This window comes from Alteromonas sp. McT4-15 (genome assembly GCF_020515205.1).
Taxonomy (GTDB): Bacteria; Pseudomonadota; Gammaproteobacteria; order Enterobacterales; family Alteromonadaceae; genus Alteromonas.
In genome coordinates, this window is record NZ_JAJALG010000003.1 from 1 (window position 1) to 115,343 (window position 115,343).

105 protein-coding genes, 3 tRNA genes and 1 other RNA gene (1 of these 109 running past the window's edge) are annotated in these 115,343 nt (G+C 44.3%); 30 read left to right on the plus strand and 79 right to left on the minus strand.

Annotated features, from left to right (window positions below; translation table 11 throughout):
• Positions 1–131: 131 nt before the first annotated feature.
• Positions 132–1,211, minus strand: a complete 1,080-nt coding sequence (locus LHL20_RS03250) for a tryptophan 2,3-dioxygenase family protein (protein ID WP_226432242.1) — start codon at positions 1,209–1,211, stop codon at positions 132–134.
• Between the two features lie 240 nt (positions 1,212–1,451).
• Here LHL20_RS03250 and LHL20_RS03255 point away from each other — a divergent pair, with 240 nt between their 5' ends.
• Complete coding sequence (locus tag LHL20_RS03255; RefSeq protein WP_226432243.1) at positions 1,452–1,736, plus strand: late competence development ComFB family protein; 285 nt, start codon at positions 1,452–1,454, stop codon at positions 1,734–1,736.
• 25 nt (positions 1,737–1,761) lie between these two features.
• Here LHL20_RS03255 and ffs read toward each other — a convergent pair.
• Positions 1,762–1,858, minus strand: an RNA gene (gene ffs / locus LHL20_RS03260) — signal recognition particle sRNA small type.
• Between the two features lie 98 nt (positions 1,859–1,956).
• The gene (locus LHL20_RS03265) at positions 1,957–3,015 is read right to left on the minus strand and encodes a Glu/Leu/Phe/Val dehydrogenase dimerization domain-containing protein (protein ID WP_226432244.1); all 1,059 of its coding nucleotides are present in this window, start codon (positions 3,013–3,015) and stop codon (positions 1,957–1,959) included.
• A gap of 250 nt (positions 3,016–3,265) precedes the next feature.
• Between LHL20_RS03265 and LHL20_RS03270 the strand changes: the two genes are divergently transcribed.
• On the plus strand, positions 3,266–3,733 hold the full coding sequence (locus LHL20_RS03270; RefSeq protein WP_014948689.1) for an Lrp/AsnC family transcriptional regulator: 468 nt from the start codon (positions 3,266–3,268) through the stop codon (positions 3,731–3,733).
• A 97-nt stretch (positions 3,734–3,830) separates the two neighbouring features.
• Here LHL20_RS03270 and maiA read toward each other — a convergent pair whose 3' ends face one another.
• From maiA to phhA, 4 genes are all read right to left on the minus strand, one after another.
• Complete coding sequence (gene maiA / locus LHL20_RS03275) at positions 3,831–4,484, minus strand: maleylacetoacetate isomerase (protein ID WP_226432245.1); 654 nt, start codon at positions 4,482–4,484, stop codon at positions 3,831–3,833.
• Positions 4,485–4,581: 97 nt separating this feature from the next.
• On the minus strand, positions 4,582–5,592 hold the full coding sequence (locus LHL20_RS03280; protein WP_226432246.1) for a fumarylacetoacetate hydrolase family protein: 1,011 nt from the start codon (positions 5,590–5,592) through the stop codon (positions 4,582–4,584).
• A gap of 250 nt (positions 5,593–5,842) precedes the next feature.
• Positions 5,843–7,399, minus strand: coding sequence for a transcriptional regulator TyrR (tyrR, locus tag LHL20_RS03285; protein WP_202264276.1), 1,557 nt, complete (start codon positions 7,397–7,399; stop codon positions 5,843–5,845).
• 204 nt (positions 7,400–7,603) lie between these two features.
• Positions 7,604–8,404 carry a phenylalanine 4-monooxygenase gene (gene phhA, locus LHL20_RS03290; protein ID WP_226432247.1) on the minus strand — a complete coding sequence of 267 codons (801 nt, stop codon included), beginning with the start codon at positions 8,402–8,404 and terminating at the stop codon, positions 7,604–7,606.
• 46 nt (positions 8,405–8,450) lie between these two features.
• Here phhA and LHL20_RS03295 point away from each other — a divergent pair, with 46 nt between their 5' ends.
• Positions 8,451–8,612 carry a hypothetical protein gene (locus LHL20_RS03295; RefSeq protein ID WP_226432248.1) on the plus strand — a complete coding sequence of 54 codons (162 nt, stop codon included), beginning with the start codon at positions 8,451–8,453 and terminating at the stop codon, positions 8,610–8,612.
• Here LHL20_RS03295 and pspC read toward each other — a convergent pair.
• The 3 genes from pspC to pspA all read right to left on the minus strand — a co-directional run bounded on the left by pspC (position 8,599) and on the right by pspA (position 10,039).
• Complete coding sequence (gene pspC / locus LHL20_RS03300) at positions 8,599–9,045, minus strand: envelope stress response membrane protein PspC (protein WP_202264272.1); 447 nt, start codon at positions 9,043–9,045, stop codon at positions 8,599–8,601. The two genes, LHL20_RS03295 and pspC, sit on opposite strands and share 14 nt — an antisense overlap.
• The gene (pspB, locus tag LHL20_RS03305; RefSeq protein WP_159623409.1) at positions 9,042–9,281 is read right to left on the minus strand and encodes an envelope stress response membrane protein PspB; all 240 of its coding nucleotides are present in this window, start codon (positions 9,279–9,281) and stop codon (positions 9,042–9,044) included. The genes pspC and pspB overlap by 4 nt, the downstream gene beginning before the upstream one ends.
• A 74-nt stretch (positions 9,282–9,355) precedes the next feature.
• A complete protein-coding gene (pspA, locus tag LHL20_RS03310) occupies positions 9,356–10,039 on the minus strand; it encodes a phage shock protein PspA (RefSeq protein WP_202264270.1) in 684 nt (227 codons plus the stop codon).
• 218 nt (positions 10,040–10,257) lie between these two features.
• On the opposite strand from pspA, the gene pspF reads away from it, so the two are divergent.
• The 6 genes from pspF to LHL20_RS03340 are packed head-to-tail and all read left to right on the plus strand — an operon-like array spanning position 10,258 to position 16,791.
• A complete protein-coding gene (gene pspF / locus LHL20_RS03315; protein WP_226432249.1) occupies positions 10,258–11,367 on the plus strand; it encodes a phage shock protein operon transcriptional activator in 1,110 nt (369 codons plus the stop codon).
• Positions 11,368–11,370: 3 nt separating this feature from the next.
• Positions 11,371–13,083: an ABC transporter substrate-binding protein gene (locus tag LHL20_RS03320; RefSeq protein ID WP_226432250.1), complete on the plus strand. Its 1,713-nt coding sequence runs from the start codon at positions 11,371–11,373 to the stop codon at positions 13,081–13,083.
• Positions 13,080–14,111 carry an ABC transporter permease subunit gene (locus LHL20_RS03325; RefSeq protein WP_226432251.1) on the plus strand — a complete coding sequence of 344 codons (1,032 nt, stop codon included), beginning with the start codon at positions 13,080–13,082 and terminating at the stop codon, positions 14,109–14,111. Before LHL20_RS03320 ends, LHL20_RS03325 begins: the two co-directional genes overlap by 4 nt.
• Positions 14,098–14,991, plus strand: a complete 894-nt coding sequence (locus LHL20_RS03330; RefSeq protein ID WP_202264262.1) for an ABC transporter permease subunit — start codon at positions 14,098–14,100, stop codon at positions 14,989–14,991. Before LHL20_RS03325 ends, LHL20_RS03330 begins: the two co-directional genes overlap by 14 nt.
• Before the next feature lies 1 nt (position 14,992).
• Positions 14,993–15,988, plus strand: coding sequence for a peptide ABC transporter ATP-binding protein (locus LHL20_RS03335; protein ID WP_202264260.1), 996 nt, complete (start codon positions 14,993–14,995; stop codon positions 15,986–15,988).
• A complete protein-coding gene (locus LHL20_RS03340) occupies positions 15,988–16,791 on the plus strand; it encodes an ATP-binding cassette domain-containing protein (RefSeq protein WP_159623421.1) in 804 nt (267 codons plus the stop codon). Before LHL20_RS03335 ends, LHL20_RS03340 begins: the two co-directional genes overlap by 1 nt.
• Positions 16,792–16,921: 130 nt before the next feature.
• On the opposite strand, the gene LHL20_RS03345 is transcribed toward LHL20_RS03340, so the two are convergent.
• The 9 genes from LHL20_RS03345 to LHL20_RS03385 all read right to left on the minus strand — a co-directional run bounded on the left by LHL20_RS03345 (position 16,922) and on the right by LHL20_RS03385 (position 24,769).
• Positions 16,922–18,052 (minus strand): sodium ion-translocating decarboxylase subunit beta, encoded by a 1,131-nt coding sequence (locus tag LHL20_RS03345; RefSeq protein ID WP_226432252.1) that lies wholly within the window; start codon positions 18,050–18,052, stop codon positions 16,922–16,924.
• Between the two features lie 3 nt (positions 18,053–18,055).
• The gene (gene oadA / locus LHL20_RS03350) at positions 18,056–19,867 is read right to left on the minus strand and encodes a sodium-extruding oxaloacetate decarboxylase subunit alpha (RefSeq protein ID WP_226432253.1); all 1,812 of its coding nucleotides are present in this window, start codon (positions 19,865–19,867) and stop codon (positions 18,056–18,058) included.
• Positions 19,868–19,884: 17 nt separating this feature from the next.
• Positions 19,885–20,151, minus strand: coding sequence for an OadG family protein (locus LHL20_RS03355; RefSeq protein ID WP_226432254.1), 267 nt, complete (start codon positions 20,149–20,151; stop codon positions 19,885–19,887).
• A gap of 325 nt (positions 20,152–20,476) precedes the next feature.
• Positions 20,477–20,553 (minus strand) — tRNA-Arg (locus tag LHL20_RS03360).
• 53 nt (positions 20,554–20,606) lie between these two features.
• Positions 20,607–20,683: transfer RNA gene (locus LHL20_RS03365), tRNA-Arg, on the minus strand.
• Positions 20,684–20,720: 37 nt separating this feature from the next.
• Positions 20,721–20,812 (minus strand) — tRNA-Ser (locus LHL20_RS03370).
• Between the two features lie 357 nt (positions 20,813–21,169).
• Positions 21,170–21,361: a carbon storage regulator CsrA gene (gene csrA, locus LHL20_RS03375; RefSeq protein WP_012517705.1), complete on the minus strand. Its 192-nt coding sequence runs from the start codon at positions 21,359–21,361 to the stop codon at positions 21,170–21,172.
• Positions 21,362–21,492: 131 nt separating this feature from the next.
• Positions 21,493–24,090 (minus strand): alanine--tRNA ligase, encoded by a 2,598-nt coding sequence (alaS, locus tag LHL20_RS03380; protein ID WP_226432255.1) that lies wholly within the window; start codon positions 24,088–24,090, stop codon positions 21,493–21,495.
• A gap of 229 nt (positions 24,091–24,319) precedes the next feature.
• Entirely contained in the window at positions 24,320–24,769 is a 450-nt protein-coding gene (locus tag LHL20_RS03385; RefSeq protein ID WP_202264242.1) for a regulatory protein RecX, read from the minus strand.
• Between the two features lie 109 nt (positions 24,770–24,878).
• On the opposite strand from LHL20_RS03385, the gene LHL20_RS03390 reads away from it, so the two are divergent.
• On the plus strand, positions 24,879–26,123 hold the full coding sequence (locus LHL20_RS03390; protein ID WP_413228875.1) for a GNAT family N-acetyltransferase: 1,245 nt from the start codon (positions 24,879–24,881) through the stop codon (positions 26,121–26,123).
• Positions 26,113–28,188, plus strand: coding sequence for a M13 family metallopeptidase (locus LHL20_RS03395; RefSeq protein ID WP_226432257.1), 2,076 nt, complete (start codon positions 26,113–26,115; stop codon positions 28,186–28,188). Before LHL20_RS03390 ends, LHL20_RS03395 begins: the two co-directional genes overlap by 11 nt.
• 94 nt (positions 28,189–28,282) lie before the next feature.
• Here the strand turns inward: LHL20_RS03395 and betI are convergent, their stop codons facing one another.
• From betI to LHL20_RS03415, 4 genes are all read right to left on the minus strand, one after another.
• Complete coding sequence (betI, locus tag LHL20_RS03400; protein ID WP_264180761.1) at positions 28,283–28,858, minus strand: transcriptional regulator BetI; 576 nt, start codon at positions 28,856–28,858, stop codon at positions 28,283–28,285.
• Positions 28,859–28,985: 127 nt separating this feature from the next.
• Positions 28,986–31,400, minus strand: coding sequence for a TonB-dependent receptor domain-containing protein (locus tag LHL20_RS03405; protein WP_226432258.1), 2,415 nt, complete (start codon positions 31,398–31,400; stop codon positions 28,986–28,988).
• A 183-nt stretch (positions 31,401–31,583) separates the two neighbouring features.
• Positions 31,584–33,221, minus strand: a complete 1,638-nt coding sequence (locus LHL20_RS03410; RefSeq protein ID WP_226432259.1) for a SulP family inorganic anion transporter — start codon at positions 33,219–33,221, stop codon at positions 31,584–31,586.
• Positions 33,222–33,232: 11 nt separating this feature from the next.
• Positions 33,233–33,886: a carbonic anhydrase gene (locus LHL20_RS03415; protein ID WP_226432260.1), complete on the minus strand. Its 654-nt coding sequence runs from the start codon at positions 33,884–33,886 to the stop codon at positions 33,233–33,235.
• A 158-nt stretch (positions 33,887–34,044) separates the two neighbouring features.
• Between LHL20_RS03415 and LHL20_RS03420 the strand changes: the two genes are divergently transcribed.
• Both LHL20_RS03420 and LHL20_RS03425 read left to right on the plus strand, forming a co-directional pair.
• A complete protein-coding gene (locus LHL20_RS03420) occupies positions 34,045–34,989 on the plus strand; it encodes a hydrogen peroxide-inducible genes activator (RefSeq protein WP_226432261.1) in 945 nt (314 codons plus the stop codon).
• A 17-nt stretch (positions 34,990–35,006) separates the two neighbouring features.
• Positions 35,007–35,894 carry a LysR family transcriptional regulator gene (locus LHL20_RS03425; protein ID WP_159623447.1) on the plus strand — a complete coding sequence of 296 codons (888 nt, stop codon included), beginning with the start codon at positions 35,007–35,009 and terminating at the stop codon, positions 35,892–35,894.
• Positions 35,895–35,914: 20 nt separating this feature from the next.
• On the opposite strand, the gene LHL20_RS03430 is transcribed toward LHL20_RS03425, so the two are convergent.
• The 38 genes from LHL20_RS03430 to LHL20_RS03615 all read right to left on the minus strand — a co-directional run bounded on the left by LHL20_RS03430 (position 35,915) and on the right by LHL20_RS03615 (position 77,734).
• The gene (locus tag LHL20_RS03430; protein ID WP_226432262.1) at positions 35,915–37,936 is read right to left on the minus strand and encodes a methyl-accepting chemotaxis protein; all 2,022 of its coding nucleotides are present in this window, start codon (positions 37,934–37,936) and stop codon (positions 35,915–35,917) included.
• Positions 37,937–38,210: 274 nt separating this feature from the next.
• On the minus strand, positions 38,211–39,239 hold the full coding sequence (locus LHL20_RS03435; RefSeq protein ID WP_226432263.1) for a M48 family metallopeptidase: 1,029 nt from the start codon (positions 39,237–39,239) through the stop codon (positions 38,211–38,213).
• 5 nt (positions 39,240–39,244) lie between these two features.
• Entirely contained in the window at positions 39,245–40,453 is a 1,209-nt protein-coding gene (locus LHL20_RS03440) for a YjgN family protein (protein ID WP_226432264.1), read from the minus strand.
• Between the two features lie 148 nt (positions 40,454–40,601).
• Positions 40,602–41,186, minus strand: a complete 585-nt coding sequence (locus LHL20_RS03445) for a DUF938 domain-containing protein (RefSeq protein WP_226432265.1) — start codon at positions 41,184–41,186, stop codon at positions 40,602–40,604.
• Positions 41,187–41,206: 20 nt separating this feature from the next.
• A complete protein-coding gene (gene metH / locus LHL20_RS03450) occupies positions 41,207–43,831 on the minus strand; it encodes a methionine synthase (RefSeq protein WP_226432266.1) in 2,625 nt (874 codons plus the stop codon).
• Positions 43,832–43,839: 8 nt separating this feature from the next.
• Entirely contained in the window at positions 43,840–44,907 is a 1,068-nt protein-coding gene (locus LHL20_RS03455) for a homocysteine S-methyltransferase family protein (RefSeq protein ID WP_226432267.1), read from the minus strand.
• A 3-nt stretch (positions 44,908–44,910) separates the two neighbouring features.
• Positions 44,911–45,849, minus strand: coding sequence for a homoserine O-acetyltransferase MetA (gene metA, locus LHL20_RS03460; RefSeq protein ID WP_226432268.1), 939 nt, complete (start codon positions 45,847–45,849; stop codon positions 44,911–44,913).
• Between the two features lie 109 nt (positions 45,850–45,958).
• The gene (locus LHL20_RS03465; protein WP_202264209.1) at positions 45,959–46,393 is read right to left on the minus strand and encodes a DUF2802 domain-containing protein; all 435 of its coding nucleotides are present in this window, start codon (positions 46,391–46,393) and stop codon (positions 45,959–45,961) included.
• Positions 46,394–46,456: 63 nt separating this feature from the next.
• A complete protein-coding gene (locus tag LHL20_RS03470) occupies positions 46,457–46,948 on the minus strand; it encodes a chemotaxis protein CheW (RefSeq protein ID WP_131092554.1) in 492 nt (163 codons plus the stop codon).
• Positions 46,949–46,965: 17 nt separating this feature from the next.
• A complete protein-coding gene (locus LHL20_RS03475) occupies positions 46,966–47,766 on the minus strand; it encodes a chemotaxis protein CheW (RefSeq protein ID WP_202264206.1) in 801 nt (266 codons plus the stop codon).
• Positions 47,767–47,772: 6 nt separating this feature from the next.
• Complete coding sequence (locus LHL20_RS03480) at positions 47,773–48,537, minus strand: ParA family protein (RefSeq protein ID WP_159623467.1); 765 nt, start codon at positions 48,535–48,537, stop codon at positions 47,773–47,775.
• Between the two features lie 25 nt (positions 48,538–48,562).
• Positions 48,563–49,693 (minus strand): protein-glutamate methylesterase/protein-glutamine glutaminase, encoded by a 1,131-nt coding sequence (locus tag LHL20_RS03485; protein ID WP_159623469.1) that lies wholly within the window; start codon positions 49,691–49,693, stop codon positions 48,563–48,565.
• A 26-nt stretch (positions 49,694–49,719) separates the two neighbouring features.
• Positions 49,720–51,957 (minus strand): chemotaxis protein CheA, encoded by a 2,238-nt coding sequence (locus tag LHL20_RS03490; protein ID WP_226432269.1) that lies wholly within the window; start codon positions 51,955–51,957, stop codon positions 49,720–49,722.
• Between the two features lie 12 nt (positions 51,958–51,969).
• The gene (locus LHL20_RS03495) at positions 51,970–52,725 is read right to left on the minus strand and encodes a protein phosphatase CheZ (RefSeq protein WP_226432270.1); all 756 of its coding nucleotides are present in this window, start codon (positions 52,723–52,725) and stop codon (positions 51,970–51,972) included.
• Between the two features lie 34 nt (positions 52,726–52,759).
• Positions 52,760–53,143: a chemotaxis response regulator CheY gene (cheY, locus tag LHL20_RS03500; protein WP_012517682.1), complete on the minus strand. Its 384-nt coding sequence runs from the start codon at positions 53,141–53,143 to the stop codon at positions 52,760–52,762.
• 36 nt (positions 53,144–53,179) lie between these two features.
• A complete protein-coding gene (locus tag LHL20_RS03505; RefSeq protein ID WP_202264200.1) occupies positions 53,180–53,911 on the minus strand; it encodes an RNA polymerase sigma factor FliA in 732 nt (243 codons plus the stop codon).
• Positions 53,908–54,774 (minus strand): MinD/ParA family protein, encoded by an 867-nt coding sequence (locus LHL20_RS03510; RefSeq protein WP_159623477.1) that lies wholly within the window; start codon positions 54,772–54,774, stop codon positions 53,908–53,910. The genes LHL20_RS03505 and LHL20_RS03510 overlap by 4 nt, the downstream gene beginning before the upstream one ends.
• 5 nt (positions 54,775–54,779) lie before the next feature.
• The gene (gene flhF / locus LHL20_RS03515) at positions 54,780–56,180 is read right to left on the minus strand and encodes a flagellar biosynthesis protein FlhF (protein ID WP_226432271.1); all 1,401 of its coding nucleotides are present in this window, start codon (positions 56,178–56,180) and stop codon (positions 54,780–54,782) included.
• A gap of 29 nt (positions 56,181–56,209) precedes the next feature.
• Positions 56,210–58,306 (minus strand): flagellar biosynthesis protein FlhA, encoded by a 2,097-nt coding sequence (gene flhA / locus LHL20_RS03520; RefSeq protein ID WP_202264196.1) that lies wholly within the window; start codon positions 58,304–58,306, stop codon positions 56,210–56,212.
• Positions 58,307–58,442: 136 nt separating this feature from the next.
• Positions 58,443–59,567 carry a flagellar biosynthesis protein FlhB gene (flhB, locus tag LHL20_RS03525; RefSeq protein WP_226432272.1) on the minus strand — a complete coding sequence of 375 codons (1,125 nt, stop codon included), beginning with the start codon at positions 59,565–59,567 and terminating at the stop codon, positions 58,443–58,445.
• A gap of 89 nt (positions 59,568–59,656) precedes the next feature.
• Complete coding sequence (gene fliR, locus LHL20_RS03530; protein ID WP_226432273.1) at positions 59,657–60,436, minus strand: flagellar biosynthetic protein FliR; 780 nt, start codon at positions 60,434–60,436, stop codon at positions 59,657–59,659.
• 12 nt (positions 60,437–60,448) lie between these two features.
• Complete coding sequence (gene fliQ / locus LHL20_RS03535; RefSeq protein WP_226432274.1) at positions 60,449–60,718, minus strand: flagellar biosynthesis protein FliQ; 270 nt, start codon at positions 60,716–60,718, stop codon at positions 60,449–60,451.
• A gap of 8 nt (positions 60,719–60,726) precedes the next feature.
• Positions 60,727–61,485, minus strand: coding sequence for a flagellar type III secretion system pore protein FliP (fliP, locus tag LHL20_RS03540; RefSeq protein ID WP_159623489.1), 759 nt, complete (start codon positions 61,483–61,485; stop codon positions 60,727–60,729).
• On the minus strand, positions 61,478–61,921 hold the full coding sequence (gene fliO / locus LHL20_RS03545) for a flagellar biosynthetic protein FliO (RefSeq protein WP_226432275.1): 444 nt from the start codon (positions 61,919–61,921) through the stop codon (positions 61,478–61,480). Before fliO ends, fliP begins: the two co-directional genes overlap by 8 nt.
• 28 nt (positions 61,922–61,949) lie before the next feature.
• A complete protein-coding gene (fliN, locus tag LHL20_RS03550; RefSeq protein ID WP_159623493.1) occupies positions 61,950–62,354 on the minus strand; it encodes a flagellar motor switch protein FliN in 405 nt (134 codons plus the stop codon).
• Positions 62,355–62,371: 17 nt separating this feature from the next.
• Positions 62,372–63,433 carry a flagellar motor switch protein FliM gene (fliM, locus tag LHL20_RS03555; RefSeq protein ID WP_159623495.1) on the minus strand — a complete coding sequence of 354 codons (1,062 nt, stop codon included), beginning with the start codon at positions 63,431–63,433 and terminating at the stop codon, positions 62,372–62,374.
• Between the two features lie 51 nt (positions 63,434–63,484).
• A complete protein-coding gene (fliL, locus tag LHL20_RS03560; protein ID WP_159623497.1) occupies positions 63,485–64,018 on the minus strand; it encodes a flagellar basal body-associated protein FliL in 534 nt (177 codons plus the stop codon).
• A gap of 164 nt (positions 64,019–64,182) precedes the next feature.
• The gene (locus LHL20_RS03565) at positions 64,183–66,390 is read right to left on the minus strand and encodes a flagellar hook-length control protein FliK (RefSeq protein WP_226432276.1); all 2,208 of its coding nucleotides are present in this window, start codon (positions 66,388–66,390) and stop codon (positions 64,183–64,185) included.
• 291 nt (positions 66,391–66,681) lie between these two features.
• The gene (gene fliJ / locus LHL20_RS03570; protein ID WP_159623499.1) at positions 66,682–67,128 is read right to left on the minus strand and encodes a flagellar export protein FliJ; all 447 of its coding nucleotides are present in this window, start codon (positions 67,126–67,128) and stop codon (positions 66,682–66,684) included.
• 19 nt (positions 67,129–67,147) lie between these two features.
• Positions 67,148–68,482: a flagellar protein export ATPase FliI gene (gene fliI / locus LHL20_RS03575; protein WP_159623500.1), complete on the minus strand. Its 1,335-nt coding sequence runs from the start codon at positions 68,480–68,482 to the stop codon at positions 67,148–67,150.
• Positions 68,475–69,257, minus strand: coding sequence for a flagellar assembly protein FliH (fliH, locus tag LHL20_RS03580; RefSeq protein WP_226432277.1), 783 nt, complete (start codon positions 69,255–69,257; stop codon positions 68,475–68,477). The genes fliI and fliH overlap by 8 nt, the downstream gene beginning before the upstream one ends.
• 67 nt (positions 69,258–69,324) lie before the next feature.
• The gene (fliG, locus tag LHL20_RS03585) at positions 69,325–70,365 is read right to left on the minus strand and encodes a flagellar motor switch protein FliG (RefSeq protein ID WP_202264183.1); all 1,041 of its coding nucleotides are present in this window, start codon (positions 70,363–70,365) and stop codon (positions 69,325–69,327) included.
• 13 nt (positions 70,366–70,378) lie between these two features.
• Positions 70,379–72,073, minus strand: a complete 1,695-nt coding sequence (fliF, locus tag LHL20_RS03590) for a flagellar basal-body MS-ring/collar protein FliF (protein WP_226432278.1) — start codon at positions 72,071–72,073, stop codon at positions 70,379–70,381.
• Between the two features lie 12 nt (positions 72,074–72,085).
• Positions 72,086–72,415 (minus strand): flagellar hook-basal body complex protein FliE, encoded by a 330-nt coding sequence (fliE, locus tag LHL20_RS03595; protein WP_159623504.1) that lies wholly within the window; start codon positions 72,413–72,415, stop codon positions 72,086–72,088.
• 270 nt (positions 72,416–72,685) lie between these two features.
• Positions 72,686–74,023, minus strand: coding sequence for a sigma-54-dependent transcriptional regulator (locus tag LHL20_RS03600; protein WP_319003209.1), 1,338 nt, complete (start codon positions 74,021–74,023; stop codon positions 72,686–72,688).
• A gap of 16 nt (positions 74,024–74,039) precedes the next feature.
• On the minus strand, positions 74,040–75,182 hold the full coding sequence (locus LHL20_RS03605) for a sensor histidine kinase (RefSeq protein ID WP_226432280.1): 1,143 nt from the start codon (positions 75,180–75,182) through the stop codon (positions 74,040–74,042).
• A 136-nt stretch (positions 75,183–75,318) separates the two neighbouring features.
• On the minus strand, positions 75,319–76,785 hold the full coding sequence (locus LHL20_RS03610) for a sigma-54 dependent transcriptional regulator (protein WP_226432281.1): 1,467 nt from the start codon (positions 76,783–76,785) through the stop codon (positions 75,319–75,321).
• A 154-nt stretch (positions 76,786–76,939) separates the two neighbouring features.
• Entirely contained in the window at positions 76,940–77,734 is a 795-nt protein-coding gene (locus LHL20_RS03615) for a flagellin N-terminal helical domain-containing protein (RefSeq protein ID WP_226432282.1), read from the minus strand.
• Positions 77,735–77,842: 108 nt separating this feature from the next.
• Between LHL20_RS03615 and LHL20_RS03620 the strand changes: the two genes are divergently transcribed.
• The 16 genes from LHL20_RS03620 to LHL20_RS03695 all read left to right on the plus strand — a co-directional run bounded on the left by LHL20_RS03620 (position 77,843) and on the right by LHL20_RS03695 (position 93,614).
• A complete protein-coding gene (locus tag LHL20_RS03620) occupies positions 77,843–78,364 on the plus strand; it encodes an adenylyltransferase/cytidyltransferase family protein (protein WP_413228876.1) in 522 nt (173 codons plus the stop codon).
• Positions 78,365–78,422: 58 nt separating this feature from the next.
• Positions 78,423–79,127 (plus strand): pseudaminic acid cytidylyltransferase, encoded by a 705-nt coding sequence (gene pseF / locus LHL20_RS03625; protein ID WP_226432283.1) that lies wholly within the window; start codon positions 78,423–78,425, stop codon positions 79,125–79,127.
• Positions 79,124–80,206, plus strand: a complete 1,083-nt coding sequence (gene pseG / locus LHL20_RS03630; protein ID WP_226432284.1) for a UDP-2,4-diacetamido-2,4,6-trideoxy-beta-L-altropyranose hydrolase — start codon at positions 79,124–79,126, stop codon at positions 80,204–80,206. Before pseF ends, pseG begins: the two co-directional genes overlap by 4 nt.
• Before the next feature lie 2 nt (positions 80,207–80,208).
• Entirely contained in the window at positions 80,209–81,258 is a 1,050-nt protein-coding gene (gene pseI, locus LHL20_RS03635; protein ID WP_226432285.1) for a pseudaminic acid synthase, read from the plus strand.
• Between the two features lies 1 nt (position 81,259).
• Complete coding sequence (locus LHL20_RS03640) at positions 81,260–82,177, plus strand: LicD family protein (protein WP_226432286.1); 918 nt, start codon at positions 81,260–81,262, stop codon at positions 82,175–82,177.
• Between the two features lie 7 nt (positions 82,178–82,184).
• Positions 82,185–83,126: an ATP-grasp domain-containing protein gene (locus tag LHL20_RS03645; RefSeq protein WP_226432287.1), complete on the plus strand. Its 942-nt coding sequence runs from the start codon at positions 82,185–82,187 to the stop codon at positions 83,124–83,126.
• Positions 83,123–83,779: an HAD family hydrolase gene (locus LHL20_RS03650; RefSeq protein WP_226432288.1), complete on the plus strand. Its 657-nt coding sequence runs from the start codon at positions 83,123–83,125 to the stop codon at positions 83,777–83,779. Before LHL20_RS03645 ends, LHL20_RS03650 begins: the two co-directional genes overlap by 4 nt.
• A 141-nt stretch (positions 83,780–83,920) precedes the next feature.
• Complete coding sequence (pseB, locus tag LHL20_RS03655; protein WP_226432289.1) at positions 83,921–84,922, plus strand: UDP-N-acetylglucosamine 4,6-dehydratase (inverting); 1,002 nt, start codon at positions 83,921–83,923, stop codon at positions 84,920–84,922.
• The gene (gene pseC, locus LHL20_RS03660) at positions 84,919–86,085 is read left to right on the plus strand and encodes a UDP-4-amino-4,6-dideoxy-N-acetyl-beta-L-altrosamine transaminase (RefSeq protein WP_226432290.1); all 1,167 of its coding nucleotides are present in this window, start codon (positions 84,919–84,921) and stop codon (positions 86,083–86,085) included. The genes pseB and pseC overlap by 4 nt, the downstream gene beginning before the upstream one ends.
• Before the next feature lie 135 nt (positions 86,086–86,220).
• Positions 86,221–87,234: a glycosyltransferase family 2 protein gene (locus LHL20_RS03665; RefSeq protein ID WP_226432291.1), complete on the plus strand. Its 1,014-nt coding sequence runs from the start codon at positions 86,221–86,223 to the stop codon at positions 87,232–87,234.
• Between the two features lie 8 nt (positions 87,235–87,242).
• A complete protein-coding gene (locus LHL20_RS03670) occupies positions 87,243–88,979 on the plus strand; it encodes a CgeB family protein (protein ID WP_226432292.1) in 1,737 nt (578 codons plus the stop codon).
• Between the two features lie 61 nt (positions 88,980–89,040).
• Positions 89,041–89,871: a sulfotransferase domain-containing protein gene (locus LHL20_RS03675; protein ID WP_226432293.1), complete on the plus strand. Its 831-nt coding sequence runs from the start codon at positions 89,041–89,043 to the stop codon at positions 89,869–89,871.
• Between the two features lie 39 nt (positions 89,872–89,910).
• Entirely contained in the window at positions 89,911–90,645 is a 735-nt protein-coding gene (locus LHL20_RS03680) for a CatB-related O-acetyltransferase (protein WP_226432294.1), read from the plus strand.
• 54 nt (positions 90,646–90,699) lie between these two features.
• On the plus strand, positions 90,700–91,863 hold the full coding sequence (locus tag LHL20_RS03685) for a LegC family aminotransferase (RefSeq protein WP_202264135.1): 1,164 nt from the start codon (positions 90,700–90,702) through the stop codon (positions 91,861–91,863).
• A complete protein-coding gene (locus LHL20_RS03690; protein WP_202264133.1) occupies positions 91,850–92,953 on the plus strand; it encodes a nucleotidyltransferase family protein in 1,104 nt (367 codons plus the stop codon). Before LHL20_RS03685 ends, LHL20_RS03690 begins: the two co-directional genes overlap by 14 nt.
• 22 nt (positions 92,954–92,975) lie before the next feature.
• The gene (locus LHL20_RS03695) at positions 92,976–93,614 is read left to right on the plus strand and encodes an acetyltransferase (RefSeq protein ID WP_319003207.1); all 639 of its coding nucleotides are present in this window, start codon (positions 92,976–92,978) and stop codon (positions 93,612–93,614) included.
• Between the two features lie 5 nt (positions 93,615–93,619).
• On the opposite strand, the gene LHL20_RS03700 is transcribed toward LHL20_RS03695, so the two are convergent.
• From LHL20_RS03700 to LHL20_RS03745, 10 genes are all read right to left on the minus strand, one after another.
• Positions 93,620–94,597: an NAD-dependent epimerase/dehydratase family protein gene (locus LHL20_RS03700; protein WP_202264129.1), complete on the minus strand. Its 978-nt coding sequence runs from the start codon at positions 94,595–94,597 to the stop codon at positions 93,620–93,622.
• A gap of 33 nt (positions 94,598–94,630) precedes the next feature.
• Positions 94,631–95,758: a hypothetical protein gene (locus LHL20_RS03705; protein ID WP_226432296.1), complete on the minus strand. Its 1,128-nt coding sequence runs from the start codon at positions 95,756–95,758 to the stop codon at positions 94,631–94,633.
• Between the two features lie 32 nt (positions 95,759–95,790).
• Positions 95,791–99,174 carry a motility associated factor glycosyltransferase family protein gene (locus LHL20_RS03710; protein ID WP_226432297.1) on the minus strand — a complete coding sequence of 1,128 codons (3,384 nt, stop codon included), beginning with the start codon at positions 99,172–99,174 and terminating at the stop codon, positions 95,791–95,793.
• A gap of 2 nt (positions 99,175–99,176) precedes the next feature.
• The gene (locus LHL20_RS03715; RefSeq protein ID WP_226432298.1) at positions 99,177–99,491 is read right to left on the minus strand and encodes a hypothetical protein; all 315 of its coding nucleotides are present in this window, start codon (positions 99,489–99,491) and stop codon (positions 99,177–99,179) included.
• Positions 99,488–99,916 carry a flagellar export chaperone FliS gene (fliS, locus tag LHL20_RS03720; RefSeq protein WP_159623557.1) on the minus strand — a complete coding sequence of 143 codons (429 nt, stop codon included), beginning with the start codon at positions 99,914–99,916 and terminating at the stop codon, positions 99,488–99,490. Before fliS ends, LHL20_RS03715 begins: the two co-directional genes overlap by 4 nt.
• A 22-nt stretch (positions 99,917–99,938) precedes the next feature.
• The gene (gene fliD / locus LHL20_RS03725) at positions 99,939–101,369 is read right to left on the minus strand and encodes a flagellar filament capping protein FliD (RefSeq protein ID WP_202264121.1); all 1,431 of its coding nucleotides are present in this window, start codon (positions 101,367–101,369) and stop codon (positions 99,939–99,941) included.
• A gap of 11 nt (positions 101,370–101,380) precedes the next feature.
• Positions 101,381–101,881, minus strand: a complete 501-nt coding sequence (locus LHL20_RS03730) for a flagellar protein FlaG (protein WP_202264119.1) — start codon at positions 101,879–101,881, stop codon at positions 101,381–101,383.
• Between the two features lie 92 nt (positions 101,882–101,973).
• On the minus strand, positions 101,974–102,813 hold the full coding sequence (locus LHL20_RS03735) for a flagellin N-terminal helical domain-containing protein (protein ID WP_159623560.1): 840 nt from the start codon (positions 102,811–102,813) through the stop codon (positions 101,974–101,976).
• Between the two features lie 775 nt (positions 102,814–103,588).
• Positions 103,589–104,434, minus strand: a complete 846-nt coding sequence (locus tag LHL20_RS03740; protein WP_159623561.1) for a flagellin N-terminal helical domain-containing protein — start codon at positions 104,432–104,434, stop codon at positions 103,589–103,591.
• Positions 104,435–105,140: 706 nt separating this feature from the next.
• A complete protein-coding gene (locus LHL20_RS03745; RefSeq protein WP_202264117.1) occupies positions 105,141–105,986 on the minus strand; it encodes a flagellin N-terminal helical domain-containing protein in 846 nt (281 codons plus the stop codon).
• A gap of 238 nt (positions 105,987–106,224) precedes the next feature.
• On the opposite strand from LHL20_RS03745, the gene LHL20_RS03750 reads away from it, so the two are divergent.
• Positions 106,225–107,202, plus strand: a complete 978-nt coding sequence (locus LHL20_RS03750; RefSeq protein WP_226432299.1) for a hypothetical protein — start codon at positions 106,225–106,227, stop codon at positions 107,200–107,202.
• 2 nt (positions 107,203–107,204) lie between these two features.
• Here the strand turns inward: LHL20_RS03750 and flgL are convergent, their stop codons facing one another.
• The 8 genes from flgL to flgE all read right to left on the minus strand — a co-directional run.
• A complete protein-coding gene (gene flgL / locus LHL20_RS03755) occupies positions 107,205–108,428 on the minus strand; it encodes a flagellar hook-associated protein FlgL (protein ID WP_226432300.1) in 1,224 nt (407 codons plus the stop codon).
• Positions 108,429–108,435: 7 nt separating this feature from the next.
• Positions 108,436–110,523, minus strand: a complete 2,088-nt coding sequence (gene flgK / locus LHL20_RS03760; protein ID WP_226432301.1) for a flagellar hook-associated protein FlgK — start codon at positions 110,521–110,523, stop codon at positions 108,436–108,438.
• A 16-nt stretch (positions 110,524–110,539) separates the two neighbouring features.
• Positions 110,540–111,490, minus strand: coding sequence for a flagellar assembly peptidoglycan hydrolase FlgJ (gene flgJ / locus LHL20_RS03765; RefSeq protein WP_226432404.1), 951 nt, complete (start codon positions 111,488–111,490; stop codon positions 110,540–110,542).
• Positions 111,491–111,501: 11 nt separating this feature from the next.
• Positions 111,502–112,620, minus strand: a complete 1,119-nt coding sequence (locus tag LHL20_RS03770; RefSeq protein WP_226432302.1) for a flagellar basal body P-ring protein FlgI — start codon at positions 112,618–112,620, stop codon at positions 111,502–111,504.
• Between the two features lie 16 nt (positions 112,621–112,636).
• Positions 112,637–113,317 carry a flagellar basal body L-ring protein FlgH gene (gene flgH / locus LHL20_RS03775; RefSeq protein ID WP_159623570.1) on the minus strand — a complete coding sequence of 227 codons (681 nt, stop codon included), beginning with the start codon at positions 113,315–113,317 and terminating at the stop codon, positions 112,637–112,639.
• 12 nt (positions 113,318–113,329) lie between these two features.
• Complete coding sequence (flgG, locus tag LHL20_RS03780) at positions 113,330–114,118, minus strand: flagellar basal-body rod protein FlgG (protein ID WP_159623572.1); 789 nt, start codon at positions 114,116–114,118, stop codon at positions 113,330–113,332.
• Between the two features lie 46 nt (positions 114,119–114,164).
• Complete coding sequence (gene flgF / locus LHL20_RS03785) at positions 114,165–114,908, minus strand: flagellar basal-body rod protein FlgF (protein ID WP_159623574.1); 744 nt, start codon at positions 114,906–114,908, stop codon at positions 114,165–114,167.
• Positions 114,909–115,122: 214 nt separating this feature from the next.
• Positions 115,123–115,343 carry the end of a flagellar hook protein FlgE gene (gene flgE / locus LHL20_RS03790; protein WP_159623576.1) on the minus strand. 1,165 nt of this gene lie beyond the right edge of the window, so only the last 221 of its 1,386 coding nucleotides appear in the window; the start codon falls outside the window, past its right edge; it ends in the stop codon at positions 115,123–115,125.

Below are 115,343 nucleotides of genomic sequence, written 5' to 3' on the forward strand. Positions count from 1 at the left end.
CGTCGCTAATTTGGAATAACCAAACCACGCAACTCGTTCATTGCCTGATACTCGCTTGGAATGAACAAAAAGTGTACCGCAAAGGTCAACACGCTCTAGTGTTCCCTAGCCCCAGAAACTCAGCACTATCGTTAGAAACCTAACTTTCTTTTCACTGACTCCGGAAGCTCGGGAAGTGCATTTTTCGGAAGAAGAAACGTGGCCATATTAAAGAAATCGAGATAAATACGGTTTGATTCTGTTGTTTTTTTCAAATAGTGATGCCCCGAAGAGCCACCAGTGCCTATCTTTGTACCTAACATGCGCTGTACCATCATGGCATGTCTGTATCGCCAAATCGTTAGCTGCTCGTCTATTTCAGTAAGGGCGGTTATGAGTTGAAACGGCAGGTTGAAAACGGGCTCTTCAGAGTATTGTTTAATAAAGAGCGCCGATAACAGCGCGTTATGGCTCAGCCTGAACTTGCCTTCATCTCTTAACGTTTCAAATTGGTCATGATCAAACAATGCGTCAAAGTTATCTTTGGTCGCTTGCCAGTCTTTGAGCTCTTGACGCATCTCAATGTCAGACAACATCTCGTTACTCGCGATAGTGTCATAGTCGTCCTGCAGCATTTTGTCGGCCGCGTTTTTGTAATACTCCCAAAAATCGAAGTCTTCCATTTTAAGCAGTGGCATGCGTGATAGCCATTTATCTACAAGCTCAAATAAACTCGGTTTCTTTTCTAGGCCTTCAAGCAAAGCACGATCTTTGTCGTTCAAACGGTTATAGAAACTTTGCTGATCAAAATCGATTCTAAATTCGCGCTTTAGCCCCAGTGATATTTCTAAGCGCTTAAACTGAATGCTTTGAAAACCCGAAGCAGGTACTAGGTAGTCTCTAAATGACAGGAATTGTTGTGGTGTCATCGTCTCCATAATGGCGATTTGGTCGTTCATCAAACGCTGAATTGAAATCACCCGCTGTAAGCGCAATACCACCTGAGGAAGTTGCTGATCTTTTACTGTGTCTTGGTTGAAGGTATCAATAACCGCATTAAGCTCGTGAAGCACTTGTTTAAACCACAGCTCGTATACTTGATGCACAATGATAAACAAGGTTTCTTCATGCGCTGCTTCACCATACTTTTCACTCTGTAGCGCTTGGGCCCCTAAGATTTTGTCCAGTTGCAGGTAGTCGCCGTAATAGCATGGCTCAATATTCTTTTTCATGTCGTTCTCGCGTTTTGCATGTCTGAATGTCGTTTTGACTGCTGGTTTTTATTTTGACGGTGTAATTCTAACACCCCTTACTCGACAACCACAGAATACAAGCTATACCTTTATAGTGACAGGCTTCACATTGTTCAGTAGTTTATACTGTGTTGTATAAAAATATGTCCATTGGGCACAAATGACCGTAAGCAATGCGCTATTTACTGCCCAACGCGCTAGAAGGAAAAGGTAGGTTGCATGAAACTCGATGATGATATTCATAATTATTACGAACATCTTGTTTTGGAAAGAATTAGCAAAATGGGACTAGATAAAACTAAGACGGCTGATTATTTAGCCGACTTGTGTTGTTTAGCATTAAATCAAGTGCCGCCCCGCTACATTCGCTATGAAGTTGATATGGCATTTTATCTGCCACAAAGTGAACGCAAGCAAATGGAAATGAACGTAGAGCATGCCATTAGTAAAGCACTTAAATACTTAGATGAATCAGAAAAAACAAAGAAAGAAGAATCCGCATAGGGAGTTGATGGAGGTTTGGGTGGCGGGCCTCCAGCCACATCCCGGCACATGAGTCGTCTGCTGCGGCTGCTCCCTTCCAGGCCTGACCGGGTTCACAGAGTATCATTGCGGGAGGACCAAAAGCCCACCATAGAAAAAGCGACTAATGCAGTGTCGATTATCTAAATGATAACGCCCTGCGTCAGTGCGGGGCGCATTATGACTATTTGATTAAGAGTTTTCAACCCTTTAAATTAAATCTCTCTTCAGCAATAAGGTTAGCAACACGGTTTGTCGCGGCTCCCTCTTGCTCAGCACGTACATAAATTTCTTTTAGCGTGTCACCGATTTGCTCAATATGTGCGCGCATTGCTTCGTTTGAGCTTGATGGCATTCTTTGATGGAAGATATCAATCACGCCACCGGCATTAATTACGTAATCTGGTGCATATAAAATGCCGCGCTGGGTTAGTAACTCGCCAATATCTTCTCGCGCCAATTGGTTATTGGCAGCACCAGCGATAACCTTGGCTTTGATATCTGGAAGCGTTTGGTCATTAATAGCTGCGCCTAACGCACAAGGGGCTAACACATCGACATCTAGGCTTAGGATTTCTTCAGGTGCAACTGCCGTAGCACCCAATTCAGCAACGGCTTTTTCAACTCCTTCAGGATAAATATCAGCAACGTACAAGGTAGCACCATGCTCGTGAAGGTGCTTTGCAAGTCGGTAGCCCACATGCCCCATTCCTTGGATAGCAACAGAAACGCCATCTAAACTGCGTTTAAGGCCATATTCAACCGATGCTTTTAACCCAACAAAAACACCGTAGGCTGTCGAAGGTGCTGGATTTCCATCTGGCACTTCACCCGCGTAGTGATATTTTGCATGCACACCAGCGATGTAATCTGATTCTGTTGCCATAGTTTGCAAGTCGGTTACTGCAATGCCTGAATCTTCAGCGGTGAAATATTTGCCACCTAGTGATTCAACAAACTTGCCCATCGCCTTCATCATTTCTGGCGTTTTGGCCTTTCTTGGATCGCCAATAATGACCGACTTACCACCGCCCAACTCAAGATTGGCCATAGCCGCCTTGTATGTCATACCACGTGAAAGACGCAACACATCAGTGAGTGCTTCACCACTATTTACATATGGCCACATACGGCAACCGCCGAGCGCTGGGCCTAGGTTTGTATTGTGTACAGCAATAATGGCACTCAAGCCCGCTTCTTCGTCGTGGTAAAACGCTACATGTTCGTGTTTATCGAACTCTGGGTGATCAAAAACTGACATACATTCCCTATTATAACTGTGGTGAAATTAACTCAACGAGACCGCTTTATTACAACAGTAGTTGTCGTAGCAGGATCCCTATCATTTCAGCAATGTTAGCTGATTATTTTGAGGACAAGCCTTGCTAAGTTTGTTAATGAAATTTACAAACTGAAACAGAATGGAATTGAATACTATTTTTCTAGGACAACTATCCTAGGATTTTTTTTTATATATAATAAACATCATAAAAACGACGGAAACAGTGTTCATGAAATTGGATAAATTTGATCGTGAGATATTGCGGGTATTGCAGCAAGACGCCACAGTATCTATGGCTGACCTGAGCCAGCGCGTGGGACTTTCTCATACACCTTGCTGGCGCAGGGTGAAGCGTATGGAAGCAGATGGCATCATTTTAGGCAAAGTAACCTTGCTAAACAGCAAAAAACTCAATCTAGGTGTGTCTGTTTTTATTTACGTTACGCTAAAAAACCACGATGGCGATTCGTTGACGGATTTTGAAAATGCCGTTCAAAATATTGATGAAATTGTAGAATGTCATACTACAAGTGGTGAGAAAGATTATCTATTGAAGGTTATTGTGGAAAGCATTGAAGAGTACGAGTTTCTACTCAAAACCAAACTTACACATCTACCTCTTGTTGATCACCTAAGCTCTACGTTTGCGTTGAAGCAAGTAAAAAATACCACCGAGCTACCTATTAAAAGACAGTAGTTGATTAGCACAAAAAGGCCGCATTGTGGTTTGACTCTAACGTTTTAGAGTCACCCCAAATGCGGCCTTTTTTGTTTTGGACAAAAAATGCGAAACCTTAGTTTGCGTCGACTTGATTCTCAGGCTTTGCCTTGATGAATTCATCTAATGCATTGCAATTATCGGCTATTTTGCTTATCAATGGATACTGAGACATATCAACATTAAAGCGTAAAGCGTTGTACACTTGAGGCACAAGGCATACGTCAGCCATGGTGATATCGAAATCAAAGCAATATTTCCCTGCTTGCGTCTGCAAACGCTTTTCTATGCCATCAAACCCAACCTTAATCCAATGCGAGGCCCAGCGTGCCACATCGTCTTGTTGTGCATCGAAATTTCCCTTTAACGCATTAAGCACTCTAAGGTTACCCAAGGGCTGAATATCACAGGCAATATCCTGCGCCAATGCTCTAACGCGAGCTCGTTCAGTACGATGCTCTGGAATAAGGCGATGCTCCCCGTCATATCGTTCATCCAAATACTCGATAATAGACATTGATTGGTTAAGGATGATGTCTTCATCCTCATCGACCAAGGTAGGAACCAAATGTGAAGGATTTAGGCGTGTATAATTTTCTCCGTGCTGCTCACCACCATTATTCACCAAGTGAACCGGCACGTATTCGTATTCCACACCTTTTAGATTAAGCGCAATACGCACTCGATACGATGCTGTTGAACGCCAGTAACCATACAATTTGATGCTCATAAAACCACCTAGAGTTTCTAGTTAAAATGGTTGTGGAATTGCAGCCCTAATTATGTAGCTGCAATTTCACATTTTTGCCTTGCACCACACTGTGCGATTAGCTAAGTGGCTTTACTTGCTGTTCAATGGCACCAAACACACTGTTACCGTCGTTGTCGAGCATTTCAATACGAATACGGTCGCCAAACTGCATAAATGGTGTAGATGGCTTACCATCTCGAATCGTCTCGATCATACGCACTTCAGCAATACACGAGTACCCTAGTCCACCTTCAGAAATCGCAGAGCCATGTTCGGTGCCTTGTTTGTTCGACACCGTACCTGAACCAATGATAGCACCGGCACCTAAGTTGCGACTTTTCGCGGCGTGAGCAACCAATTGACCAAAGTTGAATGTCATATCTTGACCGGCTTCGGGCTTACCAAATAACTCACCGTTGTAGGTAGAACGAAGTGGAAGGTGTACTTTGCTATCACTCCACGCATCACCTAACTCATCTGGTGTCACTGCAACGGGTGAGAAGCTCGACGCAGGTTTCGATTGGAAGAAACCAAACCCTTTCGCCAACTCACCAGGGATGAGGCCGCGAAGCGATACATCATTCACCAACATCACTAAGCGAATACGCTCTGCAGCCTGCTCTGGCGAACACGCCATTGGCACATCGTCAGTGACCACAGCAACTTCGCCTTCAAAATCTATTCCCCAATCGTCACTTGGCAGAATAATATCATCGTTAGGTCCGATGAAATCATCAGAACCACCTTGATACATTAGAGGATCTGTCCAAAATGTTTCTGGCATTTCAGCGCCACGAGCTTTGCGCACTAACTCTACGTGGTTAACGTAGGCACTGCCATCAGCCCACTGGTAGGCACGCGGAAGCGGAGATTCGCAGCGCGTGGAGTCAAATGCCACACTTTCGCAACTATTGTCGTTAAGCTGCTGATAACGCATTTGTAATTGAGGAGCGATGTCTTGCCAGCTATCCAATGCCTCTTGCATTGTTTTCGCAATATCTTGTGCGCTACACGCTCGAGAAAGATCGCGCGACACCACCATTAAGCAGCCATCGCGAGTTTCATTCTTATAAGTAGCCAATTTCATTTGTCATTCCTCGAATCTACATTGTGTTTTCTATAACTATAGTTATGCCACTAAAGACGGGGTATTGAGAAGCAACAAACATGCGAAGTTTTTGGGCGCTGTAAGAAACCCTGTACGCAAAAAGTATGACGGATTCCTCTAACCCCTTATTTATTGAGGGAAACGCGTGTTGTAAATAAAACGTAACACGCGTTGAGAGACTGATTTCTCACTAAGTTGTGAACAGAACCACTCTTTAGAAGCGGGATTGCTACAGTTTAACAGTGGCCTTATTAATACCATATTCCCGCAGTTTATTGGCAATTGCCGTATGGCTTAACCCTAACTTTTTCGCCAACTGACGAGTACTTGGGTAGAAAGGGTAAAGACGTTTTAGCAGATCCTTTTCGAACTTTTTCACTTCTTCATCTAACGTGCCATCGAAGTTCTCATCAATGTAAGTGACACTAGGCGCACAACTTGGCAATTGAATGTCTTCTTTGGTAATTTCCTTTCCATCAAGTAACGACAATGCTCGATACAAAGCATTCTGTAATTGCCTGACATTACCTGGCCACGGGTATTGCTGCAGAAAGTCAACGCATGACTTACTCAGTTTCGCTGGACGTCGGCCCAATTTCGTACTGTGTTGAACTATAAACGACTCTGCCAGAGGCACAATATCTTGGCGTCTGTCTTTCAAAGACGGCATCACTAAACTCAATACGTTAAGTCGATAATATAGCTCTTTTCTAAAGCGGCCTTCTTCAACAAGCTGTCCTAAATCGCGACACGTGGTACAAATAAAGCGTACGTCAACTTTAACTGGCTCTGCATCACCTACACGCCTAAACTCGCCGTCTTCCAATACGCGTAGTAATTTTGCCTGCAGTTGAGAAGACATGTCAGCGATTTCATCAAGCAGCAGTGTTCCACCTTTAGCCTGCTCAAGTAACCCAACTTTTGCATTTGGCTGATTAAAAGCACCTGCTGCATAACCAAACAATTCAGTTTCTGCCACGCTATCAGGTAGAGACGCACAGTTAAGCGCTAGAAACGCACCTTCACTGCGACGACTCGATTGATGGCACGCTCGTGCGATCATTTCTTTACCCGTGCCCGTCTCGCCAAAAATAAGAATTGGCGCGTCGAGGTCTGCAACACGTTTGGCCTCATGCACTACGCGTTTCATAAAAGGAGAGTGCGTAACAAAGCGGTCAAAACTGTCTGTGGGCGATTGGTGAAACGCGGTAAATTGCTGTCCTAAACGCATTTCTGATTTAAGAATAACCACCGCCCCTGCCATAATTTTGTTTTGATCACCATCGGGTACAGTAATGGGCAACATATCAGCAAGGTAGTCTTGCTGAATAAACTTCACTTTCGACGTTTGAGGGCCGGGGGATTTACCATCCATCCATTTGATGAAATTGAAACCTTTCACCACTTCACTAATGTCAGTGCCTTCAATCTCACTGCTGGCTATCTCTAAACCAGCACAGACGGCTTCGTTACATAATAAAATATTGCCTTTAGCATCAATTGAGAAAACCGGATCGGGCAACGTGCGTAGAATCGCAGAAAGTTGGTTTTTTTCACGCTCACCAGGCATAAACAGCGTAGTCTTTACATCATCGATTCCGTCGATGCGACGAATCTGAGGCATTAAATGCTGAAAATCGGCAAACTCAATATTGGGAAAATTAAGGAAAATTTTACCTGCCGGATCAATCTCGATACCTCGCAGGTCGATTTCTTTGGTAACTAGAATATCTAAAACGTCTTGTGTAATTCCAAGGCGATCCTGACAACTGATTTCTAAGCGCATAGGGTGTTATAGTAAGGTTTGTAAACTTATATGTACAAGATACCATACTTTTACAAAAAGATAACAATATAATTGTTACAGAAGTTGAAAAATGCGATGAATGACGCACAAATAATCTGGAAAGCTTTCAAATACAAAGAATGCCGCGTCATCGACCGGCATCCTATAAAAAGTACATTTATTTAACAAGCACTGTTTAACGCACTAGCTTGCTTTTTTCTCTTTAGGTGGGAAAAGTGGGGAAAACAAACCTAAAGACTTTGCCTCTTCCACCAAAGCCATGATGTCCATTTCTGCCAATTCAAACAAGTGGTCAAACTCTGGCAAGATATAATACAAAGGCTGCATTATATCTATGCGGTAAGGCGTTCTTAACGCATCTATTGCGGTTAATGGGTTGCGTAGTGGTTTATCACTATCAAGCGCATAAATGGTTTCACCTGGAGATGACAGGATCCCACCGCCGTATATTTTAAGGTCGCCTTGTGCGCGTACTAAACCAAATTCAACCGTAAACCAATACAAACGCGCAAGGTATACCCTGTCTTCCTTACTCGCCTCAAGCCCCAACTTACCGTAGGTATGCGTGAAATGCGCAAAGGCCGGGTTAGTTAAAAGCGGGCAATGTCCAAACACTTCGTGGAAGATGTCAGGTTCTTGCAAATAATCAAACTCTTCACGTGTGCGAATGAAAGTAGCTACTGGAAACTGTTTATTGGCCAGTAGGCGAAAAAACTCTCCAAAGTTAATGAGTGCTGGCACTTCTGCTGTTTGCCACCCCGTTTTTTCCATTAACACGCGGTTGATGTCAGGTAACTGTGGAATTTTATCTTGGCTGAGATTTAACAGCTCAAGACCATCGAGATATTCCTGACAGGCACGTTCTTCCACTAAGGGAATCTGTCTAGCGTACAATTCAGACCAAATCTGATTTTCTTCATCGGACCATGCGATAAAGCCGTTTTCATCAGATTCTCTTGATTGGTACTGGGTCGATTTTGGCATAACTTCAATTAACCAATTTTCCGTAAAAAGTATGCACATTAGTCTAATGAAAAACAGACTTTGGAAAAGTAGCGATGCGTTTGGAGCATTGCTTTCTGCTGTAACAAGAATTTTACATCATAGCTTTAAAGCACTGATTTTAAGCACAAAAAAGCCGCTTTTAGAAAGCGGCTTTTTGAGATATTACGAGGCTGCTAAAGGCGACTAATTTCTTTGTTGAGTTGATACTCTCTAGACGTTACATACGTCTCCATTTTACGTAGTCGACTTTCTGCTTTTTCGAAACGATTGCGAATGTCGTGAAAGGCTTGCTTTGGCGGCTCACCTGCTTGCCACACTTTTGTTTTCACTTCCACTTTAGGGCTTTTCACCTGGCCTGCGTTAGGATTTCTCCAACCTTTACCTTTCGAAAATACAGGCTGTGGCTGCTCAGTTTCCAATCCGCTAGGCTTTTTATCTAAGATGAACCATGCTGCGACATAAGCGACTAACATAAATGGTCCGGCTAAAAGGAAAAACCCGGTTACCACTAAAATTCTTACCAACCATGTTTCTAGACCGAAGTATTCTGCTACGCCTGAACATACACCGGCAATTCTTGCATTGTCTGGGTTGCGATAGAGCTGTTTACCGTTTCTCATGCTCTATTCCTCCACTCAGGTGCCTCGCTATCTAGAATGGCTTCAAGGGTCTCAATACGTTCACTCATTTTTTCAGCTTGCTCTGCAAGCACTTGGAGTGTGGCGTACTCTTCGGCACTCAACCCTTGGCTAACTTGTTTCTTGCTGCGGTAATGCAAGATTAACCAAATTGGCGCAACAAAAATTGTGAATACAATTAACGGCGTTACCAATAATGCAATGATACCTTCTTCCATCTCGTAATCTCCAACAAACCCCGACCAGTCTGCCCCACTCTTATCCTAACTGGTGAGGCAGCGCCCTATTCTTATTATTCTGACTTTTCAGTGCTTTTATTCGCACCTTTAACTTTAGCTTTTAATGCCGCTAGTTCGTCTTCAACTTTGTCGCTAGCTTCTAATTCAGCGAACTCGTCTTGTAACGTTTTCTTGCCTAGATCGTATGCTTCAACTTGAGACTCAAGATCATCAATTTTACGCTCATACTGTTCGAAGCGGCCCATTGCGTTATCTACTTTACTGCTATCAAGCGTCTTTTTCACCTCTAATCGCGAGCTTGCGGTTTTTTGGCGCATGATGATCGCTTTCTGGCGCGTCTTAGCGTCTGCTAGCTTTTCTTGAAGCTGACTGATTTCATCTTGAAGCTTGCTAATTTGCTCTTCAACAATCGTTAACTCTTTGCTCAACGATTCAGCCGCCTCTGCTGACTTCTTCTTCTCTTGAAGTGCCGCACGAGCCAAGTCTTCACGGTCTTTGCTTAGTGCCAATTCCGCTTTGGCTTGCCAATCACTTGCGTCACTTTCGTATTTCGCAATTTGATTAACGATATCTTTTTTGTTCGCTAGTGTTTTCGCTGAAGCTGAACGCACTTCTACTAGCGTGTCTTCCATTTCCTGAATGATTAATCTAACCATTTTTTCAGGATCTTCCGCCTTATCTAAAAGCGCATTTATGTTTGAATTCACAATATCTGTGAAACGCGAGAAGATACCCATAATAATTACCTCTTGCTAAATATCTGGTTGTCGAAACAACTCATTTGATAAACACGGTTACTCTTGCCATTAATATATACAATATGCTTGCCAACCTGCAAAAACTTGTAAACCACTGATTAAAATAAGCTTTTATTCATTTCAAATAATACTCGTTTATCCATATGTTTTGTTCTACACTATTAATTGGTCGAAATGACTAACTTTTGAGGGATTTAATGAGTAGGTATCGCCAACAGGACAATTTGCTAGGCCAAGCAAATAGTTTCTTAGAAATTTTAGAGCAGATTTCACAAATAGCACCGTTAGATAAACCCGTATTAGTTATAGGAGAACGTGGTACGGGTAAAGAGCTTATTGCAGCGCGTTTGCATTTCTTATCGAAACGCTGGGACCAAAACTACGTAAAACTTAATTGTGCTGCGCTAAGCGAGAGTTTGTTAGAAAGTGAACTCTTTGGTTATGAAGCTGGTGCATTTACCGGAGCTTCAAAACGAAGAGAAGGACGCTTCGAAGTTGCACATAATGGCACGCTATTTTTAGATGAACTTGCTAACACTTCAGGGCTTATTCAAGAGAAACTACTACGCGTTGTTGAATACGGCGAATTTGAACGTGTCGGTGGCAGTAAGTCAGTTAAAACTGACGTACGTTTAATTGCCGCTACCAACGAAGACTTGCCCACATTGGCAGAGGCTGGAGAATTTAGAGCCGACCTACTCGACAGACTGGCCTTTGATGTAATCACAATCCCTCCACTTCGCGAGCGCCGAGAAGATATAATGATGCTTGCTGAAAACTTCGCAATTAACATGGCGCGCGAGATGGAAATGGAGTTATTTAGTGGTTTTACCGAGAAGGCTAAGCGCACACTACTTGATTACGATTGGCCAGGTAACATACGTGAGCTAAAAAACGTGGTTGAGCGAGCAGTTTACCGCACCAATAACCCTCACCTTCCTGTGCATGAAATTGTATTAGATCCGTTTGAATCAGTTTTCCGCCCTACAAGCCGAGTGAAAACAAACGATCGAGTAAGTACCGAGAGTATTGCCACACCTGCTGCACCCCAGGCTAGTGAACCAAGCCATTCTATTGAGTCAGTCGCACCAAAAGCCGCCGACATACCCGAAAATATCGATTATCCTATTGATTTGAAAGAACGCTCTCAACAATATGAGATAGATATGATAAAACAGGCACTTGCTGACAGTCAGTTTAATCAAAAGAAAACAGCCGATAAGCTAAGTCTGACGTATCATCAGCTTCGTGGTTACCTTAAAAAGTACAATTTACTAGATTCTTCCGCTGAGAACGTCGAGGCGTAAAGCATGTTAAATGGTTTTGTAAAGCGTTTGGCCCTGTGCCTATGTAGCGCACTGCTTGTCGTCTCCTGCGGCAAGCAAAATAAACAAGCGTTTTACAACACTGGTGTTATTTACTGCTCAGAAAGTAACCCTGTTACATTTAACCCTCAGCTAGACACATCAAGTACGACTTCTGACGCGACGTCTCATCAACTTTATGACCGCTTGTTAGACTTTGATCCAGACTCAGGACGCATTGTACCGAGCTTAGCGAGTAGTTGGTTGGTGACTAACGATGGCTTAACCTATGCGTTTCAATTACGCAAAGATGTAGCTTTTCACACCACTGACTATTTTACGCCAACGCGTAACTTCAACGCTGACGATGTTATTTTTAGTATTGATCGATGGCGATTGAACTCACATTCATATCATTATGTATCAGGTGGTCGCTACCCCTATTTTGAAAGTCTTGGGCTCGCGCAGAATATTGCGGCCGTTGAGCGTGTCAACGGCTACCGTGTCGAGATAACACTCAAGCGCAGAGACAGTTCTTTTCTAGCAAACCTCGCCACTGACTTTGCCGTCATTTTATCTGAAGAATATGCCACACATCTGGCAGAACAAGGTACACCGAGTAAAATTGACCAACTCCCCATTGGCACTGGTCCATTTAAGTTCGACAGCTACCGTAAAGACCACTTTATCAAATACCTCCGCCACTATGACTATTGGCGGTTAGCTGAGCTACAAAAGTCTCAACAACTTGCGTCAGTTAATTCACCTGAATTCGACGAGCAACTTGAAGAGCAACAACCCCAAGAGGCAAAGCCGCAGCATGTTGAACAGCTTATCTTTGATATTACGCCAAAGAGTTCCTTGCGTTTGGCTAAGCTTATGACTGGCGAGTGTGATGCAACGGCTTTTCCCGCGCAGACAGAGCTTGAAGTCATCCGCACGAGAGACGACCTAATCTTGGCAGAAAAACCTGGACTTAATATTGGTTTTTGGGCGTTTAATACACAACGACCACCGTTTGATAACCCCATTGTAAGAAGAGCACTAGCCGCGGCTATCGATAAAAACACGCTGCTTGAAGCGGTTTATTTTGATAGCGCAACCCGCGCGAAAACTTTATTACCGGCGGCTAGCTGGGCCTTTCAAAACGATGCAGACGATACCGCTTATAACCCTGTTCTTGCGAGAAAACTACTGGCTGATGCCGGTATTGAGCAGGGCTTCACAATGACCATATGGGCGATGCCTGTAGAGCGAGCATATAATCCTAACGCCAATAAAATGGCTGAACTTATTCAACGTTACCTGCGTGATGTGGGGGTTGAAGCCACTATTGTAAGTTATGATTGGGCAACCTTTAGGCGCCACCTTTTGGAAGGTCTCCATGACTCAGTGCTTATTGGCTGGTCGGCGGACAATGGCGATCCCGACAACTTCTATCGACCATTGTTAAGTTGCGACGCCATACCCTCCGGCACAAACAGAGCCATGTGGTGCAATGAAGATTATGATAGATTGCTCAATGAGGCACTACAGACTGACGATATCGATGAGCGCAGTGCTATTTATCAGCAAGTAAACCGCTTACTGTATGAGCGCTTGCCTCTTGTACCCATTGCTCATGCCTATCGCTACCAAGCGTACCGACAAGAACTTGAGCATATGACAATTAACCCCTTCGGTGGTGTTCGCTTTGGTGGAGTTGAGAAAACGCTGTGATCCAAATCCTCGTTAGATATTGCACATTACTTGTACTCACCCTTTTGGTGTTAGCTGTGATGTCGTTTTCGTTAGCCTATTTATTCCCCGGCGACACATTGGAAAATCTCACAGGTTTAGTACCGCAAAATGAGATACAGCGTCAGGCATTAGAGCGACAGTTTAAGCTAGATAGCGGTTATGTGGTTCAATTCGTTAATTATCTGGGAAACCTAGTCACCGGCGAGTGGGGCTATAGTTTCACCTCAGGATTACCGCTTCGCGACGAGGTTGGCGTTGCCATGCCTGCCACTATAGAGTTAGCCACCTATGCAATGTTGATGGCATTATTTGTTGGCATTCCATTAGGATATTACGCAGGCATTCGCTGCTATTCAACGTCAGATCATTTAATAAACAGCGCAAGTATCACCACGTATTCTTTTCCTGTGTTTTGGTTTGCGCTGTTACTCATATTAATCTTCAGCTTGCAGTTAGATGCTGCGCCCTTGTCAGGGCGAATAAGCCTGCTTTATGACATTGAACCGGTAACTGGTTTTATTTTGATAGATATACTAGTAAGCAATGTCGAGAATAAGTCATTAGCATTTAAAGATGCGCTGTCACACTTAGCGCTGCCCACATTCGCCATTGGTGCAATTACCACTGCTTCGATGATACGGATAACAAGGCGCTCTGTTATCGATGTAAAGCATCGTCCTTACATCGCAGCCGCTGTTTCTCGCGGACTTTCAAGTTGGCAAATTTTCTTTCGTCACGTATTGCGAAATGCTCTGCTTCCTATATTGCCATTAATGGCAATACAAATCACAACGCTAATTACCAATGCCATGATTGTAGAGACCCTATTTTCGTGGCCTGGCATCGGTAATTGGTTAATACAGGCTATTTACCAGCGAGATTATCCGGCGCTTCGCATAGGCATGATGGCGGTATCAACCCTAGTTATTACATTGACTATACTCGTCGACTTATTTAATCGATTGATAGACCCAAGCAGAGAGAAATACGAACGTGCCACAGTTTAGTTTATACGACGAAGAGTTCCATCCGTCGCCGTGGCAGCGGACATGGGCTGCCTTTAAAGCGAGTCACATCGCTATGGTTGGCTTGTTTATGCTGGGCTTATTTGTCTTTTGTGCACTTTTTGCGCCTGTTATCACCCCATATGATGCAATAGAACAAAACATCGATGGTTTGCTGGTCCCCCCAAGCTGGATGGCTAATGGTGCCATTTCACATTTTTTTGGTACTGACGCACTGGGTAGAGACCTTTTTACACGTATTATTTATGGGTGTCGTATCACGTTGGGAACGGCGTTTATAACGGTTGTTTTAGCTATGCTTGTTGGCGTAAGTTTAGGAACGTTTGCAGGCATGCTGCGCGGTGTACGCTCAAGTATTGTGAATCACTTGCTTGATGCACTTATGGCAATACCTACACTACTTATTGCTATCATCATTGTCGCAATTCTAGGAACGGGATTGGTTAACAGTATGTGGGCCATAACATTGGCGCTTATTCCACAGTTCGTTCACCACACCCGAAGCTTTGTCCGCCAAGAAATGAAGAAAGAGTACATTATTGCATCGAAACTTGACGGTGCCAGCAGGTGGCAACTTTTCGTGCATTCTATTTTGCCCAATATGACAGAGATGCTTGTGGTCCAAGGTACATTGGCACTTTCTATTGCTGTTATCGACATTTCAGCTCTGGGCTTTTTGAGTTTAGGTGCGCAGTCGCCACTTCCAGAGCTTGGTGTTATTTTAGCGGACGGTTTGGACGTGGCCTATCTGGCACCATGGAATGTAGCTGTCCCTGGTATGGCAATTTTCTTTCTCGTACTGTCGATTAATATTGTTGGCGACGGTTTACGCTCAGCACTAAGAAAAAGAGTGAGTCACTAAAATGCCAATGCTTGATATCAAAAACCTCACCCTTGAAATGCAAAGCAGTGATGGAACAATTAAGGCATTAGATAAAGTCAATTTATCAGTGAGCAGTGGTGAAATCAGAGCGCTTGTAGGTGAATCGGGGTCAGGAAAAAGCTTAATTGTATCGGCAATTTGTGGCGCGCTACCTAATCAGTGGAACCTTACTGCAGATCGAATGAGTTGGAACGGTGAAAACTTATTAGGCATGTCGGTGCAACAGCGCAGAGAAGTCATGCGCAGAGAAATTGCTGTGGTATTTCAAAACCCGCAAGCCAGCCTCGACCCGTCGGCCACATTAGGCGAACAGTTGGAAGAGAGTATTCCCGATGAATTTGTCGAAGGCACATGGTTCTGGCAAAGAGCACAACATCGTAAAAAGATTGCGATAAGCACGGTACATAAAGTAGGGATCAAGCACCATAAGCATTATCTAAGCGCCTTCCCTCACCAAATTCCCGCCGACATCGGCCAGAAATTTATGATTGCCATGGCGTTGGTATCACAACCAAAGTTACTTATTGCCGACGACCCTACGCGCGGAATGGAGCCCACTACGAAAACGCAAATTCTTAAGCTTTTTACGCGGTTAAATCAAACTCGCTCATTGTCGATTTTGTTTGTAAGTCATGACTTACTTGCGATTGCTAGCATGTCTCATTCAATGACAGTGCTTTATGCAGGGCAAACTGTTGAATCTGGCAAGATGAAGCATATTAAAAAGCGACCATTGCATCCGTACACCAAAGCACTACTTGATAGTGCACCGAGTTTTCGAAAAGATTTACCACCAAAGTCACATTTACCGACGCTTGGTGGTTCTATTCCAACTCTTCAGCATTTACCCATTGGATGCCGGTTAGGGCCTCGATGCCCAAGAGCACAACGTGCCTGCGTGCAAACACCAGCAGTACGCCGTATTCATGACCATAGCTATAGTTGCCATTACCCGTTGCATATGGAGAAGCTGTAATGGACATCATGCAGGTTAAACAACTGACTTTTATTCACAACGAGAAAAAACGCTGGCTTAAGCGACCAGAAATATTTCAGTTAGGCCCCGTGGATTTAAGTGTGAAACGAGGAGAAACCATTGCAATTATTGGTGAGAATCGTTCTGGCAAATCACTGCTTGCTAAGCTTTTAGTTGGCGCCATTCCTGCTGATGCTGGCGAGATAGAAATAAATACGCATAAATATTTGGCGAAGTATCAATCTAAGGAAAGCCAACAAAAGCGTACGCACGATATCCGCATGATTTTACAACACAGTAGTGAGTCGATGAACCCGGCTGTGCCAGTAGGTAAAATTCTCGACGAGCCTCTTCGCTTAAATACGGATTTAACCGAAGCTCAAAGAAAACCCATAGTGGAAGATATGCTGGTTAAAGTCGGCCTACTTCGCGAGCACTATTACTTTTATCGACATATGCTGTCAGACGGTCAGCAACAACGCGTGGCTCTCGCTAGAGCTATTGTACTCAAACCTAAAGTACTTGTCGCAGACGAGCCTTTCGCGGCCCTAGACCCCTCGATTCGCTCTCAAACTGTCAATTTGATATTGGAGTTGCAACAAGAATTAGGGCTCGCCTTTATTTTTATTAGCCACAATTTGGGTATTGTCCGTCATATTGCCGATAGGATAATCGTGATGGAGAACGGTGAAATTGTGGAAGAAGGCAAAACTGAAACCATTTTTAGGTGGCCACAGCACGTGAGAACAAAGAAGTTAGTCACCGCTTATCAATCTTTAGTGCCCCAACATACTATTCGATAGCCGTTATTGCGTTTACATGGCGTTTACGTGGGCTATTGAGTAAAGAAAAGGGCAAGTAATGAAAAGGGCGGCTTCGCAGCCGCCCTTTTCTTTCACTATGTCGTTTTTAACGTTTTAAACTGCAATTTGGCTAGCCTACCAACGCAAGCAATATCCCCGCCGCTACCGCGCTACCTAACACACCCGCCACATTTGGCCCCATCGCATGCATTAACAAGAAATTGTGTGGATTAGCTTCAAGTCCAACTTTGTTAACCACACGCGCGGCCATAGGAACGGCAGAAACCCCTGCCGCACCAATTAGTGGGTTAATGGCACCGCCTGACAATCTACTCATGAGCTTTGCCATCAGTACGCCTGCTGCAGTACCAATTGCAAACGCGATGGCGCCTAGCCCTAAAATTCCAAGCGTCTCGACAGTCAAAAACTTATCTGCTGAGAGTTTTGAGCCCACGGCAAGCCCCAAGAAGATTGTTACTGTGTTGATAAGCTCGTTCTGAGCTGTCTTACTTAGCCTGTCGACCACACCACACTCTTTCATTAAATTGCCAAAACAAAACATGCCAACTAATGGCGTGGCCGCCGGTAGGAACAAGATTGTTAAAAATAACACGGCAAGCGGAAAAATTATTTTTTCTCTTTGCGATACCGGACGCAACTGGCCCATTTTTATCTCGCGCTCTTCTTTAGTGGTTAACGCTTTCATTATGGGCGGCTGAATAATAGGCACTAACGCCATGTATGAATAGGCGGCAACCGCAATAGCGCCGAGCAAATCGGGAGCCAAACGTGACGCTAAAAAGATAGCTGTAGGCCCATCTGCGCCGCCAATAATGGCAATAGCACTAGCGTCTTTTAGCGTAAACTCGAAACCGGGTACCCAATTAAGGGCAATGGCGCCAAACAATGTAGCGAATATGCCGAACTGTGCAGCAGCGCCTAACAATAACATTTTTGGGTTTGCGATAAGTGCACTAAAGTCAGTCATCGCGCCAACACCCATAAAAATAAGCAAGGGAAACACCCCCGTGTCTATGCCTATTTTGTATATGTAATACAACAGTCCTCCAGCCTCAGAGAAGCCTGCTAGAGGAATATTAGTAAGTAACGCACCAAAACCTATTGGCAATAAAAGAAGCGGCTCAAATTTCTTTACGATGGCTAAGTACAATAAGCCAAAGCCCACCGCCATCATCACTAGTTGGCCCGCCTCAAAGTGCGCAAGCGCTGTGCTATCCCAGAGCACCATTAACTTGTCCATGAACTACCCCAATGCAATCAGCGCTTGCCCGCTACTTACGCTGTCACCCTCTGCGGTCATTATTTGGGTAACCGTGCCACTGAACGCGCTTCTGATTTCAGTTTCCATTTTCATGGCTTCAAGGATCATGACAACGTCCCCCTCCTCTACCACATCGCCATTTGAAACAAGTACTTTAAACACATTACCTGCTAGAGGCGCATCTATTGTTTGTGCACTAGCTGGCGTTTTTTCAGTGGTAGGCGCGGCTTGCGTTGTTGCAACTTCAGATACATGGCTTAGCGCGCCGCTAGGTGCAACTTGAACACGGTAGACTTTACCATCCACATTGACATCGTAAGTCTCTGCTTTTTGCTGTGATTGTGCTTCAGAGGATACTGCTGTACTTGTTGGCGCTTGGTTAGATCCAGATTCTTCCTTTTCACTGGTCGTCGGAGCAGGCTCAAACGCATCGGGATTACCTCTATTTTCGAGGAATTTAAGCCCGATTTGAGGAAACAGTGCATAAGTCAATACATCGTCAACTTTTGCTTCGCACAAGCTAATGCCTTTTTTCTCTGCCAACGCGTCGAGTTCTTCACTTAATGCATCCATCTCAGGCGCAATATTATCAGCGGGACGGCAGGTAATTGGCTCAGCACCGTCTAATACTCTTTGCTGCAACGCCTTATTCACCGGCGCTGCGGTTGCTCCGTATTCACCTTTGAGTACGCCGGCAGTTTCCTTGGTAATACTTTTATAGCGTTCACCCGTTAGAACGTTCAACACAGATTGTGTACCCACTATCTGTGATGTTGGGGTTACCAGCGGTATAAATCCCAAATCTTCACGGACACGAGGGATCTCTTTCAACACCTCTTCAAATTTGTCTTCGGCCCCTTGTTCCTTAAGTTGACTTTCCATATTCGTCAACATTCCACCAGGTACTTGAGCAAGTAAAATACGTGCATCAACGCCTTTTAAACTGCCTTCAAACTTACTGTATTTTTTTCGCACGTCTCGAAAATAGCTTGCGATTTCTTCAAGGTGAGGGAGGGAAATGCCCGTGTCGCGTTCAGTACCTTCAACGATAGACACCATAGTTTCGGTAGCAGAGTGGCCATAAGTCATGCTCATAGACGATATGGCCGTATCCAGCATATCAATACCCGCATCAATAGCCTTTTGGTAGGTTGCTGTGCTAAGGCCAGTTGTCGCGTGACACTGCATTGCAATAGGTACGCTGACCGACTCTTTTAAACCTTTAATCAACGCTTCACACTCATAAGGCTTAAGTAGTCCAGCCATATCTTTAATACAAATAGAGTGAACCCCAAGATCTTCTAGCTGCTTTGCCATATCGAGCCACAACTGCAAGTTGTGTACAGGGCTGACCGTGTATGAAATAGTACCTTGAGCGTGAGCACCGCAATCGATAGTTGCTTTAATGGCGGTCTTAAGGTTACGAATGTCATTCATTGCATCGAAAATGCGAAATACGTCAACACCGTTTTCGTGTGCTCGCTCTACAAAACGCGTTACCACGTCATCTGCATAGTGACGGTAGCCCAGTAAGTTTTGACCGCGAAGTAGCATTTGCTGTTTTGTGTTAGGCATCGCCGCTTTGAGCTTACGTATGCGCTCCCAAGGATCTTCTCCTAAATAACGAATACAGGCATCAAATGTGGCGCCTCCCCATGATTCAACCGACCAAAAACCAGCTTTATCCAGCTTTTCTGCAATCGGAAGCATGTCTTCTATGCGCATGCGAGTGGCAAGTAGAGACTGGTGAGCATCACGTAAAACTAGCTCGGTTAAGGCCAGTGGCTTAGACATGGTATCTCCCAAATTAATTATTTTTGTAAATTCTGACGATGTGTGTGAATAGCAGCAGAGATAGCGGCAATAACATTGCCATCAATACCAGGTTGGATAGCTTGATTGGGCCGTTTAGTCGTAATTGTGGCCTCTGAAACGTCCCCAGGGAATGCTTCACAGAAGCGTGCGATAAGATGTATACCAATGATAAGCAAGCCTAAAAAAGAAAATACAAACAGCATCCCTATTAGCATTAACGAGCCGGCTTCCAAAAGCAAACTTGCAACGGATTGTGAATTCATGTTCAACCTTGTTGTAGTGTAATATCAATGCGCACAAGTAGTGTGCTTGCGTAAGCTGGACGCAATTCACGCTCATAAATGCGCTGATATAAGTATCATGGCAATACTAAAAAAACAACGAAATAGAATAAAAAACCACTATTTTGTCATAAACACGCATTTTAAATCATTTTTTGATGCTTAAAACACATAATCTTGCAAAAAGAAAACTTACGACTGACTTGCATAGTCTATTTAGTATGCACAAGTATGAGAGAAATAAACAAGGAAAAAGAAAGAAGATAAACACAAAAAAACCCACCTCGATGAGGTGGGTTTTCTTATATGGCGCGTGTGGAAGGATTCGAACCTCCGACCGCCTGGTTCGTAGCCAGGTACTCTATCCAGCTGAGCTACACACGCGTTAACTTGTTTACTTTTGAATTTTACTTCAAAAGGTGACACTTTTAAATAAGTGGCGCGTGTGGAAGGATTCGAACCTCCGACCGCCTGGTTCGTAGCCAGGTACTCTATCCAGCTGAGCTACACACGCGCAAAACTTTTTGTTGACTGCCACTATCAACGAATAATGGCGGAGAGGGAGGGATTCGAACCCTCGATACGCGTATATGCGTATGGTTCCTTAGCAGGGAACTGGTTTCAGCCACTCACCCACCTCTCCGGAAGTGCGGTGCATTTTACGGATTCACGGGCGCGAGTCAAACCTTTTTTATAAAGAAATTGTTCGCTCGCTGGCATTTTAACCGATTCGTTCAAAAAAAAGGTATTTTGTTTACCTTGCATACAGTTTTCTTTGATATTTCAACGCTGACCTGAATATTAAAAGCGAAAAAAAAACATGTAACGCTAACGAACACTTCTTAAAAATTTAGCTCATTTTTAAAAATTTTTGGATTTTTTTTGAAAATATTAAGCGAATAATGCAGTCACTATTTTCAAAGCTAACTAACGCTGTTTATTTTACCTACAAAAAAGGCCAGCTATAGCTGACCTTTTCACTATGAAGACTTTGATGCCTTTATTCTGCAGATCCTGGCTGACCGCCTTTTTCCGCTTGAATACGCATATAAATCTCTTCACGGTGCACAGAAACTTCTTTTGGTGCGTTAACACCGATACGTACCTGATTCCCTTTTACACCTAGAACGGTAACAGTCACATCGTCACCAACCATAAGCGTTTCACCAACTCGACGAGTCAAAATAAGCATTCGCTTGCTCCTGTTCCTTAATACTGAACATATCCATTTAAGTTTGCTGCCACTGGCACGACCCAGTGATAGCGACAGTGATTCCCTGTTTCTGTGTCACTTCAAAAACCCACTGTTATATACAGAAATAATTATAGCTTATCCTGTAACCATGCGTTAACTGATTCTAACGCACCAGAAAGGTTTTCCGGCTTATCACCACCCGCCTGTGCCATATCTGGGCGACCGCCCCCTTTGCCACCAACTTGTGATGCGACGAAGTTTACAAGTTCGCCCGCCTTAACTTTGCCAGTTAGGTTTTTAGTTACACCAGCAATAAGATTCACTTTTGCTTCGTTAGCTACACCTAATACTACGATACCTTCGCCAATTCGGTTTTTAATGTCGTCCATCATTGCACGCAATGACTTGGCCTCTACACCTTCCAAATTTGCAACCAGTACTTTAACGCCATTTATTTCTACTGCATTACTAAGCATATCAGCACCTTGCTGACTCGCCAGTTTTTGTTTTGCAGAATTGAGCGCTTTTTCTAGTTCTTTAGTCTGATTTTGCAACGCTGTAACGCGCTCAAGCACATTTTGCGTATCAGTTTTTAACATTGCAGAAAGCGATGAAAGCGCAGCTTGCTGAGATTGCACTAAGGCAATTGCTTGCTCTCCGGTCACTGCCTCAATACGGCGAACGCCAGAAGCAATACCGGCTTCACTGGTAATTTTAAACAGGCCGATATCACCTGTGCGAGTAACGTGTGTGCCACCACAAAGCTCTACTGAGAACGGCCCCATTGTAACAACACGTACCTTTTCGTCGTACTTCTCACCAAATAATGCCATTGCACCTGATGCTTTTGCTTCTTCAAGCTCCATCAACTCGGTTGCAAGCGCGTGGTTTGCACGAATCTCTTCATTTACGCGGCGCTCGATATGTGAAAGCTGCTCTGCTGTCACTGCCTCAAAGTGAGAAAAGTCAAAACGAAGACGCGGAGCTTCTACCAATGAGCCTTTCTGAGTAACATGTTCACCTAGAATTTCACGCAATGCCGCATGAAGTAAGTGAGTTGCACTGTGATTCTTTTTAATGGCTTCGCGATTAGTTGCATCAATGGCCGCCGTTGCGGTATCGCCTTTAGTCACTTTACCTTTCGCTATACCCTTGTGTGCAAACGCATTACCCATTTTTTGCGTATCACTTACCACAAACTCGCCGTTAGCAACACGAAGTACGCCCTTGTCGCCCGCTTGACCGCCGCTTTCGGCATAAAACGGTGTGCTGTCTAGCACCACAACACCTTCTTGCCCGTCATTTAGCTCATCAACAAACGCATTGTCGGCAATAAGTTCAACAACATTTGCACTACCTTCAACATTGGTATAACCAGTAAACGCTGTTTCGTGTTCTATAGCCAGCTTAGTGTTGTAATCTGCGCCAAAGTTGCTCGCTTGTTGAGCGCGAGAGCGTTGCGCTTGCATAGCAGCTTCGAAACCTTCTTCATCAATTTTTAGGTCGTGTTCACGGGCTACGTCGTTTGTTAAGTCTGTAGGAAAGCCGTATGTATCATAAAGTTTAAATACCACATCACCTGGGATCGTATCGCCCTCAAGACCTTCTAATGTTTCGTTAAGCATCGCCATGCCGCGAGCCAGTGTTTTGCTAAACTGCTCTTCTTCAACACGAAGTACTTTTTCTACAACAGGTAATTGGTCAACAAGCTCTGGGTAAGCCTCGCCCATTTCTTTGGCAAGTGATGCCACAAGCTTATAGAAGAAAATATCATTCGCGCCCAACTTGTAACCATGGCGTACTGCTCGACGAATAATACGACGCAATACATAGCCGCGGCCCTCATTCGATGGCATAACGCCATCACAAATAAGAAAACTACATGAGCGAATGTGATCAGCGATTACACGTAGCGACTTATTTTCTAAATCATCAGAGCCCACAATTGACGCCGCTGACTTGATCAGATTTTGGAACAAATCAATCTCATAGTTGCTGTGTACGTTTTGCAAAATAGCAGAGATACGCTCAAGCCCCATGCCTGTATCTATTGACGGTTTTGGCAATGGTTCCATGGTGCCATCAGCTTGTTTGTTAAACTGCATGAATACCAGGTTCCAAATCTCAATAAAGCGGTCGCCATCCTCTTCAGGTGTTCCAGGAGGACCACCCCAAATATGCTCACCGTGATCGTAGAAAATTTCTGAACATGGTCCACACGGCCCCGTGTCACCCATTGACCAGAAGTTGTCAGAGGTGCTGATGCGAATGATTTTCTCTTTTGGCACACCAATGTGGTTTTCCCAAATATCAAATGCCTCATCATCTTCTGAGTACACGGTAACGAGTAATTTTTCTTTCGGAAGGCCAACTTCTTGCGTCAAAAATGTCCACGCAAATTCAATGGCTTCTTTTTTGAAGTAATCGCCAAAGCTGAAGTTACCCAACATTTCAAAGAACGTATGGTGGCGAGCTGTATAGCCCACGTTTTCTAGATCGTTGTGTTTACCACCAGCACGCACACAGCGCTGAGAAGATACAGCGCGTGTGTAACTGCGTTTTTCCGCCCCCAAAAAGGTATCTTTAAACTGATTCATACCCGCATTGGTGAAAAGAAGCGTGGGATCATCTGCTGGGACCAGTGACGAACTGGTCACTGCTTGGTGACCATGACTTTTGAAATATTCGATAAACTTGTTACGCAAGTCAGCAGTTGATAATGTCATTGAAAACCTAACTTCCTTTATTCGATTAATATGATGTGTAACGCCATAAATTTACGATGGCTTCGCGAATTAATGCAGCATGTTGCACTACTTGATAAACACGTATCGTAAAACGCGCACAGATTTGCGCAACGATATCACGGATAGCGCGTTTTTGTTAAGTCAAAGCACGCACTCTACCACACAAAAATGCCCATAAATGCGTCAAAAATGGCCATCATTCACTGAATCAATCGCCACTTACTGCATATTCGATGTGTTCTTGGTAAAAGCCTCTGTACTGAAGAAATTGCTTTTGTTTTTGACGAAGCCCAAAATCTGATTCAAAAAAGTCACCAAATTTTTTAATTTTTACGGCTTTGGCACTTTCAAACCAGTCTGGTTCTATTTCATCAAAAGCGCGACTAACACAATGCTCACTAACCCCGTATTGCTGCAGGTCCAGCTTGATTGCACGTGGCCCTTTACCTTTCATATACAGTGCCCGTGCTCTGCTTTCGGCAAAGCGTTCATCACTTTGAATGTCAGCGTCACGGAATTCCTCTAATATGGGACTAAATGCTTCGCTTTCTATCCCTTTCAGGGAGAGTTTTCGAGCAATCTCGCTATAGCTATGCTCTCGTCGTGCCAGCATGCGAGTAATCGCGTCGGTAATGATTTTTCGATCAAACTCTGACATTTTGTGAACTTACTCTTTAATTGTTTACGTATTAAGAGCCGAAATTCGGCGCAACTGACCTCGTTGAACTTCGCGGTTCATAGGTTCGGTAAAAATGAGTTAAACGTGCGTGTTGGCAATGAATTACACCATAAAAATAATCGACAATTTTGCGCAAATTAACGAGGCACAATGGAATTCGCTCGCACGTGATGCCGGGCCATTCTTACAACACGCATTTTTGCGTGCACTAGAACAAAGCCAATGCTGTACTCATGAAACCGGCTGGCAGCCTTGCCATATTGTCCTTTTAGATAACGAACGCATTGTAACGGCAATTCCCGGCTATCTAAAGACACATAGCTATGGTGAGTATGTTTTCGATCACGCATGGGCTAATGCCTATCATCAACATGGTTTAGACTACTACCCCAAATGGATAAGTGCGATCCCATTTACACCAGTTACAGGGAAGCGTTTATTGGTTGCTAAGGGCATAACGCTATCTCGCCAATTATTTACTGAAATTGAAACAACGTTGAGGCAATATTGTGAGGACGCTTACGGCGTGAATTTGTCTTCGCTTCACTGGCTATTCGACGATCAGCGGTCCACCTATCTTTCTAGCCATTCAGATTATTTATCTCGCTATAGTGTTCAGTTTCAATGGCATAACTATGGTTACGACAGCTTTGATGACTTTCTTCGCACACTGACTTCTCGAAAGCGCAAAGAGATAAAAAAACAACGGCGGGTACATGCAGAAAATGGCATTCACTTTAAGCATGCTACAGGGAGCGACATCACCCCAGAGACGTTATTGTTTTTTGTCCAATGTTACAAAGCCACCTATCTGAAACGAAGTGGTCATGAGGGCTACTTGAATGAGACATTTTTTGAGCGCTTAGTAAAAACCATGTCCCAAAACATGCATATTGTTACAGCATTTGAGCACGAAAAACCTGTGGCGTCTGCATTGTTTTTCTTCGATGAAACTGGGCTTTATGGTCGATACTGGGGTTCATTGAAAGACATTAGCGGGTTACATTTTGCGTGCTGCTATTTCGAGGGAATTGAATTCGCAATTGCGAAGAAACTGCCTTTATTCAACCCCGGCACACAAGGTGAGCATAAAATACTTCGCGGATTTGAACCTATTTATTGCCGTTCGTACCACCGTCTTTTTGAGCCTGCGTTTCATCAAGCTGTTGCGCAGTTTTTACAGCAAGAAACACAACATCTTGCTGCCTATTTTAATCAGGCACGGAATGCTTTACCGTTTAACAAGGAATTTGTGCCTACTTTAAAAACAACAAGTGTCATTAATCCTAACGACGACACTCATCATTACAACGAGAAAAACTATGAAACATAAACTTCTTGCCGTAGCGATAGCGGCATCACTTGGACTTGCGGGCTGTGGTCAGTCAGAACAAGTAAAAGAACAAACAACCGCTGCCAAAACCGAAATGCCGAAAGGTGAAGCTGAATTAGGCTCTTTTGGTGTAGATTTATCAGCCCGTAATGAAGCCATTAAGCCAGGCGATGATTTCTTTATGTACGCTAGCGGTACTTGGTATGACAATTACGAGCTTCCGGCTGATAAAACGCGCTTTGGCGCATTCACGGCGTTGGCCGAACGCAGCGAAGAGCAAGTTAAAAATATTATCGATGGCTTAATGGAAAAAGAGTCACTCAACGCAGAAGAAAAGCTCGTTCATGATTTCTTCGTGGCCTACATGGACACTGACACTATCAATGAAAAAGGTATTACACCCATTGAAGACGTGTTGACTTCTATTGATAGTATTCAAAATACAAAAGACTTAACTGCCGCATTTGGTAATAGCTGGCTTGTGGGTTCAACGTCGCCCATTGGCGGCGGCATGTGGTACAACCGTTTAGACCCCAATGAATATCAACTGAGCGTTGGCGTTGGCGGCCTGGGGTTACCAGACCGTGACTACTACCTAAGCGATGCAGAGCGTTTTGTGAAAATTCGCGAAGCCTATGTTGAACACATCGAGCAAATGCTTGGTTTTGCTGGCGAAGAAAACGCGGCTGAAAAGGCGGCTAATATTCTTGCACTAGAAACCCAAATTGCAGAAGTACAATGGCCTCGTGAAAAGCGCCGTAACCGCGACCTTACCCTCAATCAAATTGAGCGCAGTAAACTATCAGATGAGTACCCAGGCTTCGATTGGGACACCTACTTCGCACAGACAGGTTACAAGGTACCTGAACTTAATATCACACAACCTGAGCCAGTTAAGGAAGTCATCAAAGTCATCAATGAAAATGATCTAGGTGACTGGAAGTCATACCTTAAATATCACACCATTTCGAACAATGCAGGCCTTCTTTCAGAAGAGATTTACCTTGCGAACTTTGACTTCTTTGGACGCACGCTTAATGGCCAGCAAGAGCCTCGCCCTCGCTGGAAACGTGCGGTAAGCCAAATGTCTGGCACAGAATCACTGGGCTTTGCGATTGGCAAAATTTACGTAAACGAGTACTTCCCAGAAAGCTCAAAAACACAAATGGCCGAACTCGTTGAAAACCTTCGCACTGCGCTAGGTGAGCGTATCGACAACCTTGACTGGATGGGTGAAGAAACAAAAGTTAATGCCAAAGAAAAACTAATGGCGTTTAATCCTAAAATTGGCTACCCAGATGAGTGGCAATCGTTTGAAGGACTAACCATTAGCGACAAAGACCTTATTGGTAATGTTCAGGGTCTGCGCAAGTTCTTCCACGAACAATCTGTCGAGCGTGAGCTTCAAAAAACAGACCGCAACCGTTGGGGCATGACGCCACAGCGTGTAAATGCTTACTACAACAGTTCATTCAATGAAATTGTATTCCCTGCGGCAATTCTTCAACCGCCATTTTTCGATCCTAATGCTGATCCAGCGGTAAACTACGGTGCCATTGGTGCGGTTATCGGACACGAAATGGGTCATGGTTTTGATGACCAAGGTTCAAAGTCAGACGCTAACGGTATTCAACGCAACTGGTGGACTGATTCTGACCGTGCCGCTTTTGAAGCGAAAGCTGATATGTTGGCAGAGCAATACAGTCAGTACGAGCCAATCGAAGGTAACTTCGTAAATGGTCGCAATAGCTTAGGTGAAAACATTGGTGACGTAGGCGGCCTTTCAATGGCATACCACGCATACAAGTTAAGCCTGAATGGTAAAGAAGCGCCAATCATCGATGGTCTGACCGGCGATCAGCGTTTCTTCCTTGCTTGGGCACAAGTATGGAAAGAGAAACGTACTGAACAAAGTATGCTTAACCAACTGCGCGCAGGCACGCATGCCCCGGGCCGTTTCCGTGCTCAAGCACCGCGTAACCATGACGCATGGTATGAAGCTTTTGACGTTAAACCTGGCGATGCACTCTACCTTCCACCTGAAGAGCGCGTTCGCATTTGGTAATAACTTAGTAAGTAAGTTACAAAAAAGGTAGGTTTTAAACGCCTACCTTTTTTATGTGTGAATTATTTGAAAAAGGCAATTCGGTATATTGAATTTACTTCCCGTATTGACTGACAAGGTCCCTCACGTACTGCTTTACTCGCTCAACAGCAGGTGAAAAATCCCCACTTCCCACACTTCCCATCGCGTATCGCAACCAATATCCATCAATTAATGCCGCAGTAGACGAGGCTGCGTTTTTCACATGCTCTTTTTTGAGCAGTTTGCGATAGCTTGACGCTAAGTTACTTTCGAGTCGTTTGTGGTTTACGCTTTGCAAGCGATGGAGAGTTTCATCGTGCAATGACAACGCCCAAAAATTAAACCAGGTGTTGGTTGCTGAGCTCGCACCTTGGGTTTGTGAAAAGTTGTTTTCGATGATGAAGTCGATTCTTTGTAGCGGATCGGCAATTGGTTGAGTTATTTTCAATGCATCGAGAAGGTGACGCATAGTTGCTTCAATTAACCCCTGCTTATCGCCAAAGTAATGGCTGATGATCCCTGACGATAACCCCGCCTTTTTGGCGATTAAGCTAATTGTTGTACTGTGGTATCCCACCTCTGCCATAACGTCTAACGTGGCTTCAATCAGCTGCTTCTTGCGAACTGGTTCCATTCCCACCTTGGGCATGCTACAACTCCAAACCTTCTAAATTAGCGTCTTTTTTATCACCCTTTTTTATGCAGAGTCTCAAAAAATTCGCTCAAAAATTAACTATACCTGCGAAAGACTAGCCTTCGCAGGTATAGTAACACGATTAAAAGGTTAAGCGTGCGTTTACTGCAACGGCGCGCGGGGCGCCAATCCAGAATGCCCCTGGGGCAATGGTAGAGGCATAATCCTCATCAAATAGGTTATTTACGGTAAGACGCACTTCCAATTCATCAATGCCTTGTCCTAGGTTTTCTACAAACCCACCAATGTACAAGTCACTCACAATGTAATCTTCTACCTCAGCACTGTTATAAATATCAAGGAAGCGGCTATCGACATACTTTGTAGAGATACCAGCAAAGTAATTGTCTTTTGCCCAATCTAAGCTCACTACAGCCATGGTATCTGGCGTACCAATAACGGTGTTCCCCTCAACCGCTACCAATGAACTTTCAGGGTTGTTTTCATCAGCAATGGCGGCTTGTGCATCTGCTAAAGTGTCATACTGTGTGCCCGTTCCTCCGATAGTGGCAATGTACTCAGACTCACTGACAGTAACAGAGGTGAACAATGAAAGTGTGTCGGTTAGCATTACGTCAGCAGAGATTTCAATACCACTAGACTCGATACCACCCACATTTCGATAACCACCGGCAGCAGCTTCAAGGAAATCGATACCGGTTGACGTTTCGTTACTGGTAAACTGAATACGGTCATTAAACCCAATATTGTAGTACGTCACACTGGCATTGAAACCCGGTGATGCGTATCTGAAACCCACATCGATATTGTCGGCAGTTTCAGGCTTTATGAAACGCAAATCCGTGTCGTCGCGTTCCAACTGTGCATCTTTAATGGCCGCGAAGTTTTCGCCATAACCTGCGAATACTTCAAGACCTTCTATAGGTAGTGGTGCCACAATACCTGCTGAAAGTAGCGTATCTGAGTCAGTATTCACATCTAGATCATTACTTGCATCAAAATTATCGTTCTTGGCAATATCAACATTGAATTTTTTCGCACCAAGTCGCACTCGCGCCAATCCGAGATCGAGTTCATCTTCGATGTAGTACATTAAGGTATCAACAGGGAAGCTTCTGTCATACTGCACCCAATATGGTGTCTGGTTGAAGTCGTAGCTGATCGCAGAATTTGTTATCTTATGCCAGTCACGAGACTCGTCGCGCTCATAGTCTTCCCACCAGATACCAAAACGCATGGTGTTATCAAACTCACCAATCTTGGTGAACCAAATAGCATCGGCGTTAAAACCAATACGTTGTTTGTTATAGTGCGTATGGCGATACGAACCAACTGGAATTGCACCTTGCTCGTGGCAACCAGGGTCATACTCAGCGCCAGCGCCACCATATGGGAACGTTAACGCACTTGCGCAACCTTCAATTGGACTTAATTGATTGCCTGCTCTATCAACGAAATAGAACTGCCCAAGTGCTGCGCCGCCAAATACAGTATTGCCATTAACAAGTTCAGAGTGACCCGCATCACCATCATTGGCCACGTCAACTAAGTATGGTGGTACCCAGTCTCCGCGCCCTTCATTGTCGTGGTAGTAAGCATTTGTGGTGACATCCACTGCACCAACTGAGAAATCAGCTTGTAAGTAAGCAAATAGGTTTTCACGAAGTGTTGACCAACCGCGGCGGTAGGCTTGATCTTGATATGGAACACCTGTCCATTCATCCGTTAACTGATCCCAATGCGGATTTTGTTCATATTGTGCCAACCCATAAATTCGCTGGTAGTTGTCCTCATGGGTATCGTCATATGATACATAGCCCGTTAGAGCAACATCGTTAACCGTTGATATGATTTTCATCGCAACGTGATCGCGGGTATTTTCAGCAGCCTGCTGCATAAAGTCAGAACTTTCTTGGCTTGAAAGACTTATCCACGCAAAAGTATCTTTGAAAATTTCGCCGGTTTCGTAGCGTACATAGTATTTCGATGCGTCAAATTCACCAGCAGTAACGCTAGTCACCAAGCCTTGCTCCATTGCAGGGTCTATCGTGGTGAAGTTTAGTGTGCCGCCTAACGCTTCGTGCGAGCGTGATGCGATATCAGCAGTACCTTGCGAAACTTCTACACCTTTCACATTTTCAGTGTCGATGTAACGGTTGGCTTTCGCACCGCCACCATAGTTTGAATTGCCATTGGCAATACCGTCTACGGTCATACCGATTTGCTGCTCGTTCAAGTTAACTTGGAAGCCGCGTATAACAATAGACGTTGACCAGTCATCTGCACCAAATGTATCACCCTCGTTAATTAACACTCCTGGCAGGTTGTCTACCGCAGCAAGTACGCTACTCAAATTGGCCTGCTGCTTAAACATATCTTCACTAGTCGCATTGTTTGCATAAGATACGCTTCGCCCTACGACCGTAATCTCTTCTATTCGTTCTTCATTGTCAGGCACAGCTTCTTCAGCTGTTGCAAGTGACATTGACGATAAGGCAGCGAGTACTGCCAACGATACTTTGTGATGTGTTCCCATTGTGTGTTCCAGTCTTTGTTGTGTAATGTTTGGACCACACACTAAAGGAGCTTTGTTACAGTTACGTTAAGTTTAATTGAACAATCAATTAATAAAAATAAGGATGCTCGGAAAACGATAAGTGATAAGCAAAAAAAAGCCCTCCAAAGGGAGGGCAAAGTAAAGGGAAAGGTATAAGTTAGTTTACGATTGCGCTGCGGCTTGGAAACTATGATGCGCGCTTCCAGTCCCGGCTACTTGCTTTTTTGCAAAGAGCAATGCCTCGTGCAAAGTGTCAAAATTAGGAATACCTGGGTGTGCTTCATTCACACCTTCCAACACTTTATTCACTTCTTCATTGGCACCGCAAATTACCAGTTGTCGCCCAGCAGCAAGGGCATCAGACGTTACTGTATCGACCGCCATTGCAGCTGACACATCCATTAACGGCACACGAGAAAAGTCTAATATAGTCACTTTAGAGCCTGGTTTTACGCGCTCGCGCACATGGTGACCAAGGTCAGCTGCCGCCCCAAAGCTTAGTGGACCACCAAAGCTAAAAATAGACACCTTATCCTTAAGTGATTCTAATAACTCATTCTCTTGTGGGTCATTTAACGACTCAGGTATTTTCTTAAGCTCTTCAATTTGCAGCTGTGCAATTTGCTTAACATACGCTAATGCTGCGAATACCACACCCACGCCAACAGCGGTGATAAGGTCAACAAATACGGTAAGCGCAAGAACCATAAGCATTAGGGCGAAGTCCCAACGCGGTCCTTTATGAGCTCGTTTCAAGTAACTCCAGTCAATAATATCCAAGCCTACTTTAACAAGAATACCCGCTAAAACGGCGTGAGGAATTTGCGCAGCAAGTGGACTAAGACCTAAAACAATAGCCAATAGCACTAGCGCGTGAACCATGCCAGAGATGTTGTATTTACCACCACTTCGGATATTCACAACCGTACGCATTGTCGCGCCCGCACCTGCAATACCACCAATTAAACCAGCGAAAGTATTACCAATGCCCTGGCCAATAAGCTCTTTGTTGCTATCGTGACGTGTGCGCGTCATGTTGTCAGCCACTAACGAGGTTAATAGACTATCAATTGCCCCTAGCACAGCTAGGATAAATGCAGCTTCTAGAATAAGTAATGCTTTGCTTTGGTCAAAAACTGGCAAGTGTAAGCTTGGCAAACCGGTAGGAATATCGCCCAACACAGGAACGGTCAGTGCTAAACTCACCAAAGTGCCAATAATAAGTGCTGCCAGCGCACCTGGTACGTATTTGCCCAGTGCAGCAGGCCATTTGTACGCAATCACTAAGGTGCCAAGACCAAGCGCAAGGGTAGCAAAATCAATATCTGCAAGTGCCGTAGGTAAGTAAGTTAGCGCGCCAATAGTTCCACCTGGCGGTTCGTGACCAAGCAAGCGCCCTATCTGCAAAATGATAATAATGGCACCGATCCCCGACATAAAGCCTGATATAACCGGATAAGGAACAAGGCGTATATATTGGCCTACCCCTAAAACACCAAATACTATTTGGAAAATACCAGCAAGAATAACGGCAGTAAAAATAAGGCTAGCATCGCCCGATAAGCTTGCAAACAAACCCGCAAGTACAACTACCATAGGCCCTGTAGGACCAGAAATTTGCGCTGGCGTGCCGCCAAATAATGCGGCAAAGAAGCCCACTGCAATAGCACCGTAAAGACCCGCCATAGGACCAAGTCCCGACGCTACACCAAGTGCAAGTGCCAGTGGTAAGGCAACGATACCGGCGGTCAAACCACCAGTAAAATCGCCACGTAAATTAGAAAGATTAATTTTAACCATAGCGACCGACCTTACTCTGCGCGAGCCAGTTGCTCTTCAGCAGCGGCTTGGTCCATAGCTACAAATTCACCGTTTTCACCGTTGTAGCACAATACTTCACCAGATCCGATGTTATAAACCCAACCGTGAAGCATCACTTGGCCTGTTGCAATTTTCGCTGCAACAGCAGGATGGGTGCGAAGGTGCTGTATTTGCTGAACAACATTTTCTTTGGTTACTGCTTCTAAGTCTTCTAGTGATAATTTATCGTGACCGCAACGTTCTTTTACTACGTCTGTTGCTGCACGGCAGTGTCCTAACCATTCTTTAACGTGTGGAAGCGAATCAAGACCCTCTGGGTTAATTGCACCTTTCATCGCACCGCAGTCTGTATGACCACAGATAACAATATGAGATACACCGAGGGCTGCTACAGCGAACTCAATCGATGCTGTCATACCACCAGTTTGATTGCTGTGAGGAGGCACAATGTTACCCGCGTTACGGCAGATAAACATTTCACCTGGATCTGTTTGTGTAACCAAGTTAGGGTCGATGCGAGAATCTGAACATGTGATGAAAAGGACTTCTGGATTTTGGCCAGTGGCAAGTTTCTGAAACTTAGCCTTTTTGTTCGGGTACACTTCTTTCTGGAATTTCGCTACCCCTGAAAATACATGATCCATAACTTACTCCCAATAATTTAATATTTATAATGATTATGTTAATACCTCAGTATCACTTGATAGATTAATAGTTTAATATACCAGTTCGCGATAGCCATTTACTATCAGCACATAAATAATCACTAGTACAAGCTTAGTAAAAGAACGGAATTAGCACTATGCAACTCAACGGCAAAACCCCGTCAATCAACCAAATCAGGTACTTTGTTGCGGTTGCGAAATATTTAAGCTTCCGGCAGGCAGCAGGGATTTTGGGTATTAGCCAACCTACTCTGACCAGTCAGATTAATGCGTTAGAAACGACATTGGGTCTTAATTTATTTGAGCGTTCTCGAACTGGTACCCTGCTTTCGCCACAAGGTAAGGCGTTATTATCTGTTGCTGAAGAGGTATTACAGTCTTCACAGCGCTTTGGTGAAATAGCCCGAGACTTGTCAGAGGGAAATGTAGTGACCTATCGCTTGGGGATACCACCGACGCTAGGGCCTTATTTGCTGCCATTTGTACTTCCCGATTTACATAAACGCAAACCGGGCTTGCGATTTTATGTGCGCGAAGGTGCTCCAAGCGCACTTCAGCATGGCTTATTGCGGGGCGAATACGATTTGATTTTATCTCCCATGTCAGGTGAAAACTCGCAGCTTATTACTCAGCCTTTATTTAACGAACCTTTAAAGTTTGTTATTCCATCAGATCATCATTTAGCTGGGAAAGCGTACGTACGTCCTGAAGAAATTAGTGGTGAAAAAGTACTGACATTAGAAGACCGTCACCACTTCCACCACCAAGTTCAGCGTATTTGTGACGAAATTGGTGCCGACCTCCAACGAGATTACGAGGGCACCAGCTTAGATACATTGCGCCAAATGGTAGTAATGGGAATGGGCGTTGCGTTTTTACCAGGGTTATACATTCACTCTGAGTTGCACAAGCCAGAAGCGCTCCACGTTTGTGAAATTGCCGATATGCCCATTGAAAGACAACATTCTCTAGCGTGGCGAAATACCGCTCCGGGAAGACAAACATTTAGAGAAATCGCCGCCATTGTTAAAAATATTATTGAAACGCGACTTTCCAATGCGGTCGCAATCATCGACAAATAAATGGACAGGGAACCGTAATGATCGACAGACAACACTTACGAATCGTAAAAGCCATTGAAACACACGGCACGGTGACTCAAGCTGCGACCTCCCTGCATTTGACACAATCTGCGCTCAGTCACGCTATGAAAAAACTGGAACAAACCTACCAAGTCACATTGTGGGAAAAGGATGGGCGACGGCTACGACTCACGCAAGCCGGCCAAAGTGTACTCGGGCTCGCCCAACGCGTACTTCCTCAATTTGAGCACGCGGAAGCGCAACTTGCGCGCTTCGCTCAAGGAAAACAGGGGATATTGCGTATAGGTATGGAGTGTCACCCGTGTTTCGAGTGGTTATTAAAAGTTGTTGCGCCATTCTTAAAGGCATTTCCCGATGTGGATGTGGACGTCATGCGCGCATTTTCGTTTGGCGGCCTACAAGCGCTTCATGGCTATGATATCGACATTCTACTCACACCCGACCCGTTGCAGCTCGATACAATCACGTACACTCCCATATTCGATTACGAACAAGTGTTAGTAATGCACAATACTCACCCTCTAGCTGCACAGCCCTATATCAAGCCGCAAGATTTATCACAAGAAACCCTAATTACTTATCCTGTTGAGCTAAGTCGCCTTGATATCTTCACCCAGTTTTTAACGCCTGCTAACTGCACAGTTAAGCAACATAAAACCATTGAAACCACCGAGATTATATTGCAAATGGTGGCCGCTAACAGAGGCGTTACTGCCCTACCGAAATGGCTTATTGACGAACATGATGATACTGACGTTTGCTATCGATCACTTGGGGAAAAAGGTATAGCAAAAACCCTTTATCTAGGTCATAGAAAAGCTGAAGACGCGTTAGGGTTTGTCGATGAGTTTATAGATATGTCGCGGTGTCACCACCCTCAGTAACACCGCGGTGTAGGCGTGAATTAAATCTTAAATTGACTAACGATTTCCTTCAATTCACTTGAGACACTGCTCAACTGGGTTGCTTCAACCGCTAACTCTTCAGCGTGCTGGCTAGTGCGATCACTAAGCCCCGTTATGGCTACAAGCGACTTATTGATATCGTGTGCTACTTCCGTTTGCTGTTCAGTTGCTAGCGCAATATGTGTACTTTGCTCCTGCACAAGCCCGATAGACTGAGTGATATCCTGAAGGGTTAATACCACTTTCTCGGTTTTCTCTAAGCCTGTTTCTGAGCGCATTTTTCCTTGTTGCATAACGCCGTCAGTTTGCTCTGCCATGTGCTGCAGTCGCTCAACCATTCTTCTTATGTCTGTTGTAGACTCTTGAGTGCGGCTTGCCAGTGAACGAACCTCATCGGCAACCACAGCAAAACCACGCCCTTGCTCGCCGGCGCGCGCTGCTTCTATAGCGGCGTTAAGCGCTAACAAGTTGGTCTGTTCGGCGATGCTATTGATGACATCAATAACGGCACCTATGTTGTCAGACTCTTTACTTAAACCACTTACTACTTCAACACCTTCATCAATGGCAGCGGCAAGCGCTCTTATTTCAACGACTGCTTCTTGTACTTGTGCGCTTCCACTTTGCACTAATGTGTCGGCGTTTGTTGCTGCCTCACTCGATTGTGCAGCGTTTTTTGATATCTCGACAACGGTCGCAGCCATTTCAGTTACCGCGGTAGATACATTATCTACTTGGCTGCGTTCCTGATTAATTTCTTTACTTGTTGATTGGCTAACGTCGCGCAAGTGTACTGCCGCTTCAGCGACCATTCGAGTATTAGCTGCTGTCTCGCGCAGAATAACCCTTAACTTGTCAGTAAACCTATTGAACTCCACTGCTAAAGCACCAATCTCATCGTTGCTACTAACTTCTAATCGCTTGGTAAGATCGCCATCACCATTGGCAATCTCTGACATTGCATTACGCATTTTTACCAAAGGCTGAGTTACCTTTGCGCTGGCAATATAAGTAATCAGCACAATAACCCCAATGATGACTAACGCGACTACTGTAGCCATTGTCATTGCGGTATTAATAGGGCTGTTGATCACACTGGCTGGAACTAAAATCCCAAGTGACCAATTCATTTCTGGCGAATTGATTTTGGCGTGTTCAAATACAACGAAATAGGCTTCGCCTTTCCAAGTAACTGGCACTATACCTGACGGCTTTTGTGCAATGTCAGCCGCCAATGCTCTAAAGCCTTCCGACTCGCTAAATACCTTATCAAAATCACTGATGGGGGAACTCAACGGCAAGTCAGAGGATTGCTTAGGGAAATACACGATGTTTTGGTTATCATCCAATAAAAACGCCGTTCCCTGCCCTTCGTAGCGAATAGAGTCGATGACTTTTCCTACGGTACTAATGAGAATATCAACGCCGCCAACACCTAATAGCTTTCCATTGCGAAAGATGGGCGTTTGTACAACGGCTGAAATACTGCCATCCTGAGAGTCAACCGCAGGCGGCGTAACATACAACTTGCCTTTCTCAACCGCAGTTGTGAACCAAGGGCGTTTAGTTGCAAAATACCCAGCATTAGGGTTTCCTGCATCCGGACCAGAAGTATCCACGCCTACTCGGCCTTCTTCGTAGAAATACTCACCTGTAATAGCAGAACCAAAAAAAGCAGACTTAATGACAGGATCAGCACTACTTATATTGTCAAACAACGTATAAATCGTTTTTGCATCGCTAAGTTGCGATTCTGATGCGCCTCGCTGAGTATGTTGCTCAAAAAAATCTTGAAAAAACGGACTACTCAGAAAAGCTCGCGCTACGCCACCATAGGTGGCAAAAAAACCCTCAACATCATTAGCTTCTCTTGCCACTAATGCGGTGACTTCTTTTTCAACCCGGCTTCTCGTGTTGTCTGCAACAGTATTAACGAGGAAAAATGCGGTGATAAGCAGCATAAGTGCAATACTGCCACCGACGATTAGCATAAATTTTTTCTGTAATGATATGGACTTCATTGGTACTTCTCATTGTTATTAGTGGCACTACACAATGCTGCTGAGGAAAAATTGAGCGGAACACTGTGTATGCTTTATAGTTTTAATTTTGTGTATTGCGATTTGGCAGAAAACAGCACCTAAAGAGGTGTTATACAAAGAGAAAAGAGAACGCCAAAACACATCCCTTACTTTGGAATAGTTCGTGGCGTTTTACAACCCTGAAATTTTTTAAGACACCTTTAAGTATCGGTTAAATGCGCAGTACTTTGAAGCCTTAAATATTTCCTCACAGCTATGGATTACGGCTTTCTTCACTCGCTCGTTTGGCGTTATCTATGCGTTTTTGAATCATAGGGTGAGATTGGAACCAACTATTTGCTTCATGCTCATTACCAACAAGCGACTGAAGCACGCGCATAGCATTGGCGAAATCGGCGGGGTCTCGATTTAACACTCGAAGCTGCGCGATAGCATAGTTATCTGATTCCCACTCATGCGCTTGAGAAAACTGATTGTGCACTACACTCGAACCTACACCTAAAAATGATTCTAACGCACCACTTAAATCGCCAAAGAAGTAACTAATTGCCAAGGTAGCAAAAAGCGATTCCGCAACAAGCTGCATAGAGTGGTTATTCTCTACATGGCCAACCTCATGTAAAAAGATGGCGTCAAGAAGTGCTTGTTCTTTATCAACAAGGTTTACCAGCTCGTCGGTAAAGACGATTGTGCCGTCAGGCAAAGCAAATGCATTTGGTCCAAAGGACTCTGATGCCCTAAACATTACTCGGTAGCGCGGATTCTTCGTCGATATCTGTTCAAGCAACTCGTTAAAGCTATTCTGCATTGACTGTATTTCTTGCTCTGAGAGCGTTGAGACATCAAGCACGGAGTAATCAAGGGCACTCAGCGTTTGGTCGGATGCAATTTGTTTAACGCTATATGGAACATACGCTGCCAATGATATAGCAACTTGCGGGATGACATGTGCAAACACTACATAAAGTAATAGCGGGACTAGAATAACGCTGCCAATAAGCCAAGACGTTTTGCTTTCAATGCGAAAAATAGTCGCGCCTGACGGCCCATCAAGCCAATTGTCTAGCGGGCCAGTCGATGGGCACATCAACATATCGCCATTAGGCAACACTATCTCTCTGGGTAAGTCACCAAGCTTAGATTTCACTTTCACATCGCTTCGTGCCAATGTTAAGTGTTCATCGTCATGCCCTACTTTAACAATTAGCACATCGTCTGTAATTTCACAGATAGCATCAGAGGACGCCACACTGCCACTGTGATAATACTGAGCCTGGTACATCGCTGTTAACCCAATGCCACATCGACATCAAACAGTGTGGCAGCCTCTTCAGATACTGCGCTTGCCGAGCCTTGCTCACCGGCAGAGACTTCACTAATGCCCTCTAATACTTTGACTTGCGTTGCGTCAGCAAAAAACGCTGCGGTTCTTATTTTTACCCAAGGAATAGCGAAGCCTAAAGAGAATACGGTGGCGAGTATGTTGGTCAGACGCAATGTAATAAGGTCTGTTGCTGTCACCGTGGAGTTGAACAATGCAACGTTTTCTAAACGGCTGTTCTGATAAATATGGTTTCGGATGCGAGCATTATAGAAGCCAGAAACAATTGCGTAGACAAACAGGTACATCCCAAACATGGCAACTGTGAATACACTAAAGCCGTCTTCAGCGGTTATCGTTGACGACCCTGTTAATAGACCCACAACAAAGCCTACGCATAAAAATAGCACAATTGAAATCAGTGCCGCCGCAAACGCTACGCCGTAGTATTCACCTGTGGAAAGCTTACTGCTAAATACCTTATCACCAAAGCCAGACTCGTCGACTAGAAATGCATCAATCTTCTTAAGTACCCAAGGCATCAGCAAATAAAGAGTAAATACGCTAGCTATTGGAAGCAATACAAACAACATGAATGCTTCACCATAACGCCCTTTAAAGCTGAAACGCACATTTCTATATGCGGTCATTCTCATTCTAAAGCGCATGCTCAGGATAACGAGCATAGGTGAGAGAAACATCATAACAACAATCAGTGCGAATGCCGCCGCTGGGCTAACCGCGGATAACAAAAAGTAGGCACCAAATAAACACGCCGCAATTATGCGCCCTTTCAAAATTTGCAATGGTTCGGCAAGGTACGCAAAACGGTGGCCATCCAATTCGGTATTACTATAAAAGTAACGATTTGTGCGCACTTTGGCCCACGCGGAGTAGATACCTAATGTCACTATGCTAAGCAGCAAATTCACTATCCAAATAGCAAAAAACTCTTTGGTATTACCGTGAAATTTTACTTGCTCAGTACGGATCACTACATCATTTTTATGATGTGATAAATCACTGTTGGCTTGTGCTTTACGCTCTGCAATAAGTGCAGTGATCTTAGCAGCACGTTCTGGAAATGCCTCTGCGTCAATTGACGATAAAGCTTGAATAAGCTCATCGGTAGAATAGGTTTCATAGTTAGGGAAAGTTGTGTTGCTATCATCCATAGGATACCTCTCGTCTTCCTTGATTGACGTTATTTGCTAACGCTCTTGTTAAATTTTGATGTTTCAAATTACGAGAATCAGCTAAAAAAAGCAACTCTCCACATCATTAATATGCCGTAATCAAGCGCCCAACTTACCACGCTCGATATTATTTTTTCCAAATGAGCATGTGGTTGTTTGCGGGCATGTCTATCACTTCAGCTAACGACAGTAGCCCTGCCCACTCACGCAGTTCGTCAATATCGCGATACCCTCCATACCCGCGTTCAAGCAGCGAGTGGTGAAAGTCTTCATTGCTTTTAGCATTAAACTTACCATTTTGGGTAAATGGGCCGTACTGACAAAATACACCACCCGGTGGCAACTGTTCTCTTATCGAGTGCATCAACAACATCACTTCCTGCTTTTGCATAATATGTGCAGTATTTGCAGAGAAAAATGCATCGGCTCCAATTTCAGGGAAACTATCTTTTCCGACTTTAAGTGGCCTTGGCCTTATTATGTTGGTTAGTGACAGCTCATCGATATAGGCATTTATCCCTTGATGATATTGGACTTGGTCACTGGTGTGCCACACAAGGTGCCCTAAGTGCTGTGCAAAAAAAGTAGCGTGCTGACCTGTTCCACTGCCTATTTCAAGCACAACCTTTGAATTGGCAAACGCCCTTTCCAGTATTGCTAGAATGGGGCGTTTGTTATTTTCACAGGCTTGACTAAAGGGTTTCTCAAACATAGCTGTATTATCAAATTCTGCTAGTCACTTAAATTGGGGCCAAGCCATTTTTCGGCTTCTTCCATCGTCCACCCTTTGCGCTTCGCATAATCTTCAACCTGATCAGATTGAATTTTTGCTACCGCAAAATATTTGGCCTCAGGATGAGCGAAATACCATCCAGATACTGAAGCTCCTGGCCACATAGCAAAGCTTTCTGTAAGTTTCATACCTGTATGGGCTTCTACCGATAGCAAATCCCATATCAGCTGCTTTTCAGTATGCTCAGGGCAGGCCGCATAACCTGGCGCAGGTCTTATGCCGCAGTATTTTTCACGTATCAGCTCTTCGTTACTGAGATCTTCATCAGCAGCATACCCCCAATAGTGCTTGCGCACTTGTTCATGAAGGTATTCTGCAAATGCTTCTGCCAGCCTGTCGGCTACCGCTTTCACCATGATACCGTTATAGTCATCGCCGGCATCAATATACTGCTGAGCCAATTCATCTTCACCAATACCACCTGTGACAGCAAACGCGCCCACAAAATCTTCCACGCCACTTGCTTTGTCAGCAACAAAATCTGCTAGGCAATAGTTTGCAAACTTATCTTTTAGTGTTTGCTGACGAAGATGATGAGCAACACCTTGAAGCGTGCTGCGTGTTTCATCAGCGTAGATTTCTATATCATCACCCACGCGATTAGCAGGAAAAAGACCAATCACACCTTTCGCTTTAAGCGAGCCAGACGCTATTACTCTATCTAACATAGCGTTGGCATCGGCAAACAATGACGTGGCTTGTTCACCAACCACTTCATCTTGAAGAATACGAGGATATTTACCCGCCAATGACCATGTGAGGAAAAATGGCGTCCAGTCGATATATTGTCGAAGTACAGATAAATCCGCCGTTACCGGGGTTACACCTAGCGCATTTGGCTTAACTGGTAGCGTCGAAAAATCAGGCTTGAAAGCGTTATCTCGGGCCTGCGCCAAAGTAACAGGTTTGCTTCTTGGCTTTTTACGCGCATGTTGTTCGCGAACAGTGTCATACTCTTTGGCTAATTCGGCTGCATAGACATCTCTAGACGTCTTATTAAGTAAGCGCTGACATACCCCAACAGCGCGACTTGCATTAGGCACATATACCACTGGCGCATGATAATTCTGCTCTATTTTTACCGCAGTATGCGCTTTCGATGTCGTGGCACCGCCGATAAGCAGCGGTATTTCAAAGCCTTGTCTTTCCATTTCTTTGGCCACATGTACCATTTCGTCGAGCGATGGCGTAATAAGACCAGACAAACCTATCATGTCTACATTTTCGTCTTTTGCGACTTGTAAAATCGTTGCCGCTGGCACCATTACGCCCAAGTCGATAACTTCGAAATTGTTACATTGAAGTACTACACCAACGATGTTTTTCCCTATATCGTGAACATCACCTTTCACCGTCGCAAGCAAAATCTTACCGTTACTCTTCGCATCATCTGACTTTTCAGCTTCGATAAAGGGCTGTAAATGCGCCACCGCTTTTTTCATTACACGGGCCGATTTAACGACCTGTGGCAAAAACATTTTCCCCTCACCAAACAGGTCACCAACCACATTCATGCCGTCCATTAGTGGACCTTCAATAACATGTAACGGGCGTTCGGCCTGTTGGCGCGCTTCTTCAGTATCTTCGACGATGTAGTCGGTAATGCCCTTTACCAGCGCATGCTCCAAACGTTTATTGACTTTCTGCTCGCGCCAGCTCAAATCTTCTTTTGCCGCCGCTTTGCCATCACCTTGATAGTTAGGTGCAATATCCAGCAGGCGCTCTGTCGCATCATGGCGTCGGTTTAGAATGACATCTTCAACCGCATCGCGAAGTTCAGCGGGTATTTCATCATACACCTCGAGTTGACCAGCGTTAACAATCGCCATGTCCATCCCTGCGCGTATCGCATGGTACAAAAACACCGAATGCATTGCTTCGCGAACCGGATTATTACCGCGGAATGAAAAGGAGATATTCGACAAGCCGCCTGAGATATGTGAATACGGACATGTTTGTCTAATAACACGAGTGGCTTCGATAAAATCTACAGCATAGTTATCGTGCTCTTCAATACCGGTTGCTACCGCAAAAATATTGGGGTCGAAAATGATATCTTCAGGTGGAAAACCAATTTCTTCAGTCAACAACTTATAGCTGCGCTGACAAATTTCGATTTTACGCGCTTGCGTATCAGCTTGACCGGTCTCATCAAATGCCATTACAACCGTCGCTGCACCAAAACGCTTAATCTGCTTAGCTTGACTTAAAAACTGCTCTTCGCCCTCTTTAAGCGAAATAGAATTAACGATAGCTTTACCTTGCACACACTTAAGGCCCGCTTCAATAACCTCCCATTTCGATGAATCAATCATAATGGGAACGCGACTGATGTCAGGCTCAGAAGCAATAAGGTTTAAGAAGGTGATCATGGCCTGCTTAGAATCAAGCATCGCCTCATCCATGTTGATATCGATGATCTGTGCACCGTTTTCAACTTGCTGCCTAGCAACATCAAGTGCTGCTTCGTAGTCGCCTTCTAAAATAAGACGTTTAAATCGCGCCGAGCCTGTGACGTTGGTACGCTCGCCGATATTAATAAAGGTAGAAAATTCTGCGCTCACATGGCCTCCTAATGTACAAACGGCTCTAGGCCCGACAGACGCATTTTGGGTTCAAATTCAGGAATGCGGCGTGGACTCACGCCTTCTACTGCTTGCGCAATTTTTCGAATATGATCAGGTGTACTACCACAACATCCGCCCACAATATTCACCAAGCCCGACTGTGCCCACTCTTTTAGGTGTTCGGCCATTTCAGGCCCTTCCATGTCGTACTCACCAAACTCATTCGGTAGGCCGGCGTTAGGGTGTGCTGAAATTAGGCATTCACTGATGGCCGCTACTTCATCAACATACTGTCTTAATAAATCGGGGCCAAGTGCGCAGTTGAGACCAAATGAGAACGGATTAATGTGGCGCATTGAATAGTAAAACGCCTCAGCAGTTTGTCCTGATAACGTACGACCAGACGCATCGGTAATGGTGCCTGACACCATCACTGGCAATGATGTGCCCATCTTATCGAAAACCGTTTCAACTGCGTAGGCAGCCGCCTTTGCATTAAGCGTATCGAAAATAGTTTCCAGCATAATAAGGTCAACACCGCCTTCAATAAGTGCTTCGGTTGATTCGCTGTACGCTTCTACTAGTTCGTCGAAGGTGACATTGCGTTTACCGGGATCGTTAACGTCCGGCGATATCGACGCAGTTCGATTTGTTGGACCAAGCACCCCCGCAACATATCGCGGTTTATCAGGTGTTTTCGCAGTATATTCATCTGCCGCCTTTCGCGCTAAGCGTGCAGCCGCTAAATTAATATCGCGAGAGTGGGCCTGCATGTCGTAGTCTGCCATTGCAATCGTTGTGGCATTGAACGTGTTGGTTTCAATGATATCGGCACCCGCTTCGAAGTAGTCGCAATGTATTTGATAAATAATGTCAGGCTGAGTAATGACGAGTAAGTCGTTGTTGCCTTTAACATCGCAATGCCAGTCAGCAAATTGCTTACCTCTATAGTCGGCTTCTTCCAGTTTGTGACGCTGGATCATGGTTCCCATTGCGCCATCCAAAATAAGAATGCGTTTTTTAGCAGCCTCGCTGAGCGTTGCTCTAGCGCTAGAAACTATCTTGTGACTCACGTGCTACCTCTTTGGCTGTGATTTTTCAGCAAGCTGATTAAGATCATACGGTGTGGTCTGGTAAACGTAATAGTTTAGCCAGTTAGTAAACAACAAACTACCATGAGAACGCCATTGGACAATAGGCGATTTCGACGGGTCATCACCTTCAAAGTAGTTCTTGGGAATCGCGGGCGTCTGGCCCGCGGCGATATCTCTAAAATATTCGTCTTTAAGCGTATCTGGGTCGTATTCAGGATGTCCCGTTACAAAAACCATGCGCTTATCATCTGATGCCACAATATAGGCACCCACCTCATCCGACTCTGCCACTACACTCAAACCATCAACACTGTTGTACTGCCAAGTGTCAATATGACCGTAGCGAGAATGTGGTGCGTAAAACGAGGGGTCAAAACCACGTAATAGTTCATTATTAGGGTCATTAACCTGATGCCGATAGACGCCTGAGAACTTTTCTTCGCGAAGCTGTCGCGTGATACCATAAAAGTGATACATGGCAGCATGGGCGGCCCAACATAAATAAAGCGTAGAATTCACATGACGTTGTGCCCATTCGAGTATGGTGGTCATGGTATCCCAGTACTTTACTTCTTCATAATCAAGCAGTGCTAACGGAGCCCCGGTTACAATCAAGCCGTCGTATTTTTTATTCGCAACACTTGAAAAGTCATGATAGAAGGCGTCCATATGAGATTGTGGTGTATTTTTGGGCGCTTGATTGTCTATACGAATTAAATCGACATTTATCTGAAGTGGCGTATTAGATAGCAAACGAAGCAACTGTACTTCGGTTTCAATCTTATTTGGCATTAAGTTAAGTATGCCCACTTCAAGAGGTCGAATATCCTGATTTGCCGCTCTATCCATATCCATGGTGAATATATTTTCACCTAACAACACATTTTGTGCGGGCAATTGTTCAGGAATACGTATTGGCATAACAGGCTCCAGTCATAAAACGCTATGACTGTATTGTGACTATTACCAAGAAGATGTCAACATCTTTACGTCTAGACGTCTAAACGCCCTTTTGAAGTAGTATGGTGCTTTATGGCGTTTGTCGATGAACCATCATCAACATTTCCGCTTCGGCACGAGGGATATCACAAGCTTCAATGATTTCATCAATGCTTGCCCCTTGTTTAACGAGTTCGGCTGCTCGCTGATAAAGCCTTAAGGAGGGGTCTTGCAGTTTCTGTTCACGAAGTTGATTTTCTAACTCCGTTTGTTTTTCATCTAACGATTGAAGGTGGCGGGTAATCACTAAACTCCGCGCCTGCGCTTCCGATTGCTGATTATTTGCACTATTAGCGAGGGCTTCAATACGCGATAATTCAGCGCTATGAGATGCAGCCAGGTTATCTAAATCGGCGCGAAGACGGTTGTGCTTCACTGTCAAAAACCCAACCATCAACACAAGTATGCCAATGATCACTATCAGAATTAAGTCAATTGCGGTAGGCGCTACAAGCTGCCAATCCATGGGCATAAAACCTTTGAAGAAATGAAAAAAGGCACTAACAGTGTAAGTTAGTGCCTTAAATTACTAAATGTTACTTAGCTCATCCCATTCTTCATCGCTAAGCAGCTTATTCAGGTCAACAAGGATAAGCAGTTCGCCATCGCGGTTGCTCACTCCCTGAATAAATTTAGCGCTTTCTTCAGTGCCAACATTTGGTGCACTGTCGATTTCAGAAGATTTCAGGTAAACCACCTCAGCAACACTATCTACCAAAATACCGACCACTTGCTCGTCAGATTCGATAATGACAATACGTGTGTTATCGGTAATTTCAGTGGGTGGCAACCCAAAGCGGGCGCGTGTGTCAATGACAGTAACCACATTACCGCGCAGGTTAATAATACCTAGCACATAATCAGGTGCACCGGGTACAGGGGCTATTTCGGTATAACGCAATACTTCTTGAACTTGCATTACATTAATACCGTAAGTTTCTTCACCTAAGCGATACGTTACCCATTGAAGGACTTCGTCGTTGCTGTCAGTGGCATTGTTATTTGTACTTTTGTCGCTCATGAACCTGGCTCCCAATACTATGGCGTCTGGTCGTTACTGCCTAAGCCTTTGTTAAGCATAGATATTAATTCTTCAACGTCAATTAACGCGCACATTTTTTCTTTAACCATCCCGGCTAACCAAGGACGCTTACCTGTGGACTCGCGCCATTTAACGTCATCACTTGTTAAACTGACCGTATTAACGAGCTTTTCACTCGCTAATCCCCACGCACTCTCACCTAACATTATAAGATATCGGTAGTTTAGCGATTGTGCGAGGTTTTCGTCATATTTTTCTGGCATTACCCATTTTGCTGAGTCAACAACATTCAGTTTAGACTCTCTGTACAACATTACACCCATAAACCAATCAGGCTTGCCGAATAATGGGCCAATTTTTTCAATCTGATGAATACCTCCAAGTGTAGTCAAAGGTACTGCTAATGTTAAACCTGCAACCTCAAAGAATAACGCTTGGAAATGAGAACCGAGACTATCCTTTAGTGGTATTTTTGCAGGCGCTACATATTCGCCCGCCTTTTCGTCTTCTTGAGAACGCGTTTCAGTGACGGGAACTTGCTCATCACTGTGGCTACTTTCTTGTTCTGGTTCCGCTAAAAATGAGGTAACGTCTTGTACAATTTTCTCTTGCTCGTCATCCACTGTATGAAAGCGCGTGGTAGCGCTTAATGCCTCTTCGGCCATTTTTTGGGATGCTTGCTCAAGCAATCTAGCCGTACGCGCAGTAACATCTTCCGGTGTTTCTGGCTCTTTTAGTAGGCTATCAAGATATGCCTCCATGACGTCTTCACGGGCAAAAGGCGATTGCTTGGTCATTCTTTGTTACTTCTCCAGCACTTTTAATAATTTTGCATAAGCCGATACACCGCGCGTCTTGGGATACGCCGCCGAAATTGGCAACTGAACTAAGCTTGCATCTCTGAAATGAGTATCAACAGGAATAACACCATGCCAAACCCGCTCGCCATAATCATTCATCAACCGTTTTCTTGATGCCAAAGCCGCGTTGGTGCGCTTATCAAACATCGTTGGAATGATAATGGTATCAAACGTTTTATCTAGTGAACGCCCCATTATTTCCATCGTGCGTATCATTCTATCGAGCCCCTTTAATGCAAGGTACTCGGTCTGCGTTGGCACTATTACCTTATGACAAGCCGCCAACGCATTCACCATCAAGACCCCTAACACTGGAGGGCAATCTATAATGGCTACGTCAAATTCGTTCTCTATTTTAGCGAGTGCTTTTTTCAACACTAGCCCCATTCCCTGCTCGCTCCCCATGGTTCTATCAAGCGTAGCTAGGGCCATGGTTGCAGGTAAGACATAAAGATTGTCGATTTTCGTAGGACTTAAACAGTCCATTACGTTATCGGCGGTTATGTTATTAGATTTAATAAAAATATCGTAAACAGAATGACTTGAAGCTTCAGCGTCGATACCAAAGTAATAGCTTAAGGAAGCATGAGGGTCGGTATCGATCATCAATACCCGCTTGCCTTTTTGCGCAAGCAACCCTCCAAGGCTTACCGTAGTGGTTGTTTTACCTACGCCGCCTTTTTGATTTGCTACCGTCCACACTTTCATGTCTATTATTCCATTACACGCTTGTCTAGCGCATTTCAGATTGTATACAGCTACTTATATCGTCGATATTGATACTCTTAGACGATATATTTTCTACCGCCACAGCTTGAGGCATGCCATATACGACACAAGAATCTTGATCCTGCGCCCAAATGGTCGCCCCTAAACCTTTAAGCGTGCGACAGCCTTCTCTTCCGTCTGCGCCCATGCCTGTTAATATTACGCCAAGTACATCACCGCCATAAGCGCGAGCAATTGAGCTAAACGTTAAGTCAACACTGGGTTTGTAACTTACTTTATCGGCAGCACTGGCTTCGACAATGGTAATCGTTTTGTTTACACCGGCAGATTCAATGATCATTTGCTTGCCACCCGGCGCTAAGTACGCGTGTCCCGGTTTAAGTACATCGCCAGTTTCGGCTTCTTTTACACTTATTTTGCAATTGGAATCTAAACGCTGAGCAAACGCAGACGTGAATGTACCCGGCATATGCTGAACAAGGACAATTGGATAAGGGAAGTCTGCAGGTAGCGGCGACAATACCTTCTGTAACGCGACAGGCCCTCCAGTTGATGCACCTATTGCTAAGCACTTATAGTGCTTGCCGCTTGGCCTTACCGAAGACACCGTTGGCTGTTTTGCCGCGTCTTTACGGCCAGACAACAAACCTGAACTTCTAAAAAAAGCCGGTTTAGGCGCATTTTCTGGAAGGCGTCTTGTTTCTACAGAGCGCATAACAGGGCGTTTAAGACCAACACCGCGTCGCGCAATAAGACGAACTTTTGTACACAATAAACGTGTCGCATCTTTTCGATCTTGCGCGATGTCTTCAAATTTCTTTGGCAGAAAATCGAGTGCCCCCGCTTCTAACGCATCAAGTGTGGCTTGCGCGCCATGATGGGTTAGCGAGGAAAACATCAGTATAGGAGTTGGACGCTTCTCCATAATGGCTTTTACCGCAGAAATTCCATCCATGATCGGCATTTCCACGTCCATTGTTATTACGTCTGGAGTGAGGGTTTCTAACTTCTCGAGCGCATCTCGCCCATTTCTCGCTTCGCCTACTACTTCCAACTCTCTATCGGCATCGAGAATTTCTTTCACTCGACGTCGATAGAAAGTAGAGTCGTCCACGACCAGGACTTTAAAGACCATGGATTACTTTTCCTATTATTACAGCCCTACTTTATGGGCTTACGGGCGTAACGCTTCAGTAGACTCGGTATATCCAAAATAAGTGCAATACCACCATCAGATGTTATTGTCGCACCAGCCATACCCGGCGTGCCCTGTAAGAGCGCATCTAACGGCTTAATAACCACTTCTTCTTGACCAATTAATGCATCAACCACAAAGCCGACTTGCTGCGTTCCAATCTGTACCACAACAACGTGTCCTTTTTCTTTATCGATGTTCTTAGGACCACGAATCAGCCATTCTCCAAGGAAGAACAGCGGAATAGCTTTGGAGCGGACAATCATCGTCAGCTGACCATCAACCGTATTGGTTTTCTTGATGTCCATGTTAATGATTTCATTCACTGCACCAAGCGGTAACGCAAAGGTTTGTTTGCCTACGACAATCATTAATGTTGGAAGTATGGCTAGAGTAAGCGGTACTTTGATGTCTAATCGCGTACCTTTACCAAGCTGCGAGTCGATATTAACGGTACCGTTTAGTTGGTTAATCTTGGTTTTAACCACATCCATACCCACACCACGGCCCGAAATATCGCTAATTTCAGTTTTCGTTGAGAACCCAGGGGCAAAGATAAGATTAAAAGCTTCCACGTCTGACATACGAGCTGCAGCATCTGCATCAAGCACACCGCGGCTTATCGCAATTTCTTTAAGCTTTTCGGGATCCATACCTTTACCATCGTCTTCGATAGTAAGAAGGATGTGATCGCCTTCTTGTGATGCAGACAGCTGAACCGTCCCCATGCGCGGTTTACCGGCCGCTGCGCGGTCATCAGGCATTTCAATACCATGGTCCACTGAGTTTCTCACCAAGTGAACCAACGGATCGGCCAATGCTTCAACCAAGTTCTTATCTAGATCGGTTTCTTCACCAACCAACTCAAGGGTAATTTCTTTCTTGAGGCTTCGAGCGAGGTCGCGTACAACGCGGGGGAATCGACCAAATACCTTTTTGATTGGCTGCATGCGGGTTTTCATTACCGCGCCTTGCAAGTCGCCTGTTACAACATCAAGGTTAGCAATAGCTTTCGACATACTTTCGTCATTGCTATTAATACCCAAACTAATAAGGCGATTTCGAACCAATACCAACTCGCCGACCATATTCATAATCTGATCTAAGCGTTTGGTGTCAACACGCACTGTAGTCTCAGCCGGAGGTGCTGCTGGTGCGGCTTTTTTATCGTCTTTTTTAGGTGCTTCTTTCTTCGCTGCCCCAGCAGGCGCTGGAGCAGGAGCGGCTGCTGCAGCCTTTTGCGGCGCTGGACTAGCCTTAGGTGCTGCTGGCGCTTCGCTTTTCGCTTTGTTAATCGCTTCGGTAGCCGCTTTATCTACCACTGGCTCAGCGGGCGTTGACGATTGTTTGGTAGGACCTTGCCCCGAACCATGCAATTGATCAAGTAGCGCTTCAAACTCATCGTCAGTAATTTCTTCATCGCTTGATGCAGATACCGGTGCTGTTGGCGCAGGAGCTGATGCAGGTGCTGCATCTTCGCTACTGCCAAATTGACCTTTACCGTGTAAATCGTCAAGAAGCGCTTCGAATTCTTCATCGGTGATGTCATCGCTATCACCGCCTGCGCTTGGTGCAGGTTCAGCGGCTTTTGCTGGCGCTGCTGCCTTAGGTGCAGACTGACCGGGAGCACTTGAACCATGAAGTTCATCTAGCAAGGCTTCGAATTCATCTTCGGTGATTTCATCAATGCCACCACCGTCACTTGACGACGATGTAGGCTCTGACTCTTCAATAACAAGTTCAGGCTCATCCTCAAACTCTGCAGGCTGAGCTGCACTTGGTGCAGTATCGCCAAAGATATTTTCGTCAGGAGATTCTGGGCGACTTAGTTTGTGTAACAAGTCGACAAGATGTGCATCTGCAGGTTCTAGAGGATCACGCGCTTTAACACGTTCAAACATCTCTACCACCACGTCGGTGGCCTGCAAAATAATATCCATTAACTCCGGCGTGAGTGTACGTTGCCCGTTTCGCATAACATCGAAAACGTTTTCGGCCCCGTGGCATATTTCAACCAACTCAGTCAGGGATAGAAACCCTGCTCCGCCTTTAACAGTATGGTAGCCGCGGAAAATTGCGTTCAGCAAATCCGCGTCTTCTGGATTGTTCTCAAGATCAACGAGCTGTTCTTGTAATTGTTCAAGTATCTCTCCAGCTTCTACTAGAAAGTCCTGTAATATATCCTCGTCAACATCAAACGACATGCGCCCGCTCCCCTAAAAACCTAAGCTAGACAAAAGATCATCTACATCATCTTGGCCAGAAACAACATCATCGCGGTTTTCCGCGTCGATAATTGGGCCTTCCGCTTGTACACCATCATTTTTATCGGCCTTAACGCTAGAAGGTTTAGAATGTTCTGAACCGTCGCGCTCGCCAAACATGGTTAACATGTTTACTAGGCTGTCCTCGACTTCTTTTACCAAGTCGATAACGCGGCGAATTACCTGACCAGTTAAATCTTGATAACCCTGTGCCATCAATACTTCTGTCAGTAACTGTGTGAGCTTAGTTGATTGCTCTGCGCTTTCTTCAAGTAAATTATCTAAATCTGCACAAAGCGCTTTGAACTCGCCTAGTTCAATTTGGCGGTTCATTAGCTTTTTCCACTCAGGCATCACTTTCTCGATGCGCTCAGCGAGCGTTTCTGCAATTGGCATGCTCGCTTCCACTGCATCCATAGTAGTATTAGCAGCTTTTTCAGTTTCTTCAATGACGTATGTCAGACGAGACTGTGCATCAGGCATATCTTCGGTCGCAAGATTCTTAATGCGATCGTCAATCTGAAAATTATTGAGCGCGTCATGAAGTTGACGCGTCAGTTTTCCCACTTCTGCAAACAGCTCAACATTTTCCTTCATTGAGGCTGCTTCAAGTAGTGCACTGGCCGAAGCGTTATCACCCTCTTCAAGATAGGCGACAAGTTGTCTAGCTTCTTCCAATGTAATCGGAACGTTTACATTTGATGACATCCAGTAAACCTCGTTTCTCTGGTGAGCGTCTGGATCAACCTAAACGTTCGAAAATTTTATCCAATTTTTCTTTTAATGTTGCTGCAGTGAAAGGCTTAACCACATAGCCGTTCACGCCGGCTTGCGCTGCCGCAACAATTTGTTCTTTCTTGGCTTCAGCAGTAACCATTAGTACAGGTAAATGCTTCAGTTTATCGTCGGCACGAATAGCACGAAGCAAGTCAATTCCTTGCATACCTGGCATATTCCAATCGGTAACGACAAAGTCAAAGTCGCCTTGCTGTAGCATTGGCAACGCCGTACTTCCGTCATCCGCTTCCTGGATGTTGGAGAAACCCAAGTCTTTAAGTAGGTTTTTGATGATACGTCTCATGGTAGAAAAATCGTCAACCACGAGAATTTTCATACTTTTATCCAAAATAGCCTCCAGTGAGGGGTTAATTGTTATTAATATCTATTCTTCGTCAGCTTGCCACGACTTCATTCGTGATTTGAGTTTTAACATGGCCTGACTGTGAATTTGGCTTACTCTCGATTCACTAACATCAAGTACTTCACCTATTTCTCGTAGGTTTAGCTCTTCATCATAGTATAAAGAAAGCACGATAGCTTCTCGTTCAGGTAATGTTGTAATCGCATGGGCTAACGCCTTTTGGAAAGCACCTTGCATCAAGTCTTCAAGTGGTGCGTCGCTACCCCGATTTTGTTCAGTCGAAATAACGTCCTCAGACACACCTAAATCTTCAATGCCAACCAACTTACCAGCATTTACTTCATTCAACATTTGATGATAGTCCTGCAAACTCACATTGAGTTTAGCAGCAATATCAGAATCTCTGGCATCGCGACCAGTCTCGCCTTCTACTTGCGAAATGGCTTCCGTTATCGCGCGACCGTTGCGATGCACTGACCGCGGTGTCCAATCGCCTTTACGAATCTCGTCTAGCATAGCACCGCGGATACGAATACCCGCAAAGGTTTCAAAGCTCGCACCTTTCGAGCCGTCAAAATTTCGAGCAGCTTCTAATAAACCAATCATGCCTGATTGAATTAAATCGTCAACAAGTACACTAGCGGGCAAACGCGCCATCAAGTGATGAGCGATACGTTTAACCAAAGGCGCATGTCGTTCGACTAACTGCGACTTATCGGTTTGTTGTTGATAAGCTGCTGCCTTGCTATTCAACGCTGATTTCCTACTGCTTTTTCTGCAACCAACTGTTCAATAAAAAACTCTAAATGACCACCTGGCTGAGCCGGGATTGGCCACGACAATGCCTTATTAGCCAGTTGAGTAATTGCAACGGCAGCAGGCGAACCTGGGTAGGCATCGACGATAGCGGTTTGTTTGCGTACCGCTTTACGAATATTTTCATCAAACGGGACAGTTGCCACTAATTCTAGTGCAACATCCAAAAATCGACCTGTTACTTTGCTTAATTTACTAAATAGCTCTTGCCCTTCTCGCACATCGCGTACCATATTGGCGACCACTTTAAATCGAAACACGCCGTGTTCGCGATTCAAAATTTTGATTAAGGCGTAAGCGTCAGTTAATGATGTAGGTTCGTCGCACACTACCACCATAATATCCTGTGACGCTTTAGAAAAGCTTAATACCATGTCTGAGATACCCGCTGCGGTATCGACGATGAGAACATCAATTTGTGAACGTAATTCACTAAAGGCGCGAATTAAACCCGCATGCTGAGTAGGTGATAACTCTGCCATTGACTGTGTACCCGATGTCGCTGGCGCAATCTTGATCCCATGCGGACCAGTGACGAGTACTTCATCAAGCGTGCATTCACCCGATAATACGTGAGAAAGATTTTTCTCGACGCGAAGACCTAACATCACATCGACATTAGCCAGACCTAAGTCTGCATCGAGAACCATTACACGCTTACCCTGCTTAGCCATAGCAATGGCGGTGTTTAGTGTAATATTTGTTTTACCGACGCCACCTTTACCTCCGGTGACGGCAATAACTTTGATTAACCTTGATTGCTTCATTTTTCTTAAGCTACTCGCTTGGTCGTCAATCATACTGCTTATGCTGTTTTAATGGCGTTGTTACTACTAGTATGATTCAAACCGTACTTTTTATAAAGCTTTGCAGCAGCAGAAACCAAAGATTTTGCTTCTGCAATCTTAATGTCTTCTGGTACTTTTTGCCCATCGGTGACATAACTAACCGGTAACTGGTACTCAACTGCAGCACTAAGCACCTCTCCTAAAGAGTAGCACTCATCTAACTTTGTGAAAATACAGCCACTTAGTTCAATTTCATCATACGCTTTAATTATTCTCTGCAGTGCAGGATATTGTGTATTTGCCTGCGCTACCAAATATTTTTTCACTTGTGGCATTTGACCATTGTCAAATTGCTTAATTTGTTTAATCAAACGGCTATCTCGCTGACTAAACCCTGCTGTATCAATCAATACTAGACGCTTGTGACGCAGTTGGAAAAGTAAATCTGCTAACTCTTCGCTGGTTTGTGCTTTTCTTACTGTACAGCCAATTATCTTTCCGTAAGTAGCCAGTTGTTCAAACGCAGCTATTCTGTACGTATCAATGGTGATCATTGCCACTGATTCTGGGCCATACTTCTGGGCATATCGCGCAGCCAATTTTGCTACCGTGGTTGTTTTTCCCGTTCCAGTAGGACCCACCAATGCAACAGCACCTTGTGCGGTAAGTATATCGTTACCTGTTACATTTATGCGATTAGCCAATAGGTTAAGAAGGTAAACCCATGCTTCGCGCTCATTATAGTGAGCAGGCGTGTAATTTATTAGCTGAGTTGCAAGCGCGTGACTTAAGCCCATATCGGTTAAACGCGTTATCAGATATTGATGAACGGGTTTTTGACGCTTATTCTTCGCTTCCATCAAATCAGCCACCTGATATTGCAAGACGTTTCTTAGCGAGGCGAGCTCTTCTTTGATTTGTGCAAGTTCGTCTGATTGATTAGGCGCAGTTTCATCTATGCTTGACGCTTGATGTGAAGGAAACGCATCTGCTTGCTCATAGCGGCTCGCACGGGATTGAGGTTGAGGCTGAGCAGCTTCAACTTCATCAATAAAGTCATCAGAAAAGTTAAGGTGCGATGCAATTTCATTGGCATGCTGCGCATTGGCAGAGGTATCTTTTTGGCTATGCGGCTGAGTGCTTGAACCATGTTGCTTTTCAAGTAGCGCTTTTAAACTGTCTGGGCCGTCATCACCGATGATTTCACTTAAGCTAGGAACAGCTTTCTGACCGGGCGCTTTAGAGGCGGGTTTTGGCACTGACAACTTAGCCTCTGGCTCTTTATCGTAAGCTGCAACAAGCTCAATACCGTCAGCAACTTTGCGGTTTGACATAATAACCGCATCGCTACCCAACTCAGCTTTTACTTGGCTTAACGCCTCACGCATATCTTTGCCGAAGAAACGTCTTATTTTCATTGCAACCTCTCCAATCGCTCAGTGTCAGATTATTGACCGACCGAACTGACTATTTTTATCTGCTTATCATCAGGCACTTCTTGGTACGAAAGTACGTGGAGCCCAACAACTGAATACTTTAAGAAGCGTGACAGCACAGGTCTTAGCATACCTGACGTCAGCAATACTGCAGGCTCGCCTTCGAGTTCCTGCTGCTGACTGGCTTGTTGCAATGATTTTTGCAACTTGTCTGCTAGTCCTGGCTCTATGCCAGCACCATCTTCACCGCCCGCTTGAAGAGACTGGTGCAACATCTGTTCCAACTCTGGCGCCAAGGTTATGACAGGTATCTCTTTGGCGCCTTGTGTAATCTCTTGAACAATCAGTCGTTTCAACGAAATACGCACCGCAGACACGAGTACATCAGGGTCTTGGCTACGCGTACCATACTCACTTAGGGTTTGAACAATAGTGCGCATATCACGAATTGGTACGCCTTCGAATAACAACGTTTGCAATACTTTAACTACGGTACTAAGCGGTAAAATATCCGGCACCAGTCCTTCAACCAGTTTAGGATGCTGTTTTGCCAACATATCAAGAAGTTGCTGAGCTTCTTCATGACCTAATAGTTGATACGCATTATTAGTAAGAAGCTGGCTTAAATGGGTTGCCACAACCGTTGCGGCATCGACCACGGTATAACCGAGTGTTTGAGCATGTTCGCGCTTATTCGGTTTTATCCATACAGCATCGAGCCCAAAAGCGGGATCTTTCGTTGCGCGTCCTTCAAGCTTGCCGAATACCTGCCCTGGATTAATCGCAAGCTCTTCGTCGTGACTGATGAGTGAGTCGCCAATGGTCACGCCGAGCATGGCAATGGTATAAGTATTTGGTTCTAAATCGAGGTTATCGCGAATATGTACAGGAGGAATAAGAAACCCAAGTTCTTGCGACAATTTCTTACGCACGCCTTTAATGCGTGTTAATAACTCGCCACCTTGTGACTTATCGACAAGCGGGATAAGGCGATAGCCAACTTCTAACCCAATGGTATCGACTTGCTGTACATCATCCCAACCCAGCTCTTTGACTTCTGGCGCAACGGTTTCATCCTTAACCACGTCAGGGACTTTAGGCTCGGCAGCTTTTTTCTTCTCTTGTTGTGATTGCCAATAAGCAAAGCCTGCAATCAAAAAAGAGAAACCAAGAAACGCAACGTGGGGCATGCCAGGAATAATACCCATAACAAAAAGTACACCAGCGGCAATATACAAGGCTTGATTATTACCAAGTTGACCACGTATCTCTTTGCCCATCTCCTGAGTTTCGTTTTCACGAGTAACGATAATCGCGGTTGCGACTGACAAAAGTAGCGATGGAATTTGCGCGACAAGACCGTCACCGATAGTCAGGATAGTGTAAATTTCAATGGCGTTTCCAAATGTAAGATCATGCTGAATCATACCAATGAATAACCCACCAACTATATTGATGAGCATAATGAAAAGGCCCGCTACCGCATCGCCTTTTACAAATTTTGACGCACCGTCCATCGAACCGTAAAAGTCGGCTTCTGCGGTAATTTCTTCACGACGTTGACGCGCTTGGTCTTGGTCGATATACCCAGCGTTCAAGTCGGCATCAATTGCCATTTGCTTACCTGGCATAGCATCAAGAGTAAAGCGAGCACTTACTTCTGAAATACGACCTGCACCTGCGGTTACCACTTTAAAGTTGATAATGAGCAAGATAGCAAACACCACGATACCCACCGCATAGTTACCGCCAATAACCACCGCGCCAAATGCTTCAATTACCTTACCGGCAGCGTCGCCGCCTTCGTGTCCGTATAGGAGTACTACACGGGTAGATGCCACGTTAAGCGCCAGTCGCAAAACGGTCGCAATAAGGAGTACTAAAGGGAAAATACCAAAGTCGACAGGACGCTGTGTAAGCACCGCGACCAATATGATGACAAGGGAAAGTGCAATATTAAAACTGAAGAGCACGTCCAGCAAGAACGGCGGCATAGGTAGAATTACCATGCCCATAATTGCCAAAAGTACGATTGGCGCACCTAAACCACTGGTAAAATTTTGCAGCTGATTTTTGTCGAAACGCTGAAGATAACCGGATAACTGCATCGCTTACTGTCTCACTATCAGAAAATTGACGCTTTTCACTATTCTGAAAGGGACATTTCAACTAACGTGCCAGCTTTGATGAATAGCTACCACAGTCGCGTTGGATAAATAAAACGACGGAAATCCCCCCTAGAAATTACCGTCTGTATTCAGGTGGTATAGGCAAATCCCGTTTAAGAGGTCTGGGTCGTTTCCCCTTACCAGCGCGGTGCGCTTTAAGCTGATAAACATGGGCAAGCACTTGGGCCACTGCCATAAACAGCGCATTAGGTACTTCTTCATCGACTTCGGTAGAGTAAAAGATAGCACGAGCAAGCATAGGCGATGGAATAAGTGGGACATCGTTTGCGGTAGCAATTTTTCTTATATGCATGGCAAGTTCATCAGCCCCTTTCGCCACAACAACAGGGGCGCGGTTGCCGCTTTCATCATATTTTATAGCAACCGAGAAGTGCGTTGGGTTAGTGACTACCACGTCGGCTTTTGGGACTTCCTGCATCATGCGTTTTGTGGCAGCTTGATACTGCAAACGACGAATACGGCCTTTAACCATAGGGTCGCCCTCGGCATTTTTGCGCTCGTCTTTAACCTCTTGCTTGGTCATTTTCATTTCTTTGTTGTGCTTATACATCTGATATGGCACATCAATTATGGCAATGGGGATCATACCGCAAGCTAGAATAAGAAATGCCCACTTAAGCATATCAAGAGCGTGGAAGATGTTGCCGGGATACGATTCCATATCGAGGTGGAGTGCTTCATCTTGAAAGTACAATAGCGCCCCAATGGCCATGCCAATAATAAGCACTACTTTGGCGATAGACTTGATTAATTCAACTAAGCCGTTCATGCCAAACATGCGCTTGAACCCTTGAATTGGGCTCATTTTTGACCCTTTGGGCTTCGCTCCTTCCCACGTAAAGTTGTAACCACCTAGGGCTATTGAGCCGTAAATACCCGCTATCATGGCAACGACCATATACAGTAAGACAGGCGCACTAATGGTAGAAAAGGCTTCACCCCATGCGCCAAACATGTGGGTAATGTCGTAGGTTTCATCACGAGAAAGAATAAACATGCGCTGTGTAAGTTTAAAGACCGACTCGGCAATCCATCCTCCGAGAAACAGGAACATGAAAGCACTCACCACTAATACTAAGGTGGTTGACAGTTCACGGGATCGCGCAATCTGCCCTTTTTTCCGGGCATCATCGAGTTTTTTCCCCGTGGGGTCTTCTGTTTTTTCGCTTGAATCTGCCATTTGCTCTGCTCTTCTCGCCTAGTTTTTCATTTAGCTTGCTCGCAAACCTGTCATTTTCCGCGAACAATTTCTACCGCGACTTGTCTTTTCTAAGGACAAATATTTAATAGCTCACACATAAACTGTTCAGCGCGAAACCACTGGGTTTCAAAGTGAGCGGTAAAATTATCGAGTGTTATCCAAATAATAATTAACCCCATTACCTGGGCAATCGAGAAACCAATACTAAAAATGTTGAGCTGCGGCGCCGCTTTAGTCATAACGCCAAACGCCAAATTTACAATAAGCAATGACACGATAGGCGCGAGCGATAAAGTCAGTGCCGATACAAACATCCAGCCTGCCCAATGTGCAATGTCTCTGAATTGCTCACCTGTCCACCATGCTTCACCAATAGGAAACGCTTCAAAGCTCATTACAATCATATGGATCATGGATAAGTGGCCGTCTAGCGTCCAAAACAACAGCGTCGCTAAAATAAGATAAAACTGACCTACCGCTGGTACGTTAATACCATTAACAGGGTCGACAATCGAGGCAAAGCCCAAACCGGTTTGCATAGCAATAACTTGACCGGCTAGTACAAAGGTGTTGAGAACCATCATAGAAATAAAACCAATAGCAACACCAATGACAAGCTGCTGAATAACCACCACAAACGTACCCACGTCGACCAAATTATCAATCGGAGACGGTGGAACAACGGGCATGATGATTAGCGTCAGCATAATACCCAACAGTGCACGTACTTGCGGTGGAATCGACTTAGCACTTAACCCAATCATAGCAACGAATAAGCCACTAATACGCATAAACGGAAGCAGCATGTCGGCTAAAAATTGGTTAATAACGGATAGTTCAACGTCCACGTAAGAAAAGCCTTAACCCACAACTTGTGGAATTAAATCGACCATGCGAAACGTAAAGTCCATGAGCTGCTGTACCAGCCAGTTGCCGCCCCAACTGAGCGCTAACAGGGTTACTAGTAGGCGAGGCAGAAAGCTCATTGTCTGTTCGTTAATACTGGTTGCGGCTTGAAATACCGCTACGACAAGACCAACAATGAGGCTCGGTACAATTACCACCGACACGAGTACAATTACCATGTACATGGCCTCACGGAGTATTTCGACAAAGACTTCTGGTGACATAAGCCCTCCTAGACGCCCATACCGAAGCTGGTGGCAAGGGTACCGAAAATAAGATTCCAACCATCAACTAACACAAACAACATAAGTTTAAACGGCAGCGATACAATCATGGGTGACAACATCATCATACCCATTGCCATTAGAATTGACGCTACAACTAAGTCTATGATCAAAAATGGAATGAACAACATAAACCCAATTTGAAAAGCGGTTTTTAGCTCACTGGTTACAAAAGCTGGGATTAGAATAGTTAAGGGGACCTCTTCAGTATCGGCATATTTGCCTTCATCACCAGCGATGCGTACAAAGGTCTCTAAGTCTTTTACGCGAGTTTGCGATAGCATAAACGCACGCATAGGCCCTTTGGCCTGTTCAAATGCCTCTTTACTGGTCATAGCCTCATTAAGGTAGGGTTGTAATGCTCTTTCGTTCACCTCTTCAAAAACCGGCGCCATAATGAACATAGAAAGAAACAAGCTTACGCCAATGAGGATCTGATTTGAGGGTGACTGTTGTAACCCGATAGCCTGACGTAAAATGGACAACACCACGATAATGCGCGTAAACGAGGTCATCATCATGATAAATGCAGGTATTAGACTTAGCGCTGTCATGATAAACAACGCTTGTAATGTCATGCTGTAGTCTTGGGTCCCATCGTCATTGGTGGTAACGGTAACGGCAGAGATACCTTGTTGTGCGTATACTGGCTCTACCATGAAAAAAAGAGCAAATACGGCAAGAGTTAACAACGCAAACTTACGCATCGGAAGATTCGTCCTTTTGATTTTTTTTATTGATCTCAGGGTTCAATTTGCCTGCCATCGCAGCGACCAACTTTTGTTTAAAGGCGTCACCGCCCCCTGCTGCAGTTGTCCCCATCCCTTTTGACGGTACGTCCAGTTTTTTTTCCAACTTGCTTAAATGGGAGATATTGTGACTGGTAACGCCGATAAGGTGCTGTTCATCCCCAACTTGAATGACCATGATTTTTTCTTTGGCACCAGCCACCATGCTTGCTACCACTTTCATTTGCCCACTGCCCATGGCGGTGACATTAAACCGACGCATTATATAAGCAAGCGCAAAAATAATAGCGACGACCAGTAAAAGCGATAGAAAAATTGACAGTACCGATGTGGGATTGGTAATGGATTGGGTAGATTGGGCGCCAGCGACTTGGCTAAATAACAGGGGCAGCATTGCGCAACCCCTTAGTAAATAAGAAGTTTTATCTGAGCTTCTTGATTCTCTCAATTTGACTAATAACATCCGTTAATCGAATACCGAATTTGTCGTTGACTACTACTACTTCACCATGAGCAATCAACGTGCCATTTACTAAAACATCTAATGGCTCACCGGCAACACGATCCAGCTCCACCACAGAACCCTGGTTCAACTGTAGCAGATTTCGAATACTAATTTGACTACGACCTACTTCCATCGAAATAGTCACCGGAATATCTAAAATAGTATCCAGCTTCTTTTTCTCTTCCTGAGTAATAGGAGCATCATCGGTCAACTCGTCTAGTTCAGCAACCTGAACGTCGCCGTTGTCGCCATCTTGTTCAGCTTCTGACTCGGCTTGTTCGGCCATTGCCGCTGCCCAATCGTCCATACCGTCTTCACTCATGGGAACTCCCCTTTACCTTACAGGTCTTCTTCGAGTACTTGTAGCTCGGCATCATTATCAATAATGCGCCCGCCACGGGTTAATAACTGTAGCTCAGACTTCACAGAAGTCGGTCTTGCAATTTTTTCTACTATTTTCAGTGCCAGGTTATCGCGCGAACGACCTAACTTCGCTCTGAACGTAGGTAAATCTTCAATGAGCACCGTAATCGTCTCGGGCATCTCAACCGGGATAATATCACCGGGTTTAAATTCCATGACTTCTCTTAGTGGTACATTCACATCAAGCATGTGCGTGGTCAGCGCCACTTTCACATCCATAATTTCATCACGCAGCGCCTTGCTCCAGCGCAGATCCGTGTCTTCTTTATCGCTTTGCACACCGGCGTCGAGTAATTCTCGAATAGGCTCTAGCATTGAGTATGGTAGTGACACGTGGAAATCGCCACCGCCACCATCTAGCTCAATATGGAATGAGCTGATTACAACCACTTCGGTAGGACTAACAATGTTTGCCATGGCAGGGTTTACTTCTGAATCAAGATATTCAAAAGATACGTCCATAACCGGTGCCCATGCTTCTTTATAATCTTCAAAGATGATTTTAAGCAGCATCTGAATAATGCGGCGCTCAGTTGGTGTGAATTCACGGCCTTCAATTTTTGCGTGATAACGTCCGTCACCACCAAAAAAGTTATCTACCAAGATAAACACCAAGCGGGCTTCCATGGTGATAAGCCCCGTGCCTTTTAAGGGACGAAAACGAACCATGTTAAGACTGGTAGGCACAAATAGCGTATGAATATATTCGCCAAACTTAATCATTTGAATACCGTTTATCGATACTTCAGCAGACCGGCGCATCATATTGAACAAGCTCACTCGCATGTGACGAGCAAAACGTTCATTCACGATTTCCAGCGTAGGCATGCGCCCACGCACAATTCTATCCTGTGAGGAGAAGTCGTATTCTAGTGTAGACGCATCGGAATCGCCTCCACCGCCAACTTCATCTTCCTCGACATCATCTACCCCGTGTAACAGGGCATCGATTTCGTCTTGAGATAATAAATCACTCACAGTATTTACCTATTTAAATGTGTGATTAGCCACTTGAGAATTGTCACAGCGTTACTGCATGACAAAGCCAGTGAAAAGCACACGTTCGACAACATCTTTGCCTTCAATTTCTTGGAGTGCTTTTTGCACTTCACTCACCGCTTGCTCGCGCAATTCAATTTTGCCAGCTTCGGTAATAAGATCGTCTGCATTTGACATACTAAATGCCTGAAGCAAGGTCCCTTCAATTAACGGAATATGTGTCTTTGCCAATTCTTCGTTATCGGAGCCTCGTACCAAAAGCTGAACTTTAATTTGCACAAGTCTGTCTCGGCCACTTCCCGGCACATTGAAAACAAACGGCCTAGGCATGGCAACATAAAGCGCGGTACCCATTTCTGCTTTACCACCAGCTGTCGCGCTCGCGGGTGCTGCAGCGGCATCGGCTTCAGCAAGTTGTTCGGCTGCTGGCTCATCACCACCGGCAAACAGCAAAAAGTACGCCGCGGCACCACCACCCACTAAAACCACCGCAATAATGATGATTAACATCATCTTGCTTTTGCCTTTACCACCTTCCTCTACTTGTAATTCTTCTTCAGCCATGTGCAACTCATCAATTAAAACGCGAAAAACCGTATTATCGGGTTTCGGCCAAAAATGGCAATGTTTTACCCGTCAAATACTCTGTAAGCAACACCTCAAAAATAGCAGTTTGCGCGCAGTATAACCATGCTACCAATTGCTAACGCATATCAAGCGGACAAATTTTATGCATAAAAATCGATACCGCCTTTTAACTCTCGCGTAACAGACTGTTCAATCACGCTGGTTTCACCCATTTCGTCGTTCATACCGTCATTAGTTCCACGGTTTCCTCGACCCGATGAACTTCCGTCATTGTTGTTTGCAAGTTGCTGGCCATTTTCACCGCTTGAAGAATTGTCTTTTCTTACCTGCGCATCACCTAACTCGATACCCTGTTCTTGCAACATATCCCTTAGCTTAGGCATTGCATCAGCTAGGGCCTCTTTGGCCTGTTGCGATTGGACAATAAAACTTACGCTTGCGGCATCACCTGCCACATTTACGCGAACCTGCATGCTGCCAAGTTCAGGTGGGTCAAGTCGAATTTCGGCCATGGTATTGCGCGCGTTTACCATCCAACGAATCTTCTCATTGAGCTGTTGCTGCCCTTCAGGCTTATGAATATTAACAGCTTTGTCGAAACCTTCGAACTGCTGTTGTGATTTTGACGCTTCGGCGCGCAGCTGATTGTTTTCGTTCATAACAGTATCAACTTGTGCCAATTGCCCCTGCATTACCTGATGAACACTTTGCTGTGTTGTATTCATCAACTGTAGAAACTGAGAAGCCTGACTATCTACACGCGCTGTTAAGCTTGCCGCCACATCAGATGATACCGCGGCTTCTTTAGCAGCATCCGCAACAATGGCAGACAGGTCAATTCCAGGCTCTCTGCCTTGCTGAACTTGCTGCTGGAATTCGTTGATGCCCGCAATAATATTGGCCTTAACACTTTGCTGTTGAGCACCGTTTGGCATAGTCGCCACTATTCGGTCAGCTAACGCTTCAGTAGCCTTTTGCGCAGTTTCTGAAGGAAGCTGAGCAATTGCATTGAGTAATGTACCCGCAGCTTCATCAGCCCCTATCGACACGCCATTTGCATTGTTTTCATTGCCTGCTTTAATTTCGCTACCACCGCTCTGTTTACCGTCTGTTGCTTTGGCTTGTTCAGTTGCTTGCGCTAGCAATGCATCCAAACGGGTAGCATTATCACTCCCCTGTGCCCCTGCACTCGTTTCACTACCGTCGACATTAGCAGCCTGTTGAATAAGGCTAAGAATAAACTCTTCTTCAGCGGTAAGGCTCAACGACTCAGAAGCGTCATCTTCGACGATTCTTGTTTCAGCGGTACTCGTTGCTTGACTAGACTCCGTCTTTTCCGTATTGAGTAACTGTGCAATTAGCGAAGCTAAGTCATCTTCGTTTTTTAAGTCAGTATCGGTGTTGGTAGTGAGCTCACTTTGAACCGCTTGCAGCTCATTGTGTTCAGGAGCACCGTCTTTGCGGTTACTACCTCGCAATAAATCACCTAACGTACGCAGTGTATTTAACAGTTCATCCCCCACAGCATTTAATGACTCACTGTCGCTCGCGCCTTGCTCCTTAGCGGTTTGCAATTGTGACAATAAATGCGCCAAGACAGAGTCAACCGACTCGCTATCTACGTCTTCAGGCAGCTTCCAAAGTCTGTCACTCTCCTTAACTTTTATAATGCCATCCAGATCAGTTGCGCTGGTTACATCGCTTTGTGATGACTCGCCGGCAGCGCTGTCTTTTTGGCGATTAGCAATGGTTTCCACATAAGCTATCCAGTCGGGCTCTCCCGACTCTTCTTTATCTGGCTTACCGTCGGGTGTACCAGGCGTAGTGATGACGCCAGCATCAGGATCTTTTTTCCCATCCTCACCCAGAATATACGTTGTCTCGGTACGGTGACTAACGACGACATCCCCCTCCACTTCAAGCGCATCCTGTGGCTGAACGACATCTTCGCTTTCATTGTGCTGCGCTAGCTCAGGCGATTCTGAGTTGTCTTCTACAAGCGTGTCGTGCGCTGGCTGAGCCTTTACTTCTGTTTCGTGAGTTGGTGTTGGTGTTGGTGCGTCTGAGACCTTCTCGTCACTTGGTAAATTGGTATGCCCAGCATCCTTGTCCTTTCCTTCGCGAACTACAGAATGAGTTGTATTTGCAGGTGTATTTGAGGACGGTGAAGTTCGCTTTGGCTCTGCCTGGTTTGCCTGAGTTTTTGCAACTTGGTAAAGACTATCAAACCCATTGCCTTTTTGGCTTTCGGCTTTTCCGTCAATTCCAGCTTCAACAGCTTGAGCTGTGCTGCTTGCAGCAAAAGGCAAAGCGGCAATGTCTGTTTTCTGTGCGGCAACTTGTTGCATAATCTTCTACCGTCCTACTTAGATAGCACTTTTATAAACGTGTGGTAACAGCGTTTGAAAGGCATTTGTACAATATATACAGGCGCTTACAATAAGGTACTGCGCCCGACTTGGCGCTTTGCGGCCATACCGCAAAGACTTATCCGTTTGTTCTTCGTAATGGTTTCAATAATCGTCTTTAAAGAGGCACTGCAAAGGGCGCGCCAACTGGTATTTAAATGGGAGAGCGCCATCAAAATCACATCAACATAGGTACGAATAGTGTTATAAATCAGTAAAATAGCAAGAACTTTAGAAAGGCGAATTCTTGGCGCGATAAAAGCGCTGGGTGGCAAACTCGTCCATCATTGCTTGCTCTTCCTTTGCCGCTTTGCGTTGTGCTGCCACTTTCTTTTTATCCAGCAGTAAATTAACGGCCTTTACCTTTTGCTGCTGCTTAAGCCACATCTGCTTGCGCTGATCTGCCGCCATTTTCGCTCTTGCAATAACTTGCATCTGTTGTTCACACGCTTTGTCTAATTTGCCCACAAATGACAGATGTTGCTGGTAGTAAGTAGCCGTTACACCACCTTGACCTGTTTGTTGAATGCCTTTTATATAGTCGATGCGGTATTGTTCGAGACTAGACAGTTTTTGCTTTTGTTGATTTACATTTTGCTGAGCTTGTTGATAGAAACGCGCCTCACGTTCTTCTTTTTCTTTTTCAAACTCTGCAAGACGTTCTAGTTGTTTAGACATAGCGAGTCACAACTTACCCTTAACCTTGCCCAAGGCCTTTGGCAAGAGCAGCCATACCTTCCAAACTTTCGTCATAAGGCAGTACTTGCTTCATACCCTGCTGCAAAAACGCATTAATCGCCGGCTCTGCACGGATTGCTAAGTCGATGCGAGGATCAGAGCCCTTCGCATAGGCGCCAATTGAGATGAGATCTTGGTTTTGCTTGTAGTTCGAGTATACCTGCCTAATTCTTCGCGCCATTAACTGATGCTCTTCACTTACCACCATAGGCATTACGCGGCTAATCGATGCTTCGATATCTATCGCAGGATAGTGACCACTGTCCGCTAAGGTTCGTGACAGAACAACGTGACCATCTAAAATGGCACGCGCGGCATCGGCAATAGGATCTTGGAGGTCATCACCTTCTGTCAGTACGGTGTAAAACGCCGTTATTGAACCTTGTCGCTCACTCCCATTCCCCGCACGCTCCACCAGTGCAGGTAAACGTGCAAACACTGATGGCGGATAGCCTTTCGTTGCAGGCGGCTCACCCACAGCAAGCGCTATTTCACGTTGCGCCATGGCGTATCGCGTCAATGAGTCAATTAATAAGAGTACCTTCATGCCTTTGTCGCGAAAATACTCGGCGATAGTCACTGCTGTTTCACAGCCCTTTAGTCGCATCAGTGGGGAGGTATCGGCCGGCGCTGCAACAACCACTGCCCGTTGTCGTTCTTCTTCGGTTAAAATTTCATGGATGAACTCTTTTACTTCTCGTCCCCGTTCGCCAACAAGCCCAACAACGACAACATCGGCTTCGCAGCCTCGCGTCATCATGCCAAGCAAAACACTTTTACCAACACCACTACCGGCAAACAGCCCCATACGTTGCCCAACGCCCACGGTATTAAGGGCGTTGATTGCCCGCACGCCAACATCCATTGGTGTATTAATGGGGCGGCGAATAAGCGGGTTCATAGGTGGGCGTGTCGTCGGCGCGCGAGCTTCTGCCTCAATTGCACCTAAACCATCAAGGGGTTGGCCATTTCCATCCACTACTCGGCCGAGTAACCCCATGCCAACAGGTAATCCGCTTTGTCGATTAAGCGGCATAACGCGGCTACCTGGCACAATACCGCGCACGGCTTCAGTGGGCATTAGATAGGTGATGTCATCGCCAAAGCCAACAACTTCAGCTTCAATTTCGCCTTCGATGGTCTGTACCAAGCATTGACTTCCAACCGGTAATTGGCAGCCAACCGCTTCTAGCGTTAGTCCTATGCCTCGCACTAATTTGCCAGCAGCGACCACGGGAGGAGAGGTAACCTGTTTGGTCAATGACTCAAAATGATTGTGCCAAGGGCTAGTCATCTGATAGACCTTGGTTTAAAAGGAATTGTTCGATAACGTCGCGACAGCGCCGTTCAATCGACACGTCAACCGCATTATGAGCTGTCGCAATGTCACAACCTCCCCGTTCCATTGCCGCAGACTCGATAAAGTTCCAGCCTTTTTTTGCAATCTCTTCTTCACCAAAATGCGCTTGAACAACGGCGATATCTTCAGGGTGCATGTGTATTTGATATTCAGTTTGGTTGATAGGAAGCGCTTTAATCCCTTCACTCAATGCTTGCTGGATAACCTGCGTGTTAGTGGTAACTTCTGTTTTAATCACCGCTTTAGCCAATGTAACTGCGAGTTTTACAAGCTGATCACGGGTTTCATCATTAACTTGCGATAAGGGATCATGAAGTTTCTCCGCCAATAGTTGCCACACCTCAGCTTGAGTAGCAACTTGCTGCCTTCCCTCTTCAAGCCCTTGAGATAGCCCTTCTGCCTGACCTTTCTCTACCCCTTCGGCGTACCCTTTTTCTAATCCTTCGGCTTTACCTTCATCAAAGCCTTTTGTCTTACCCTCTAGGTGTCCTTCGTCGAAAGCTGCTTGTCGAATAGCTTCTATTTCTTGTGCCGTGGGCGGTAAGATCTCTTCCTCTTCTTCGGGGGGCTCGTATTTCCAATCAGAACGGCGATTTAACGCATTAGTGGGTTCGTTATCTCGTGGCGCATGAGGATCGTCCACAAAAGGTAAATCCCACTTTTTAGCTTCACTTGCTTCGCTTTCTGAAAAACTTTTCTTTGCCGTCATTCTTTTACCTGACTGTTACGCCGTGGCACTCGCCCAGTTTGACTAGTTACCCACCACATCTATCCGCTTACAGGAATTCTTCGCCGCCACCGCCGCCAAGCATAATTTCACCAGAGTCAGACAGACGACGAGCCACAGACAAGATTTCTTTTTGAGCGGTTTCCACTTCACTAATACGTACAGGACCGAGTGCTTCAAGGTCATCGTTAAGCATCTCAGCAGCACGTTTAGACATGTTACGCATAATCTTTTCTTTAAGCTCTTCGTCTGCACCTTTAATGGCTTTAAGTAGCGCATCTTGTTGTACTTCCCGCAAAATGGCTTGAATGCCTTTATCATCAACATCCACCAAGTTGTCAAAGACAAACATAAGGTCTTGGATTTGCTGGCTCATTTCTTCATCTTGCTCACGGATAGCATCCATTAACTGCCCTTCGATTGCAGTATCTAGGTAGTTCATGATGTTGGCCGCCGACTTCAAGCCGCCCATTTTGGCTGCTTGTGTACCCGCTTGACCCGCAAACTGTTTCTCCATAATTTCGTTCAGTTCTTGTAGTGCCGCCGGTTGAACTTCTTCAAGGTTAGCAATACGCATGAGAAGGTCTAAGCGCACTTTCTCTGGGAACTGCGCCAAAATTTCTGCACTTTGCTCTGGCTCTAGGTAAGACAATACAATGGTTTGGATCTGCGGGTGCTCATTTCTAATGATGCTGGCAACCTGCTTCGAATCCATCCATTTAAGTGAATCAAGACCTTTGGCACCGCTTCCCATCAATATTTGATCAATGAGGTTAGCGGCTTTATCTTCACCAAGTGCCGCGGTTAGTGCCCGTTTAACAAAGTCTTGGCTTTGGAAACCAATGGTGCTGTAGTTCTGAATTTCTTCGATAAAGTGTTTGTGTACCGCAGTAATTTTAGTCTGCGTCATATCATCCACTTTGGCCATTTCAGTACCCAGTTTCTGTACTTGCTTTGGCTCTAAGTGTTTTAAAATTTGCGCCGCATCTTCTTCAGACAAACTCAATAGTAAGATTGCAGCTTTTTCGACGCCTTCTAATTTACTGACGTCGTATGACGGTTCTTCAACATTGGCGAGTTCTTCAGCCATAATTAGTCTCTCACTACTCGTCTTGCATCAACCAGCCCTTCACGACTTGGGCTGAGAGTTCTGGTTCATTCGCTACAAGTGCTCTTACCGCTTTAAGCACATCTTCATCTTTATGTAGGTCTGGCAACATTAACGAGCCATCCGGTGCAAAGCCAACTTGACCTTCATCGAATTCTGAAGTCAGCATGCTTATTGTATCATCACCAAGATCTAAACCTTCATCCGCATCAAACTCTTCTGCGTCATTCGACTCATCAGGGTTAATTAAGCGGCGTAGCATTGGACGAATCACAAAGATGATAAGTACTATTATAACTAACCCACCAATAACTAGCTTAAGAATTGGTAGAAAACCTGGCTGCTCCCACAAAGGTACATCTTCTATCTCGCCTGCATCCATACGAGTAAAGGGTACGCTTACCACTTCTAGCGAGTCACCTCGCGTTACATCAAAGCCAATACCGCCTTGTAATAATCTGCGAATATTAAGTATTTCTTCCTGCTTACGTGGTGTTGGCGTTATCGCACCATCTTCACCTGCAACTTGCGTGTAATCAACAGCTACAGATACACTAAGTCTACGAATAACACCCGTTTGTTTTTTAGTATGGCTAATTGTGGTGTCAAGCTCGTAGTTACGGGTTGATTCTTTGGCTGTTCGCCCTGGCATGGTCTGCTGACTGGCTGAGCCTGCATTTTCTGGAATTGTCGAGTCTAATGGCGGTTGGTTTGATAGTGCGCCTGGAATGCCACCAACACCGCCACCCACACTATTTTCTTCCATGATCATTTCACTGCGCACAGCAGGTAAATCAGGGTTATAGCTACGTTGCGTTTGTTCCATGGCGGTAAAGTCCATGGTGACATCAGCTTGCGCGGTATAATTGCCAATGCCTAGTACGGGAATAAGAATGGCATCGATTTTTTCAAGATATTCTTGTTCGCGCTGACGTTCAATTTCATACTCTTTACGCGCTCGTGCACTCATCGAGTCTTGTGAGCCAGAGTTTAACAGGCGACCATTGCTATCGGTCACCGTTACTTTTGACGGCTCCATGTTTTGGACTGCTGATGCAACAATATCAACCACCGCATCTACTTCTTCACCGGCAATCACTGAACCGCGTTTTGCGGTGAGTACAACGGTAGCTGAGGCCTTTTTCTCACGGCGGGCAAACACATTCTCTTTTGGCATGGCCAACAATACTCGCGCCTTTTGGATACTCGCGATGTCTTCAATAGTTGAGGCAATCTGCTGCTCTCGAGCATGTTTGAGGCGTTCCATTTCTACACGTTGGCTTACCCCAAAGCCCATGTCTTGCATTATAATGTCGGTACCCGAATCCCCCGCTTTAGTAAGCCCTTGACGCGTCATACCTAGGCGGATGTTCTGAAACTCATCACTACGCACATAGACCGTGTTACCCTCAAGCTTGTAGTCAATCTGATTGGCGTCCATGTAATCGAGGGTTTCTATTAGCTCTTGCGTCTCCATTTTAGCAAGTGGACGATAGTCGGGTTCTTGAGACCATATGAAAACAAAGATTGCGATGGCAACGCAGATAACCAGCACTACCACAAGCGCCACTTGGCGCATCATGTCTGTACTGCCCAAGGTGTCCATAAAACCAGATTTGTTTTCTGGCTCGTTGTCTGCAGATTGATGTTGATCTGGAATAGTTAAGTTTGTACCTGTTGCTTCAGCCATAACCTACCCCATTTATACCGGCATATTCATTATTTGTTTGTAGGCATCAAGTACTTTGTTACGCACTTGTACAGTCGCTTCAAAGGCGATACCAGACTTCTCTTTAGCGAGCATGACTTCTGCCAAACTTAGGCTCGGATCACCCATTTCGAAACGCTGTTGCATGTCTTTTGAATTCAGCTGCATGTTATTGACGCCGTCTACCGCATGCTTGAGCATGGTGGCAAAGTCGCTTGCCGATGAGTTAATTTCATTGAGCTGCTGAGGCTCATTAACTTGAAGACGAGTTTGCCCAATCATGTTTTGCATTTCTTGATACAAACTGTTGGCTTTAACGTCCATAACCACTCCTAGAGTTCTTACACAACACGCCGCTGCTTTGGCGAATTCTTTTTAGATAGGAGAGATTTAGCAATCACCTTGCCAACTTTATTTGACCATATAAATCAACAGCTTAAACTTTAAAAACTGAAGAATGCCAAATTTATGACACGACAATGGAAGAAACAACAAAAAACCGCCGCCCAGTAAACTACAAAGGCGACGGCCGGCTATGAAACCAGTAAAAAGGTGCAACACAATGGCTATAGCCATTGTGAGTGAGGTATTACACTAAGCAGGCACGTCGATACCATCCTCTCTCATACGAGCAAGTTTGTAGCGCAGAGTTCTCGGGCTAATACCCAGCTTTTCTGCGACATCTTTTCGCTTACCATTACAAGAGACCAAGGTATCGAGGATAATTTGATGTTCTTGATAGCGAAGCTCTGAACCTAACTTATTGTCTTCAACCTGCTCTTGAGTCGTATCAATAGTTACCTGAATATCCTCATCAATCATGAGATCGCTGGCGTCAATTTCGCCGTTCTCGCATAAGATGAGGGCACGCTGAACTACGTTCTCTAGTTCGCGAACATTGCCCGGCCAACTATACTGGCTAAGCTTATTTCGGGCTGCCGCACTTAATCTTATTGTACCCAAACCTTGTGATGAGGCGTGTCTATTCACTAGATGCTCAGCCAGCGGTACTATGTCACCGGGGCGCTGAGCGAGTGGACGCCACTCAATTGGAAATACATTTAAGCGGTAATATAAGTCTTCTCTGAACTCACCTGCGTCTACCGCTTTTCTTAAATCTCGGTTGCTCGTGGCGATAACTCGCACATTCAATTTTACGGTCTTACGCCCACCAAGTCGCTCAACCTCGCGCTCTTGTAATACTCGCAATAGCTTTGCCTGTAGCGCTAAGTCCATTTCGGTGATTTCATCTAATAACAACGTGCCGTCTTGAGCTTGTTCAAACTTACCAGGACACGCCTGAATAGCGCCGGTAAACGCCCCTTTTTCGTAACCAAAAAGGGTTGCTTCCAACATATTTTCCGGAATTGCGGCACAATTGATAGCAACAAACGGTGCCTCGCAACGGGGTGATTGGTCGTGAATGTAACGTGACAACACTTCCTTACCCGAACCACTAGGCCCCATAACCATGACAGTTGCATCAGATTTAGCCACTTTGCATGATAGTTCGAGTAATTTGAGACTTGTTGGGTCAGCAACAATTGGCGTGCGCGATTCTATCTTTTGTGCTGGCGCGTAACGTCCAACTAGGTTAAGTAACACCTCAGGAGCAAAAGGTTTTGATAAATAATCTGTGGCCCCATCGCGCATTGCTTGCACTGCATCGTCAATCGTCGCATAAGCCGTCATCAATAAGACAGGCATGTTGGGAAACTTTGCTTTTATACTTTTGAGCAACGTTAAACCGCTCATTTCACCCATTTGGATATCACTGACCACAAGGTCAACGTGGCGTGAAGACAGCACCATCAGCGCGGCTTCTGCACTGTCTGCATCTACAACGTCATAATTCCCCAACAAAAGCGTATCAAATAGTGCCTCTCTGAGGCCTGCGTCATCTTCTACAATCAAAATGGTTGTTTTAGACATCATTATCTCCTGATACTTATGCTACTTGCGTCATGGTATGACGTGTATCTATGGGTGGATTGCACGGAAGCGTTAACGAAAAGCAAGCGCCGCCATTTTTTACGTTGCTCACACTCAAGCTTCCGTTATGTGCAGTAACAACAGATTTCACTACCGCCAAACCAAGACCAGTTCCATGCGTTTTGGTAGTAAAGAAAGGTTCGAATATTTTTCTTTGTAGTGAGCGAGGAACACCTTCTCCGCGGTCAGTGACAGAAACGGTTAACTGACCATTGCGGTGGCAGGCCTCAATACTGATCATTTCGTTTTTGGGCGTTACTTGGCTGGCATTGTGGATCAAATTTAAAACAGCGCCTTGTAATGCCGTCAAATTACCTGTTATTGATATGTCTTGATCAAAACCTGAAAAAGATAACGTTTGAGCGTGTTGAGCTGCCATAGTATTGGCACTCCCCTCAATAGCGGCGAAAAGCTCAGCGAGCCTTATCTGCGCGACCACTTGCTCTTCACCAGATTTAGCAAATAGCAGCATGTCGTTCACCTGACTCTCGAGCTCTTTTAAGCGGTCTGACAACTTATTTGCAAACTGAGTTTGTGCCTCTGCCGCTAGACCTTTTCGCGTGAGGTTTGAGGCATACAACATGGCAGCAGAAAGTGGTGTTCTTATTTGGTGAGCCAGTGATGCCACCATTTTTCCTAATGAAGACAAGCGCTGCATGTGACTAACACGCGCTTGTAACTGCCGTGTTTCAGTCAAATCGGTAATAACTATTAGCTGGCCCGGTTCATTTTCAAGGGGTGTTATTGAAAGCTTTACCCGACGTCCGTCAACCAGTGATACTTCATGGCCATCGTCAGCACGCGGCTTAAATGAACGGGTGATGATGCTACGCCAAACCTCTTCTTCAAGGGGTTCACCTAACAAGGCTTTAGCTTGCTCGTTGGCTTGACGGACAATACCTTTACCGTCAATAACGATGACGCCTGCAGGCATTACTTGCAACAAATGCTCTAAACGAGATGCTTGCAGTCGTAACGACGCAATATCATTAGATTTCGAGCTACACTTACCGCTTTGCGCAATCGCACTGTCAATTTCATCGTGCAAAAAACGATTTGCTGAATAGTCGGTTGTATTGTGTGTGCCTTCAAAAGCCATATTACCCTCGTCAAATTGCAGACGCTATTGAGATATGACTGGATAAAGCAGAAGATGTGCCAAAATTATTTACACAATAATTTCAACAAGATAAGAAAGAAATTAGGGAATAAAGCGTAACGTCAAAACCCTGACGTTACGCATCTTCAGTGCGTTGGATATCGTACTTGCGCATTTTCTCAACAAGTGTAGTACGTCTCATGCCAAGTTTGTCGGCCGCACGAGCCACCACCCAATCCTGGTTATCCAAGGCTTGGCGAATAAGGTTAACTTCAAGCTCTGACAAGTACTCTTTAAGATTAACACCTTCTTCTGGAAGTGCTGATGATATCGTGCTGTTAGGCGCAACATCTTCATTGCTGCTATCTGGCTCTTCTTCAGGTTCTTGTGCAGCGGCTTCGGCGAACAAAGCATTGAACGCTTCGCGCTCAAGGATCTCTTCTGGATAATCAGGTTCGTAAGCTTGCACATCGCCGTATTGGTATTTTTCGGGTAGATCAGCAATATCGACAATTTGCCCAGGATACAAAATAGTAAGGCGCTCAACTAAATTAGACAGTTCACGTACATTACCTGCCCATTCATGCTCCATAAGTGACGCTATTGCATGTTCAGTAAACCGAACGCCTTCTACACCATCACCTTGAATGCGACTATTAAGCTCTTGTAATAATAACGGAATATCATCTTTCCGCTGACGAAGAGCAGGAGAGTCAATTGGGAAAACATTTAAGCGGTAATATAAATCTTCACGAAACTTATCTTCGCTAATCATGTTTTCTAGATTGCGGTGGGTAGCGGCGATAATACGCACGTTACACTGTAGAGGTTTATTCCCACCTACTCGCTCATAAGTGCGCTCTTGCAATACTCGCAGTAGCTTGACCTGCATCTGCATTGGCATATCGCCAATTTCATCGAGAAATAGCGTACCGCCCTCAGCAAGCTCGAAACGCCCTTTCCTAGCACTTATCGCACCAGTGAAAGCGCCCTTTTCATGCCCAAACAATTCACTTTCCAGCAGCTCTCCGGGAATAGCACCGCAGTTAACGGGTATAAACGGGCCATCTTTACGCTCAGATAAAAAATGTACGTTACGGGCAACAACCTCTTTACCTGTGCCCGATTCACCGAGAATAAGTACGGTTGCATCGGTTGGCGCAACTTGCTCAACTAAGCGGCGTACAATTTGAATTTGCTCACTTTTACCCACCAAACTTCTAAACAAGCGCGTTTTCGCCCCTGAAGAACGTGAAAGGCCAGGCTTACGTCTTGTGTATTCTTGGCAACGGTGTATTGCCTGTGTCAAAACTGGGTAGGTAAGAGGTGTTGCTATTACACTCACTAAATTGCGATATGCAGATGCTTGGCTATTACTTTCTACCAAAGCCACAAAAGGAATATGAGGGAATTTTTCAACAAACCCTTTCACCACTTGGCTCGACGTGTACTCAATAAGCACCGCATCAGCCCCACTATCTTGCAAATACCGCTCACCCTCATTAAAACTGCGAGCCTGGCATGACTCGCCCATGAAGGTAACGATAGTTTCCAAGTTTTGAATAAGTTCCTGGTTGTCACTAACCAGCAAAATGTTCTTCATCAATTCCCCGAGAACGCTTTGTTATTATTTACAGTTTAGCGCATTTACAAATTGTAACGGCAAAAGATCGCAGCGCAACAGCTGAATGAGGAAATTTACCAATAAAAAAAGCAGGTTGCCCTGCTTCTTTCGAATAATATTGAAAAATAATGCGTTAATTTAGCAGTGCAAGAACCTGACCTTCTTGCTGATTTGCTTGCGCTTGAACAGATATTGCTGCTTGTCCACGCACGTCATTAGCCGCTCGCTCTGAGGCGGCTTGTGCATAGTCTAGGTCTTGTAGCCGGCTTCTTGCTTCTGCTGTATTAACATTCGCTTGTGTAAGGTTACGAGCAGTACTTTCAAATCGATGTTGCACTGCACCGAGATCGCCACGCGCACCGCCAACCACTTCAATTGCATCGTCGGCTGCACTAAGTGCATCTTCAACACTTGTACCCGAGGTTATGTCGATTGACAGAACACCGCTTAGTTGCGACGCGATATCTTGAGTATTAATGCTAATCGATTGACCACCATTTGCACCGGTTTGAAATGACAGTTCGCCATTATCAGAAAGTAATGGTTTACCAGCAAAGTTGGTTTGCTCAATGGTTTGGCTGATGTTTTCTTGTAGCTGTGTAATTTCAGATTGAATTGCGCGGCGATCACCGTCACTCAGCACACCATTGCCAGATTGCAAGGTTAATTCTCGAATACGATTTACATCGTCGTTAATGCTCCCCAAGCCACCTTCAGCCACTTGAGCTACGGAAATGCCATCGTAAACATTATTGATTGCTTGGCGATTGCCTTCAACTTCAGAAGTAAGACGGTCAATAATTTGCTGTGCCGATGCATCGTCAAGCGCATTGTTAACCTTTTTACCACTAGCAAGCTTCTCCATTAAAGATTCTTGCTTCTCCCGCACTTGGCCGAGAATAGAGGATGTTGAGCTGTCAATTTGCATGGCGCTTTCCTATATCAATTAACATTAAGAGTGTAGCAGAAAGCTGGACAAAATGTAGCCAACGAATCGTATAACAATGAATACCTTTAGATGCAAAAGCATAACCTCATGGAATTGATTGACTTGCCGATAAAATATTGGTGTACAATTTGTTTATTTTCAGAGAGTAGCGCTATGACGACTGTAGTTACCTATGGCACATTTGATTTATTTCATATTGGTCATGTGAGGCTTTTAAAGCGCCTGCATAGCTTAGGTGACAAGCTTGTCGTCGGACTATCCTCTGATGAATTCAATACCGTTAAGGGTAAAAAGGTTGTTATTCCTTATGAGGATAGAAAGGAAATCCTACTTTCTTGTCGTTACGTAGACAGCGTGTTTCAAGAAAACTGTTGGGAACAAAAGCGCGAAGATTTACAAAGAGAAGGGGCCGATATTTTCGCCATGGGTGATGACTGGATTGGTAAATTTGATGATTTGCAGGATATCGTCAAAGTTGTCTATTTACCGCGCACTCAAGACGTTTCAACCACAGAGTTAAAAACTGTCATCAGTGAAATCCAAAACGAAAAAATTCGCCAGCTACAAAGCCTCACTGAGCATTTAAATGCTCTAGTCAAGCGACTTTGATTAACAAAACGCTAGATTCAACCACGCCATTAAAAGTAGAGAAATAGAGCAGAAAAATATGAACGTAGCGATTATCCCTGCGCGAGGGGGAAGTAAGCGAATTCCTAAAAAAAATATTAAACCGTTTTGTGGCAAACCTATGGTCGCTCACGCAATAGAAAATGCGTTGGCAAGCCCCTATATTGATAAAGTTGTTGTTTCTACAGACGATGAAACAATCGCCAACGTAGCCGCTGAATATGGTGCCGATATACCGTTTATAAGGCCTGCTGAGCTGGCAGACGATTACACTGGAACCAGTCCTGTAGTTCGCCATGCGCTTAATGAACTTCTAAAAAAAGGCTGGGATATCAATTATTGCGCGTGTGTCTATGCAACATCTCCCCTCCTTACCACTTCATTAATCAATACGTGTTTTGAGATGCTAGATGGTGCTTTAGATGTAGACTATGTATTCACAGCTGCGCGGTTTTCATTTCCGATTCAAAGAGCAATATTACAAACCGAAAATGGCGGTGTTAAACCCTTCGACGAGTTTGGTATTACTCAACGCTCACAAGATTTACCTCCTGCTTTTCACGACGCAGGTCAACTCTATTGGGGGCACTATAAAACTTGGCTCGACACCAGCAAGCGTATTTTCGGCGCCAATTCAAAAATGGTCGTGATGCCTGATCATTTAGTACAAGATATTGATACCCCTGAGGATTGGGTAAGAGCCGAATTACTCTTTAAGTTAATGCAGACTGAGAGCCTTACGTGAAGGTTGTGGTTCGCGTAGACGGTACTGCTCAGATAGGATTAGGCCACGTTATGCGTTGCTTAACACTTGCAAACCAATTCCTTCCCCTCGCTCGTGTCACCTTCTTATCATGCCCTCTCCCTTTTGCGTTACATCAACAAGTAGAGCAAGCCGGAATTACTTTGTTAACTGCGCCACCATTAAATAGCAGTGAACAAAGTACTCGTTCAGATTGTCAGCTAGACGAGCAAGCCCAATACAAGCACGCAAACCAATGTATTGATGTGCTTTCACGAGCGCATAACAACAGCATCGATATTTTAATAATAGACCATTACCAACTGTCATCTGCATTTAGCACAGCAATGCGTAGGTGTAGCAAACATATCGTTGTTATCGATGATTTGGCCAATCGACAACACGATTGCGACGTACTGTTAGATCAAAACCTCTATGACAATTATGAAGTACGCTACGAGCAGCTGGTGCCTAGTCATTGCCACAAGCTACTTGGACCTAAATTCGCTATTTTACGTGATGAATTCTACTCGTCTTCTGTCATACCAAGAAAAGACAATCATTTTCTCATTTGCTTCGGTGGTAGCGACCCTTCAAACCTCACGGAGCGCGTAGTAGATACTTTACTTTCGTTAAAGTCCCTGACCATTTCGGCCGATATCGTGGTAGGCGCTGGATATACGCACACTGATTCGTTGAAAACAAAAGTGAGTTCACTGGCAAATGTTACACTTCACGTGGCATGTTCCTACATTGCTCAGTTGATGAAAACAGCCTCTACTATGATAGGAGCAGGTGGTTCGATGCACTGGGAACGTGCGGCGTCAGGCGTAGCGGGTATGATTATTACGCTAGCCGACAACCAAATTGAAACGACGCGCTGCTTACATAAGCAACAATGTTGTTTGTGGATAGGCAAAAGCGATGACGTTACTCAAGAAGACATTAGCGAAGCGATCAACTTTGCGATAAGTTCGCCCGAAAAAATGCGTAAACTCGCCGATAATGCGGCGTCGTTAATAAGCAGCAATAAAAATCCATCTTTTGTAGTGGATACTATATTGAACAGTATTAAGAGGTAGTCATGAATCCAATCACAATCGGTGATATTCAAATTGGTCTTGGGCGTGCGCCCTTTATCATCGCAGAGATGTCTGGTAATCATGGCCAATCATTAGATAAAGCATACCGCTTAATTGATGCTGCCGCAGAGGCGGGAGCACATGCAATAAAATTGCAAACCTATACACCAGACACCATTACATTAGATTGCCATGAAGGCGAGTTTTTTATCGAAGATCCCAATAGCCTTTGGAAGGGAAACTCTCTTTACAACTTGTATAAAGAGGCGATGACGCCATGGGAATGGCACAAAGAGCTTTTCGACTATGCAAAAGAAAAAGGGCTGTTGGCTTTCAGTACGCCTTTTGATTTAACCGCAGTCGATTTTTTGGAAACACTAAATCCTCCCTGTTATAAAGTTGCTTCTTTTGAAAACACCGACCACGCTATTTTGGCTGCGGTGGCAAAAACAGGAAAACCTGTGATTGTGTCCACCGGCATGGCCAGTCAATCTGAAATAGCTGAATCTGTAGAGGTACTTCGCGCCAATGGTTGCAAAGACCTTGTGTTACTCAAATGCACCAGTAATTATCCGGCGAACCCAGTAGACGCCAACCTAAAAACGATTCCACATTTAAGTGAACTCTTCGACTGTCAGGTTGGGCTTTCCGATCATACACCTGGCGTGGGTGTAGCTGTCGCTGCAGTTGCGCTTGGCGCGACCGTAATTGAAAAGCATTTTGTGCTTGATAGAAAGGGGGGTGAAGTCGACGCAGAGTTCTCGCTTGAACCACATGAAATTAAGTTATTGGTCGAAGAGACAGCCCGTGCCGCAGTGGCTATCGGCAAAGTAAGTTATGGCGCAACAGAGCGTGAAAAGGCCTCTTTAGTGCATCGACGTTCTTTATATATCGCCCAGGACATGAAGGCAGGTGACACACTTACGGCGGAAAATTTACGCTCCGTTCGTCCGGGACTTGGTTTACCGCCTAAATACTTGCCGCTCTTACTTGGGAAACAAATAAAATGTGATGCTCCTAAAGGGACCCCTATGAGTTGGGAGCTACTGTAACATGAAAGTAATTCTGTTCGGTGCAAGTAAAGCGGGTGAGAACTATATTTCCAACCATCCCAATATTGAAGTATTGGCGTTTGCCGATAACGATAGTGCCAAGCACGGTTCTAGTTTTATGGGTTACCCTGTTATTGCACCGGCAGACATTTCAAGTTACGTCATCGACAACATAATTATTACCAGTCAGTGGATTGACCAAATACACAGTCAACTCACTAATGACTTATGTATTCCCAAAGCTAAAGTGATTGTTCCGAGCAAACAAGCTGTGAAAGCCGCACTGCCTTTTGAAGACAAAAGGACGCTTTCTTTCGCTCAAACTTTATTGCGAACGTTAAATCGCTTTTGCCAAACGCGAGATATCGTATTTTGTTTAGACTCAGGCACACTATTAGGCGCGGTAAGAGACAAAGGGCTTATTGCATGGGACGACGATATTGACCTTGCTGTCGACAAAACAAATTTTGCTAAGCTGCAATCTGCGCTTCCCGAGCTTAGTAAAGTGTTAACTGAACAATTTGATGTAGATTGGAACATTGTGATTATCAATGTAAACGGCATTGATTCATGTATCAATTTAGAGTTTGCGAATTCAAGTACCAGTGCATACGTACAATTTGATATCAGCATTCAATGTAGAGAATCGCTGGAAGGTTATTCAGAACTATTATCCTCTGGTGGATTATTTTTCGCGCCAGCAAAGCACTTCGACAACTATGAGCCAATTACTTTTCTAGACGAAACGTTTTTGGCTCCCTTTGATAAAGAAGGCTTTTTGACTTTTATGTACGGGGCATGGGAAACGCCTAAAAAAACAACTCAAATCACCGAATATGAAAACCGTCGGGCATCGATGCCTTCTCCAAAAGGTGGTATAAAAATACAGAAACGTACAATCACAGCAAAAGGCATTTAAGACAAACGTGAACGTTCTTCTTTCCAGTGCGAGTAACAAAGTCCCCTTGCTGTTGGCTTTAAAAGATGCGGTTAAGCGGATTTCGCCCAGTGGTGTAGTGACTGCAGGTGATATCAACGAAAAAGTATTGACGCGTTACTTTTGTGATGAGTTTTGGTGTATGCCGCCAACAGTCGAGGCAAATATCGATCACATTATCGCTGAGCTTAAACAACGAAAAATCACTCATATATTTCCCACCAGAGATGGTGAACTACTTTTCTGGGCCGCACTAAAAGAAAGATTGAGCGACGCAAACATTGTCGTCATTGTGTCAGAGCACCACGCCATTGAGCGCTGTTTAGATAAGCTAGCCTTCGCTCAGCTTGATGTACCGTCCATTATTCCAACGTTCTGCGAGCTAAATGGCGAATTAAAACAATCCAAGATAAAACGCTATGTGGTGAAAGAACGTTTTGGTGCAGGTAGCAAATCTATCGGGGTTAACCTCAATATTGACGACGCAGCGGCTCACGGCAAGACACTTTCATCGCCCATCTACCAACCCTTTATATCAGGCCAAGAAATAAGCGTTGATGCATGGTTAACTCGCGAGAACGTTGTAAAAGCGGCGGTGTGTCGCGTACGTGAACTTGTAATAAATGGCGAGTCTCAAGTTACGTACACCCTTCCCCAGTTTCCCTTGCTACCCATTATAAATGACGTATTATCGGCGCTTAAACTCTCGGGTCCTGTCGTACTACAAGCCATAGTAAGCGGTCAGCATTTGCATATAATCGAATGTAACTCGAGATTTGGCGGGGCATCAACGCTAGGCATCAAAGCAGGCGTCGACAGCTTATACTGGAGCCTATACGAATCGCTGGGCCATAATATTGACCAGATACCAGCCATACTTTCAAAAGAGAAACTCACACAAATTCGCGCTGCCACAGATTACTACCTATGATTTACATTTTTGACCTTGATGACACGCTTTATAATGAGCGCCACTATGTTGAATCTGGCCTAAGGGCTGTTGCTTCCTATGTCGAGAGTACCTGGGGCGTAAACAAAGAAGTCGGCACCAAGGAATTGACCACTTTACTGGATAAGAACGGTCGAGGTCGTATTTTTAATGATTATCTTGCCATGCACAACATTGCAGACACAAAAAGCAATGTGAAGGCATGTGTTTCTGCATACCGATTACACAAACCCTCTCTTACTATGCCATCAGCACACCTTTCGCTGTTGAATGCTTTACCTTCCCCTTTGTATTTAGTCACTGACGGCAACAAAATAGTGCAAAGTAATAAGGTTGACGCGCTAAATATTGCGCCACTGTTTAGACGCGTATTTATTACACACCGATTTGGTGTTAAGCATGCAAAGCCATCTCTTTACTGCTTTGAAAAAATCAAAAAGGCGGAAAAATGTGAATGGCGCGATATGGTATATATCGGCGATAACCCGTCCAAAGACTTTGTTAACTTAAACAAAATGGGAATGCCCACGATAAGAGTCCTTACTGGCGTGCACAAACACGTTGTCGCAAAGCCAGGATATGACGCTGCTCATACAATTAACCACTTAAACGAATTAACGTCGATCAAACTATAGAAAGTCCCTTTAACATAGCTTCTTTTAGCAGAAGTATTTGTGCACTGATAAACACCTAAACGCATAGATTCTAATGCTTTATGGCAAATATGCCGACACATGATATATTGTGTTTATAACCATAAAAACAGCGAGCAAACCATGTTCGACGGAAAATCGATTCTCATAACAGGTGGTACAGGGTCATTTGGCCATAAATATGTCGAAACCTTGTTAGCGAGACACAAACCAAAGCGCTTAATCATTTACTCGCGTGACGAGCTAAAACAGTTTGAAATGCAGCAAAAATTCAACGCGCCTTGTATGCGATATTTTATTGGTGATGTGCGCGATAAAGAGCGTATGCATCGTGCTATGCAAGGTGTTGATTTCGTGATTCACGCCGCGGCTATGAAACAAGTCCCAGCTGCTGAGTACAATCCTACAGAGTGTATTCGTACTAATATCGACGGCGCGGAAAACGTAATCAATGCTGCAATAGACAATAACGTGAAAAAAGTGATTGCACTGTCAACGGACAAAGCGGCAAACCCTGTTAACTTGTATGGTGCGACTAAGCTCGCATCTGACAAACTGTTTGTGGCAGCCAACAATATCGTTGGTGCGGGCGCATCGCGTTTTTCAGTGGTTCGTTATGGTAACGTAGTAGGTTCTCGTGGCTCGGTGGTGCCTTTCTTTAATAAGCTAATCGCAGAGGGCAGCGACCACATTCCAGTCACGCACAAAGACATGACACGATTTTGGATAACCTTGCAGCAAGGCGTCGACTTTGTGTTAAAGAACTTTGAGCGCATGCTAGGCGGTGAAATATTCGTTCCAAAGATTCCCTCAATTCGAATAGTCGATTTAGCTGAGGCAATGGCGCCTAATACCCCGATAAAATATGTTGGAATAAGACCTGGCGAAAAGCTGCATGAGATGATGTGTCCTGGTGATATGTCGTTGCACACGTTTGAATTTGCCGATCACTTTGTTATCGCACCCGCTATAAAGTTTTTCCATAGAAGCAATAACTTCACGTCAAATGCACTAGATGAAGTGGGTAAACCTGTGGATTCTGGTTTTGAATACGTATCTGATACAAATGCGCACTTCCTCAGCATTGAAGAAATAAAGCAGTTTAATGAGGAAGCACAAAAGTGATTCCCTACGGGCGCCAGCACCTTGATGAGAGTGATATAAAAGCAGTCTTAGACACACTTAAATCTGACTGGTTAACTCAGGGGCCAGCGATCCCTAAGTTTGAAAGTGCATTCGCAGACTATTGTAGTGCGAGCTATGCCGTTGCGGTTAATAGTGCGACATCTGCCCTTCATATCGCATGTCTTGCTCTTGGCGTAGGTCCGGGCGATTGCGTATGGACCTCGCCTAACTCATTTGTTGCCTCATCAAACTGCGCGCTCTACTGTGGCGCTGGTATAGACTTTGTCGACATTGATTTGCAAACCGGCAACATGTGTGTCGACGCCTTAAAGCACAAGTTAGAAAACGCTGAAGCGAACAACTGTTTACCAAAGGTAGTCATTCCCGTACATTTTGCAGGGCAACCTTGCGACATGGCGAAGATACGTGCACTTTCCAAACGGTATGGTTTCTTCGTTATTGAGGATGCCTCTCATGCTGTTGGTGCAAGATACCAAGACAAATCTGTTGGAAGCTGCGAATTTTCTGATATTTGTGTGTTTAGTTTCCACCCGGTGAAAATAATCACGACCATGGAAGGCGGTATGGCGCTTACCAACAGTATGGAACTGGCAGATAAAATGCGCATGCTTCGTAGTCACGGCATTACCAATGATCCAGCGATGATGACTGAGGATAGTCATGGTCCTTGGTATTATCAACAGATTACGTTGGGCTTTAATTACCGTATGACTGATGTAGAAGCGGCGCTTGGCTTAAGTCAGCTGGATAAACTCGATACATTTGTTGAAAAGCGAAACGCACTAGCTGCCTACTATGACAAGTCACTTTGCGACCAGGCATATATTGCTCCGCTATCACAACATAATGATACTTACTCAAGTTATCATCTATACGTTGTCAGAGTGAAATCACTAGACAGTACGACACATACAACGCTTGTGACACAATTGAGAGAGAGCGGTATTTTTGCCCACGTTCACTACATCCCTATTCATTTACAACCTTACTATCAAAACTTGGGTTTTAAGAAAGGCGACTACCCAAACGCGGAGCGTTATTATCAGCAAGCCATTACGCTGCCTATGTTTCCTGACTTAAATGAAAATGATGTTGCGTCAATTGTGTCTACGCTCATCAAACATGTAGATAATTTACGATAGAATCTGCGATAGATTCTCGTACAACCGCGATAAATATTCTCAAAAAAACTCTATTTAAAATCTCTGTAGTCGATAAAGAAGATAGGGAGTAAAGAAGTAAACAACATTCTGGTAAGTTAAAAGAGAATCTCAATTATGTCCACGCGAACAATAACAGCACTACTTACCACCTACAATTGTGAGCGCTTTATAAACGCCACCATTGACAGCATACTCTCGCAAACTTTTTCAGATTTTGATTTTCTGATTATTGATGATGGATCTTCAGACGATACATGTAAGCTTATCAGACAATATAATGATCCGCGTATCACTCTTATTACGCACGACGAAAATAAGGGTGTTGGGTACAGACTTAATGAAGCATTAGACTTAATTCAAACGCCTTATATTGTAAAAGTAGATGGCGATGATTTAAGTCTCCCTACTAGATTTGTAGAACAACTATCTTACCTTCAAAGCCATCCAAATGTTGCAATAGCAAAGTGTTACATCGAATACTTCACAACAGATCCACAGGTTGAAAGAAGTGATCGATTCCGACAGTTTCAAGAAGAAAAGGCCCCTCTCCTAAACAGCATAAATACGATTGAAAAAATTAGGGAAGAGTTACTAAGATGGTGCTGTGTAACACATAGTACTTATTTTGCCCGAAGTGACGTCATCAAACAGCTAGGTTATGCCGAGCGAAGAATGGGGGAGGATTACGATCTCTTTTACAGGGCCATTAAAGCAGGCTTTGACATCGGTTGCGTTCCAAAATGTCTACTAAAAGTGCGATTAAGTGACTCTTCGACAACAACCTTGAACAGCTCGACCGATGCATTTGCAAATATGTTAGTAGAGCTGAAATTAGCGGAGATAGAAAAGATTGTAGATAAGCATGGGGCGCTTTATCTCTATGGACGTGGTCAACTATCTAAAGCGCTAGCAAAGTGTTTTGCAGCGCGAGGGTATCCAATAAATGGTTTTATTGATAAAACTGCTGGCTGTGAAACCATCGAGGACACAACTCTATGCGTATTTGAGCACTCACCTACTCAATATGGTGGTGTTATTATTGCCGCTCAACCCGTTCGAGAAAAAGTAAGAAAGTCGTTAAGTTGCGCTGGCTGGCGTGAATGGGATGACTTCTTGGTTATAGCGTAACTTATTCAATGAATGTTAAAACTAAAGCTGCAGTTATAGCGGATGAATTTACATTACTATCGGTTGCATCGATTTGGGATGTTTGTTCTCTCAATAGACTCAATGCAATTGATCAACTGAAAGCCTTCTGTCCAGACCTATTATTTATAGAATCTACATGGAATGGGGCGGATGGAAGTTGGAGTAATGAAAACCGCATTACGTCTCAACTCCCCCTCATCCAGTCTTTAACAGAGTTCTGTAATCAGAACAACATCCCGACTGTGTTTTGGAATAAAGAAGACCCTGTGCATTTTGTAGACTTTTCTATCAGAGCAAAACTGACAGCACTTTTTGATATTGTGTTTACCACAGAAGTCGATTGTATCGCTCGCTACAAAGCCTTACTTGCACATGAGAGGGTCTATTTTTTACCCTTTTTTGCGAATACACAAACATTTTACCCTAAGGATTTGAAACGTCAGTCTGGCTATTGCTTTGCTGGTTCCTGGTATGAGAAGTACCATGAACGCAATAACGATTTTCTTCACTTATATGGCTTGATAAAAAACAGTGGCGCGTCAGTAAGTATTTTTGATCGAAACCATCAGAAAAATATCGAAGGAAGAACATTCCCAGCTGAATTCCAACCAAGTATTGTAGGTAACCTCCCCTATACAGAGATTGACAAAGCTTATAGCGGTTATGAAACCGGTATTTCTCTAAACATTGTAAAAAATGGACAGACCATGTTTGCGAGGCGAGCAGTAGAGCTCTTAGCATCAGGTACCGCTGTGGTATCGAATTACACAAGAGCAATGAGAGTCTTGTTTGGAGAATTGGTTGATACCGTATCGTTATATGATGACAAAATTCACCATACATCATGCGATACATCCGATCGGTCTACCTTTATCAAAAACAATCTTGATGAGCATTATTTCCAGCATCGAGTTACGCAAAAGATCGCGTTGTTGCAAGGCAAAGGGGGCATACCTAAAAAGGGAGGTACTAACGGGAGTTGCCGTCTACGTCTTGTGGAACAAATGAGTGAACACTTTAATTATCAAGACGCTATTTGTTATACCCGTTCTCCAGTATCTAACCTATTAGAATCTGGCCATTTTGAAGTTAACACCTCTGCCTTGAAGGTAAGTACTACAAACGACAAAGTAACAATAACTTCAACGCTATCAGAAACTGAACATTCTTATATTAACCTGACATCTCATTTTCATGTTTCTGAATTTTCGGAGTTCGAAGAGTTTGTCTACCTAACAGATGATGAACGTACCGAACTAGATATATGGCAATACAATGAATCTGGTGCTTGTGTTCAAAGAGATTTGTTTTGCACATCTCAACCATGCAAGCTAAAAATACAACCTACTGCGATATCAATAAGAATTGGATTCAGAGTAACTGGCCCAGGCACTAGAAGCATTGAAGTGCTATCAAAAGGACGGCTACGACGAATTCCTCACTATATCATTCCAATAACTCGTTCTTATTTGCACGTCACATGTAGCGAAGAAGAGCTGATTGCTAATGTTAACGCGATTAAAAGCCAGCATTCCGGAAACTATGAAATATTTGTAGATACTGGGGAAGACGATACATTCGATTACACCAGTATTGGACAGACAAACATAATTATTGGTGGAGAAAGAGTTCACTCGGCCATAAAAGAGGGACGAAAGTTGGCTGCACAGCTAGGCTACGATTTTTACACGACACCACTGACGATAGAAAACCAAAACTCATGAAAATATTGAAATCGCCGATATTATCGGTAGATGCAGGAAAAATTTAAGAGAGAGCTGTTTGATGCAAGATGATTGGTTAGCCTTGTTTAGGGAGCAGTGGCAAGATAGGACATTCATCGCCTTTGTGGGTACGGGCAGAATTGGTACCGAGTTTTTTGCGTCCTTCTTTAACTCGGTGCTTAAAGAGGGCATCAGTGTACATGAACCAATTCCTGACGCATTCAACCTTGCCATGAGCTACATCAGAGGTAAGCGAAACACTCAAGAAGCTGCTAAAGAATACATCCGAATTCGAAGCGGCCTATTTTCTCAAATGGAGAATGAACGTTGTCATTATTTCGTTGAATCGAATAATAATCTTTCACTGCTGCTTCCGATTATCAAGCTCTTATTTCCAAACTATAAAATCGTACATATTGTTCGTCCTCCAGAGGACTATGTTTGTTCAGTCCTTGGCAATATACAAGCGAATAGCTATTCGATGTACAGCGTTGATGATCCCAGAAATCGTCCAACAGCAACTGATTTCAGTGATGATAGCTTTGCAACAAAATGGGCACAATTTGAACAAGCTGAGAAAATTGCGTGGTTCTGGGGAAAATACAATGAAGTAATTAGAAGCGAACTATCTGGCGACGCACATTATCTGCGTCTCAATTTTGTCGATTTGTTCAAGAATAAGCCATACGCGTCAATGGCAGAAATATTGGCTTTTTTAGATATCCCCTCTTTAAAAGCGTTAAGTGAAGAAGAGATAAACACTCATCTTCATTCACCTAAAAACAGTGCCAAGAAGAAAATAAAGAGATTTGAAGAATGGCCAATCGTATTACAAGAAAAATGTAAAACCATCTTCAAACACTTTGGAGCTGAATATAGTCTTGAGAGCTGATTTTTCACAGTTCTTACCTTAACAAACACGTGTATTATTATGATTGAGCGTAAATTAGCGACATTTTTATCAGGCCAAGAATTAAAAAGAAATGCACTAACTCGTGAAGAGTTAGAACGCCATGACATGCGCTTTTCCAAAGGACTTCGCAACACTGTATTTGAACAGGGTGCACATTTTCACTCAGGTATTATAAATCCCGAGTTTACAGTGTTTCTTGGCGCATACTCCTACATGAATGACCTTGGCTATGTTCGTGACAACACCTTTATAGGTCGATACTGTTCAATTGGAAGAAGAGTAACCATTAGCGCAGGAATTCATCCCATGCATGGCGTAAGTACACACCCCTCTCTACGCAAACCCATGGAATATAATACTCATCAGTTATCCGAACTTGGTATCGAAAATTCAGCGCCGACAGTAAAGAAAACCAGAATTCTCAATGATGTTTGGATTGGTGATGGGGCCATAGTCATGCCTGGCGTTGAAATTGGTAACGGCGCAGTTATCGGCGCCAATGCTGTAGTGACAAAAAATGTACCTGACTATGCGGTAGTTGGAGGAACCCCTGCCCATATAATTAAATATCGATTTCCTGAATCTGTCAGGGAAAAACTGGCGAAGAGTCAATGGTGGAACCTACCACATGATGTTCTCACCAACCTGCCCAGTGGAAATATATTTGATTTCCTTTGTGCAATAGATGACTTACCACAACTGCAAGAAGAAAAAGCAAACTATTACTTGCTGCATGAAGATGAAAAAGATTAGATTCCTAACGCATAGTATTAAAGATAATGACCTATAGCAAAACGGCACAGTGATATGAAAAGTTTAGTTAAATTTGTTCGTTCTATTTATGATACAGATGCATTCATACCACTGCACGAGCCGCGTTTTTCTCAGTTGGAACATCACGTTCTGCGCGATGTTGTCGATTCCACTTTTGTGTCCACTGTTGGAAAATATGTTGATAAATTTGAAGACCAAATCAAGTCCTATACCGACGCTCAAGGCGCTGTAGCTGTAGTTAATGGCACTGCAGCACTACATGGTGTACTTCATGCGTTGGATATTTCGTACGGCGATTTGGTGATAACTCAAGCCGTGTCATTTGTTGCTACTGCAAATGCAATTAAGATGACTGGAGCTGAGCCAGTATTTGTTGATATATCACGAGAGAGCTTAAGTCTTTGCCCAGAAAAGCTCGCTCAGTTTCTCTCTGATAATACCGTTCTTGATGACAAAGGCAGATGTATTCACTTATCAACCCGAAAGCCAATCAAGGGAATTGTTGTTGTACACACTTTTGGGCACCCAGCGCTTTTGGATGAGCTTATACAAGTTGCTAACAACTGGCATATTCCTTTGATTGAAGACGCGGCTGAAAGCTTGGGAAGCTTTTACAAAAACAAGCATACTGGAACGTTAGGGAAGTATGGTGCAATAAGTTTTAACGGAAACAAAATTGTTACCACTGGCGGAGGTGGGATGATTTTGACGCGTAGTAAAGAAGATGCTCTTCGTATCAAGCATTTAACGACAACAGCTAAAGTAGCTCACCCCTTCGAATACTATCATGACGAGTTTGGATTCAATTATAGAATGCCTAACTTAAACGCTGCTCTTGGCTATGCGCAATTTACATCATTCCTAAATATTCGAGAACAAAAACGTGAGTTAGCGCAACAGTACGCTAGTTTTTTTGAAGATACTGAATATAGTTTTGTTAAGGAGCCTTCTTATGCGAGTTCCAATTATTGGTTAAACGCGGTGGTGTGCAAAAACGCTGACGCTAAGACTGCGATGTTGGAAGATACTAACCGACAGGGGGTAATGACACGCCCTCTGTGGCAGCTTTTAAATACGCTTCCGATGTACCAAGCATCCCTGTGCGCTAACCTAGACAATTCACAGTGGCTTTTCGAGCGTTGTGTGTGTATCCCTAGCGGAACATTCAAGGAGTTATCATCAAATGAACAACAGTGACTTCTCAGTTTTTTTTATATCAGAAACCGACACTATCCTTGATGCGCTAAAACAAATGGACCGTATTGCTAAGAAGCTGCTTATTCTTGTTTCGCACAATGATACCTACATAAACCTGATTTCTGTAGGCGATTTACAGCGCTCAATAATCAATAATGTTCCCCTTAGCGCACCGATTTCAACACTTAAGATTGATCCTAAATGGGTATGTAAAGACACTGACTCTTATAGCCACATAAAGCGTACAATGGCGAAGATTCGCTGTGACTTCATGCCAGTCATAGACGAATCTAATACCATTACGGGAATATATCATTGGAACGACGTTTTTGGTGGCGTTAATAGGTATAAAAGCCAGGGTTGTAAAGGTGTGCCAGTCGTTATAATGGCCGGAGGTAAAGGGACGCGCCTGAAGCCGATATCAAATGTGCTACCTAAACCTTTGACTCCAGTAGGTGAGCGTACCATTTTAGAAGAGATCATCAGCCAATTTAAATCTGTCGGTTGCGACGAATACTATCTTTCCGTTAATTATAAGAAAGAGCTAATAGAATACTTTGTGAATGGCTTTAAAGACGACGACTATGAAGTCAATTATATTTGTGAAAGCGCGCCACTGGGAACTGCTGGCTCTCTTTCGTTACTCAAAAACAAAATAGACCGTACGTTCTTTGTCACGAACTGTGACATTCTGATTAATCAAAATTTAGATGAAGTCCTTGAGTATCATAAAAAAAATAATAACAAAATCACTTTAGTGGCGGCCTTGAAACACCATAAACTGTCTTACGGTACACTTAAAACTGGGGACGACGGCGTTTTACTTGAGCTCGAAGAAAAACCCGAGTTTACGTTTAAGATAAATACAGGCGTTTACGTGCTAGAGCCTGATGTTTTAGATCATCTACAACAGAACGAATATAAAGACATTACTGACTTAATTACATTAGTTAAAAATGCCGGAGATAGAGTGGGCGTTTTTCCTATTAGCGACAAATCGTGGATGGATATTGGAGAGTGGCCAGAATACATTAACACTGTCAAAACATTATCTGATGACGATAATTTCAGTGGTTTAGTATTGAATTAAGATAACGATGAAAAATATTGTTGTGCTTGGGGCTTCTGGCCATGCAAAAGTGGTGATAGATATTATTGAGAAGGACAATAGATTCCAAATCGCTGGTATTGTCGATCCATTATTGCCAAAAAATTCGATGTTTATGGGGTACCCTGTAATAGGCCATGACGATGACCTTCCAAGGATCGTAGAGAACTTTCAAATTTACGGAGCAATAGTTGCGATAGGTGACAATTCTCTGCGCCAGCGCATTGCCAGAAAAGTGAGTCATAGTGTCCCACACCTTAGCTTTGTGACTGCTATACACCCAAGAGCGACCATCGGAACTCAAGTCACGATAGGCCCAGGAACAGTTGTTATGGCCGGAGCCGTAATTAATTCAGACGCAAAAGTAGGTAGTTTCTGTATTTTGAACTCTATGTCGCTTTTAGAACACGATTCTTGCTTGGGAAATTTTGCGAGCCTTGCACCGCGTGCATCCACGGGAGGAAATTGTGATATTGGCGAGATGGCGACTGTAGGAATGGGCGCTGTTGTACTGCAAGGACTATCAATAGGGACAAATACAATTGTTGGTGCAAGCGCAATGGTGAATAAAGACTTACCAGATAATGTAACCGCTTATGGACTGCCAGCACGTATTATACGTCACCAGCAGCCACACGATTAGCAGAGCTATATATTACTGTACACTTTACTGTCAGGGTCAGTAATAAAGCCATCTCTGACGACTTGTAATATTTGTTCTATGCCATCAGGTACAGTTTTCGTAATTTTAAAATCGAGTACACGACTAATTTTATCGAAGTTTACGCGGTAATCTCGAGGGTCTTCTTGTTTTTCAACGTAGCGAATATTAGCGTCTGGTAGAAACTTAATAATCTCTTCAACTATCATTTTTTTCTGATAATTTTCTGAGGAGTCTCCAACGTTGAACACTTCAAAAGCCACTTTTTCGCTCGACGCTTTAAACACTTCGAGCACTGATCGTGAAAGATCGACTACATGACAATATGGACGCCAGAATTGCTCACCAAATATGACCAACTCTCTTCCAAGCGCCAATTCCTTTGTAAATTCATTTACGGTTAAATCAAATCGCAGTCTTGGAGATAATCCGTAAACAGTTGAGAAACGAAGACAAGTAGGTTCGCACTGACTTCCCTCTTCTCTTTTTGACAACAAAAATTGTTCGAATTCGACTTTGGTTTCTGCATACAACGAGACTGGGGCGAGTGGGGACGTTTCCGTTACAAATCCATCACTGTCTTCCATCTTCCCGTAGTTACTGCAGGTTGATGCGAATACGAAACGCTCTACCCCATGCTTGTTTGCAACATTGTAAACTAACTTTGCTCCATCTAAATTAATTGACTTAGTGAGTTCAGGCTCTTTAGCACAAGCAGGATCACCAACAATTGCCGCTAAGTGAGCGACAAAATCAATGCCTTGCATAACCTCATTTAGCAGTGATTCGTCACGGATGTCACCTTTGACAAAAACAAAGTTCGGATTATTTAATAGCTCTACAATGCTTTCACCACCGAAGCTCAATGTATCTAGTACAGTGACGTGATAGTTATTTTCGAGCAGGATCCGTACTAAAACACTTCCTATATAACCGGCACCGCCGGTAACAAGTACCTTTTTCATGTTTATTCTCTTTATATTGAAGTCTGTGAAGGCCTAATCAACAACCAATTCATACCAACCCTTTATCAGCACCTGCCAATCACCAAAACTAGCGACGCGTTCTGCATTTTTACTTGTATCCTTGGGGGATGATTCAAGCGATAGCAACGTTTGATTTATATCAGTCAATTTATCTATTGTGGTGTAAGTGACGCCTGCATTCACCAATTTAGAATAGTCCAACCAGCGGCCTGTTATCACTTGACTCCCTGCATACAACGACTCTATTACTGTGCCGGATGCGGCATCAGTAATAGGTACAATGATATTGATATCTACTGAAAGTCTCAGCATCGCTACATCATCGTCGGACAAATAACTCTCTAGTGTTTGATAACTCAACTTTGTTGAAGCTAATGTTTGTTTTAGCTGTTCAATGTAGCTAGGGTAATTTCCATAGGTAATAGGCAGAACGAAGTGAACATCCGTTAACTGATCTTGGATTTTAGCAAGCTGTTCAATAACTTTTATGTGCTGATGTCCAGGGTCAGCATTGTAACCTATAAGTGCAATAGTCTTATCGATCGGTAAACCTAATTTTGTTCTATATGTCTGCTTATCAGCTATGTTTGCTCTTAAGCTTTTTATCTTTTCAAATGGAAGTAGCCCAAAGTGACAATGAGAAAACTGCATAGAAGGTTTCCTCTTCTCAGACAATAAATTTTGAAGCGACGCTTTCATTTTAGGTGTATGACAATTGATTGAATCACATTTGTTTAAAATTTGAGCCAACATTGCTGGGTTGCTACACCGCATTAGGTCAGAACCCCAAATTACAGCGGTTAGTTTACGTGTACATAACTTGTATAGAGGCACTGCAAACTGATGTAAAATATCGACAAAATGAATTTGAATGTTGTCGTAACGAACACGGTTTTTCCGAAACAATACCCATCGCAGTACGCCTAAAAACCAGCCATAACGCACTTTCTTTCCAAACTTATTTTTCCACCACTCGCAAATTGAGTTGACATAAATATTGTCTGCCAGCACGTCGTCACGCTCTATTGGCAGAATACTAAGACAATCTACCCGCAAAGCAGGGTCGTACGCTTTTAGATTGTTTATTAGTCCAACAACAAAGGTTGAGTTGACGTTACCAATTATGAGCACTGATTTCATTATTTGTTAAGTACATCCTGGAATGTACCCCTTCAGTTGATTCCATTAAGAATTCGAATAGCATCTTTTTTATTAGTATACTTTTCGCTCGAAAGCTCTTCATACCTAAAGCTTTCTTTTCGCAAAGAAGGAATATAAGTTAGCCTATCTCCTGTAGGCAGTATTAGACATGTTGGATCCAAGAGCTCATTTGTCAGAATTAGGTAATCAGGGCCCGCATAAGAATGGAAAGGCTTACATAAAGCAATTAATTCTTCAAAAAACGTAGGTGACAATGAGGGATGAAAACTGACTTTTTGCAGAAAGATCACGTTATTAAGACCGCTCATCAGCGCTATTATTGCCATATTGGTTATCGCTACCTCGTTATATTGAAGAGGCGCAGTAACATCTAAAAAGTTACCTGGAGCAATAACATGTAAGCCTTCGATAGGCATTATGAAGTTGTTCTGTTCAATATCTCTTACAATATTACACGTGTTTTTTCCAACAACACGTCTCGGGTTGTGTTCATCTACCCAGTTCAGTGTTAGGTGTTGGTGTGCATTCTCCCTTTCAAGAGTAGCTAGTTGGGTCAATACCGTTGAGACTGGCTCTGGCTTATTGCTGTGCTCGATGGAAAACGGAATAAGTTGCCACATTTCCTTAAGCCTATTTGTACGGCGAATACCTGAAAAAGGGGATATATTGTCGAAACCATATTGGTAGTTTTCTATCGTTAGATGAATATCCGATACAGTCCGCCGCCAACTGTTAAGCACAGCATTTGCAGTCGACACTACAACGTCATTATCATTTATATTCAACAACTTACTAAACATACTATTAACGTAGTTTAGTGTTCCATTAAGATAGTAGAACGCGAGTGATTTTCCTCGTCGATAAGAAGCAACAATAAACTCTCTTTGATCAGAAATCATCTGCGCGACATCTTCAACCGTCTCGAAGGATCCATCTAGTAAGCGAGTCAGCGCGGACAACTCTTCCAGCAAACTGTGTGTACTGTACTTTTCATCAAAATGTTGGACAAACTGAAGGTTAAGTTTTGAAGAAAATGCATCGCTAACAAGTGTATTGATTGCAAACGCTTTTTGTTCTGAAGTTGCACTGACTAACATTAGCGCCTTGTCTAATGGTTGCGCTCCAGTAATTCTGGCTCCATCATTCAAATTGTAGACATCTACCTTTGCTTTTGTAAACGTAAGCTCTAGAACACTTTTTGATACCTTAAATTCATATTTTGTCTTTACCCACGGCTTAAAATTCCCTGGGATGACAAGTGACATAGAATGATTATCTGCATAGCGATAAAGTTCCTTACCCTCGCCGTCGTAATATCCCGAAGAACGAGAGTGATGATAAGTGTCACTGACAAACCCCATATCGGTCCCAAACAAATAAATCTGCTTAAATCCAATTGTGGTTACTAAATCAGATACGAAATTTGTTACTGTAGGATATGCATGTTCGAGTAATGCAAAAGGATGTTTCTTATCGAGTTCTGTAAGCGATACTGTAGACGCTTCGCCTTGTTTGAAAGCAAGTAAGGTACGCTTGAATAAAGAGGTTGTATCGGGGTGAATACCATTGCAACTCAATAGCGTGATGTTCCTCAAATATTCACTATCTTCAATGCGAGAGAGCCAGTCGAATGTGGAACGGTTGGTTTCTATCTCTGCGTGAAAATCAGGCGTTATTCCATTATTGTAGAGTGATTGCAGCGCTGTACCACATGAAATGACGATAGCCTTGTCACTCTCCAGTTTCAACGTATCAATCAAACCATCCAACGAAGGACCATTTCCCACGACAAACACAGGCACTTCGAGTACTTCTTGGGGAAGCTTCTTGCGCGTATTAGCCAATAGAAAGGGAATATTCTTCTCTAGTGCTGTGTGCGTGTGAGCTATACCAAAATTGGCGTTGTCAAAATAATCTCCCATGGCAATTATGACTAATAATTGCTCTCTCAATTGAGCCACAGCATCTGTTAATTTATCATTTACGTAAGTTTGATAAAAAAACGTGTTGGCCAGCATATAAGGTCCAACAGTTTGAAATTGAACAAGGAGATCGTTTGTTAAATTAGAACCATCGTCGCCTATATTCAGATATAAGCGCTTTTTGCCTTCATCGAAAGTTTCAATAATTTTAGCCCAGTCGATAGCATATAAAGAGGCATAGAAGAAATCTTTGTTTGGTTCACAAATGAAAAGCATACCAGTATCATGATTGCTCATTAATGCTTCTACAGAGTAGCCACTTCCGATACCAAACATGATTAGTGATTTAACATGCTCAGGCAGTTCTCCCTGCTCTTCGTTTACTCCCTTAATAATCGATTCACACGCTTCTACTAGCTGATAATGAAGATACCCCTTTAGCTTTTTCCCCTTGTAGCTCAGTAACAACCCGTCCTTATTTGGTTTTCTCGAAAACAACTCAAAACTAGTATTGGCCTCACTTTTTGGCGATATGGAAAAAAGGCTATGTGTGTTTATATGTACAACATTAACTGTACCATCACTACTTGCGACAGGGCGCCAACGCTGTGGCGTATATGAGGAAAACTCTTCGTAAAGATCTGGAAAGTACTTTTTCAACGCGTTTAAGTTTGCGAGCTTGCATTTTTCGTCTAAAAACCGCTCATCAAACCCATACTGACTATTAAGTGGCGCCCAAATAGGAAGATAACTTTCATTCAACGATGTAGTTGCGCTCTTAGGTATCCATCCTTGTAACTCTGACCAATTACTAGTGTAGAGCTTCTCCTCCAAACTATTAAAAACTGGGAGGTTGAAGTGCTTATATAGCTGAATTTTATTAACACCTACATGGGCAACAAGCTCGTTTATATCACTAACAAAATTCGTTGCATCAGCGCCTATTTGCAAGTAAAGCGCAACCCCCTCTTCCTTCGCTTTTTGAAAAATAGACTGCCAGGGAATACAAGACAATGAGCATATGAAATAGTCTACGTTAGGTTCATACACCACAATATGTTTATAGTTAGTTGCTTCGACTAAATGCTCTAGATGGTGTCCTAAGCCTAAACCCAAACAAACTATTGCTTCCATCATCTTGGGCTTTTCGAAATTGGTGGCTGACAACTCAACCGGTGAGAAGCGCGAAAGATAACTATCAAGATGAGACAGAACTTCTTGTTTTGGGTGAGCACCATAGAGTACTTGCCCACTATTGAAGTTCACAATATTAAGTTCTTTATGTTTATTGCATAATAACGTAGATACTGACGCGTCTCGTTTTTTTACCACGTCAGCAAGTGTTGGTATAAAGCGCTCAAACGCACCAAAGCTTAGCCTGTAATTATCACTAATTTGTTGTGCAAGTGCTCGTTCTATATCTTGCTGCGTTTGTTCATCTTCATGAACATGAAACTGAATTTGCTGTAACATAGCTATTTATATTTCTTTACGGCTGCGCGGCCTCTAGAAAACTTGACCGCTTCATCTTTTGCATTTTCTAGCAAGCCTTGCGCCAGCTCCTCAAGCTTTTGATTTATCGCAATTTCATTTCTAGAAAAAGCTTTTTTTGCGTCTCCGTCAAGACGCGATAGCGCGCGAACGACAACTTTATGACGGATTTGGGATAAGTATCTGAAACGTTCCGTAGAAAACGCTTCAATATCGGAGGACAAACAAGCAGACAACTCTGCGTTGACTGCTTGAAGGAAAAGTGGTGTGTATTCGTGGTTTAAAATTGAGTTTTTCAAACAGCTTGTCGTTTTTGACGCTGGGCTTCGTACGCTTCCTGCTTTGCTTCTTCAGGAATTTGTACCCACGCGTCTCGAATGGGTGTTAACAGGCTAGACACTTCATCTAAAATATTCAAGTTGTTGTTTATGTGCGCTTCGCTCAATCGTTCTACCATGTAGTTGTATAACGCAAACATGTTTTCTGCAACCTCACCACCCGCTTCAAGATCAAGCGTATCTCTCAAGTGCATAATAATGGCGCTTGCTTTAGAAATGTAGTTAGCTTTCTCGACAAAGTCTTTACGTTCCATTGCGCCTTTCGCGTACGCGATACGATCAAGCCCACCTTGCAACAACATTAATGTCAGTTTATGCGGATCAGCATTGGCAACATCTTGTTTAAGATTTCCTTTGCGATACGCGTTAATACCCTTAAGTGACATAATATCTCCAACTCTTTTCTATCTACAGCGACGCTAATAACGCAGAGCCAGTTTGGTTTAACTGAGCAACGGTTTGGTCAAGATTCAAATACTTGTCACGAAGAATATCTTCGTAACTTAACATGCGTAATTCCAATGTTTCACGTTCGTCAAAGATCTCATCGCGAGTATCTTTTGCAGAGCGCTCTCGAAGACTAATCAAACCACTGTACGACGTGTACTCTTTCGAAAATTCGTATAATCTTGTGGCGATACCTTCGTCATCATCAGTAAATAACTTGGCGATTTCATCGAAGTTATCTTCTAGCGCGTCTTCTAAACGGTCTTCACCCGAGCCCAAACCAAAGTCAGTTGTTCCGATCTCAAGTTTACCGTCACTATCAAATTCAATACCAACTTGAAATAAGCCCCCTAGCGCGGACGCGCTAACGTTGTCACCAATGATTGATGCTAAGCCGGTTTGGATACCTCGTAATAAAGAGTCACCCGCTAGCGCACCATCTTCTTCAAGCTCTGATTCACCGTAACGCGTTAACGTCTGTATTTCGTCTATTAATGAATTGTAGTTATCGACAAAATCACGAATCTTTTTATCTAAACCGTCTTTGTCGTAACCAATATTGAGTTTCGTAGCGAGAAAGTCGCCCACAGAATCTTTCGGTGACACTTCATTGACTTCAAATGACACGTTTTGAATGGTGTTCTCAAATTCATTTGAGCTACTTTGCACCTCTATACCATCGACATACGCGATAGCATTTTTGGCTCCTTCGATATTCGCTGCACTGATGTTTGCCGTACCGCCAGTGGTAGATAATCTATCTAACTCTGCAGCTCCTGTGTCATTGGTAATAACAAGATCGTTGCCGTCGCCAGTTTCACTTGAAGAAAACACTAAGCGAGGTCCCGCAGCAGTTCCGGTATCAATAATATTGGCAGTAACACCAAAGTTATCATCAGCGTTATTAATCGCTTCTCGAAGCTGGGTTAGCGTCATGCCAGCCGACACATTAATAGTAAAGCTCTCACTACCGCCCACATCAAAGGTGAGTGAGCCCGTGCCGGATGAAAGCACCGAATCGCTGCTTGAAGTAAATGCACCGTCATCTGTTGTTATACGGCTACCAGACGCCAATTGCTCGACGACTATCTCGTAACTCCCCCTTAAAGCGGAGTTAGATGCCTCAGCAGATAATACATCGTTGTCTTCGGAAGGATTGGTAATAGTCGGTTCACGACCATTAATGCCGTTGTCACTTCTTAACTCGTCAACAGCATCTTTGAAGTCAGACAATTTAGATTTAATTTGACCGAGGCCAGAAATTTCAGCCTCGTTGCGCTCTTCTTTTGCATTAAGACGCGCCTCTTTAGGCTGCCTTTCTGCATTCAAAAGCTGCTGCACAAGATCATCAAGGGCCAAGCCCGATCCTACACCTAGAGACTGAATTGTCATACATTACCTCATTAAACCTGATTGTTGATAAACACTCCCACGCTGTTCCCAACATCCTGTTGTAATTCTTGGATACGCTCGGCAAGTTTTAGTACTTCCTCGGAAGGAATTTGCCGTATCACATCACCAGATGATGAATCTTTTACCGTTACCACAGAGCGATTTGTATTTTCATCTATGGTAAACGCTAAATCACGATTCTGAACTTTCAAGAATGATTCAACTTTAGCGACAGCTTCTTCAAGCTGGGCGCCATTTCTCTCACTATCTTCTATATCGGCTTGTCGATTAGAAGCTTGAGATAAATTTTTACTGTCGACCGCCGAATTAGCTGTGTTCCGCTCAACAGCTACATTTGCACTTTGCTTTTGTTGAGACAGTGATTGTTCGCGAGAAGAGTCTACCTCTGGTGATCCTTCTGTCTCAACGCGAACCGGCGCAACAGCGTTATTTGGCGCTACTGATGTAACCGATGCAAAAGCTTGGCCATTTTGGGTATTTTGAATTTCCACCTAATACCTCCTTACTGAAACGACAAAACGGGTACTTGCTCAAAAAGCAAACACCCGTTACATCTCAATTAAGGTAACTAATATAGTATAGCTTATCCAAGCAACGACAACGCAGTTTGCGGACGCTGGTTTGCCTGGCTGAGAACTGAAACAGATGCCTGCTGAATAATCTGGTTTCTAGTCAGTTCAGCGGTTTCTGTTGCAAAGTCAGTATCTCTGATTTGTGAACGCGCTGAAGACAAATTCTCACTAATATTACTTAGATTACGAATAGTTGATTGGAAACGGTTTTGAAGCGCACCCAAATCAGCACGAACCGCACCAATACCCGAGATTGCACCGTCGATATCAGAAAGCAATGACGAAGCGCCAGTTGCAGTTGAAACATCGTTGCTTGTAATACCAAGACCAGTTGCGCTAAATCCGCTAATTGAGCCTAAGTTTGTAGACGACAAATTAACAGAGATTGTTTGACCTTCGTTCGCACCAACTAGGAACTTCGCAGAGAAGTTACCATCAAGTAAGTTAACGTTACCAAACTGCGTATCCGTTGCGATACGCGAAATTTCAGTACGAAGCGCAGACACTTCTTTTTGAAGCGCCAGACGGTCTGCAGAGCTGTTGATACCATTTTGTGATTGAACAGCTAGAGTACGGATACGCTGTAAGCTAGTTGTTACTTCGCTTAGTGCACCTTCAGCCGTTTGTGCTAATGAAATAGCGTCATTGGCGTTACGCACAGCTTGGTTAAGACCTTGCACCTGTGATGTAAGACGATCTGAGATTTGAAGACCAGCGGCATCATCTGCAGCACTGTTAATACGGAATCCCGATGAAAGTCTTTCAAAAGATGTGTTTAGACGATCATTAACGTCAAAAAGCTGACGCTGTGCATTAATCGAAGACACATTAGTATTTACAAATAAAGACATTAGATTACCTCCTAGGGATTCGATGGCCGTTGTGGTATCATCAAACCCTTCCAGTTCAAATTAGCTGGGTCACTACTCCCTGCTAACTCCTCTCGTAAAAGTAAAGTAAATTACCCCTCAACAATAGGTATCGGCCAACCCTTTAGGTTCTTTAGCTTTTTTTTCTATTTTTTTGAAAAATAATCACAAAAACAACATAAACAATTGATTTAAAACAATTAATTATTTTAATTTTTTTGATGAGATAATGGAGTTTGTGCAACAAGTTTGAAAAAAAGCATGCGAAAAACCCAACGCCCAAAACGCTTTTGCGTAAAACAGACTATTATCAGGTGTGTCCCGTTTAGGCGTTGAAAACGAGAATTAGATTGCTACGAGAAAAAGGTCGACGAGTTGATGAATGAATCACAATGTTCTTGTATCCCGCGCGCTCAGAGATAACCTTTCAAAAATATCAAAGTTGGCACTAAACATGCTAAGTAATATTTGAACACACAGTGTTGCTCAGCTTGTGTTTGAAATTGACGGGATGTTTCGGTAAGAATAAAAAAAGGCCGAGACAATTTATCTCGGCCAATTTGCTCACGTTAGGAGATTGAGCAAATTCAGTTTCTGTCGGCTGGCAGGGTTTAAGTAGGATAAACTGGCCTCTCAACCAACACTTCTACACTCTCAGTCCTGTTAGTCGGCGCTTTCTTTAAAGGGGCGGCCCTATGGCCGCCAACCTTTGTGGGGGATGGCCTCTCAACTCCTTCCCAAATTAACGCCTACGTAATTAACCTAGTAGTGACAATGCTGCCTGAGGACGCTGATTCGCCTGGGCAAGAATAGTTGTACTTGCTTGCTGAAGAATCTGGTTACGGCTTAATTCTGCCGTTTCAGTGGCAAAGTCTGCATCTTTAATTCGTGATCTTGCCGCAGATACATTCTCAGAGATATTGCTCAGGTTACGAATTGTTGACTGAAAACGGTTTTGTAATGCGCCGAGGTCAGCTCGCAAGCCACCAATAGCCGATATCGCTGAGTCAACTGCAGTCAATAGGCTTGACGCAGAACCTTCGGTTAACACGTTGTCGGTGGTAATGCCCAAACCAGTAGCACTAAATCCGTTTACACCTGCACGCGTCAATGCATTGGTAGACAAATTAACAGAGATGGTTTGACCTGCGTTCGCACCAACAAGGAATCTCGCTGAAAAATCACCAGACAGTACGTTTACACCTGCGAACTGTGTGGTCGTTGAAATACGTGAAATCTCTGTACGCAGTGCAGAAACTTCTTTTTGCAGCGCGACACGGTCAGCAGAGCTGTTAATACCGTTTTGAGATTGGATGGCCAACGTACGAATACGTTGAAGTGCTGTCGTTGTTTCTTGCATTGCACCTTCTGCGGTTTGCGCAAGTGAAATGCCGTCGTTCGCGTTACGCACAGCTTGGTTCAACCCCTGAACCTGAGATGTCATACGGTCAGTAATTTGTAGACCAGCAGCATCATCCGCTGCACTGTTAATTCTGAAGCCTGATGAAAGGCGCTCAAACGCGGTGCTTAGATTGTTGCCAGTAGTGAATAATTGACGTTGTGCATTCAATGAAGACACGTTGGTATTTACAAATAGACTCATGGGTCTCTCCTAACAGTTTTAAGTGTGCGCTATTATTTTTATTGTTTGCGCATTGGATTTAAATATTTGGCATAGCCTGTGCTTTATTTACCAGTGTCAGAGTAAATCTGACGTTTTATCGGCACACTACCGATGAAACTTGCTAAAAAGAGAATTTACTTCTCTTTGCTGGCTGGTGGGTTTGTTGTTCCAGAACCTCAAACCTCTCACTACCTCCTGGCTTCATTCTCGCCGGTCAGCAGCTCCACCCAACTTCAGCAAACCTTCTTATTTATCGACATAAAAACAAATTTCCTTTAATAATATTTGAAATTAATTTTTACACCTTTAAAGCACTGTTTTTCCTAACTTTAATGAACACCTAAATTGAAATTAAGGTGCAAAGTTTTGTTGCTTTACGTGCATTAGAATTATTATTGTTTGCACCAGAAGATAAAAAACATCTTTACCTCCCCTTTGTAATAGTTATCGTCACATCAGGGAATTTCCTTTAGCGTTTTTTTATGTTTTTTGACGCGCCTTTCGAAGAAAGAATAAAGTAATTAAATTTCAGATAGTTACAAGGAACTGAGGAAGAGTTGAATGGCAGAAACCGATGTATTTGTTAGAAAAAAGTCAAAAAAAAGCTGACACTTCATGAGTGTCAGCTTTTGAGTTATCTCGTGGAACAGAGCACTACCTCCTGGCTCCACCCTCGCTAACGCGCTTATCCAAGAAGCTGTAACGCAGCCTGTGGACGCTGATTAGCCTGAGACAATACAGTTGTACTTGCCTGCTGGATAATCTGATTACGCGTCAAGTTAGCCGTTTCTGTTGCAAAATCAGTATCTTTGATCTGAGAGCGGGCTGCAGATACGTTTTCTGATATGTTGCTCAAGTTACGAATAGTTGACTGGAAGCGATTCTGAAGTGCACCAAGGTCGGCACGCAAGCCACCGATTGCAGAAATAGCACTATCAACCGCGGTCAGCATGCTTGATGCATTGCTTTCGCTTAGAACGTCTGCACTTGTCACACCTAGGCCTGTTGCACTGAAGCCACTTACACCAGCACGGGTAAGCGTACCAGAAGACAAGTTAACAGAAATAGTTTGACCCGCATTGGCACCCACTAGGAATTTAGCTGAAAAGTCACCCGACAATACATTTACACCAGCAAACTGGGTAGTTGTAGAGATACGTGAAATTTCAGTACGCAACGCAGACACTTCTTTTTGAAGCGCTACACGGTCAGCAGAGCTGTTGATACCGTTTTGCGACTGGATAGCCAACGTACGGATACGCTGTAGTGCTGTTGTAGTTTCTTGTAGTGCACCTTCTGCAGTTTGCGACAGTGAGATCGCATCGTTTGCGTTACGAACCGCTTGGTTAAGGCCTTGCACTTGTGAAGTCATACGATCGGTAATCTGTAGACCTGCAGCATCATCAGCAGCGCTGTTGATACGGAAGCCTGAAGATAGACGTTCGAAAGACGTGCTCAAAGAATTGCTCACATCAAAAAGCTGACGCTGGGCGTTCAATGAGGATACATTGGTATTGACGAACATAGACATAAAGTCTCTCCTACACTCTCAGTCCAGCTGGTGCTGGCAGTCGGACATACCGACGTTTTGTTTTAGTAGTCACCAACACCTGAGGGGTAATTGATGAACTGGCTCTCTCAGAATCTATATCGACAAGATTTAACTTCCCTTTAGAAAAAATTACGAAAATTGCCGAAAAGCGGTAAGGTATTGCCGTAAGGAAATAGATATTTCTTGGTTAAGGGTCAGATTTTTAAAGGAGATTTCGATGTTTGACAAAATTCAGTTCGAAAAACCTGTACGCATTTCTAAGCCAGCAAAACACGCAGCATTTACCGATTTGCACGACAATCCTTTTGACGATTCTCATAAAACGTTATTTTGCTGTTATCGAGAAGCGCAAGATCATGTCAGCCCTGACGGAAGGATCCGAATACTTACTCTTGATAAGACGACATTCAACGTTATTCGACACACTAGGTTATCGCTGCCAAAGTATGATTTGCGTGACCCGAAGTTTTCATTTGATGGGCAAAGGTTAATTCTTACTGCCTATGCCAAAACATTTTTAGAAGATGGAACCATGTTTACCAAAATGGTGAGCTTTTTCAGTACTACGGGAGAGTCGTGGTCGAGTAGAAATGAGTTTGGTGAGAGTCGATGGTGGCTGTGGAATCACACATGGTACAAAGAAGAAGCCTATGGCTTCGCTTACAATCGCCCTTCTGAATTTATTTCTCTTTTTAAAGGCGATCCAACACGCTCAATGCAAGCCTATAGACCCAATTTATTTGGTAGGAAAAAACAGGGAAAAGGATACCCTAACGAAAGTGCTTTTCTCATTGACGACGCTGGTACTGCGTCGGTCTTTTTGAGGCGCGATGCAGACACATTTAGTGCACAATTTGGCACAGCGGTGGCACCGTATGTGAATTGGCAGTGGTATGATTTAGGGATCTATATTGGTGGTCCGGCCGCTGTGGCACTTAAGGATGGTAACTTTTTAGTTGCCGGGCGACATATTGACTGGCAGGCTCGCAAGTTTTCCACTCGCCTTTGGCATTTTAATGCTGATACCAAAACGCTTCGTGAACTTGTGACCTTACCCAGTGCGGGTGACACTAGTTATCCTGGACTTGTGCTTGAAGGTGATACGTTATATTGCTCTTACTACTCTTGCCATATCGACAATGAAGCGCGTGTTTACATGATTAAAATAACTGGCGTAAACACGCTGTATTCGTAGGTTTATATGTAGTTGAATAGAGACAAATTGGTCACTTGGGGAAAAGTGGCCAATGCAGCACTCAATGCCGTTTCTTGCTTCGCAAACTCCGTAGAAGCCTCGGCATAGTCAATATCCTGAATCGAAGAACGTGCAGCTTTGGCTGCGATTTCCATATCTAAATTACTTTCGTAAGTACTTTCGGCAATATTGAGCCGACTACCGATAGATGCCCGTTCTAGTGAGATTTTCTCAAGCCCATTATCAAGGCCCACAAGCGCATCGGCGATAGACTCTTGCAGCGCGCTATTGTTAATAGTTGAGTCCATTAAAATAACTTGGATCTCATGAAGTGATTGCGCCACACTTTTCTTTTCTGGCGCATTGAGCGAAAAGTCTATGGTATCACCTGTAGTCGCCGTTGCCTCAAACTCCATACCTTTGATACTAAATGGTGTTCCGGACTGGTAATCAACGGTGTCAATTACTGCACCAGTGCCTTGATTTACCAGTTGTGCCTGCCCTGACGCTAAAAACGTAATTTGATAGTCGTTGTTAGCTGCGGTAACCGGGTCATAGTTTTTGTCGAAAAACGTATCAAACGTACCTTGCTGTTTTACTGTTGCGCTTTCTAAGTCAGCCACAGTGCTGCCAGTTACTGAAAATTTAAACCGCGAGAGTACATTTTCAAACACTTCATAGCCATTGCTGGTCGATTGAATTTTTGAGCTGTTCGACAATTGAATGAAGCTTACCCCGGGGTCGCCTGCAAAAGTAATCGCATTGCCAGTTGCAGCTGGGTTGTAATCAAACGCTTGGTTGCCTGACTGATAGCCCGCGTACAAGTAGTTACCATCTGCATCTTGCGTATTCATCAAATTGAACACTTCTAACTTAATTTGTTCAAGTTCAGCACCAATGGCACGTTTGTCAGGGTCTGAAAGAATGCCATTGCCCGCCTGTACGACAAGGGTTCTTGCCCGGTTAATTGAGTCAGTAATATTCGTTAATACCGCTTCTTGCTGTTCTAGCGAGCCAGTAACCAAATCGTTATTGCGTTGAAATTGACTCAATTCATCGATTTCTTCAGTGAGGCGAAGAACTTTCGCCGCGCCGACAGGATCATCACTTGGGGTAATAATGCGCTTTCCCGTGGCGAGCTGCTCTTGCGTTTTAGCAAGATCGCCTTGGTTGTTCATAATAGAACGCATGTTCTGATCATAAAGTTGGTTTGTTGAAATACGCATTACTCACCTACCTTGCAGATTGCAAAATGGTATTAAATAAATCTTGTGCCGTAGACAAAATACGAGCGGCGGCAGCATAACTTTGCTGATACTTTATAAGATTCGCAGCTTCTTCATCTAGACTCACGCCCGATACTGACTCAAACCAGTTTTGAGACTGAACTTTCATTGCCTCAGCTGACGCCAGTGATACATTCGCCATCGCTGTATCTTCACCAATACGCCCAACCATAGAAGCATAAGCATCTTGAAAGGTGCGTGGCGTATTTGTTGACTCGCTACTTACTTGTACGTTGTTGGCATTTTGCAGTGCAGCTAAACTTAGTGCATTGCTGTTGTCGTTAAAACCGTCGGTATTATAGCCAATAGAAAAACTATCCCCAGCACGCGGCAAGCCGTCGAGGCTTAGATCATACCCAGGGTAATCAGTCAGACCGGCAAAACCCGCTGGCCAAGTACCACTATTTTTCGCTTGCTCAATCAAGTTATTCAGATCAGTGGCCCCTGTTACCGTCGCAATCGTCGCCCCCGTGCCATCGAGTACATCATAGGTATTTGCAGCAGTAAACACGATTTGTGCAGGTGCCGCAGTGTCGAGGCCACCCGCACCATCAAACGCAGAACGGTCGGTGCCCGCGCCCACAGTGGTATTTGTCACGGTAACATCAATGACGTTTGCACTACCTAAGTTCGTATCGTCGGCGCCAGCGCGAACTGGGTTTGCAAAGGCTAGATCTTCAGGACGGTTCGTTGCAAGCGTTATGCTTGATGCAACCGTCTTAGTGGGCTGAATCAAAAATTCATTGCCTATGGCATACGTCGACGTCCCTGAGAAGTCGACTTCGATACCACCTGGCAGTTCATTAAATCCAGTGGTTACAGCAAAATTTGAATAAATAATATCATTGCCCGATGCATCTTTTTTTGGTGTTCCGTCTGAATTGAGCAAGGTAATTTCAATTTCACTCGGCACACCTGCTGCCACGTTTGTCACCTCTATGCGATAGTCTGCGTCAGTCAGTTCAGCGCCTTGACCTTCTGTAATTTGCGCGGTTACAACATAGTCACCAGTAGTGCCTTCGTATGCTAAACCTGGGAATGTAGGAATAGTGAAAATATCTCCACCTAACTGGCCATCTAGGTCCATCCCAAGCTTATTTTGGGTATTCATCGCATCAGCGAAGGCTACTGACAACTGCCCCACATCACGCATTGCTGGGCCTAGCACTTCGTCACGGTAGCGGAACAATCCGCCCATACTTCCGCCCAAGTCACTTTCCACGATGCGCACCGACGCGTCGGCTTTGGTATTTGAACCAAAATCAGTTTCTAGCTTTAACTGCTTAAAGTTTAGGTCAGCGTTGCTATTTAGCTCAAACAAATTAAACGCGCCGTTTTCAAGTACAAGTGACTCTCCTGATGTCAGGTTAATGGTTACGGCACCATTTTGGCTTTGACTTTCTTTTACTGAAATCCCCATGATTGAGGCGAGTTCATCAATCGCTTTGTCTCGTTCATTAAGCAGTGCACTAGGCTGGTCGCTGGTGTTGTTACCATTCGCGATGACAATATTTCGGTTAAGATCACCGATATTTCCAATCAAGGTATTGGCACGATTGATCAAAGAAGTAAATTCTAAGTTGAGTTCTTCTTCCTTCTCTATCATGTAATCAGAAAGCGTCTTCATTCGGTTGTACAGCGACTCAGACTTACCCAGCACCTGCTCTCTGGAGGCGAGATTGGTAGGGTCGTCAGCTGCAGTTTGTAACGCCGAAAAGTATTCAGTCAGCCCTTTTGATATAGAATTGGCCTCACTGGCAAGCAAGTTGTCTATGGCGGTTGTCTTTTGAGAAAATGATTCCAACTCTCCCACAGACGTAATGTCTCTTCGCAGCTGATTTTGGGCAAAGACATTGATGATACGTTCAGTATTACCAATTTCTACACCAAACACACCGCTGTTTTTAATTTCTGTGCGCTCGCGAACATACCCCGGCGTATTCACATTGGCAATGTTATTACTGGTGGTCTGAAGCAGCTTGCTACTGGCATTAACACCACTTGTCGCTATAGAAAATAAATCAACCGAATTCATTTTGATCTCTCCATCCCTATGGCATTAGCGCACTGAGTCGGTCGCTGTGATAAACGGCCATTATCTTGTTCGCGTATTCTGGATCGGTAGCGTAACCAGCGTCTTGTAGTGCTTGTGTGTACTGGCGCGCATCAGAGGCCTGCTCTACCGCTCGATTATAACGAGGCTGTGATGTAATGAAGCGCCCATAATCTTCCATCGCCTCTTCTACAGAGCCGTAAGAACGAAATGCCGCTTTTTGTTTTTGAGCGATGCCGTTATTAAACTCAAGGGTATCTACAACCGCTTGCTCACCTTGCCATTGGGCGTTTGCTTTTATGCCAAACAAGTTGTGAGAACTTTTTCCGTCAGCGGTATGGATAACAAATTTTCCCCACCCTGTTTCAACAGCAGCCTGCGAAATAATTGCTTTGGGATCCATTCCATACTTGTCAGCCACTTTCTGTGCCATTGGCATGAGACTTTCAACAAACTGTTCTGGGCTTTCAAACATCGCATCTTTACGCGCAGACTGAGTGCGAATAGAGCGTGAATTTAGGGCGAGATCTTGCGCTTGCTCAATGTACTGTGCACGTTCGCGATTTAGTGATGACAAATTACCATCACTACGAATAACGCTCGATGGCGTATAACTATCTTCGGTTTGCCCTAACTGCTTAACAATCACGTCAGCAAGCCCTAACCCACCATTAGCCGTCAAGTCAGCAGCAAGCTGCTGGTCATGCATGTCGCGATAGAATTTTACTTGTTGAGAATTAAACGGGCTATTTTCATCAGCGAGTGCGTCTTGTGCTTTACGCATAGACTTCAACATCATCTGCACGAATATAGCTTCGAATTGCTCAGCGGCTTCTTGCAATACTTTCTCATCGCCAGACGCTATTGCTTCGCGCATTTTGTTAATGCTACCTAAATCGTGAACATTGCGAGCCATGTCCAATTGATTTTTAGTACTGAGCGCTTCCATCATGCAGCTTCCTAAATAATGACCAGTTCGCCGCGTAGGGCACCGGCCTGACGCAAAGCTTCAAGAATTGCCATCAAATCACCAGGTGCCGCTCCGACTTCATTGACGGCGCGAACAAGCTGATCCAATGTGACGCCTGGTTCGAACTTGAACATGCGACTGTCAGCCAAATCAACATCTACAATCGACTGTGTAGTAATCGCGGTTTGTCCTTCACCGAAGGCATTGGGCTGCGAAACCTGCTGATTTTCGGAAATTGTGACGGTAAGCCCACCGTGCGTGATGGCTGCAGGCAACAAACGAACGTCGCTTCCAATGACAATAGTGCCTGTTCGACTATTGATAACCACACGCGCAGGCGCATCCGCTGGCGTGAAGTCAAAGTTCTCAAGGGTTGCTAAAAAACCAACGCGTTGGCCTGCGTCTCTAGGTGCAGTTACTCTTACTGAAGCGGCATCAATGGGCTTTGCAATAACATAACCATTCTCAGGCTGCGCACCCAATCTTTCATTGATGGTGTCAGCTAGCGCTTTAGCAGTGGAAAAATCAGGATAGTGAAGATTAAGCGTCAAATAATCCCCATTGGCAAAGCCACTTGGCACGCTTTGCTCTACCATGGCTCCATTGGGAATGCGCCCAACCGTTGGCGTATTTACAACGATTCGAGAACCATCACCGCCTTCTGCACCGAAACCGCTTACCACCAAACTCCCCTGTGCCACGGCATACACTTTGCCATCAACACCGCGCAGGAAAGTTTGTAACAACGAGCCACCTTGCAGACTTTTCGCTTGACCAACTGAGGATACAGTTACATCAATGGTTTGACCGGGTTTGGCGAAAGCGGGCAAATTAGCATGTACCGCCACCGCGGCAACATTTCGCGTATTAGGTCGCGTGTTGGCATCCATCCGTATACCAAAATTAGCCAACATGGTTCTAAAACTTTGCTCAGTAAAAGGGTTCTGTTCGCCAGTGCCTGGCAAGCCGACAACCAAACCGTAACCAATTAACTGATTTGAACGAACACCCTGAATGGATGCTACGTCTTTAATACGCTGTGCATTAGCGCTATGAATGCAGCCTACACACATGCACAGTGCTATCGCGAAAAACGAAAAATAACGCATAACTACACTCTCCACGTTAAAGTGGCCACCAAGATGAATCGAAGAACTTTGCCAACCAGCCCTTTTCTTGTGCTCTTGCAAAGGTACCAGTGCCGCTGTATTGAATGCGCGCATTGGCAATTTTGGTAGACTCTATTTGATTGTCAGGGTTGATATCTAACGGACGAATCACACCTGTAAGACGGATATATTCATCTCCGTGGTTAAGGGTCATCCATTTCTCACCGCGCACAACTAAGTTTTTGTTGGGGAGCACATCGACAACTGTTACCGAGATAGCGCCTTGAAGGCTGTTGGTCTGATTGGCCGCAGCATCACCCGAAAAGTCATTCGACGAATCAAGACCAAATTGAATGGACTGATTGCCTATGTTAATGGCGTTGCCCGCTAACCCCGTAATCGGTTGCAGGTCTGCTGTTGTTTCACGCGATGTGGTCGTGTTAGCCGATTTCGTTGCCGCCGTATTCTCGCTTAGTACCACGGTAATAATGTCACCTACTTGACGTGCGGTAACATCCGAATACAAGCTGTTAGCCAGATGAGGTCTAAACAAGGAGCCGTCTTCAATAACGGTTTCTTCCGGATAATTCGGCACGACAGGCGCATAAAACGGGTCATTCGCCTGAACGCGCTCATCAGTAGTACTCTGACAGGCGCTAAGCAGTGAGCAAAGCATAATGAAAATGGCGCAACGCATTTCAACCTACTCCTACAGCTGTTGAATAACTTGACCAAGCATCTGATCAACAGAGGAGATAACTTTCGAGTTCATCTCATAAAGACGTTGGCTTTCAATAAGGTTTACCAATTCTTCTGTCACGTTTACATTCGACGTTTCCAGCGTACCCTGAGAGATCATGCCAAGACCCTGCAAACCGGGGATGCCTTGTATAGGCGCACCACTTGATGCCGTTTCAACGTAAAGATTTTGCCCAGTGGGTTGCAAACCAGTTGGGTTGACAAAGTCGGTCACATTCAACTGTCCAAGTAGCTGAGGCTCTGCTTGTCCTCGAATACTTACGCTGATCTGACCGTCTTGTGAAATCGTGATTTGCTGCGCATCAGGAGGGATCGTGACTTGAGGTTGTAACAAGTAACCTGCACCTGAGGTAACAATTTGTCCTTGGTCGTTTAGACTAAATTGCCCATTACGGCTGTACGCTAATGTGCCATCTGGCTGAAGTATTTCGAAATAGCCACGGCCTTGTATAGATAAATCTAACGCATTTTCGGTTGTTAGTAGATTCCCTTGCGTATGTGCTTTTTGCGTAGAAACCACTTTCGAACCTGAACCTAGCATTAGTCCCGAAGGCAGCTCAGTATCTGCTGACGAACGGCCACCTGGCTGATTGATATTTTGATATAACAAGTCTTCAAACACGGCACGGTCTTTTTTAAAGCCAACCGTTGATGCGTTTGCCAAGTTGTTAGATACCACAGCAACATCAGTTTGTGCGGCATCAAGTCCGGTTTTACTAATCCACAGTGCTGGATGCATGTTAACCTCCGACGTTGCCTATCAAGCAACAAATCTTAAAATACGTTTACAGAATTCGTAGCAGCATGTTGCCGCGAGTATCTAATTCTTCCGCTTGCTTCATTACTTTTACTTGAAGCTCGTAATGGCGCTGAAGACTGATCATGTCGACCATTTCTTCTACGGCATTCACGTTCGACCCCTCTAGCATGCCTGACATCACTTTCACGTTAGCATTGGGATCTGCTATTGAGCCGTCTTCCATTCGAAAAAGACCGTCTCGACCACGCTCCATATCAGCGTAGTTAGGGCTGACAAGTTTCAGTCTACCCACCTCTTCAATAACGTTGGCGGGTGCGCCGAGTTGTCGCATAGACAATGTGCCATCAGAAGCAATATTCAAGTTGTCCAACGGCACTGGAAGAAAAATTGGACCGTTGTCGCCTAATACAGGGCGTCCTTGAACATCTGTCAAAATTCCGTCGTCGCCTAACTTGAAGTTACCATTTCGCGAGTACGCTTCTTGCCCGTTTTGGTCTTGAACCGCAAACCACCCGTCCCCTTGAATTGCAACATCAAGGTCGCGTTCAGTCTTGATCATCGGGCCAGACTCGTAATTATTTGAAGGGCTCTCTGTCATTGAAAATACTCGGGTTGGCAAGCCTTCACCGTACGCGGGCATTGACCTTGCCTGCTCTAACTGAGCACGAAAACCTGTAGTCTGCGCATTGGCTAAGTTGTTCGCGCGTACACCAGTACCTAAAAGATCTTGAGAAGCGCCACTTGCTGCGATGTAGAGAAGTTTGTCCATGACTGACTTTTGACTCTGATTAAACCTTACCCTTGATTTTGCAAAGGCAATGCCAATGTGTAGAGTTTGTAGCCAACAGGCTTATATGACGTTGTAGAGGTATGAAAAATATAGAAAAATAAAGAGGCCGCGCAGAGGCGACCTCGTGAAGTAATATGAATTTCGCCGACGAAAAAGCGCTTAATTATTGCCGCTTTTCTGCCGCCCTATCCGCCTATCGAATATTCAGGATAGTCTGGTTAAGCGAGTTGTTTACTTCAAGCGCTCGAGAGTTTGCCTGGAAGTTACGCTGAGCGATAATCATGTCGATTAGCTCAGTGGTCAAGTTTACGTTCGCTTGCTCTAGCGCTGATGAGTTAATTTCACCAAAGGTACCCGTGGTAGCTTCACCTGCTAGTGCCTCACCAGACAGAATACTTTCTTTCCACTGCGTGC

Coding starts and splice junctions, on each gene's coding strand:
- csrA (WP_012517705.1), bottom strand. CDS start 21,361: ATGCTTATTTTGACTCGTCGAGTTGGTGAAACGCTTATGGTTGGTGAC.
- LHL20_RS03320 (WP_226432250.1), top strand. CDS start 11,371: ATGTTAAATGGTTTTGTAAAGCGTTTGGCCCTGTGCCTATGTAGCGCA.
- LHL20_RS03250 (WP_226432242.1), bottom strand. CDS start 1,211: ATGAAAAAGAATATTGAGCCATGCTATTACGGCGACTACCTGCAACTG.
- LHL20_RS03710 (WP_226432297.1), bottom strand. CDS start 99,174: ATGTTACAGCAAATTCAGTTTCATGTTCATGAAGATGAACAAACGCAG.
- LHL20_RS03430 (WP_226432262.1), bottom strand. CDS start 37,936: ATGAAGTCCATATCATTACAGAAAAAATTTATGCTAATCGTCGGTGGC.
- fliF (WP_226432278.1), bottom strand. CDS start 72,073: ATGGCTGAAGCAACAGGTACAAACTTAACTATTCCAGATCAACATCAA.
- LHL20_RS03335 (WP_202264260.1), top strand. CDS start 14,993: ATGCCAATGCTTGATATCAAAAACCTCACCCTTGAAATGCAAAGCAGT.
- pseF (WP_226432283.1), top strand. CDS start 78,423: ATGAACGTAGCGATTATCCCTGCGCGAGGGGGAAGTAAGCGAATTCCT.
- LHL20_RS03475 (WP_202264206.1), bottom strand. CDS start 47,766: ATGACCAAGCAATCGCCTTTTGCCCGTGAAGACGTCATGGAGGCATAT.
- flhF (WP_226432271.1), bottom strand. CDS start 56,180: ATGAAAATAAGACGTTTCTTCGGCAAAGATATGCGTGAGGCGTTAAGC.
- LHL20_RS03705 (WP_226432296.1), bottom strand. CDS start 95,758: ATGAAATCAGTGCTCATAATTGGTAACGTCAACTCAACCTTTGTTGTT.
- fliG (WP_202264183.1), bottom strand. CDS start 70,365: ATGGCTGAAGAACTCGCCAATGTTGAAGAACCGTCATACGACGTCAGT.
- LHL20_RS03470 (WP_131092554.1), bottom strand. CDS start 46,948: ATGAGCGACAAAAGTACAAATAACAATGCCACTGACAGCAACGACGAA.
- LHL20_RS03615 (WP_226432282.1), bottom strand. CDS start 77,734: ATGCAAATTGACAGCTCAACATCCTCTATTCTCGGCCAAGTGCGGGAG.
- LHL20_RS03415 (WP_226432260.1), bottom strand. CDS start 33,886: ATGGATCATGTATTTTCAGGGGTAGCGAAATTCCAGAAAGAAGTGTAC.
- fliI (WP_159623500.1), bottom strand. CDS start 68,482: ATGACTAGCCCTTGGCACAATCATTTTGAGTCATTGACCAAACAGGTT.
- flgG (WP_159623572.1), bottom strand. CDS start 114,118: ATGCATCCAGCACTGTGGATTAGTAAAACCGGACTTGATGCCGCACAA.
- LHL20_RS03510 (WP_159623477.1), bottom strand. CDS start 54,774: ATGATTGACGACCAAGCGAGTAGCTTAAGAAAAATGAAGCAATCAAGG.
- maiA (WP_226432245.1), bottom strand. CDS start 4,484: ATGAGCATCAAATTGTATGGTTACTGGCGTTCAACAGCATCGTATCGA.
- alaS (WP_226432255.1), bottom strand. CDS start 24,090: ATGACATTATCAACTGCTGACTTGCGTAACAAGTTTATCGAATATTTC.
- LHL20_RS03265 (WP_226432244.1), bottom strand. CDS start 3,015: ATGTCAGTTTTTGATCACCCAGAGTTCGATAAACACGAACATGTAGCG.
- LHL20_RS03745 (WP_202264117.1), bottom strand. CDS start 105,986: ATGTCTATGTTCGTCAATACCAATGTATCCTCATTGAACGCCCAGCGT.
- LHL20_RS03395 (WP_226432257.1), top strand. CDS start 26,113: ATGAAACATAAACTTCTTGCCGTAGCGATAGCGGCATCACTTGGACTT.
- flgL (WP_226432300.1), bottom strand. CDS start 108,428: ATGCGTATTTCAACAAACCAACTTTATGATCAGAACATGCGTTCTATT.
- tyrR (WP_202264276.1), bottom strand. CDS start 7,399: ATGCGCTTAGAAATCAGTTGTCAGGATCGCCTTGGAATTACACAAGAC.
- LHL20_RS03295 (WP_226432248.1), top strand. CDS start 8,451: ATGAAAAACAGACTTTGGAAAAGTAGCGATGCGTTTGGAGCATTGCTT.
- pseB (WP_226432289.1), top strand. CDS start 83,921: ATGTTCGACGGAAAATCGATTCTCATAACAGGTGGTACAGGGTCATTT.
- LHL20_RS03640 (WP_226432286.1), top strand. CDS start 81,260: ATGAAAGTAATTCTGTTCGGTGCAAGTAAAGCGGGTGAGAACTATATT.
- LHL20_RS03345 (WP_226432252.1), bottom strand. CDS start 18,052: ATGGACAAGTTAATGGTGCTCTGGGATAGCACAGCGCTTGCGCACTTT.
- pspF (WP_226432249.1), top strand. CDS start 10,258: ATGAGTAGGTATCGCCAACAGGACAATTTGCTAGGCCAAGCAAATAGT.
- LHL20_RS03385 (WP_202264242.1), bottom strand. CDS start 24,769: ATGTCAGAGTTTGATCGAAAAATCATTACCGACGCGATTACTCGCATG.
- LHL20_RS03495 (WP_226432270.1), bottom strand. CDS start 52,725: ATGTCATCAAATGTAAACGTTCCGATTACATTGGAAGAAGCTAGACAA.
- betI (WP_264180761.1), bottom strand. CDS start 28,858: ATGCCCAAGGTGGGAATGGAACCAGTTCGCAAGAAGCAGCTGATTGAA.
- LHL20_RS03485 (WP_159623469.1), bottom strand. CDS start 49,693: ATGGTCTTTAAAGTCCTGGTCGTGGACGACTCTACTTTCTATCGACGT.
- fliP (WP_159623489.1), bottom strand. CDS start 61,485: ATGCGTAAGTTTGCGTTGTTAACTCTTGCCGTATTTGCTCTTTTTTTC.
- LHL20_RS03685 (WP_202264135.1), top strand. CDS start 90,700: ATGAAAAGTTTAGTTAAATTTGTTCGTTCTATTTATGATACAGATGCA.
- LHL20_RS03255 (WP_226432243.1), top strand. CDS start 1,452: ATGAAACTCGATGATGATATTCATAATTATTACGAACATCTTGTTTTG.
- flgH (WP_159623570.1), bottom strand. CDS start 113,317: ATGCGTTGCGCCATTTTCATTATGCTTTGCTCACTGCTTAGCGCCTGT.
- LHL20_RS03490 (WP_226432269.1), bottom strand. CDS start 51,957: ATGTCGTTTGATGTTGACGAGGATATATTACAGGACTTTCTAGTAGAA.
- LHL20_RS03465 (WP_202264209.1), bottom strand. CDS start 46,393: ATGGATTGGCAGCTTGTAGCGCCTACCGCAATTGACTTAATTCTGATA.
- oadA (WP_226432253.1), bottom strand. CDS start 19,867: ATGTCTAAGCCACTGGCCTTAACCGAGCTAGTTTTACGTGATGCTCAC.
- LHL20_RS03440 (WP_226432264.1), bottom strand. CDS start 40,453: ATGGATGATAGCAACACAACTTTCCCTAACTATGAAACCTATTCTACC.
- LHL20_RS03420 (WP_226432261.1), top strand. CDS start 34,045: ATGCAACTCAACGGCAAAACCCCGTCAATCAACCAAATCAGGTACTTT.
- LHL20_RS03690 (WP_202264133.1), top strand. CDS start 91,850: ATGAACAACAGTGACTTCTCAGTTTTTTTTATATCAGAAACCGACACT.
- fliS (WP_159623557.1), bottom strand. CDS start 99,916: ATGTCACTTAAGGGTATTAACGCGTATCGCAAAGGAAATCTTAAACAA.
- phhA (WP_226432247.1), bottom strand. CDS start 8,404: ATGCCAAAATCGACCCAGTACCAATCAAGAGAATCTGATGAAAACGGC.
- LHL20_RS03750 (WP_226432299.1), top strand. CDS start 106,225: ATGTTTGACAAAATTCAGTTCGAAAAACCTGTACGCATTTCTAAGCCA.
- LHL20_RS03405 (WP_226432258.1), bottom strand. CDS start 31,400: ATGGGAACACATCACAAAGTATCGTTGGCAGTACTCGCTGCCTTATCG.
- LHL20_RS03425 (WP_159623447.1), top strand. CDS start 35,007: ATGATCGACAGACAACACTTACGAATCGTAAAAGCCATTGAAACACAC.
- LHL20_RS03270 (WP_014948689.1), top strand. CDS start 3,266: ATGAAATTGGATAAATTTGATCGTGAGATATTGCGGGTATTGCAGCAA.
- LHL20_RS03355 (WP_226432254.1), bottom strand. CDS start 20,151: ATGAATTCACAATCCGTTGCAAGTTTGCTTTTGGAAGCCGGCTCGTTA.
- LHL20_RS03650 (WP_226432288.1), top strand. CDS start 83,123: ATGATTTACATTTTTGACCTTGATGACACGCTTTATAATGAGCGCCAC.
- fliH (WP_226432277.1), bottom strand. CDS start 69,257: ATGACGGCAAAGAAAAGTTTTTCAGAAAGCGAAGCAAGTGAAGCTAAA.
- LHL20_RS03565 (WP_226432276.1), bottom strand. CDS start 66,390: ATGCAACAAGTTGCCGCACAGAAAACAGACATTGCCGCTTTGCCTTTT.
- LHL20_RS03600 (WP_319003209.1), bottom strand. CDS start 74,023: ATGTCTAAAACAACCATTTTGATTGTAGAAGATGACGCAGGCCTCAGA.
- pspC (WP_202264272.1), bottom strand. CDS start 9,045: ATGAGAAACGGTAAACAGCTCTATCGCAACCCAGACAATGCAAGAATT.
- pseI (WP_226432285.1), top strand. CDS start 80,209: ATGAATCCAATCACAATCGGTGATATTCAAATTGGTCTTGGGCGTGCG.
- LHL20_RS03480 (WP_159623467.1), bottom strand. CDS start 48,537: ATGAAAGTGTGGACGGTAGCAAATCAAAAAGGCGGCGTAGGTAAAACA.
- pspA (WP_202264270.1), bottom strand. CDS start 10,039: ATGGGTATCTTCTCGCGTTTCACAGATATTGTGAATTCAAACATAAAT.
- LHL20_RS03665 (WP_226432291.1), top strand. CDS start 86,221: ATGTCCACGCGAACAATAACAGCACTACTTACCACCTACAATTGTGAG.
- LHL20_RS03735 (WP_159623560.1), bottom strand. CDS start 102,813: ATGTCTTTATTTGTAAATACTAATGTGTCTTCGATTAATGCACAGCGT.
- flgJ (WP_226432404.1), bottom strand. CDS start 111,490: ATGGAAGCGCTCAGTACTAAAAATCAATTGGACATGGCTCGCAATGTT.
- LHL20_RS03675 (WP_226432293.1), top strand. CDS start 89,041: ATGCAAGATGATTGGTTAGCCTTGTTTAGGGAGCAGTGGCAAGATAGG.
- LHL20_RS03435 (WP_226432263.1), bottom strand. CDS start 39,239: ATGTACCAGGCTCAGTATTATCACAGTGGCAGTGTGGCGTCCTCTGAT.
- fliE (WP_159623504.1), bottom strand. CDS start 72,415: ATGGACGTTAAAGCCAACAGTTTGTATCAAGAAATGCAAAACATGATT.
- flgF (WP_159623574.1), bottom strand. CDS start 114,908: ATGGACAAACTTCTCTACATCGCAGCAAGTGGCGCTTCTCAAGATCTT.
- fliQ (WP_226432274.1), bottom strand. CDS start 60,718: ATGTCACCAGAAGTCTTTGTCGAAATACTCCGTGAGGCCATGTACATG.
- flhB (WP_226432272.1), bottom strand. CDS start 59,567: ATGGCAGATTCAAGCGAAAAAACAGAAGACCCCACGGGGAAAAAACTC.
- LHL20_RS03410 (WP_226432259.1), bottom strand. CDS start 33,221: ATGGTTAAAATTAATCTTTCTAATTTACGTGGCGATTTTACTGGTGGT.
- LHL20_RS03770 (WP_226432302.1), bottom strand. CDS start 112,620: ATGCGTTATTTTTCGTTTTTCGCGATAGCACTGTGCATGTGTGTAGGC.
- LHL20_RS03670 (WP_226432292.1), top strand. CDS start 87,243: ATGAATGTTAAAACTAAAGCTGCAGTTATAGCGGATGAATTTACATTA.
- fliJ (WP_159623499.1), bottom strand. CDS start 67,128: ATGTCTAAACAACTAGAACGTCTTGCAGAGTTTGAAAAAGAAAAAGAA.
- flhA (WP_202264196.1), bottom strand. CDS start 58,306: ATGCAGTTATCCGGTTATCTTCAGCGTTTCGACAAAAATCAGCTGCAA.
- flgK (WP_226432301.1), bottom strand. CDS start 110,523: ATGAATTCGGTTGATTTATTTTCTATAGCGACAAGTGGTGTTAATGCC.
- LHL20_RS03610 (WP_226432281.1), bottom strand. CDS start 76,785: ATGAAGAACATTTTGCTGGTTAGTGACAACCAGGAACTTATTCAAAAC.
- LHL20_RS03605 (WP_226432280.1), bottom strand. CDS start 75,182: ATGGCTTTTGAAGGCACACACAATACAACCGACTATTCAGCAAATCGT.
- LHL20_RS03340 (WP_159623421.1), top strand. CDS start 15,988: ATGGACATCATGCAGGTTAAACAACTGACTTTTATTCACAACGAGAAA.
- fliO (WP_226432275.1), bottom strand. CDS start 61,921: ATGCTGCCCCTGTTATTTAGCCAAGTCGCTGGCGCCCAATCTACCCAA.
- fliL (WP_159623497.1), bottom strand. CDS start 64,018: ATGGCTGAAGAAGAATTACAAGTAGAGGAAGGTGGTAAAGGCAAAAGC.
- LHL20_RS03280 (WP_226432246.1), bottom strand. CDS start 5,592: ATGAAATTGGCTACTTATAAGAATGAAACTCGCGATGGCTGCTTAATG.
- pspB (WP_159623409.1), bottom strand. CDS start 9,281: ATGGAAGAAGGTATCATTGCATTATTGGTAACGCCGTTAATTGTATTC.
- metA (WP_226432268.1), bottom strand. CDS start 45,849: ATGCCAATACGTATTCCTGAACAATTGCCCGCACAAAATGTGTTGTTA.
- LHL20_RS03700 (WP_202264129.1), bottom strand. CDS start 94,597: ATGAAAAAGGTACTTGTTACCGGCGGTGCCGGTTATATAGGAAGTGTT.
- LHL20_RS03445 (WP_226432265.1), bottom strand. CDS start 41,186: ATGTTTGAGAAACCCTTTAGTCAAGCCTGTGAAAATAACAAACGCCCC.
- LHL20_RS03620 (WP_413228876.1), top strand. CDS start 77,843: ATGGAATTGATTGACTTGCCGATAAAATATTGGTGTACAATTTGTTTA.
- fliN (WP_159623493.1), bottom strand. CDS start 62,354: ATGAGTGAAGACGGTATGGACGATTGGGCAGCGGCAATGGCCGAACAA.
- fliD (WP_202264121.1), bottom strand. CDS start 101,369: ATGACAATTCAGTCTCTAGGTGTAGGATCGGGCTTGGCCCTTGATGAT.
- LHL20_RS03680 (WP_226432294.1), top strand. CDS start 89,911: ATGATTGAGCGTAAATTAGCGACATTTTTATCAGGCCAAGAATTAAAA.
- LHL20_RS03740 (WP_159623561.1), bottom strand. CDS start 104,434: ATGAGTCTATTTGTAAATACCAACGTGTCTTCATTGAATGCACAACGT.